At 62.5% G+C, this 109974-nt stretch carries 118 protein-coding genes, 1 tRNA gene and 1 pseudogene (2 of these 120 running past the window's edge); 90 read left to right on the top strand and 30 right to left on the bottom strand.

Translation table 11 applies throughout. From position 1 onward, the window contains the following. The 29 genes from rplC to dsbD form a co-directional block, all read left to right on the top strand. Nucleotides 1–303: the end of a 50S ribosomal protein L3 gene (gene rplC / locus H597_RS0107910; RefSeq protein ID WP_028101667.1), read on the top strand. The gene continues 354 nt to the left of window position 1, outside the view; 303 of the gene's 657 nt are visible here — the last part of the coding sequence; the start codon falls outside the window, past its left edge; its stop codon occupies nucleotides 301–303. 3 nt (nucleotides 304–306) lie between these two features. Continuing rightward, nucleotides 307–927 carry a 50S ribosomal protein L4 gene (gene rplD / locus H597_RS0107905; RefSeq protein ID WP_028101666.1) on the top strand — a complete coding sequence of 207 codons (621 nt, stop codon included), beginning with the start codon at nucleotides 307–309 and terminating at the stop codon, nucleotides 925–927. Next, nucleotides 924–1241 (top strand): 50S ribosomal protein L23, encoded by a 318-nt coding sequence (rplW, locus tag H597_RS0107900; protein ID WP_028101665.1) that lies wholly within the window; start codon nucleotides 924–926, stop codon nucleotides 1239–1241. The genes rplD and rplW overlap by 4 nt, the downstream gene beginning before the upstream one ends. Further along, entirely contained in the window at nucleotides 1241–2068 is an 828-nt protein-coding gene (gene rplB, locus H597_RS0107895; protein WP_028101664.1) for a 50S ribosomal protein L2, read from the top strand. The genes rplW and rplB overlap by 1 nt, the downstream gene beginning before the upstream one ends. 9 nt (nucleotides 2069–2077) lie before the next feature. Further along, nucleotides 2078–2353, top strand: a complete 276-nt coding sequence (gene rpsS, locus H597_RS0107890) for a 30S ribosomal protein S19 (RefSeq protein WP_028101663.1) — start codon at nucleotides 2078–2080, stop codon at nucleotides 2351–2353. Beyond that, a complete protein-coding gene (gene rplV, locus H597_RS0107885; RefSeq protein ID WP_211232025.1) occupies nucleotides 2350–2682 on the top strand; it encodes a 50S ribosomal protein L22 in 333 nt (110 codons plus the stop codon). Before rpsS ends, rplV begins: the two co-directional genes overlap by 4 nt. A gap of 9 nt (nucleotides 2683–2691) precedes the next feature. Further along, nucleotides 2692–3483: a 30S ribosomal protein S3 gene (rpsC, locus tag H597_RS0107880; protein ID WP_028101661.1), complete on the top strand. Its 792-nt coding sequence runs from the start codon at nucleotides 2692–2694 to the stop codon at nucleotides 3481–3483. A gap of 2 nt (nucleotides 3484–3485) precedes the next feature. After that, the gene (gene rplP / locus H597_RS0107875) at nucleotides 3486–3905 is read left to right on the top strand and encodes a 50S ribosomal protein L16 (protein WP_028101660.1); all 420 of its coding nucleotides are present in this window, start codon (nucleotides 3486–3488) and stop codon (nucleotides 3903–3905) included. Between the two features lie 12 nt (nucleotides 3906–3917). Beyond that, the gene (gene rpmC / locus H597_RS0107870; RefSeq protein ID WP_028101659.1) at nucleotides 3918–4109 is read left to right on the top strand and encodes a 50S ribosomal protein L29; all 192 of its coding nucleotides are present in this window, start codon (nucleotides 3918–3920) and stop codon (nucleotides 4107–4109) included. Beyond that, on the top strand, nucleotides 4106–4372 hold the full coding sequence (gene rpsQ / locus H597_RS0107865; protein ID WP_028101658.1) for a 30S ribosomal protein S17: 267 nt from the start codon (nucleotides 4106–4108) through the stop codon (nucleotides 4370–4372). Before rpmC ends, rpsQ begins: the two co-directional genes overlap by 4 nt. Nucleotides 4373–4627: 255 nt before the next feature. After that, a complete protein-coding gene (gene rplN / locus H597_RS0107860; protein WP_028101657.1) occupies nucleotides 4628–4996 on the top strand; it encodes a 50S ribosomal protein L14 in 369 nt (122 codons plus the stop codon). 11 nt (nucleotides 4997–5007) lie between these two features. Continuing rightward, nucleotides 5008–5322, top strand: coding sequence for a 50S ribosomal protein L24 (rplX, locus tag H597_RS0107855; RefSeq protein WP_028101656.1), 315 nt, complete (start codon nucleotides 5008–5010; stop codon nucleotides 5320–5322). A gap of 6 nt (nucleotides 5323–5328) precedes the next feature. Then, nucleotides 5329–5868 carry a 50S ribosomal protein L5 gene (gene rplE / locus H597_RS0107850; protein ID WP_028101655.1) on the top strand — a complete coding sequence of 180 codons (540 nt, stop codon included), beginning with the start codon at nucleotides 5329–5331 and terminating at the stop codon, nucleotides 5866–5868. Between the two features lie 6 nt (nucleotides 5869–5874). Beyond that, complete coding sequence (rpsN, locus tag H597_RS0107845) at nucleotides 5875–6180, top strand: 30S ribosomal protein S14 (RefSeq protein WP_028101654.1); 306 nt, start codon at nucleotides 5875–5877, stop codon at nucleotides 6178–6180. A gap of 14 nt (nucleotides 6181–6194) precedes the next feature. Next, on the top strand, nucleotides 6195–6590 hold the full coding sequence (gene rpsH, locus H597_RS0107840) for a 30S ribosomal protein S8 (protein WP_028101653.1): 396 nt from the start codon (nucleotides 6195–6197) through the stop codon (nucleotides 6588–6590). An 11-nt stretch (nucleotides 6591–6601) separates the two neighbouring features. Next, a complete protein-coding gene (gene rplF / locus H597_RS0107835) occupies nucleotides 6602–7135 on the top strand; it encodes a 50S ribosomal protein L6 (RefSeq protein WP_028101652.1) in 534 nt (177 codons plus the stop codon). Between the two features lie 13 nt (nucleotides 7136–7148). After that, entirely contained in the window at nucleotides 7149–7511 is a 363-nt protein-coding gene (rplR, locus tag H597_RS0107830; RefSeq protein ID WP_028101651.1) for a 50S ribosomal protein L18, read from the top strand. 10 nt (nucleotides 7512–7521) lie between these two features. Further along, nucleotides 7522–8040: a 30S ribosomal protein S5 gene (rpsE, locus tag H597_RS0107825; RefSeq protein WP_035373424.1), complete on the top strand. Its 519-nt coding sequence runs from the start codon at nucleotides 7522–7524 to the stop codon at nucleotides 8038–8040. A gap of 14 nt (nucleotides 8041–8054) precedes the next feature. Further along, entirely contained in the window at nucleotides 8055–8231 is a 177-nt protein-coding gene (rpmD, locus tag H597_RS0107820; protein WP_035373423.1) for a 50S ribosomal protein L30, read from the top strand. Between the two features lie 26 nt (nucleotides 8232–8257). Then, nucleotides 8258–8689, top strand: a complete 432-nt coding sequence (gene rplO / locus H597_RS0107815; protein ID WP_028101648.1) for a 50S ribosomal protein L15 — start codon at nucleotides 8258–8260, stop codon at nucleotides 8687–8689. Nucleotides 8690–8715: 26 nt separating this feature from the next. After that, nucleotides 8716–10047, top strand: a complete 1332-nt coding sequence (gene secY, locus H597_RS0107810) for a preprotein translocase subunit SecY (protein ID WP_028101647.1) — start codon at nucleotides 8716–8718, stop codon at nucleotides 10045–10047. Then, on the top strand, nucleotides 10048–10266 hold the full coding sequence (infA, locus tag H597_RS0107805; RefSeq protein ID WP_005663428.1) for a translation initiation factor IF-1: 219 nt from the start codon (nucleotides 10048–10050) through the stop codon (nucleotides 10264–10266). It begins immediately after the preceding gene. A gap of 36 nt (nucleotides 10267–10302) precedes the next feature. After that, a complete protein-coding gene (gene rpmJ / locus H597_RS34010) occupies nucleotides 10303–10416 on the top strand; it encodes a 50S ribosomal protein L36 (RefSeq protein ID WP_082507582.1) in 114 nt (37 codons plus the stop codon). Nucleotides 10417–10432: 16 nt separating this feature from the next. Further along, nucleotides 10433–10798 carry a 30S ribosomal protein S13 gene (rpsM, locus tag H597_RS0107800; RefSeq protein WP_028101646.1) on the top strand — a complete coding sequence of 122 codons (366 nt, stop codon included), beginning with the start codon at nucleotides 10433–10435 and terminating at the stop codon, nucleotides 10796–10798. Nucleotides 10799–10812: 14 nt separating this feature from the next. Beyond that, nucleotides 10813–11217, top strand: coding sequence for a 30S ribosomal protein S11 (gene rpsK / locus H597_RS0107795; protein WP_028101645.1), 405 nt, complete (start codon nucleotides 10813–10815; stop codon nucleotides 11215–11217). Nucleotides 11218–11452: 235 nt separating this feature from the next. Next, nucleotides 11453–12076, top strand: a complete 624-nt coding sequence (rpsD, locus tag H597_RS0107790; protein ID WP_028101644.1) for a 30S ribosomal protein S4 — start codon at nucleotides 11453–11455, stop codon at nucleotides 12074–12076. A 102-nt stretch (nucleotides 12077–12178) separates the two neighbouring features. Next, on the top strand, nucleotides 12179–13156 hold the full coding sequence (locus H597_RS0107785; protein WP_028101643.1) for a DNA-directed RNA polymerase subunit alpha: 978 nt from the start codon (nucleotides 12179–12181) through the stop codon (nucleotides 13154–13156). A gap of 172 nt (nucleotides 13157–13328) precedes the next feature. Further along, nucleotides 13329–13724: a 50S ribosomal protein L17 gene (gene rplQ / locus H597_RS0107780; protein WP_028101642.1), complete on the top strand. Its 396-nt coding sequence runs from the start codon at nucleotides 13329–13331 to the stop codon at nucleotides 13722–13724. Between the two features lie 234 nt (nucleotides 13725–13958). Continuing rightward, nucleotides 13959–15851: a protein-disulfide reductase DsbD gene (dsbD, locus tag H597_RS0107775; protein ID WP_051293611.1), complete on the top strand. Its 1893-nt coding sequence runs from the start codon at nucleotides 13959–13961 to the stop codon at nucleotides 15849–15851. Between the two features lie 232 nt (nucleotides 15852–16083). On the opposite strand, the gene H597_RS30125 is transcribed toward dsbD, so the two are convergent. After that, nucleotides 16084–16593: a Spy/CpxP family protein refolding chaperone gene (locus H597_RS30125; protein WP_051293610.1), complete on the bottom strand. Its 510-nt coding sequence runs from the start codon at nucleotides 16591–16593 to the stop codon at nucleotides 16084–16086. 11 nt (nucleotides 16594–16604) lie between these two features. Between H597_RS30125 and H597_RS0107765 the strand changes: the two genes are divergently transcribed. From H597_RS0107765 to H597_RS0107735, 7 genes are all read left to right on the top strand, one after another. Continuing rightward, a complete protein-coding gene (locus tag H597_RS0107765) occupies nucleotides 16605–17804 on the top strand; it encodes a hypothetical protein (protein ID WP_028101640.1) in 1200 nt (399 codons plus the stop codon). 108 nt (nucleotides 17805–17912) lie between these two features. Then, a complete protein-coding gene (locus H597_RS0107760) occupies nucleotides 17913–18635 on the top strand; it encodes a response regulator (protein WP_028101639.1) in 723 nt (240 codons plus the stop codon). Next, entirely contained in the window at nucleotides 18635–20005 is a 1371-nt protein-coding gene (locus H597_RS0107755) for an ATP-binding protein (RefSeq protein ID WP_028101638.1), read from the top strand. Before H597_RS0107760 ends, H597_RS0107755 begins: the two co-directional genes overlap by 1 nt. 10 nt (nucleotides 20006–20015) lie before the next feature. Beyond that, nucleotides 20016–21191, top strand: a complete 1176-nt coding sequence (locus tag H597_RS0107750) for an efflux RND transporter periplasmic adaptor subunit (RefSeq protein WP_028101637.1) — start codon at nucleotides 20016–20018, stop codon at nucleotides 21189–21191. Continuing rightward, nucleotides 21188–24325, top strand: coding sequence for an efflux RND transporter permease subunit (locus tag H597_RS0107745; protein WP_028101636.1), 3138 nt, complete (start codon nucleotides 21188–21190; stop codon nucleotides 24323–24325). Before H597_RS0107750 ends, H597_RS0107745 begins: the two co-directional genes overlap by 4 nt. 91 nt (nucleotides 24326–24416) lie before the next feature. Next, entirely contained in the window at nucleotides 24417–25319 is a 903-nt protein-coding gene (locus H597_RS0107740) for a hypothetical protein (protein WP_028101635.1), read from the top strand. 90 nt (nucleotides 25320–25409) lie between these two features. After that, nucleotides 25410–26879 (top strand): high affinity choline transporter 1, encoded by a 1470-nt coding sequence (locus H597_RS0107735; protein WP_028101634.1) that lies wholly within the window; start codon nucleotides 25410–25412, stop codon nucleotides 26877–26879. A 52-nt stretch (nucleotides 26880–26931) separates the two neighbouring features. Here the strand turns inward: H597_RS0107735 and hemB are convergent, their stop codons facing one another. Beyond that, entirely contained in the window at nucleotides 26932–27936 is a 1005-nt protein-coding gene (hemB, locus tag H597_RS0107730) for a porphobilinogen synthase (protein WP_028101633.1), read from the bottom strand. Continuing rightward, nucleotides 27933–28637, bottom strand: a complete 705-nt coding sequence (gene yihA, locus H597_RS0107725) for a ribosome biogenesis GTP-binding protein YihA/YsxC (protein ID WP_028101632.1) — start codon at nucleotides 28635–28637, stop codon at nucleotides 27933–27935. The genes hemB and yihA overlap by 4 nt, the downstream gene beginning before the upstream one ends. Before the next feature lie 151 nt (nucleotides 28638–28788). Here yihA and H597_RS0107720 point away from each other — a divergent pair, with 151 nt between their 5' ends. The 3 genes from H597_RS0107720 to ccsB all read left to right on the top strand — a co-directional run bounded on the left by H597_RS0107720 (nucleotide 28789) and on the right by ccsB (nucleotide 32997). Continuing rightward, nucleotides 28789–29454 (top strand): c-type cytochrome, encoded by a 666-nt coding sequence (locus H597_RS0107720; RefSeq protein WP_028101631.1) that lies wholly within the window; start codon nucleotides 28789–28791, stop codon nucleotides 29452–29454. A gap of 101 nt (nucleotides 29455–29555) precedes the next feature. Continuing rightward, entirely contained in the window at nucleotides 29556–31649 is a 2094-nt protein-coding gene (locus H597_RS0107715) for a cytochrome c biogenesis protein ResB (protein WP_028101630.1), read from the top strand. A gap of 28 nt (nucleotides 31650–31677) precedes the next feature. Next, entirely contained in the window at nucleotides 31678–32997 is a 1320-nt protein-coding gene (gene ccsB / locus H597_RS0107710) for a c-type cytochrome biogenesis protein CcsB (protein WP_028101629.1), read from the top strand. Between the two features lie 254 nt (nucleotides 32998–33251). On the opposite strand, the gene H597_RS0107705 is transcribed toward ccsB, so the two are convergent. Beyond that, a complete protein-coding gene (locus H597_RS0107705; RefSeq protein ID WP_028101628.1) occupies nucleotides 33252–36110 on the bottom strand; it encodes an ImpA family metalloprotease in 2859 nt (952 codons plus the stop codon). A 233-nt stretch (nucleotides 36111–36343) separates the two neighbouring features. Between H597_RS0107705 and msrP the strand changes: the two genes are divergently transcribed. Next, on the top strand, nucleotides 36344–37273 hold the full coding sequence (gene msrP, locus H597_RS0107700; RefSeq protein WP_028101627.1) for a protein-methionine-sulfoxide reductase catalytic subunit MsrP: 930 nt from the start codon (nucleotides 36344–36346) through the stop codon (nucleotides 37271–37273). Next, a complete protein-coding gene (gene msrQ, locus H597_RS0107695; protein ID WP_028101626.1) occupies nucleotides 37273–37902 on the top strand; it encodes a protein-methionine-sulfoxide reductase heme-binding subunit MsrQ in 630 nt (209 codons plus the stop codon). Before msrP ends, msrQ begins: the two co-directional genes overlap by 1 nt. On the opposite strand, the gene lysA is transcribed toward msrQ, so the two are convergent. Together lysA and lptM are read right to left on the bottom strand one after the other, a co-directional pair. After that, on the bottom strand, nucleotides 37895–39163 hold the full coding sequence (gene lysA, locus H597_RS0107690; RefSeq protein WP_028101625.1) for a diaminopimelate decarboxylase: 1269 nt from the start codon (nucleotides 39161–39163) through the stop codon (nucleotides 37895–37897). The two genes, msrQ and lysA, sit on opposite strands and share 8 nt — an antisense overlap. Nucleotides 39164–39167: 4 nt before the next feature. Further along, nucleotides 39168–39311 carry an LPS translocon maturation chaperone LptM gene (gene lptM / locus H597_RS34005; RefSeq protein WP_083940997.1) on the bottom strand — a complete coding sequence of 48 codons (144 nt, stop codon included), beginning with the start codon at nucleotides 39309–39311 and terminating at the stop codon, nucleotides 39168–39170. A 72-nt stretch (nucleotides 39312–39383) separates the two neighbouring features. On the opposite strand from lptM, the gene cyaY reads away from it, so the two are divergent. Further along, nucleotides 39384–39716 carry an iron donor protein CyaY gene (gene cyaY, locus H597_RS0107685; protein ID WP_028101624.1) on the top strand — a complete coding sequence of 111 codons (333 nt, stop codon included), beginning with the start codon at nucleotides 39384–39386 and terminating at the stop codon, nucleotides 39714–39716. A 34-nt stretch (nucleotides 39717–39750) separates the two neighbouring features. On the opposite strand, the gene H597_RS0107680 is transcribed toward cyaY, so the two are convergent. Continuing rightward, nucleotides 39751–42018: a penicillin-binding protein 1A gene (locus H597_RS0107680; protein ID WP_211232022.1), complete on the bottom strand. Its 2268-nt coding sequence runs from the start codon at nucleotides 42016–42018 to the stop codon at nucleotides 39751–39753. 365 nt (nucleotides 42019–42383) lie between these two features. On the opposite strand from H597_RS0107680, the gene H597_RS0107675 reads away from it, so the two are divergent. The 8 genes from H597_RS0107675 (at nucleotide 42384) to H597_RS0107640 (ending at nucleotide 51122) form a co-directional block, all read left to right on the top strand. Beyond that, entirely contained in the window at nucleotides 42384–43463 is a 1080-nt protein-coding gene (locus H597_RS0107675; RefSeq protein ID WP_028101622.1) for a pilus assembly protein PilM, read from the top strand. Continuing rightward, complete coding sequence (locus H597_RS30120; RefSeq protein ID WP_035373416.1) at nucleotides 43463–44107, top strand: PilN domain-containing protein; 645 nt, start codon at nucleotides 43463–43465, stop codon at nucleotides 44105–44107. The genes H597_RS0107675 and H597_RS30120 overlap by 1 nt, the downstream gene beginning before the upstream one ends. A 10-nt stretch (nucleotides 44108–44117) precedes the next feature. Further along, nucleotides 44118–44813 (top strand): type IV pilus inner membrane component PilO, encoded by a 696-nt coding sequence (locus H597_RS0107665; RefSeq protein WP_028101621.1) that lies wholly within the window; start codon nucleotides 44118–44120, stop codon nucleotides 44811–44813. Further along, nucleotides 44810–45337, top strand: coding sequence for a pilus assembly protein PilP (locus H597_RS0107660; RefSeq protein WP_028101620.1), 528 nt, complete (start codon nucleotides 44810–44812; stop codon nucleotides 45335–45337). The genes H597_RS0107665 and H597_RS0107660 overlap by 4 nt, the downstream gene beginning before the upstream one ends. After that, nucleotides 45334–47493 carry a type IV pilus secretin PilQ gene (locus H597_RS0107655; protein WP_035373413.1) on the top strand — a complete coding sequence of 720 codons (2160 nt, stop codon included), beginning with the start codon at nucleotides 45334–45336 and terminating at the stop codon, nucleotides 47491–47493. Before H597_RS0107660 ends, H597_RS0107655 begins: the two co-directional genes overlap by 4 nt. A gap of 153 nt (nucleotides 47494–47646) precedes the next feature. Further along, complete coding sequence (aroKB, locus tag H597_RS0107650; protein WP_083940996.1) at nucleotides 47647–49293, top strand: bifunctional shikimate kinase/3-dehydroquinate synthase AroKB; 1647 nt, start codon at nucleotides 47647–47649, stop codon at nucleotides 49291–49293. A 3-nt stretch (nucleotides 49294–49296) separates the two neighbouring features. Continuing rightward, complete coding sequence (locus H597_RS0107645) at nucleotides 49297–50427, top strand: deoxyguanosinetriphosphate triphosphohydrolase (RefSeq protein ID WP_028101617.1); 1131 nt, start codon at nucleotides 49297–49299, stop codon at nucleotides 50425–50427. A gap of 59 nt (nucleotides 50428–50486) precedes the next feature. Continuing rightward, on the top strand, nucleotides 50487–51122 hold the full coding sequence (locus H597_RS0107640) for a TMEM175 family protein (RefSeq protein ID WP_028101616.1): 636 nt from the start codon (nucleotides 50487–50489) through the stop codon (nucleotides 51120–51122). 78 nt (nucleotides 51123–51200) lie between these two features. On the opposite strand, the gene mutY is transcribed toward H597_RS0107640, so the two are convergent. The 3 genes from mutY to mutM are packed head-to-tail and all read right to left on the bottom strand — an operon-like array spanning nucleotide 51201 to nucleotide 55077. Further along, complete coding sequence (gene mutY, locus H597_RS0107635; protein WP_028101615.1) at nucleotides 51201–52304, bottom strand: A/G-specific adenine glycosylase; 1104 nt, start codon at nucleotides 52302–52304, stop codon at nucleotides 51201–51203. Next, a complete protein-coding gene (locus H597_RS0107630) occupies nucleotides 52305–54233 on the bottom strand; it encodes a dynamin family protein (protein WP_028101614.1) in 1929 nt (642 codons plus the stop codon). It abuts the gene before it with no gap. A gap of 10 nt (nucleotides 54234–54243) precedes the next feature. Next, the gene (mutM, locus tag H597_RS0107625) at nucleotides 54244–55077 is read right to left on the bottom strand and encodes a bifunctional DNA-formamidopyrimidine glycosylase/DNA-(apurinic or apyrimidinic site) lyase (RefSeq protein WP_028101613.1); all 834 of its coding nucleotides are present in this window, start codon (nucleotides 55075–55077) and stop codon (nucleotides 54244–54246) included. A 63-nt stretch (nucleotides 55078–55140) separates the two neighbouring features. Between mutM and H597_RS0107620 the strand changes: the two genes are divergently transcribed. From H597_RS0107620 to H597_RS0107595, 6 genes are all read left to right on the top strand, one after another. Then, nucleotides 55141–56919: a tetratricopeptide repeat protein gene (locus H597_RS0107620; RefSeq protein WP_028101612.1), complete on the top strand. Its 1779-nt coding sequence runs from the start codon at nucleotides 55141–55143 to the stop codon at nucleotides 56917–56919. Next, complete coding sequence (locus H597_RS0107615; RefSeq protein ID WP_028101611.1) at nucleotides 56919–57512, top strand: outer membrane lipoprotein LolB; 594 nt, start codon at nucleotides 56919–56921, stop codon at nucleotides 57510–57512. The genes H597_RS0107620 and H597_RS0107615 overlap by 1 nt, the downstream gene beginning before the upstream one ends. 2 nt (nucleotides 57513–57514) lie before the next feature. Beyond that, nucleotides 57515–58393 carry a 4-(cytidine 5'-diphospho)-2-C-methyl-D-erythritol kinase gene (ispE, locus tag H597_RS0107610; RefSeq protein ID WP_028101610.1) on the top strand — a complete coding sequence of 293 codons (879 nt, stop codon included), beginning with the start codon at nucleotides 57515–57517 and terminating at the stop codon, nucleotides 58391–58393. Nucleotides 58394–58470: 77 nt separating this feature from the next. Next, nucleotides 58471–58547, top strand: a tRNA-Gln gene (locus tag H597_RS0107605). Nucleotides 58548–58657: 110 nt separating this feature from the next. Next, nucleotides 58658–59608 carry a ribose-phosphate pyrophosphokinase gene (locus H597_RS0107600; RefSeq protein ID WP_028101609.1) on the top strand — a complete coding sequence of 317 codons (951 nt, stop codon included), beginning with the start codon at nucleotides 58658–58660 and terminating at the stop codon, nucleotides 59606–59608. Between the two features lie 111 nt (nucleotides 59609–59719). Continuing rightward, nucleotides 59720–60313, top strand: coding sequence for a 50S ribosomal protein L25/general stress protein Ctc (locus H597_RS0107595; RefSeq protein ID WP_028101608.1), 594 nt, complete (start codon nucleotides 59720–59722; stop codon nucleotides 60311–60313). A gap of 60 nt (nucleotides 60314–60373) precedes the next feature. On the opposite strand, the gene H597_RS0107590 is transcribed toward H597_RS0107595, so the two are convergent. Together H597_RS0107590 and H597_RS0107585 are read right to left on the bottom strand one after the other, a co-directional pair. Continuing rightward, the gene (locus tag H597_RS0107590) at nucleotides 60374–60553 is read right to left on the bottom strand and encodes a hypothetical protein (RefSeq protein WP_028101607.1); all 180 of its coding nucleotides are present in this window, start codon (nucleotides 60551–60553) and stop codon (nucleotides 60374–60376) included. A gap of 102 nt (nucleotides 60554–60655) precedes the next feature. After that, nucleotides 60656–61492, bottom strand: coding sequence for an N-acetylmuramoyl-L-alanine amidase-like domain-containing protein (locus H597_RS0107585; RefSeq protein WP_035373411.1), 837 nt, complete (start codon nucleotides 61490–61492; stop codon nucleotides 60656–60658). Nucleotides 61493–61624: 132 nt separating this feature from the next. Here H597_RS0107585 and H597_RS36205 point away from each other — a divergent pair. The 3 genes and pseudogenes from H597_RS36205 to pth all read left to right on the top strand — a co-directional run. After that, nucleotides 61625–61713 (top strand): annotated as a pseudogene (locus H597_RS36205) (DUF1272 domain-containing protein); the annotation flags it as partial. 71 nt (nucleotides 61714–61784) lie between these two features. Beyond that, complete coding sequence (locus tag H597_RS0107580) at nucleotides 61785–62249, top strand: YybH family protein (RefSeq protein ID WP_083940995.1); 465 nt, start codon at nucleotides 61785–61787, stop codon at nucleotides 62247–62249. Between the two features lie 126 nt (nucleotides 62250–62375). After that, nucleotides 62376–62960, top strand: a complete 585-nt coding sequence (gene pth, locus H597_RS0107575) for an aminoacyl-tRNA hydrolase (RefSeq protein ID WP_028101604.1) — start codon at nucleotides 62376–62378, stop codon at nucleotides 62958–62960. On the opposite strand, the gene H597_RS0107570 is transcribed toward pth, so the two are convergent. From H597_RS0107570 to H597_RS0107560, 3 genes are all read right to left on the bottom strand, one after another. Next, nucleotides 62957–64339: a DUF3999 family protein gene (locus H597_RS0107570; protein ID WP_028101603.1), complete on the bottom strand. Its 1383-nt coding sequence runs from the start codon at nucleotides 64337–64339 to the stop codon at nucleotides 62957–62959. The two genes, pth and H597_RS0107570, sit on opposite strands and share 4 nt — an antisense overlap. After that, a complete protein-coding gene (locus H597_RS0107565) occupies nucleotides 64336–67578 on the bottom strand; it encodes a DUF2339 domain-containing protein (RefSeq protein ID WP_028101602.1) in 3243 nt (1080 codons plus the stop codon). The genes H597_RS0107570 and H597_RS0107565 overlap by 4 nt, the downstream gene beginning before the upstream one ends. Before the next feature lie 114 nt (nucleotides 67579–67692). Continuing rightward, complete coding sequence (locus tag H597_RS0107560; protein WP_028101601.1) at nucleotides 67693–68232, bottom strand: DinB family protein; 540 nt, start codon at nucleotides 68230–68232, stop codon at nucleotides 67693–67695. A 70-nt stretch (nucleotides 68233–68302) separates the two neighbouring features. On the opposite strand from H597_RS0107560, the gene ychF reads away from it, so the two are divergent. Continuing rightward, on the top strand, nucleotides 68303–69394 hold the full coding sequence (gene ychF / locus H597_RS0107555; protein ID WP_028101600.1) for a redox-regulated ATPase YchF: 1092 nt from the start codon (nucleotides 68303–68305) through the stop codon (nucleotides 69392–69394). 70 nt (nucleotides 69395–69464) lie between these two features. On the opposite strand, the gene H597_RS0107550 is transcribed toward ychF, so the two are convergent. Together H597_RS0107550 and H597_RS0107545 are read right to left on the bottom strand one after the other, a co-directional pair. After that, complete coding sequence (locus H597_RS0107550; RefSeq protein ID WP_028101599.1) at nucleotides 69465–69650, bottom strand: 4-oxalocrotonate tautomerase; 186 nt, start codon at nucleotides 69648–69650, stop codon at nucleotides 69465–69467. 125 nt (nucleotides 69651–69775) lie between these two features. Further along, the gene (locus H597_RS0107545) at nucleotides 69776–70261 is read right to left on the bottom strand and encodes a nuclear transport factor 2 family protein (RefSeq protein ID WP_028101598.1); all 486 of its coding nucleotides are present in this window, start codon (nucleotides 70259–70261) and stop codon (nucleotides 69776–69778) included. Between the two features lie 71 nt (nucleotides 70262–70332). Between H597_RS0107545 and H597_RS0107540 the strand changes: the two genes are divergently transcribed. From H597_RS0107540 to H597_RS0107530, 3 genes are all read left to right on the top strand, one after another. Further along, on the top strand, nucleotides 70333–71733 hold the full coding sequence (locus tag H597_RS0107540) for an NYN domain-containing protein (protein WP_028101597.1): 1401 nt from the start codon (nucleotides 70333–70335) through the stop codon (nucleotides 71731–71733). Between the two features lie 82 nt (nucleotides 71734–71815). Continuing rightward, a complete protein-coding gene (locus tag H597_RS0107535) occupies nucleotides 71816–72667 on the top strand; it encodes an MOSC domain-containing protein (RefSeq protein ID WP_028101596.1) in 852 nt (283 codons plus the stop codon). 19 nt (nucleotides 72668–72686) lie between these two features. Then, nucleotides 72687–73826, top strand: coding sequence for a GGDEF domain-containing protein (locus tag H597_RS0107530; protein WP_051293609.1), 1140 nt, complete (start codon nucleotides 72687–72689; stop codon nucleotides 73824–73826). A 55-nt stretch (nucleotides 73827–73881) separates the two neighbouring features. Here the strand turns inward: H597_RS0107530 and H597_RS0107525 are convergent, their stop codons facing one another. After that, nucleotides 73882–75861 (bottom strand): monovalent cation:proton antiporter family protein, encoded by a 1980-nt coding sequence (locus H597_RS0107525; protein ID WP_028101594.1) that lies wholly within the window; start codon nucleotides 75859–75861, stop codon nucleotides 73882–73884. A gap of 81 nt (nucleotides 75862–75942) precedes the next feature. Between H597_RS0107525 and H597_RS0107520 the strand changes: the two genes are divergently transcribed. The 9 genes from H597_RS0107520 to H597_RS0107480 all read left to right on the top strand — a co-directional run bounded on the left by H597_RS0107520 (nucleotide 75943) and on the right by H597_RS0107480 (nucleotide 83008). Then, nucleotides 75943–76941, top strand: a complete 999-nt coding sequence (locus H597_RS0107520; protein WP_028101593.1) for a KpsF/GutQ family sugar-phosphate isomerase — start codon at nucleotides 75943–75945, stop codon at nucleotides 76939–76941. Next, nucleotides 76941–77477 (top strand): KdsC family phosphatase, encoded by a 537-nt coding sequence (locus tag H597_RS0107515; protein ID WP_028101592.1) that lies wholly within the window; start codon nucleotides 76941–76943, stop codon nucleotides 77475–77477. Before H597_RS0107520 ends, H597_RS0107515 begins: the two co-directional genes overlap by 1 nt. A gap of 12 nt (nucleotides 77478–77489) precedes the next feature. Next, on the top strand, nucleotides 77490–78083 hold the full coding sequence (lptC, locus tag H597_RS0107510) for an LPS export ABC transporter periplasmic protein LptC (RefSeq protein WP_035373405.1): 594 nt from the start codon (nucleotides 77490–77492) through the stop codon (nucleotides 78081–78083). 13 nt (nucleotides 78084–78096) lie between these two features. Next, entirely contained in the window at nucleotides 78097–78687 is a 591-nt protein-coding gene (gene lptA, locus H597_RS0107505; protein WP_028101590.1) for a lipopolysaccharide transport periplasmic protein LptA, read from the top strand. Between the two features lie 2 nt (nucleotides 78688–78689). Then, nucleotides 78690–79445 carry an LPS export ABC transporter ATP-binding protein gene (gene lptB, locus H597_RS0107500; protein WP_028101589.1) on the top strand — a complete coding sequence of 252 codons (756 nt, stop codon included), beginning with the start codon at nucleotides 78690–78692 and terminating at the stop codon, nucleotides 79443–79445. A gap of 9 nt (nucleotides 79446–79454) precedes the next feature. Next, nucleotides 79455–80948, top strand: a complete 1494-nt coding sequence (locus H597_RS0107495; protein ID WP_028101588.1) for an RNA polymerase factor sigma-54 — start codon at nucleotides 79455–79457, stop codon at nucleotides 80946–80948. Nucleotides 80949–81016: 68 nt separating this feature from the next. After that, entirely contained in the window at nucleotides 81017–81376 is a 360-nt protein-coding gene (hpf, locus tag H597_RS0107490) for a ribosome hibernation-promoting factor, HPF/YfiA family (RefSeq protein WP_028101587.1), read from the top strand. An 88-nt stretch (nucleotides 81377–81464) separates the two neighbouring features. Then, complete coding sequence (locus tag H597_RS0107485; RefSeq protein ID WP_028101586.1) at nucleotides 81465–82550, top strand: enoyl-CoA hydratase/isomerase family protein; 1086 nt, start codon at nucleotides 81465–81467, stop codon at nucleotides 82548–82550. Beyond that, nucleotides 82547–83008 carry an Lrp/AsnC family transcriptional regulator gene (locus tag H597_RS0107480; RefSeq protein ID WP_028101585.1) on the top strand — a complete coding sequence of 154 codons (462 nt, stop codon included), beginning with the start codon at nucleotides 82547–82549 and terminating at the stop codon, nucleotides 83006–83008. Before H597_RS0107485 ends, H597_RS0107480 begins: the two co-directional genes overlap by 4 nt. 10 nt (nucleotides 83009–83018) lie before the next feature. On the opposite strand, the gene H597_RS0107475 is transcribed toward H597_RS0107480, so the two are convergent. The 5 genes from H597_RS0107475 to H597_RS0107455 all read right to left on the bottom strand — a co-directional run bounded on the left by H597_RS0107475 (nucleotide 83019) and on the right by H597_RS0107455 (nucleotide 85336). Then, nucleotides 83019–83561, bottom strand: coding sequence for a metal-dependent hydrolase (locus H597_RS0107475; protein WP_028101584.1), 543 nt, complete (start codon nucleotides 83559–83561; stop codon nucleotides 83019–83021). Between the two features lie 6 nt (nucleotides 83562–83567). After that, nucleotides 83568–83879 (bottom strand): hypothetical protein, encoded by a 312-nt coding sequence (locus H597_RS0107470; RefSeq protein ID WP_154668009.1) that lies wholly within the window; start codon nucleotides 83877–83879, stop codon nucleotides 83568–83570. Beyond that, nucleotides 83861–84439 (bottom strand): hypothetical protein, encoded by a 579-nt coding sequence (locus H597_RS0107465; RefSeq protein WP_028101582.1) that lies wholly within the window; start codon nucleotides 84437–84439, stop codon nucleotides 83861–83863. Before H597_RS0107465 ends, H597_RS0107470 begins: the two co-directional genes overlap by 19 nt. Then, nucleotides 84439–84768 carry a hypothetical protein gene (locus H597_RS0107460; protein ID WP_154668008.1) on the bottom strand — a complete coding sequence of 110 codons (330 nt, stop codon included), beginning with the start codon at nucleotides 84766–84768 and terminating at the stop codon, nucleotides 84439–84441. The genes H597_RS0107465 and H597_RS0107460 overlap by 1 nt, the downstream gene beginning before the upstream one ends. A gap of 100 nt (nucleotides 84769–84868) precedes the next feature. Next, nucleotides 84869–85336: an Rv1443c family protein gene (locus tag H597_RS0107455; RefSeq protein ID WP_028101580.1), complete on the bottom strand. Its 468-nt coding sequence runs from the start codon at nucleotides 85334–85336 to the stop codon at nucleotides 84869–84871. A gap of 137 nt (nucleotides 85337–85473) precedes the next feature. On the opposite strand from H597_RS0107455, the gene H597_RS0107450 reads away from it, so the two are divergent. Together H597_RS0107450 and H597_RS0107445 are read left to right on the top strand one after the other, a co-directional pair. Further along, nucleotides 85474–85848, top strand: coding sequence for a VOC family protein (locus H597_RS0107450; RefSeq protein ID WP_028101579.1), 375 nt, complete (start codon nucleotides 85474–85476; stop codon nucleotides 85846–85848). A 77-nt stretch (nucleotides 85849–85925) separates the two neighbouring features. Further along, nucleotides 85926–86420 carry an arsinothricin resistance N-acetyltransferase ArsN1 family B gene (locus tag H597_RS0107445; RefSeq protein WP_035373402.1) on the top strand — a complete coding sequence of 165 codons (495 nt, stop codon included), beginning with the start codon at nucleotides 85926–85928 and terminating at the stop codon, nucleotides 86418–86420. Between the two features lie 6 nt (nucleotides 86421–86426). On the opposite strand, the gene rapZ is transcribed toward H597_RS0107445, so the two are convergent. The 5 genes from rapZ to ilvA all read right to left on the bottom strand — a co-directional run bounded on the left by rapZ (nucleotide 86427) and on the right by ilvA (nucleotide 91355). Next, on the bottom strand, nucleotides 86427–87290 hold the full coding sequence (rapZ, locus tag H597_RS0107440; RefSeq protein ID WP_028101577.1) for an RNase adapter RapZ: 864 nt from the start codon (nucleotides 87288–87290) through the stop codon (nucleotides 86427–86429). Nucleotides 87291–87316: 26 nt separating this feature from the next. Continuing rightward, the gene (hprK, locus tag H597_RS0107435) at nucleotides 87317–88252 is read right to left on the bottom strand and encodes an HPr(Ser) kinase/phosphatase (protein WP_028101576.1); all 936 of its coding nucleotides are present in this window, start codon (nucleotides 88250–88252) and stop codon (nucleotides 87317–87319) included. A 2-nt stretch (nucleotides 88253–88254) separates the two neighbouring features. Then, entirely contained in the window at nucleotides 88255–88737 is a 483-nt protein-coding gene (locus H597_RS0107430; RefSeq protein ID WP_028101575.1) for a PTS sugar transporter subunit IIA, read from the bottom strand. 94 nt (nucleotides 88738–88831) lie between these two features. Further along, nucleotides 88832–89662, bottom strand: a complete 831-nt coding sequence (gene queF / locus H597_RS0107425) for an NADPH-dependent 7-cyano-7-deazaguanine reductase QueF (RefSeq protein WP_028101574.1) — start codon at nucleotides 89660–89662, stop codon at nucleotides 88832–88834. 160 nt (nucleotides 89663–89822) lie between these two features. Beyond that, the gene (gene ilvA, locus H597_RS0107420) at nucleotides 89823–91355 is read right to left on the bottom strand and encodes a threonine ammonia-lyase, biosynthetic (protein WP_028101573.1); all 1533 of its coding nucleotides are present in this window, start codon (nucleotides 91353–91355) and stop codon (nucleotides 89823–89825) included. Between the two features lie 138 nt (nucleotides 91356–91493). On the opposite strand from ilvA, the gene H597_RS0107415 reads away from it, so the two are divergent. The 4 genes from H597_RS0107415 (at nucleotide 91494) to H597_RS0107400 (ending at nucleotide 97079) form a co-directional block, all read left to right on the top strand. Next, complete coding sequence (locus H597_RS0107415) at nucleotides 91494–91988, top strand: YqaA family protein (protein ID WP_028101572.1); 495 nt, start codon at nucleotides 91494–91496, stop codon at nucleotides 91986–91988. Nucleotides 91989–92224: 236 nt separating this feature from the next. Beyond that, nucleotides 92225–96232 (top strand): DUF3683 domain-containing protein, encoded by a 4008-nt coding sequence (locus H597_RS0107410; protein ID WP_028101571.1) that lies wholly within the window; start codon nucleotides 92225–92227, stop codon nucleotides 96230–96232. Next, complete coding sequence (locus tag H597_RS0107405; protein WP_028101570.1) at nucleotides 96229–96663, top strand: HIT family protein; 435 nt, start codon at nucleotides 96229–96231, stop codon at nucleotides 96661–96663. Before H597_RS0107410 ends, H597_RS0107405 begins: the two co-directional genes overlap by 4 nt. Beyond that, entirely contained in the window at nucleotides 96660–97079 is a 420-nt protein-coding gene (locus H597_RS0107400; RefSeq protein WP_028101569.1) for a gamma-butyrobetaine hydroxylase family protein, read from the top strand. Before H597_RS0107405 ends, H597_RS0107400 begins: the two co-directional genes overlap by 4 nt. 225 nt (nucleotides 97080–97304) lie before the next feature. On the opposite strand, the gene H597_RS0107395 is transcribed toward H597_RS0107400, so the two are convergent. Continuing rightward, nucleotides 97305–97553: a hypothetical protein gene (locus tag H597_RS0107395; protein ID WP_028101568.1), complete on the bottom strand. Its 249-nt coding sequence runs from the start codon at nucleotides 97551–97553 to the stop codon at nucleotides 97305–97307. Nucleotides 97554–97686: 133 nt separating this feature from the next. On the opposite strand from H597_RS0107395, the gene ubiE reads away from it, so the two are divergent. The 12 genes from ubiE to H597_RS0107335 all read left to right on the top strand — a co-directional run bounded on the left by ubiE (nucleotide 97687) and on the right by H597_RS0107335 (nucleotide 109600). Beyond that, a complete protein-coding gene (gene ubiE / locus H597_RS0107390) occupies nucleotides 97687–98421 on the top strand; it encodes a bifunctional demethylmenaquinone methyltransferase/2-methoxy-6-polyprenyl-1,4-benzoquinol methylase UbiE (protein WP_028101567.1) in 735 nt (244 codons plus the stop codon). A gap of 11 nt (nucleotides 98422–98432) precedes the next feature. Beyond that, nucleotides 98433–99353: a Tim44 domain-containing protein gene (locus H597_RS0107385; protein WP_028101566.1), complete on the top strand. Its 921-nt coding sequence runs from the start codon at nucleotides 98433–98435 to the stop codon at nucleotides 99351–99353. 83 nt (nucleotides 99354–99436) lie between these two features. Continuing rightward, nucleotides 99437–100042, top strand: a complete 606-nt coding sequence (locus tag H597_RS0107380; protein ID WP_051293608.1) for a ubiquinone biosynthesis accessory factor UbiJ — start codon at nucleotides 99437–99439, stop codon at nucleotides 100040–100042. Next, on the top strand, nucleotides 100039–101598 hold the full coding sequence (ubiB, locus tag H597_RS0107375) for a ubiquinone biosynthesis regulatory protein kinase UbiB (protein ID WP_028101564.1): 1560 nt from the start codon (nucleotides 100039–100041) through the stop codon (nucleotides 101596–101598). Before H597_RS0107380 ends, ubiB begins: the two co-directional genes overlap by 4 nt. After that, nucleotides 101582–102235 carry a methyltransferase gene (locus tag H597_RS0107370; protein ID WP_028101563.1) on the top strand — a complete coding sequence of 218 codons (654 nt, stop codon included), beginning with the start codon at nucleotides 101582–101584 and terminating at the stop codon, nucleotides 102233–102235. Before ubiB ends, H597_RS0107370 begins: the two co-directional genes overlap by 17 nt. Nucleotides 102236–102268: 33 nt before the next feature. Further along, complete coding sequence (locus tag H597_RS0107365) at nucleotides 102269–102550, top strand: FmdB family zinc ribbon protein (protein WP_028101562.1); 282 nt, start codon at nucleotides 102269–102271, stop codon at nucleotides 102548–102550. A gap of 22 nt (nucleotides 102551–102572) precedes the next feature. Beyond that, the gene (locus H597_RS0107360; RefSeq protein WP_028101561.1) at nucleotides 102573–103163 is read left to right on the top strand and encodes a DUF502 domain-containing protein; all 591 of its coding nucleotides are present in this window, start codon (nucleotides 102573–102575) and stop codon (nucleotides 103161–103163) included. Between the two features lie 23 nt (nucleotides 103164–103186). Next, nucleotides 103187–104986 carry an aspartate--tRNA ligase gene (gene aspS, locus H597_RS0107355; RefSeq protein ID WP_028101560.1) on the top strand — a complete coding sequence of 600 codons (1800 nt, stop codon included), beginning with the start codon at nucleotides 103187–103189 and terminating at the stop codon, nucleotides 104984–104986. A 106-nt stretch (nucleotides 104987–105092) separates the two neighbouring features. Next, nucleotides 105093–105536 carry a dihydroneopterin triphosphate diphosphatase gene (nudB, locus tag H597_RS0107350; protein ID WP_028101559.1) on the top strand — a complete coding sequence of 148 codons (444 nt, stop codon included), beginning with the start codon at nucleotides 105093–105095 and terminating at the stop codon, nucleotides 105534–105536. A 79-nt stretch (nucleotides 105537–105615) separates the two neighbouring features. After that, complete coding sequence (locus tag H597_RS0107345; RefSeq protein ID WP_028101558.1) at nucleotides 105616–106896, top strand: HD-GYP domain-containing protein; 1281 nt, start codon at nucleotides 105616–105618, stop codon at nucleotides 106894–106896. After that, entirely contained in the window at nucleotides 106893–108581 is a 1689-nt protein-coding gene (locus H597_RS0107340; RefSeq protein ID WP_307578986.1) for a PAS domain-containing sensor histidine kinase, read from the top strand. The genes H597_RS0107345 and H597_RS0107340 overlap by 4 nt, the downstream gene beginning before the upstream one ends. 14 nt (nucleotides 108582–108595) lie before the next feature. Beyond that, nucleotides 108596–109600 carry a DUF3667 domain-containing protein gene (locus H597_RS0107335; protein ID WP_211232020.1) on the top strand — a complete coding sequence of 335 codons (1005 nt, stop codon included), beginning with the start codon at nucleotides 108596–108598 and terminating at the stop codon, nucleotides 109598–109600. Here H597_RS0107335 and H597_RS0107330 read toward each other — a convergent pair. Further along, on the bottom strand, nucleotides 109511–109974 hold the 3' portion of the coding sequence (locus H597_RS0107330; protein ID WP_028101555.1) for a penicillin-insensitive murein endopeptidase. The gene runs 214 nt beyond the window's last position; 464 of the gene's 678 nt are visible here — the last part of the coding sequence; the start codon falls outside the window, past its right edge — the gene reads right to left on this strand; its stop codon occupies nucleotides 109511–109513. The two genes, H597_RS0107335 and H597_RS0107330, sit on opposite strands and share 90 nt — an antisense overlap.

The raw sequence follows: 109974 nt of genomic DNA, 5'->3' as shown, positions 1-109974 counted from the left end.
AAAGGCTATGCCGGTACCATCAAGCGTCACAACTTCGCTTCGGGTCGTCAAACCCACGGTAACTCCCGTTCGCACAACGTACCAGGCTCGATCGGTATGGCGCAGGATCCAGGCCGTGTGTTCCCAGGTAAGCGCATGACCGGTCACATGGGCGACGTCACCGTCACCACCCAGAATCTGGAAATCGCTCGTATCGACGCTGAACGCCAGCTGCTGCTGGTGAAAGGTGCAGTGCCAGGCGCGAAAAACGGCCAGGTTGTTGTATCGCCAGCTGTTAAAGTTAAAGCAAAGAAGGGAGCTTAATCGATGGAACTGAAGCTCTTGAACGCGCAAGGTCAAGTCGCCTCCAACGTAGCCGCCGCTGACACCGTCTTCGGCCGTGACTACAACGAAGCACTGATCCACCAAGTCGTCGTTGCTTACGCTGCGAACGCACGTAGCGGTAACCGCAAGCAAAAAGACCGTGAAGAAGTCCACCACACGACCAAGAAGCCATGGCGCCAAAAAGGCACCGGCCGTGCTCGTGCTGGTATGTCCTCCTCCCCGCTGTGGCGCGGTGGTGGTCGCATCTTCCCGAACTCCCCTGACGAGAACTTCACCCACAAGGTCAACAAGAAGATGTATCGCGCAGGTATCTGCTCGATCCTGTCTCAGCTGGCCCGTGAAGAGCGTCTGGTGGTGATCGAAGATCTGTCGATCGAAGCCCCGAAGACCAAGCTGCTGTCGCAAAAGCTGACCGGCATGGGTCTGGACTCCGTCCTGATCGTTACCGATACCATCCAGGAAAACCTGGAACTGGCTTCCCGCAACCTGCCGAACGTGCTGGTTGTCGAGCCGCGTCACGCTGACCCAATGTCCCTGGTCTTCTACAAGAAGGTCCTGGTCACCAAGGCAGCCCTGGCACAGATTGAGGAGATGCTGGCATGAGCGCAGTTATCAAACACAGCGAAGAGCGCCTGATGAAGGTGCTGCTGGCTCCGGTCATTTCCGAAAAAGCCACCATGGTTGCGGAAAAGAACGAGCAGATCGTGTTCCTGGTTTCCAAGGATGCGACCAAGCCAGAAATCAAGGCCGCCGTTGAACTGCTGTTCAAGGTTGAAGTGGAATCGGTGCAGACCGTGAACCGCGAAGGTAAGGTTAAGCGTTCCGGCCGTTTCGTCGGTCGCCGCAACCACACCAAGCGTGCTTTCGTGTGCCTGAAGCCAGGCCAGGAAATCAATTTCACCGAGGAGGCTAAATAATGGCACTCGTTAAGATGAAGCCAACCTCCCCAGGCCGTCGCGGCATGGTGAAGGTTGTGAACAGCGACCTGTACAAAGGTCGTCCGTTCGCCGCCCTGCTGGAAAAGAAGTCGAAGACTGCTGGCCGTAACAACAACGGTCACATCACCACCCGCCACATCGGCGGTGGTCACAAGCAGCACTACCGTATTGTGGACTTCAAGCGCAACAAGGATGGCATCCCTGCGAAAGTGGAACGTATCGAATACGATCCAAACCGCACCGCGCACATCGCCCTGCTGTGCTACGCCGACGGCGAGCGCAAGTACATCATCGCCCCGAAAGGCGTGAGCGTTGGCGACACCCTGCTGAACGGTTCGGAAGCGCCGATCAAGGCCGGTAACTGCCTGCCAATCCGCAACATCCCAGTCGGCACCAACATCCACTGCGTGGAAATGCTGCCAGGTAAAGGTGCCCAGATGGCCCGTACCGCTGGCGCCGTTGTGGTCCTGATGGCCCGCGAAGGTACCTACGCCCAGGTGCGCCTGCGCTCCGGCGAAGTGCGCCGCGTGCACATCGAGTGCCGCGCCACCATCGGCGAAGTCGGCAATGCCGAGCACAGCCTGCGCAAGATTGGTAAAGCCGGTGCCATGCGCTGGCGCGGTGTTCGCCCAACCGTCCGCGGTGTGGTCATGAACCCGATCGACCACCCGCACGGTGGTGGTGAAGGCCGTACCGCAGCTGGTCGTCATCCAGTGTCCCCATGGGGCCAGCAGACCAAGGGTAAGAAGACTCGCTCCAACAAGCGTACTTCTTCGATGATCGTCTCTCGCCGCGGCAAGAAATAAGGATAAACCATGACTCGTTCATTGAAAAAAGGGCCGTTCTGCGACGCCCACCTGGTGAAAAAAGTCGAAACCGCGCAAGCGATCAAAGACAAAAAGCCAATCAAAACCTGGTCCCGTCGCTCGACGATCATGCCTGACTTCATCGGTCTGACCATCGCCGTGCACAACGGTAAGGTCCACGTGCCTGTGTACGTTTCCGAGAACATGGTTGGTCACAAGCTCGGCGAATTCGCGCTGACCCGTACCTTCAAGGGCCACGCTGCTGACAAAAAGGCTAAGAAATAATGGAAACCAAAGCTATCCTCAAAGGCGTACGCCTGTCGGATCAAAAAGGTCGCCTGATCGCTGACCTGATTCGCGGTAAGAAGGTTGATGCTGCCCTGAATATCCTGCAGTTCAGCCCGAAAAAAGGCGCGTTCATCATGAAGAAAGTGCTGGAGTCCGCTATTGCGAACGCCGAGCACAACGACGGTGCCGACATCGACGAACTGTTCGTGAAAACGATCTTCGTCGAAAAGGGCCCAATCCTGAAGCGCTTCACTGCACGCGCTAAAGGTCGTGGCGACCGTATCTCGAAACAATCCTGTCACATTTACGTGACTGTCGGTAACTAAGGAGCTGCGATGGGTCAGAAAATTCATCCAACCGGTTTCCGTCTGGCGGTCACCCGTAACTGGGCATCTCGCTGGTACGCAACCAACGGTAACTTCGCTTCCATGCTGAACGAAGACCTGAAGGCACGTGCTTTCCTGAAAAAGAAGCTGAAAAACGCTTCCGTCGGCCGCATCGTGATCGAGCGTCCTGCCAAGAACGCACGCTTCACCGTGTACAGCTCGCGTCCTGGCGTCGTGATCGGCAAGAAGGGCGAAGACATCGAAGTACTGAAGTCCGCCCTGACCAAGATCATGGGCGTGCCAGTGCACGTGAATATCGAAGAAATCCGTAAGCCGGAAATCGACGCGCAGCTGATCGCTGACTCGATCTCCCAGCAGCTGGAAAAGCGTATTATGTTCCGCCGCGCCATGAAGCGCGCCATGCAGAACGCAATGCGCCTGGGCGCCCAGGGCATTAAGATCATGTCCTCCGGCCGCCTGAACGGCATCGAGATCGCCCGTACCGAATGGTATCGCGAAGGCCGCGTGCCGCTGCATACCCTGAAGGCGGACATCGACTACGGTACTTCGGAAGCCTCGACCACCTACGGCATCATCGGTGTCAAGGTGTGGGTGTACAAGGGTGACCGCTCCGCCACTGGCGAAGCACCAGTCATCGACACCCCAGCGGAAGAGAAAAAGCCACGTGGCCCGCGCCGCGACGACGGTAAGCCAGCTGGCCGCCGTCCAGCTCCAGGCGCCAAAGCCCCAGCCGGTCGCCGCGCTGCCAAGCCGGCCGCAGCTGACAAAGCAGGAGAATAAGCATGCTGCAACCAAGCCGCAGGAAATATCGTAAAGAGCAGAAAGGCCGCAACACCGGCATTTCGCACTCCACCGGCACCAATGTGTCGTTCGGTGAGTTCGGCCTGAAGGCCGTGGCACGCGGCCGTATCACCGCGCGCCAGATCGAGTCCGCACGTCGTGCGATGACCCGTCACATCAAGCGTGGTGGCCGTATCTGGATCCGTGTCTTCCCAGACAAGCCGATCTCCAACAAGCCTGCCGAAGTCCGTATGGGTAACGGTAAGGGTAATCCGGAGTACTACGTTGCCGAAATCCGTCCAGGCAAAGTCCTGTACGAAATGGATGGCGTTGGCGAAGAACTGGCACGCGAAGCGTTCCGTCTGGCTGCTGCTAAACTGCCGCTGGCTACCACCTTCGTGGTGCGCCAGGTTGGCCAATAATTGGAGTGAAATATGAAAGCATCTGAACTCCGTGGCAAAGACCAGGCCGCACTGCAGAAAGAACTGAACGACCTGCTCAAGGCCCAGTTCGGTCTGCGCATGCAGGCTGCTACCCAGCAGCTGGGCAACAGCTCGCAGCTGAAGAAGGTCCGCCGCGACATCGCCCGCGTGAAAACGGTAATGAACTCGAAGGAAGCGAAATGACCGAACAAGTTAAGCTGAAGCGTACTCTGATCGGTAAAGTCGTGTCCGACAAGATGGACAAGACCGTTACCGTTCTGATCGAACGTCACGTCAAGCACCCTCTGTATGGCAAGATCATCGTGCGTAGCGCCAAGTACCACGCGCACGACGAGACCAACCAGGTCAAAGCCGGTGACACGGTCGAGATCCAGGAAGGTCGTCCGATCTCCAAAACGAAGGCGTGGACGGTGACCCGTGTAGTGCAAGCTGCACAAATCGTCTAAGTAAGTTGCAAGCCGGGAGCGTGAGTTCCCGGCCACAATTTAATTAGTTCTTGCAGGCCCGCAGGTTTTATGTGATACTTGCGGGCTTCGTCCATGTATCCGCCGCAAAGTTTCTCTCCGCAGACGCGATAGCGGTCAGTACTTGTATGAAGATCAAGCACCCAATCAGTGCGCATTGTGCGCGCTGGCGGGACCAAGACTGACCGATATCCGCATTGTGTGGATTCTTCGGCTTAAGTTGGGAAAGAGATAACTATGATTCAAACTGAAAGCCGGCTCGAAGTAGCCGACAACACCGGTGCCAAGGAAGTGATGTGCATCAAGGTGTTGGGCGGTTCCAAGCGCCGTTACGCTGGCATCGGCGACGTGATCAAAGTCACCGTTAAGGTGGCTCAGCCTCGCGGCCGTGTCAAAAAAGGTGAAATTTATAACGCCGTGGTAGTGCGCACCGCTAAGGGTGTGCGTCGCCAGGACGGTTCGCTGGTGAAGTTCGACGGCAATGCCGCTGTCCTGCTGAACAACAAGCTGGAACCGATCGGTACCCGTATCTTTGGACCAGTGACGCGCGAACTGCGCACTGAGAAGTTCATGAAGATCGTGTCCCTGGCACCGGAAGTCCTGTAAGGAGTCAGACAATGGATAAGATTCGCAAAAACGACGAAGTCATCGTCCTGACTGGTAAGGACAAGGGCAAGCGCGGCGTAGTGACCCAGCGTGTAGACGCTGAGCACGTCGTGGTTGATGGCGTTAACGTGGCTAAAAAAGCCGTTAAGCCGAACCCAATGACGGGTGTTCAAGGTGGCATCGTCGATAAGACCATGCCGATCCACGTGTCCAACGTTGCGCTGTTCAACGCTGCGACCGGTAAGGCAGATCGCGTAGGCTTCAAGGAAGTGGACGGTAAAAAAGTCCGCATCTTCAAGTCGAACGGCGAAGTAGTGAAAGGGTAATCAGAAATGGCCCGTCTGCAACAACTGTACAAAGACAAGATCGTCGCTGAGCTGACCGGTAAATTCGGTTACACCTCCGTGATGGAAGTGCCGCGCCTGACCAAGATCACCCTGAACATGGGTCTCTCGGAAGCCGTGGCTGACAAGAAAATCATCGAGCACGCTGTTGGCGACCTGACCAAGATCGCCGGCCAGAAGCCAGTCGTGACCAAGGCCCGTAAGGCTATCGCCGGTTTCAAGATCCGCGAAGGCTACCCGATCGGTACCATGGTGACCCTGCGCGGCGCCCGCATGTATGAATTCCTGGACCGTCTGATCACCGTGGCTCTGCCGCGCGTGCGTGACTTCCGTGGTGTGTCTGGTAAATCCTTCGATGGCCGTGGTAACTACAACATCGGCGTGAAAGAACAGATCATCTTCCCGGAAATCGAGTACGACAAGATCGACGCACTGCGTGGTATGAACATTTCGATCACCACCACCGCGAAGACCGACGACGAAGCCAAAGCGCTGCTCGCCGCCTTTAAATTCCCGTTCAGGAACTAAACGATCATGGCAAAACTCGCACTGATTAACCGTGAACAGAAGCGTGCTGACCTGGTGGCGAAATTCGCCGTCAAGCGCGCCGCTCTGAAGGCCATCATTGATGACCAGACCAAGTCGGAAGAAGAGCGTTACGAAGCGCGCCTGAAACTGCAGGCACTGCCGCGTAACTCGGCTCCAACCCGTCAGCGCAACCGCTGCCAGGTCACCGGTCGCCCACGTGGCACCTTCCGTAAATTCGGCCTGGGTCGTATCAAGCTCCGTGAATTCGCCATGCGTGGTGAGATCCCGGGTATGACCAAAGCCAGCTGGTAATAGGAGAATAAGCAATGAGTATGAGCGATCCTATCGCCGATATGCTGACCCGTATTCGCAACGCACAAACCGTGCAGAAGACCTCCGTGGCCATGCCATCGTCGAAGGTTAAAGTTGCGATTGCCAACGTCCTGAAAGACGAGGGTTACATTGAAGATTTCGCCGTGTCCACCTCTGAGGGCAAGTCGGAACTGAAAATCGGTTTGAAATATTATGTAGGCCGTCCTGTGATCGAGCGTCTGGAACGTGTTTCGCGTCCAGGCCTGCGTATCTACAAAGGCAAAGATGAGATCCCAACCGTGATGAACGGCCTGGGCGTGGCAATCGTGTCGACCCCGAAAGGCGTCATGACCGATCGCAAGGCGCGCGCTACCGGTGTTGGTGGCGAAGTCATCTGCTTCGTGGCTTAAGGAGTAACACAATGTCTCGTGTAGCTAAAATGCCGATCGTTGTGCCTGCTGGCGCCGAAGTTGCCATCTCCGCACAAGCGATCACCGTCAAGGGCCCGCTGGGTACCCTGACCCAGAGCCTGAACGGCCTGGTAAAAGTTGAAAACAACGCTGGCACCCTGTCCTTCGACGTGGTGAACGACAGCCGTGAATCGAACGCCATGTCCGGCACCCTGCGTGCCCTGGTGAACAACATGGTAGTGGGCGTGACCAAGGGCTTCGAGAAGAAGCTGTCCCTGGTTGGCGTGGGTTACAAGGCCCAGGCGCAAGGCGACAAGCTGAATCTGTCCCTGGGCTTCTCGCACCCAGTCGTCCACGACATGCCTGCCGGCATCAAGTGCGCCACCCCGACCCCGACCGAGATCATCATCTCTGGCGTTGATCGCCAAAAAGTCGGCCAGGTGGCTGCCGAAGTGCGTGCTTACCGCTCCCCTGAGCCTTATAAGGGCAAGGGTGTCCGCTATGTGGACGAAGTGGTTAAGCTCAAAGAAACCAAGAAGAAGTAATTAGGGGCTGACGATGGACAAAAAAGAATCTCGTCTGCGCCGCGGACGTCAAACTCGCATCAAGATCGCGCAACTGAAAGTGAACCGCCTGTCGGTGCACCGCACTAACCTGCACATTTACGCGAACCTGATCAGCCCGGACGCCAAAGTTCTGGTTTCGGCCTCGACCGTGGAAGCGGAAGTGCGCGCCGAGCTGGCTGGCAAGTCTGGCAAGGGTGGCAACGCCGCCGCTGCCGCACTGGTTGGCAAGCGTGTCGCAGAAAAAGCACTGAAAGCGGGCATCACCGAAGTCGCCTTCGACCGCTCCGGTTTCCGTTACCACGGCCGCATCAAGGCGCTGGCTGAAGCCGCGCGTGAAGCTGGCCTGAAGTTCTAAGGGTACGATCATGGCAAAAATGCAAGCAAAAATGGCATCCGATAAGCCGGATGATGGCATGCGCGAAAAGATGATCGCGATCAACCGCGTGACCAAAGTGGTCAAGGGTGGTCGCATCATGGGCTTCGCCGCGCTGACCGTGGTGGGTGACGGCGATGGCCGCATCGGCATGGGCAAGGGCAAGTCGAAGGAAGTTCCGGTCGGTGTGCAGAAGGCAATGGAAGAAGCCCGTCGCAACCTGATCAAGGTTCCTCTGAAGAACGGTACCCTGCAGCACACCGTGACCGGCCGTCACGGCGCCTCGCGCGTCATGATGTCCCCGGCCAAGCCTGGTACTGGCGTGATCGCTGGTGGCGCCATGCGCGCTATCTTCGAGGTGATGGGCGTGACCGACGTCGTGGCGAAATCCACCGGCTCGAACAACCCGTACAACCTGGTGCGCGCCACCCTGGACGGCCTGGCCAAAATGAGCACTCCAGCTGACATCGCCGCCAAGCGCGGCAAGTCGGTTGAAGAGATCCTGGGTTAATAGGGAGCACTTCAATGAGCACTATCAAAGTCAAACTGGTGAAGGGCCTGATCGGCACCCGTCAAGACCACCGCGCAACCGTGCGTGGCCTGGGCCTGCGTCGTGTGAACTCTGTCAGCGAACTGCAGGACACTCCTGCGGTGCGCGGCATGATCAACAAGGTCGCCTACCTCGTTAAAGTCGTTTCCTAAGCGACCCTTAGGAACTGGAGAAAACAATGCAACTGAATACCATTCAACCAGCAGAAGGCGCGAAGCACGCTAAGCGCCGCGTTGGCCGCGGTATCGGCTCCGGCCTGGGTAAAACCGCAGGCCGCGGCCACAAAGGTCAGAAATCGCGTTCGGGCGGCTTCCACAAAGTCGGCTTCGAAGGCGGTCAAATGCCTCTGCAGCGTCGTCTGCCTAAGCGTGGCTTCAAATCCCTGAATGCCACTTTCAAGGCTGAAGTGCGTCTGTCCGACCTGAACGCGCTGGCTGTCGGCGAAGTCGACATCCTGGTGCTGAAACAGGCCGGCGTGCTGAATGTTCTGGCACGCGACGTACGTGTGATCGCTTCCGGCGAAATCACCAAAGCAGTGACCGTAAAAGGCCTGAAGGTGACCGCTGGCGCGAAAGCAGCCATCGAAGCAGCTGGCGGCTCGGTAGCCTGAGTCAGCTAGCTTAATCGGAGCGAAAATTGGCCAACAACCAACAGCTTGCTAAATCCGCCGCCGCCGGCTTCCCTTGGAACCGGCTGTGGTTTTTGCTGGGCGCTCTGGTGGTGTACCGGATCGGGGCTCATATCCCCGTTCCAGGTATTGACCCGCTGAAGCTGGCACATTTGTTTGATTCGCAGCAAAACGGCATCCTGGGCATGTTCAACATGTTCTCGGGTGGTGCGTTGTCGCGTTTCACCATCTTTGCCTTGGGCATCACTCCATACATCTCGGCCTCGATCATCATGCAGCTGGTGTCGATCGTGTCCCCGACGATGGAGGCGCTGAAAAAAGAAGGTGAATCGGGGCGTCGCAAGATTACCCAGTACACCCGTTATGCAACTGTCGGTCTGGCGCTGTTCCAAGCGTTCGGCATGGCGGCCTTCATGGAATCCCAGGGTGTGGTACTCGACCCGGGCGTCATGTTCCGCTTCGTCACCGTGGTGACACTGCTGACCGGCACCATGTTCGTGATGTGGTTGGGCGAGCAAATTACCGAGCGTGGTCTGGGTAATGGCATCTCGATCATCATCTTCGCCGGTATCGCTGCCGGTCTGCCGAATGCGCTGGGTGGCTTGTTTACCCAGGTCGGCAACCGCCAGATCAACGAGTTCTCGGCGATTCTCATCGTGGTCCTGGTGGCAGCCGTCACCTATGCCGTGGTGTTTGTCGAACGTGGTCAGCGCAAGATCCTGGTCAACTATGCCAAACGTCAGGTCGGTAACAAGATCTACGGTGGGCAGACCAGCCACCTGCCGCTCAAGCTCAATATGGCAGGCGTCATCCCGCCGATCTTCGCTTCGTCGATTATCTTGTTCCCGGCTACCATCGTGGACTGGTTTTCGAAAGGTTCGGACAACAACAACCCGGTTGTGCGTTTCCTGAAAGATCTGGCCGCGTCGTTGGCTCCTGGTGAGCCAATCCATGCACTGCTGTACGCTGTGGCAATCATTTTCTTCTGCTTCTTCTACACCGCTCTGGTGTTCAACAGCAAAGAAACTGCGGACAACTTGAAGAAGAGCGGGGCCTTTGTGCCAGGGATTCGTCCCGGTGAGCAGACAGCCCGTTACATCGACAAGATTTTGATGCGATTGACCCTGGCGGGCGCCGTGTACATCACCGCCGTGTGCTTGCTGCCTGAATTCATGCAAGCGCAATGGAAGGTGTCGTTCTATTTTGGTGGTACTTCGCTGTTGATTATTGTGGTTGTGACCATGGACTTCATGGCCCAAGTGCAAAACTATGTGATGTCGCAGCAATATGAATCGCTGCTGCGCAAAGCTAACTTCAAGGGCGGGCTTCCGACACGATAAATGGCAAAAGACGACGTAATTCAGATGCAGGGCGAGATCCTGGAGAACTTGCCCAATGCAACTTTTCGAGTAAAGCTGGAAAACGGCCACGTGGTACTCGGCCACATTTCGGGTAAAATGCGTATGAACTACATCCGCATTCTCCCTGGCGACAAAGTCACGGTTGAATTGACGCCGTACGACCTGTCCCGGGCCCGTATTGTGTTCCGGACAAAGTAATTAATTAAGCAATTTCGAACATAAGAGAGTGCAATCATGAAAGTTAACGCTTCAGTTAAGCGCATCTGCCGCAACTGCAAGATCATCAAGCGCAAGGGCGTGGTCCGCGTAATCTGCGTGGAAGCTCGTCACAAGCAGCGTCAAGGTTAATTCGAGGGAATAACGAATGGCACGTATTGCAGGGGTTAACATCCCAAACCATAAGCACACCGTTATCGGCCTGACCGAGATCTACGGTATCGGCCGTCCTCGTTCGCAGTTCATCTGCGCACAAGCCGGCGTTGCAACCAACAAGAAGGTCAAGGACCTGGACGACAGCGAACTCGAGAAGCTGCGTGAAGAAATCGGCAAATTCATCGTGGAAGGCGACCTGCGCCGCGAGCTGTCGATGAACATCAAGCGTCTGATGGACCTGGGCTGCTACCGTGGTCTGCGTCACCGTAAGGGCCTGCCGGTCCGCGGTCAGCGCACCCGCACCAATGCACGTACCCGCAAGGGCCCGCGCAAAGCCGCTCAATCGCTGAAGAAATAATCTAGGAAACTACTATGGCTAAGCAACAAAGCTCCGCAGCAGCCGCTCGCGTACGCAAGAAAGTCAAGAAGAACGTCGCTGAAGGTATCGCACACGTTCACGCTTCCTTCAACAACACCATCATCACCATCACCGACCGCCAGGGCAACGCTCTGTCGTGGGCGACCTCCGGTGGTGCTGGCTTCAAGGGTTCGCGTAAGTCGACCCCGTTTGCAGCGCAGGTTGCTGCTGAAGCCGCTGGTAAAGTTGCGCAGGAATGCGGCGTGAAGAACCTGGAAGTTCGCATCAAGGGCCCTGGTCCTGGCCGCGAATCCGCTGTGCGCGCACTGAACAACCTGGGCATCAAGATCACCGAGATCCAGGACGTGACCCCAGTGCCGCACAACGGCTGCCGTCCTCCAAAGCGTCGCCGCATCTAATCTCTGCAAGACAATGGCCGGTCTGGTGTGGACCGGCCACCGTTTTCAGACATCAAAATTGCTGGAACAGTGAACCGGAAACGGTTATACTGTCCGGCTATTTTTGCCTTTCCGCGCCGCTTTTGTAGCCGGACTGGCAATGTTGAGCCACCGCCTGCTTGCACGTGGAGCAGGCTAGCGCCTAACCGCATCCCGATGCGGCTGGGGCGTCATTTAATCAATTAAGGAAAATACCGTGGCACGTTATATCGGACCAAAAGCAAAACTGTCCCGCCGTGAAGGCACCGACCTGTTCCTGAAGAGCGCACGCCGCTCCCTGGATTCCAAGTGCAAGCTGGATGTCAAGCCAGGCCAGCACGGCGTGAAATCCGGCGCCCGCACCTCCGACTACGGCAACCAGCTGCGCGAAAAGCAGAAGGTCAAGCGTATGTACGGCGTGCTGGAACGCCAGTTCCGCCGCTACTTCGCTGAAGCTGAGCGCCGCAAGGGCGCCACCGGCGAAACCCTGCTGCAACTGCTGGAATCGCGCCTGGACAACGTGGCCTACCGCATGGGCTTCGGCTCGACCCGCGCTGAAGCGCGTCAGCTGGTTTCCCACAAAGCGTTCACCGTGAACGGCAACGTGGTCAACATCCCTTCCTTCAACGTGAAGAAAGGCGACGTGATCGCCGTGCGCGAAAAGTCGAAGAAGCAGACCCGTATCGTGGAAGCGCTGTCGCTGGCGGAACAAGTTGGCATGCCAGCTTGGGTGTCGGTTGACGCGAAGAAAATGGAAGGTACCTTCAAGTCCTTCCCAGAGCGTAACGAAATCGCTGCTGACGTCAACGAATCGCTGATCGTCGAACTGTATTCCCGTTAATCGCGGGTGCTGTACCAAGGCGGGACTGGGTCCCGCCTTTTCCATTTAATGCCATCAGCCTTATCGGTGTAACGAGCCGAGGGTAATGAAAAGGACATTTACATGCAAAATAGCTTGTTGAAACCACGTATTATCGATGTTGAAGCCCTAGGCCACGGTCACGCCAAAGTCGTGATGGAGCCATTCGAGCGCGGCTACGGCCACACTCTGGGCAACGCGCTGCGCCGCGTGCTGCTGTCTTCGATGACCGGCTATGCGCCGACCGAAGTCACCATCGCCGGTGTCGTTCACGAGTACTCCTCGCTGGACGGCGTGCAGGAAGACGTGGTTGACCTGCTGCTGAACCTGAAGGGCGTCGTGTTCAAGGTGCACAACCGTGACTCCGTGACCCTGACCCTGAAGAAGGAAGGCGAAGGCCCTGTGATGGCGTCGGACATCGACCTGCCGCACGACGTGGAACTGATCAACCCGGACCACGTGATCGCCAACCTGACCGCTGGCGGCAAGCTGGACATGCAGATCAAGGTTGAAAAAGGCCGCGGCTACGTTCCTGGCAATGTGCGCCGCCTGTCGGAAGACGCCAACAAGACCATCGGCCGCATCATCCTGGACGCGTCGTTCTCGCCAGTGCGCCGTGTTTCCTACGCTGTCGAATCGGCGCGTGTGGAACAGCGTACCGACCTGGACAAGCTGATCATCAACATTGAAACCAATGGCGTGATCACCCCGGAAGAAGCGATCCGCCAATCGGCGCGCGTGCTGGTCGACCAGCTGAACGTGTTTGCTGCCCTGGAAGGCACCGAAACCACCGCTGAAGCGCCATCGCGCGCTCCAATGGTCGATCCGATCCTGCTGCGTCCAGTGGACGACCTGGAACTGACCGTGCGTTCGGCCAACTGCCTGAAAGCGGAAAACATTTACTACATCGGCGACCTGATCCAGCGTACCGAAAACGAGCTGCTGAAGACCCCGAACCTGGGCCGCAAGTCGCTTAACGAAATCAAGGAAGTGCTGGCATCGCGCGGCCTGACCTTGGGCATGAAACTCGAGAACTGGCCACCTGCCGGTCTGGAGAAGTAATTTCCAGCTTGGGTGACCGTGCCGGACCTCGCGCAGCGAGGTTCTGCCCGGTGACCAACTGATTCGCAGTACCACCCGTCGCGCTGTGCGGCGGGTGTCAATAACCCTGAACCGGACCGCGCTCTCGGGCGATCGAAGATCTCGGAATTAAACAACATCGAAAGGAAGTACCATGCGTCACCGTAACGGCCTCCGTAAACTGAACCGTACCTCGTCCCACCGTCTGGCAATGCTGCGCAACATGACTGTTTCGCTGCTGCGTCACGAAGCGATCAAGACCACCCTGCCAAAGGCCAAGGAACTGCGTCGCGTCGTGGAACCAATCCTGACCCTGGGCAAGACCGACACCCTGGCCAACAAGCGTCTGGCTTTCGCCCGTCTGCGCGACCGCGAGATGGTTCTGAAGCTGTTCGCTGAACTGGGCCCACGCTACGCAAACCGCAACGGCGGCTACCTGCGTATCCTGAAAATGGGTTTCCGTCATGGCGACAACGCTCCAATGGCTTTCATCGAGCTGCTGGACCGTCCAGAGACCAGCTCTGCTGACGAGGCACCAACCGCTGAGTAATCTCAGTCAGGTTTATTAAGAAGCCGGGCATTGCCCGGCTTTTTTTGTCTGTAAGCCGGTGGCAGCTTAGCGGCTGTTTCAAAATGGGCGTGGCTAGGCGCAGCGACGAAGGCAGTGCGCCTGCACGGCAAGGAGCTGCAACAACGCCATGGCCATTTTGAAACGGCCTCTTAAAGCGGCGTTAAGCCGTCCGGTGTACCATTGGCGTGCCCGATCGATTCACCGCCCAAGACCATGCACCATAAAGCATCCCCTTTCCAGGCGTGGCTGTTCGCCGCGCTGTCCCTCCTTGTCTTCCTGATTGCCGGACCGGTGCGTGCCGAGGATGCATACCTCGATCCGCAGGTCGCCTTCAAGTTCTCCACCAGGGTGGTGGACGGCAAGGCGGTGGCGGTCACCTTCGATATCGCGGACGGCTACTATATGTACCGCGAGCGTTTCAAATTCACGGCCGAGGGCGCCACGCTGGGCGCCCCGCAGTTCCCGCCAGGCAAGGTCAAGTACGATGAGAACTTCGCCAAGAACGTGGAAACCTACCGCCAAGAGGTGACCGTGCTCATCCCGGTCGAGGCGGCGGGCCTGTTCACACTGAAAGTGAGCAGCCAGGGCTGCTCGGAAAAAGGCCTGTGCTATTCGCCGCTGGAGTCGAGCGCGCGCCTGATGCTGGTCGGCGGGAAAGCCACCGGCGCCATGGACAAGGCGCGCGCCCTGTTCGGAATCGGCAAGGGCCCCGCGTCGGGCGCCCAGAGTGTGGCGAGTGCTGCCGCGCCGGCCGGCACGGCGGCCGCTGCCGCCTCCAGTGTGGACTGCCCGGCGCCCGGCGCGCTGGCCGACGGCGGCGTCAGCGGTTCGGCCGCTGGCGGCGACAGCGAATCGGGCCGCATCGAAGCTGCCCTGAAGGGCGGCAGCCTGCTGGTCATCGCTCCCCTATTCATCCTGCTTGGCCTGGGCTTGTCGTTCACGCCCTGCGTGTTGCCGATGGTGCCGATCCTGTCCTCGATCATCGTGGGCGATGGCGCGGCCGGTAACCGTTCGCGCGGTTTCATCTTGTCCCTGAGCTATGCCCTTGGCATGGCGATCGTCTACACCGGGCTGGGCATTGCGGCCGGCCTGGTCGGCCAGGGGCTTGCCGCTGCCCTGCAAAACCCGTGGGTGCTGGGCGCCTTCGGTCTGTTGATGGCCGGCATGTCGCTGTCCATGTTCGGCGTCTTCGAATTGCAAGTCCCTGCCGGCATGCAGTCGCGCCTGGCAAATGCGTCGAACCGCCAATCGGGTGGCAAGCTGGCCGGTGTGTTCGCCATGGGCGCCATCTCGGCCCTGATTGTCGGCCCTTGCGTAGCCGCGCCCCTGGCGGGCGCCCTGGTGTATATCAGCCAGACCCGCGACGTGGTGGTGGGCGGCAGCGCACTGTTCTCGATGGCGGTCGGCATGAGCATTCCGCTGCTGCTGGTCGGCGTCTCCGCAGGCGCCCTGTTACCGCGCGCCGGTGTCTGGATGCAGGCCGTCAAACGCTTCTTCGGCGTGCTGATGCTGGCCATGGCCCTGTGGCTGGTGGCCCCGGTATTGCCCGGCAAGCTCTTGATGGTCGGCTGGGCGGTATTGGGTGTCGCTTATGCGTTCTACCTGCTGACGCATGAGCGCGGTAAATGGCTGCCTAAAGCGATTGCCGTGATTTTTGCGTTGCTGGGTCTTATCCAGATCGCCGGCCTGGCCACTGGCAGTGCCGGACCGCTGGACGCTGTTTCCAAAGTCATTGGCCATGAAAGCAAGCCTTTGCAATTCCAGCGCGTTAAAACTGTCGATGAACTGAATAATGTGCTGTGCAATACCGGCGGTAAAACCGTCATGCTGGATTTTTATGCGGACTGGTGCACGTCGTGCAAGGAAATGGAGAAATTGACTTTTATTGACCCGGCAATCCAAAAGAAGCTGGCCAATACCATTTTGCTGCAGGCCGACGTCACGGGAAATGACGATGCCGATAAAGCCATGCTGCAAAAATTCAAGCTGTTCGGCCCGCCCGGCATTATCATGTTTAATAGCGCCGGCCAGGAAATTCCGGATTCGCGGGTGATTGGCTTCCAGAATGTCGAGAAATTCCAGCAGTCACTGCAAAAGCTGAACTGATCAATGAGGGCGCCGCGCGGCGCCCTTTCTTTTTTGAGCTGCAGCGACTTTTCCTGCCATCCCACCGATCCTGGCTGCCAGCGGCCGCGCCACGCTGCGCTCACCGCTGCATCGGCGAATCAAGCTCAGCATTAGCTGGTTTGTGCCAATATTTGGTCTGCTTGCCAATCTTTTGGCCAAAAAATGCCGAGATGGCGATGGTCCATCTCGGCTATGAAGACTAGGGTTGGATTCAGTCGCGGCGGTGCATCATGCCGCCGCGCTGATGCGCGCCGGCGTGCTCAGTTTTCTCGTCGAAGAGTTTCTGCTGTTCTGGCGTCAGCGCGGCATAGAACGTCTTCGTGGCCGCCAAATTGCTTTCCATCCGGGTAATGCGGGCTTTGGCCATTTCAATGTGTTTTTCCATACGCTGCGGCGCCGGCATTTCTTTCATTGCCGCGCGGTCGATTTGGTCGTGCTGCGGCATATTCGATTTTCGCGCCGACAAATAAGCCTGCCAAGCCCCTTCCTGCGCCGGCGTGATTTTCAAGGCATCGTGCAAACGCTGTGCATGTTCATCCATGCGCTCCTGCATTTTTACCGGATCGAATTTGGTGGCCGCATATTGGTGCTGCGGCGCTTCTTCCGCGACGGCCGGCAAAGCCGTCGCGCCCAAACCGATAATCGTCGCGCCGATAACGAATGCTTTAGATAAGGCTTTCATTATTAATCCCTTCACAAATGAAATGATGAAATTGTGCATTCGCATTGCACATGGAAATTATCTTCCCAGTTTCCTGTTTCAACCAAGTGTCCAGAGGTCGGGATTTTGTATCGAGATGTTGCGTTATCGATTTCATTATGGCAATCTTGCTTTTCTGTTTATACACAAGTGGGCCTTACAGGATAATTATGCGGAATAGTGTGCTTGGGATGATGGGGGTGGCCGTGTTGCTGGCCGCCTGCGGTGGTGGCGGGGGAAGTGGCGGCAAGGACGCGGCACAAGTGCCACCCGCGCCCAAAACCTATGTCGCCGCGAAAGCGACGGTGGGCGACTACTACACGTACAAAAACACCTTCCAGGCGCTGGAGCCAACCCCGGGCGTCGCCAGGGAATCATACAACACGAGGCTGCTGACCAGCGTGTCGGACGATGGCGCGAAGAGCTACCGGTCCTCAACGAACTCGCCAATCCGTAACGGGAACGATTTCCTATACACAACCTTAACCATGGATTTCGATCAGCTTGGCCGCTGGCTCGCAACGACCCGCGCAGACTGCCGCATTACCCCTGCGCCTGCCCAGTATTTTGTTGCGCCCAATTCGCTTTCGGTCGGGGCGAGCTGGCAATACAGCGGCCGCATTGAATCCAAATGTGCCCTCAATCCTGCGACGGTGCAAACCGATGAACTCAACGCCAAGGCGGTTGCAGAGGAGTCGATTACCGTTCCGGCTGGCACCTTTAATACCATCAAGATCACTCAAAGCGAGCAACTGCGGGATGACGCATTCCTGTACAGCATGGAGCAAAGCTGCTGGTGGGAGCCCAATCTTGGGGTGGAAGTGAAATGCGTGATTAACACTACCCTGACCGAAACGGGAACCAGCCGTAAGGAAGTTTCCGTCAACACCCGCGAGTTGCAGGGATATGCCAACCAGGCCTTGGCAAGGAAGGCCGATACGCTCCTGCGTTACACGGGAGCCTGGAAGGGGCGCTTCCAGGGCGCGGCCCCCAACGAAGGCGTTGCCGGCGATTGCAAGCTGCTGCTGAAAGCCGATGGCACTATCACGGGAAGCTGCAGTGGGGCTTCGGTAACATTCAATCTTACCGGCACCATCAGTGCAAATGGACAATTGAGCCTCGCTTTGGGCGGCGCCGGCCAGTTTACCGGCAAGCTCGACAATCAAGAGCAGATCAGCGGCACCTGGAGCACGCCGGATGGCGTCAACGGGACCTGGAGCCTGAGCCGCTAAGCTGCCGCCCCGCATGAGTTTGTAACGCAATGTGTACTTCCGCTGGCTTTACACATGGCGATACAAACTCATTCCCTGCCCAAGTCGTATCAAGGGATAATTGTAGGCATGGAAAATGCCGCCTCAATTCTCATCGTCGACGACGACCGCGATATCCGTACCCTGTTGCAGGATTACCTGGAAACCAACGGTTACCGTACCCATGGCGCCGGCGATGGTGCGGCGATGTGGAAAGTGCTGGACAACGCCAAGCCCGACCTGATCGTGCTCGACCTGAACCTGCCCGGCGAAGACGGCCTGACCCTGTGCCGCAAGCTGCGCGCCCACTCGACCCTGCCGGTCATCATGCTGACGGCCCGCAGCGAGCCGCTGGACCGCATCCTCGGCCTGGAAATGGGCGCCGATGATTACCTGCCCAAGCCCTTCGAGCCGCGCGAGCTGCTGGCGCGCATCCGCAGCGTACTGCGCCGCAGCAACAATAGCGGCGCCAGTGGCGTTGAAAAGGCCAGCCGCATCCGCTTCTCGAACTGGGTGCTGGACCTGACGGCGCGCCACCTGGTCAATCCGCAAGGCACGGTCATCATGCTGTCGGGCGCTGAATTCCGCCTGCTCAAAGTCTTCCTCGAGCATCCGAACCGCGTGCTGAACCGCGACCAGCTGCTGAACCTGACCCAGGGCCGCGATGCCGACCCCTTCGACCGTTCGATCGACATCCAGATCAGCCGCCTGCGGCAGAAGCTGGGCGAAGATGCCCGCCTGCCGCAAATCATCAAGACAGTACGCAATGGCGGTTACGTGCTGGCCGGTGCGGTGGCGGTGGAGCCGGACTGATGACATCGTTCTTCAGGGGCATGACGGGCCGGGTCTTCCTGGTCCTGATGCTGGGTATCCTTGCCTCTGCCGCGCTGACACAGTACCTGGCCGTCAATGAACGCCAGCGCACCCTGCAGCGCTACCGCGACTATTTCGCCCTGGAGCGCGCCGAACAAATCATTTCCACCGCCAGCGTGGTGATGCCCGAATCGCGCAACCAATATCTGCGCGTGGCGAGCATGGGGGCGATCAAGCTGGAAGTGCTGAGCCAGCTGACGGGCGTCAGCCCGGACCTGAGCGAGTTCGGCGCCACTCTGGGCAATCGCCTCGGCAAGCAGTATGTGCTGCAATCGCTGGTCGACCGTCCCGAAGCCTGCGAACACCCGACCACGACCTATACCCCGTTTTCCGTGTTTGGCGCCGGTACCGGCACCTGGCGCGGCACCTGCGAATCGATTGCGGTGACCATGCCGGACGGCCAGCACCTGAAGCTGTCCATCATGCCGCCGCGCCAGCCGGCGCCGACCGGCAAGAATGAGTATGCCGCGTTCGTCCCCTTCCTGATCTGCATTGCCGTGCTGGCCTACCTGGTGGCGCGCATGACCATGGTGCCGCTGAATAAGCTGGCCAAGGCCGCCAAGAACCTCGGGCATGACATCAACCACGCGCCCATCGCGCTGGGCGGCACGACGGAAATCCGCACCGCCTCGGCTGCCTTCAACGCCATGCAGGCGCGCATCCGCCAGCACATTGCCCAGCGCACGGAGATGCTGGCCGCCATCACGCACGATCTGCAGACCCCGCTGACCCGCATGCGCCTGCGCCTGGAAAAGGTGAAGGACACCGAGCTGCAGGGCAAGCTGCTGGAAGACCTGTCGGCCATGCAGCAGATGGTCAAGGAAGGCCTGGACCTGGCGCGCAGCATGGACGCCACCGAAGCCATGCAGCGGGTCGACCTGGACGCCTTGCTCGACAGCGTGTGCGCCGACGCCGCCGACGCCGGCCAGCAGGTCGAATTGAAAGGCCGCGCCGCCATGGACATGATGGGCCGCCCGCTCGACATCCGTCGCTGCCTGGTGAACCTGATCGACAACGCCGTCAAATACGGCCAGCGCGCCCATGTGACGGTCGAGCGCATGGCGGGAGCTTCGCGGGTGCGCATCCGCGACGACGGCCCCGGTATTCCCGCCAACCAGCTGGCGCAAGTGTTTGAACCGTTTTACCGCCTGGAGACCTCGCGCAACCGCGCCTCGGGCGGCACCGGCCTCGGTCTGACGATCGCGCGCAATATCGCCGAGCAGCATGGCGCCAGCCTGAGCCTGGCCAACCATGCCAGTGGCGGGCTGGAAGCCATCCTCGTATTTCCCGAATTTTATGCAGGAAAGTAGTGAAGCTCTCATGAAGAAGAAAACTTTGGCAGTAGTGCTTGGCTTGGCCGTGGCGATCGGCGGCGGCGCCTGGTATGCGAACCGGGGGCCGGCCGAGCAGGGCGCCGCGCAGGCCCAGGGCGGCGGCAAGGGCAAGGGCGAGCAGGGGCCGACCACGGTCAACGTGGTGGCGCCGCTGCGCCAGGATGTGCCGGTCATGCTGGCCGCCAACGGCACGGTGAGCCCGATCTCGACGGTCGACCTGCATCCGCAAACCACCAGCACCATCGCCCAGGTCCATGTCAAGGAAGGGCAGTTCGTGAAGCAGGGCGAGCTGATGTTCTCGCTCGACGCCCGCACGGAAGCGGCCAATGTGGAAAAGGCCGACGCCCAGGTCGCCAAAGACCGCGCCACCCTGGCCGACCTGGAGCGCCAGTACCAGCGTGCGCAGGAGCTGCGCGGCCAGAATTTCCTGGCCCAGAGCGCCGTCGATACGCTGAAGAGCCAGGTCGATTCCAGCCGCGCCCTGCTGGAATCCGATATCGCCGCCGTGCGCGCCAGCAAGGTCGGCCAGAGCTTCACGCAAATCCGTGCGCCGCTGACCGGCCGCGTTGGCGCCATCAATGTCTACCCGGGCAGCTTGGTACAGCTGAGCACCTCGCTGACCACGGTGACCCAGCTGAACCCGATCAACGTGGCCTTCACCGTGCCGGAAGCCAGCTTGGCGGCCCTGCTCGACGCCCAGCGCGCCGGCAAGGTCACGGTGCAAGCCTTCCAGAACAATTCGGACAAGCCCATCAACGGCCAGCTCAGCTTTGTCGACAACACCGTCGACCCGGTGGCCGGCGTGATCCGCGTCAAAGCCGTCTTCGACAATGCCGATACCCGCCTGTGGCCGGGCCAGTACGTCAACACCAAGCTGACGGTGGCGACCTTGAAAGACGCGCTGGTTGTCCCGCAGAACGCTATTATTACCAATACCAAGGGCACTTTTGTCTACACGGTGGCAGCGGACCAGAGCGCCAAGGTGGTGAACGTCAAGCGCATCCACGGCTTTGGCGCGCTGGCCGCGGTCAGCGGCCTGAACGGCGATGAGCAGATCATCGTGGAAGGCAAGCAGAACCTGCGCCCGGGCGGCAAGGTCCGCATTGCCGAGCCGGCGGTCGCCGAGAACGGCAAAGGCCACAAGAAGGGTAAAGCAGAATGAACCTTTCCGAGCTGAGTATCCGGCGCCCCGTGATGGTGGTGCTGCTCTCGCTGAGCCTGATCCTGGCGGGGGTGCTGGCGTATTCGCGCATCCCGGTGGCGGCACTGCCGAGCTATAACACGCCGGTGATTAATGTCAGCGCCGACCTGCCCGGCGCGTCGCCGGAAACCATGGCCTCGTCGGTCGCGCTGCCGCTGGAAAAACAATTCTCGACCATCGGCGGCCTGTCGATGATCACCTCCACCAGCACGCTCGGCAATACATCGCTGACGCTGGAATTCGACCCCGCGATCAATGTCAACGAAGCGGCGGTCGATGTGCAGGCGGCGCTGCTGCGCGCCCAGCGCTCGCTGCCGCAGGAAATGACGGACCTGCCGTCCTACCGCAAGGTCAACCCGGCCGATGCGCCGGTGCTGTTCGCCACCATGACCTCGCCGTCGCTGAGCCTGTCGGAGCTGAACGACTACGCGGAAAACCTGGTGGCGCCCAACCTGTCCACCCTGCCTGGCGTGGCCCAGGTTTCGGTCAACGGCCAGAAGCGCTTTGCCGTGCGCGTACGCGCCAAGCCGGACCTGATGAACTCGCGCAACCTGACGCTGGACGAGCTGCAGCAAGCCATCAAGGCCGCCAATGCCAATACCCCGCTCGGCACCATCGATGGCCCGAGCCAGACGCTGACCATCCAGGGCAACGCCCAGCTCATGCATGCGGCCGACTTCGCCGACCTCATCATTGCCACCCGCAACGGCCAGCCGGTGCGCCTGAAGGATGTGGCGACAGTGGAAGACAGCTTCCAGTCGATCAAGGCGGCCGGCAGTTATAACAGCGAACGCGCCATCGTGCTGCTGGTGCAACGCCAGCCGGACGCCAATACGGTGCAGGTGGTGGACGCGGTGCGCAAGCTGCTGCCGCGCTTCAAGGCCCAGTTGCCGGAATCGGTGTCGATCAACCTGGTGAACGACCGCTCGGTCTCGATCCGCGAAGCGATCCACGACGTCAACCTGACGCTGGCGCTGACGGTGGTGCTGGTGGTGCTGGTGATCTTCCTCTTCCTGCACCGCCTGGCCGCGACCTTCATTCCGGCCATCACCATGCCGATCTCCCTGCTCGGTGCGCTGGCGCTGCTGTATGCCATGGGCTACAGCCTGGACAATGTATCCCTGCTCGGCATCACGCTGGCGGTCGGCCTGGTGGTCGACGACGCCATCGTGGTGCTGGAAAATATCGTGCGCCATATCGAGCTGGGCAAGAAGCCCCTGCAGGCGGCCCTGGTCGGCTCGAGGGAAATGGGCTTCACCATCGTGTCGATCTCGATTTCGCTGGTGGCCGTGTTCATCCCGATCTTCTTCATGCCCGGCGTGATGGGCTTGATGTTCCATGAATTCGCCGTGGTGGTGGGCTTGTCGGTGCTGGTGTCGGCCATCGTGTCGCTGACCCTGGTGCCCATGCTGGCGGCGCGTTTCATGCCCGCCGATTCGCACGAAACCTCGGGCGACGATACTTTCATCGGCCGCCACTTCGAGCGCGCCTTCCACGCCGTGCGCGACGGCTATGCCCGCACGCTGGACGTGGCCCTGCATCACCGCTTCGTGGTGCTGGGCGTCGCCATCGCGACCTTCGCGCTGACGGCCTGGCTGTACATCGAAATCCCGAAAGGCTTCTTCCCGGAAGAGGACCTGGGCCAGATCCGCGTCAACACGGAAGCGGCGGAAGATATTTCCACCTCGGCCATGCTGGAGCTGCAGGAAAAGGTGGCCGCCGTGATCCAGGCCAACCCGAACATCAAGGACGTCACATCATTTACCGGCGGCGGCAATACCGGCCGCATGTTCCTGGTGCTGAAGCCGCGCGCCGAGCGCGAGAAGATGGCCAAGGTGCTCGACAGCCTGCGCAAGGAAACCAGGAAGATCGCCGGGATCCAGGTCTACCTGAGCCCGGTGCAGAACCTGCAGCTGGGCGGCCGGCCCTCCAAGAGCCGCTACCAGTACACGCTGCAGTCGGTCAGCCCCCACGCGCTGAACGACTGGGCCGGCAAATTCCAGGAAGCGATGCGCGCCGACAGCGATTTCCGCGACGTGACCAGCGATTCCCAGAACAAGGGCTTGCAAGCGCAGCTGAAGATCGACCGCGACAAGGCCAATATGCTGGGCGTCAAACTGGCCGATGTGCGCACAGCGCTCTACCTGGCCTTTGGCGAACGGCAGGTGTCGACCATCTACTCCTCGGCCGCCAGCTATTTCGTGATCCTGGAGGCGGCGACCGAAGACCGCCAGTTCGACGATGCGCTGACCAAGCTGTCGGTGCGCAATAGCGCGGGCCAGCTGGTGCAGCTGTCCAGCTTTGCCAGCGTGGAGCGCACCGTGGGGCCGACCTCGGTCAACCACCAGGGCCAGCTGCAGGCGATCACGATTTCCTTCAACCTGGCGCCGGATGTCCCGCTCGGCAATGCCACCGCCAAGATCGAACAGATGGGCCAGCACATGGGCCTGCCGGCCTCGATCATCACCAGCTACGGCGGCGATGCGGCGGTGTTCAAGGATTCCCAGGGCAGCCAGCTGATCCTGATCGTGGCGGCGCTGGGCGTGATCTATGTGCTGCTGGGCGTGCTGTACGAAAGCTATATCCATCCGCTCACCATCCTGGCCGGGCTGCCGTCCGCCGCCGTGGGCGCGCTGCTGACGCTGTGGCTGTTCAAGATGGACCTGACCATGATCGCCATCATCGGCATCCTCATGCTGATCGGCATCGTCAAGAAGAACGCCATCATGATGATCGACTTCGCCCTGGTGGCGCAGCGGGAAGAGGGCAAGGCGCCGCTGGAGGCGATCCGCGAAGCCTGCGTGCTGCGCTTCCGGCCGATCATGATGACCACGCTGGCCGCCCTGATGGGCGCCTTGCCGATCGCCCTGGGCCTGGGCGCGGGCGCGGAACTGCGCCAGCCGCTGGGCCTGGCCGTGATCGGCGGCCTGCTGTTCTCGCAAGTGATCACCCTGTACATCACACCGGTGATTTACCTGTTCCTGGATAAATACTCCGGTAGCGGCCCGATGAAGGATGACGACCTTGGTGACGAATCTGCAACAGAAATCGCCCAACCGGTCGAGCTTCGGGCCGTCAAAGGGACTAAACACTGATAACATCGTGCGGCGCTTACAAGCTGTAACACTCGTGAAGGCCGAAAGTCGGTAAGCTGCCGCCCAGCCCCCTCAGTTCAAAGCCACTATCTTGCACCAGTACACCCATTGTCACGCCGAACTCGCGGCCCATGACGGGCATTGCCCGACCTGCGGCCAGCCATGGCCGCAGGAAAAAGTGCTCGACTACGGGGCCAACCAGCCCAACCGCTGGGGGATGGCCTTCACCATCGCGCTCCACTTGCTGGTGGTGGCCATCTATTTCATCAATCCCAAGAACAAAATCAACCTGAGCCCGCCGCCCAAGGCCGGCGAGATGGTCTACATCACGCCGGGCAAGCCGGCACCCCAGCCCAAAGCGAAGGCGCAGCCGAAGGCCCAGCCCAAGCCGGCCAAGGAAACGCCGCGTTCGGCGCGCGCCTACCTGCCGCCGAACAAGAATGCCATTACCGAAACCATCAAGCCGCAGGAGCAGGTGGTGCCGCCGGAGCAGGCCAAGCTGACGCCGCCGCCGGAGGATGTGCCGGACATGGCGGCCCTGGTCGAAAAACGCCGTCGCGCGCGCATGGGCGATGCCCAGCAGCCGGCCCAGGAGGAGGATGCCGGCGCCCAGGCCAAGGCGCGCGCCATGGCCAATATCATGGGTGCCCAGGGCCGCAACGCGAATGGCGAGCGTAATGACTCGGGCGGCGTGTTCCAGATCGTGAACCAGAGCTTCAATAGCGCGGAGATCAAGTTCAAAGGCTTCAGCTCGAACTTCAAGCGCCAGTGGCTGCAGCAGGTGCGCGTGGAGCAGGGGACGGAAAAGGATGTCGAAACGGCAATCGTGAAGAAGATGATCGAAATGATCCGCAAGGAGAAGCCGGGCGACTTCGTCTGGGAGTCGCACCGCCTCGGCCGCAATGTTCCTATGAGCGCGCGCAAGGAGGACGAGAAAGAGCTGCAAGCCTTCCTGATGCTGGAATTCTTCCCGAATTATGGGAAAGTGCGATAAGGCAACAACGTTGTAAAAATTCTTCAAACCAGCCGAGTTCTTGCCGCTATAATCGCCGAATTTGCCGCTCGGAGCCGGAGTTTTCGCCGCATGAACATCACCCTGATTTCCTTTGTCGTCCTGTACCTGCTGGGTACCCTTGGCCTGGGCGTGTGGGCCGGTACCCGCATCAAGAACACGACCGACTTCGCGGTGGCCGGCCGCAGCCTGCCCCTGATTATGGTGGTGACGACAACGTTTGCGACCTGGTTTGGCGCGGAAACGGTGATGGGCATTCCCGCCAAATTCATCCAGGGCGGCTTGAACGCCATCGTGGAAGATCCGTTCGGCGCGGGCACCTGCCTGATCCTGGTCGGCATGTTCTTCGCGGCCCGCCTGTACAAGCTCAACCTGCTGACCATCGGCGACTTTTACCGCCAGCGCTTCGGCAAGGGCATCGAGGTGTTCTGCTCGGTGGCCATCATCGTTTCCTATCTGGGCTGGGTGGCGGCGCAGATCACGGCGCTCGGCCTGGTGTTTTCCGTGCTGACCAACGGCGCCATGTCGGAAACCATGGGCATGGTCGTCGGCACCCTGGCCGTGCTGATCTATGTGGTGATCGGCGGCTTCCTGGCCGTGGCATGGACTGACTTCATCCAGATGATTGTGCTGGTGGTCGGCCTGTCCGTGATCGCCTTCTTCTCGGCCGACCTGGCGGGCGGCGCCGGCAAGGTGGTCGAGATGGTGTCGAGCAAGGATCTGGGCAGCTTCCTGCCGCCGGCCAAGTTCACCGACGTGGCCTTCTTCGTCGGCTCGGCCGTGACCATGATGCTCGGTTCGATCCCGCAGCAGGACGTGTTCCAGCGCGTGATGTCGGCCAAGAACGCGCCGACCGCGCGTACCGGCGCCATTATCGGCGGCGCCAGCTATATTCTGTTCGCGGCGGTGCCGATGTTCATCGTTTGCTGCGCCATCATCGTGATGGGCGACCACGGCCTGGAAATGGTCAAGAACGACTACCAGCGCCTGCTGCCGACCTTCGTGCTCACCAAGATGCCGCTGGTGATGCAGATCCTGTTCTTCGGCGCGCTGCTGTCGGCCATCAAGTCGACCTCATCGGCCACTCTGCTGGCGCCGTCGACCAGCTTTGTGGAAAACATCCTGAAGAATCTGCGTCCGGGAATGGGAGACAAGCAGCAGCTGTTCGCCATGCGCGCCACCATCGTGATCTTCGCCGGCTCCGTGCTGATGTATGCGGTGGCGATGAAGGGCACCTCGATTTATGAGCTGGTGTCGAGCGCCTACCAAGTCACCCTGGTCGGAGCGTTCGTGCCGCTGGTGATGGGCCTGTACTGGAAGCGCGCCACCACCCAGGGCGCGATCCTGTCGCTGGTGCTGGGCATCGGGACCTGGCTGCTGTTCTTCCCGCAAATCGGCGGCGAAGAATTGTCGAAGATGTTCCCTGGCCAACTGGCCGGCCTGGCGATGGCCTTCGTCGGCCTGATCGCCGGTTCGCTGATGCCGCAGTTCCTGCAAAACCGGCAGGAAAGCGTACACCACGTTAAAGGCTTGAATGCCTGACGAAATAAAAAGGGCCGCTGTGAGCGGCCCTTTTTCATAGCGCTGTCCCGGCTCAGGCCAGGCCCTTGAGCTTGCGCGCAATATCGAGGGCAAAGTAGGTCAGCACGCCGTCCGCGCCGGCGCGCTTGAAGGCCATCATCGATTCCATCATCACCTTGTCATGATCGAGCCAGCCGTTCAGCGCGGCGGCTTTCAGCATGGCGTATTCGCCCGACACCTGGTAGGCATAGGTCGGCACCTTGAATTCATCCTTCACGCGGCGCACGATGTCCAGGTAGGGCATGCCCGGCTTGACCATCACCATGTCGGCGCCTTCGGCGATATCGAGCGCCACTTCGCGCAGGGCTTCGTCGCTGTTGGCCGGATCCATCTGGTAGGTGAATTTGTCGGCCTTGCCCAGCGCCGCTGCCGAGCCGACCGCGTCGCGGAACGGGCCGTAGAAGGCGGAAGCGTACTTGGCCGAGTAGGCCATGATGCGGGTGTGGATCAGGCCGCGGGCTTCGAAGGCCTTGCGCATCACGCCGATGCGGCCGTCCATCATGTCGGACGGGCCGACCACGTCGACGCCGGCGTCGGCCTGGCACAGGGCCTGGCGCATCAGCATCTCAGTGGTTTCGTCGTTCAGGATCGAGCCTTTGGCGTCGACGGTGCCGTCCTGGCCGTGGCTGGTGTAGGGGTCGAGCGCCACATCGGTCATGATGCCCAGTTCCGGGAAATTCTTCTTCAGCTCGCGCACGGCGCGCGGGATCAGGCCTTCCGGATTGAGCGCTTCCATGCCGTCATTGGTCTTCAGTGCTGGGTCGATGTTCGGGAACAGCGACAGCACCGGGATGCCCAGCTTGACGCATTCTTCGGCCACTTTCAGCAGCAGGTCGACCGAGATGCGGTCCACGCCTGGCATGGTGGCGACCGGCTCGCGGCGGTTGCTGCCTTCGACGATGAAGACCGGGTAGATCAGGTCGTCAACCGTGACGGTGTGCTCGCGCATCAGGGCGCGCGAGAACGGGTCGCGGCGCATGCGGCGCATGCGCAGAGCCGGGAAATCTGGGGTGATCATTCGTGTTCCGTTTCAATGGTGATGGGCGCTGCATCGCCATCGGCGAGGCCGGCCAGCGCTTCGATCTTGGCCGTGGCTTCCTCAATGCCGATGCGCTTCAGCGCGGAGAATAATTGCACGGTGAAGGGGAAACCTTCGCCGTCTTCATCGACGTAGCTGTCGAGCTTGGCTTGCGCCTGGCGCAGCACGTTGATGGATTCGTTGCGGTTCAGCTTGTCCGCCTTGGTCAGGATGCAATGGATCGGCTTGCCGGTCGGGGCAAACCATTCGATCATCTGCTGGTCCAGGTCGGTAAACGGGCGGCGCGCATCCATCATCAGGACCAGGGCCGCCAGCTGCTCGCGCCGCTGCACATAGTCGCCCAGCAGGCGCTGCCAGTGGTTCTTGGCGTCGCCCGATACTTCGGCATAGCCGTAGCCGGGCAGGTCGGCGATCATGCACTGGATCTCGTCGATATTGGTCGGGTCGTGGCGGTGCATCGCCACGTGGGCGCCGCCGATCGAGAAGAAGTTGATGTGCTGGGTGCGGCCCGGAGTCTTGGAGGCGAACGCCAAGCCCTTCTGGTTGCACAGGATATTGATCGCGGTGGATTTGCCGGCATTGGAGCGGCCAGCGAAGGCGATCTCCGGCACCGTCGTGCGAGGCAGGTCGCGCAGATGGTTGACGGTGGTGAAAAAGCGGGCTTGCCAGAGTTTAGACATGGGGGGCAACAAAAGAGGGCAATAAAGCAGAAAAGCTATTGTACAATAAGGGGTTACGAATTGTTGCCATGCTATATTGCCGGTCAATGAGGCAATTCGCATGACCCGATTCCTCTACCGCTAACTATTTACTTTGTCCCAGGGTGTCTGAATGAATCGTGCGTTTTCGCCATTTGTAAAATCCTTGTTCATCGCAATGCTGGCTGTGACCGGTGCGGCCTCGGCCAACGAAGCCCACGCCCCGGCCGCCGCCAAAGCGGACCCGGCCAAAGGCGCCACCCTGTACGCGGAAGGCGACAACGCGCGCGGCATCCCGGCCTGCGTCACCTGCCACGGCGCCAAGGGCGCATCCACCATCACCGTCAACCCGAAACTGGGCGGCCAGGGCGAAGCCTATATCTACAAGCAACTGCTGGCGTTCAGCGGCGATGCCCGCCCCGGCACCGTGATGACCCCGTTCGCCAAGGCACTGTCCGATGAAGAAAAGAAAAACATCGCGGCCTACCTGAATACGGAAGCGAGCAAGTCCGGCGCTGCCAAGAACAAGGATACCGTCGAGCTGGGCAAGAAGATCTACCGCGGCGGTATCGCCGAAAACCGCGTCCCGGCCTGCGCTTCCTGCCACGGCCCGGCCGGTGCCGGCATGCCGTCGGCCTACCCGCGCGTGGGCGGCCAGCACCAGGATTACACCGCCGCCACCCTGAAGGCATTCAAGGCCAACACCCGCAAGTCGAGCCCTGAAATGCAAGCCATCGCCTACCGCATGTCCGACAAGGAAATCGAAGCGGTTGCCGACTACATGGCCGGCTTGAAGTAATCAATGCACCGCCCGCTGCCGGGCGGTACTGGACATGAACAGGGCGGCCGCGCAAGCAGGCTGCCCTTTTTGTTGTTATCCTCCTGACTTTTCCCCGAGTAATGAGCAACGCCCCCACCACTTCCGGAATCCAGCTGCGCCACCGCCGCGGCCCAGTCGCTGAGACCGTCGAGCTGCTGTCTTCGATGCGCTTTGCGATCGCCCTGTTCGTGGTGATCATCTTTGCCGCCATCATTGGTACCATCGTGCAGCAAAGCCAGCCAATGCCGAACTACATCAACCAGTTTGGCCCGTTTTGGTTCGAAGTGTTCAACAAGCTGGGGCTGTACGCCATCTACTCGTCCTGGTGGTTTGTTGCCATGTGCGGCTTGCTGGTCGTCTCGACTTCGCTGTGCGTGGTGCACAATACGCCGAAGATGCTGAAGGATATGCGCAGCTGGCGCGAGAAGGTGCGCGAAGCGTCGCTGAACAACTTCCACCACAAGCACCATTGGCAGTCGCCCCTGGCGCGCGCCGCGCTGGCCGGCCAGACGGCCCAGCGCCTGGGCCATGCCGGCTATGCCGCCAGGATCGTGGAAAAAGAGGGCGCCACCCTGGTCACGGCCAAGCGCGGCGCCGGCAACAAGTTCGGCTATATCTTTGCCCACAGCGCCATCGTCGTCATCCTGGTGGGCGGCATGCTGGATTCCGACCTGCCGATCCGCTTCCAGCAATGGCTGCTGGGCAAGACCGCCTTCGCCGGCTCCGGCCTGATCGCCGACGTGCCGGCCCAGCACCGCCTCGGGGTGCACAACCCGACCTACCGCGGCAATATCGCCTTGCCGGAGGGCACGACCGGCAATACCGCCATCCTGGCCCGTCCGGATGGCGTGCTGTTGCAGGAATTGCCGTTCTCGATCCAGCTGAAGAAATTCGATATCGACTTCTACAGCACCGGCATGCCGAAGCTGTTCGCCAGCCATGTCACCGTGCGTTCCAACGAGAGCGGCAAGAGTGTCGATGCCGTGATCGAAGTGAACAAGCCGCTGATCTTTGAAGGCGTGGCAATCTACCAGTCCTCCTTCGAGGATGGGGGCACCAAGCTCAAGCTGGTCGGCTACCCGATGCAGGGGGCCGGCAGCACCAGCTTCGCCATGCAAGGCGAAGTGAATGGCGCGAGCAAGCTAGATGACGACTACAGCGTGGAGTGGAGCGACTTCCGCCCCTTCAATGTGGAAAACATGGGCAGCCAGGACGCGCGCGCCGTCAGCAAGGGCGAGAACCTGAACGAATCCATCGCCCGCAGCCTGGACAAGCAACTCGGTTCGGCTGCCAAGACCGCCCACAGCAAGGACTTGAAAAACCTCGGCCCCTCGGTGCAGTACAAGCTGCGCGACAAGACCGGCCAGGCGCGCGAATTCCAGAACTATATGCAGCCGGTCACCATGGACGGCGAAACCTTTTTCCTGTCCGGCGTGCGCGCCACCCCGGCCGACCCGTTCAGCTACCTGCGCATTCCCGTGGACGACGAACACAGCGTACGCGACTGGATGCGCCTGCGCGCCGCCCTGCAGGACCCGGCGCTGCGCCAGAAGGCCGCCGAACGCTATGCCGCGCTGGCGATGCCGAAGTCGAAAGCGGGCGACACCTTGCGCGCGCAACTTGAAGGCTCCGCGCTGAAGGGCCTGGAAATCTTCGCCGGGGACGCCAAGAGCGCCGGCTTCTTCGCCATCAGCCGCTTCCTGCAGGACAAGGTACCGCAGGCCGAACAGACCAACGCGGCGGAAATCTTCCTGAAAATCCTGAACGGCTCGATGTGGGAGCTGTGGCAGGTGGCGCGCGAGAAGGATGGCAAGCCGGCCGCCGCAATGGACGAGGCGCACGGCCGTTTCCTGCAGCAGGCCACCAATGCCTTGTCGGACAGCTTCTTCTACGGGGCGCCGGTCTACCTGCAGCTGGACGAGTTCGTCGAGGTCAAGGCCTCGGTGTTCCAGGTCACCCGTTCGCCGGGCAAGACCCTGGTGTATATCGGCTGCCTGCTGCTGGTGCTGGGGGTGTTCGCGATGTTCTATATCCGCGAACGCCGCGTCTGGGTGTGGATCAAGGGCGGCGAGACCGGCGCCGAGGCCTTGATGGCCATGAGCACCCAGCGCAAGACGCTGGATTTCGAGAAGGAATTTAAGGAACTCAAGGAGAAACTGCCGCAATCGGCGTAAGCTGTTGCCAGGTTTTTGGAGAACACAAATGGAAGCGACACAAATCTATGCCCAGCAGCCGGGCTATTTCAAGCGCCTGGGCGCGTTTGACTGGCTGTTTTCCCTGGTCCTGTTCGCCGGTGCGCTGTATGCGTTCCAGCGCTTCGGCGCCTATATGGATGTGTACGAGAAAGGCATCCTGCTGGCCTCGGCGCCCGCCTTCTCCGCGCTGGGCTGGTATTGGAAGCCGCTGCGCTGGCTGATGCCGCTGACTTTCGCGCTGGCGCTGGCCGGCATCGGCATGTATGGCGGCCAGCTGGCCGCGGCCGAGTCGCGCTTCTGGCTCAAGTACATGCTGTCGAGCCAGTCGGCGATCCTGTGGATGAGTACGATGTTCGTTCTGTCCACCCTGTTCTATTGGGGCGGCATGCTTAGCCGCTCCGCCCTGGGCGGCGCGGCGGGCTCGATCCTGTGCTGGGCTGGCGTGGTACTGGGCGTGACCGGCATGCTGGTGCGCTGGTACGAGTCCTACCTGATCGGCGCCGACATTGGCCACATCCCGATTTCGAACCTGTACGAAGTGTTCGTGCTGTTCTCGCTGATCACCGCCATGTTCTACCTGTATTACGAAGCGCACTACGCCACCCGCGCGCTGGGCCCCTTCGTGCTGCTAGTGATCACGGCCGCGGTCGCCTTCCTGCTGTGGTACTCGGCGGCGCGCGGCGCGGCCGAAATCCAGCCCCTGGTGCCGGCGCTGAAAAGCTGGTGGATGAAGATCCACGTGCCGGCCAACTTCATCGGCTACGGCACGTTTGCGCTGGCGTCGATGGTGGCCTGGGCCTACCTGCTGAAATATGAGGAGCCGCGCGTCATGTGGAAGGCGCTGGGCGTGATCCCGGCGGTGATCCTGTCCCTGTTCGGCATGCTGGCCAAGACCGGCTTGACGGAAGAGGCTACCAATATGGCGCTGCTCAAGAGCGGCAAGATGATCGTCGGCCTGATGGTGCTGTTCGCGCTGGGGAACCTGCTGCGGTCGCGCATCGTCAACCGCCTGCCCGATGCCGAAGTGCTGGAAGATGTGATGTACAAGGCGGTCTCGATCGGCTTTGCCTTCTTCACCATCGCCACCATCCTTGGCGCGCTGTGGGCGGCGGAAGCCTGGGGCGGCTACTGGTCCTGGGATCCGAAGGAAACCTGGGCCCTGATCGTCTGGCTCAATTACGCGGCCTGGCTGCACATGCGCCTGATGTCGGGCTTGCGCGGCCGCTGGTCGGCGTGGTGGGCGCTGATTGGCCTGCTGGTCACCACGTTCGCCTTCCTGGGCGTGAATATGTTCCTGTCTGGCTTGCATTCCTACGGCAAGCTGTAAGCCCACGTCTTGATGGCGTGCCCCCGCCGCTTGGCGGGGGCTTTCTTCAGCGCTTACCGGCGCAATCCCCTTTGCAATTCAGCCCGGAACGAGGCCGGTGCGCGCGGTTGATCGACCGGCGTCAGTCCGGACAGGCATCCGACCCGCGTTCGGGTTCGGCGTATTCATTGTGGATTGCGGAGTGGGGAGTCCTCCCCCCTCAGAACGAGGGGGACGTAAATGCCCGGCCACGCAAGGCGGCCGGGCTGGCGGACTTAGTAGCCCGCTGGATAGCTTGCACCGGCCGACATCACGATCGGCGCGCCGACCTTGTCTTTCGGACTGATCACGGTGTTCATCGGGAAGTACAGCGCCTGCGACGACTGGTAGTTGTACGCCGCCACTTGCGCCTGTGCCGCCGAGGTGGTGGTGATGCCCCACAGCGCGAACATCGGGCGCATGTCGCGGCCAATGATGTTGGAGCTGGCAATCAGCAGGAAGTCGTTGCCGTCCATCGAACCGGGGTAGCTGCCGGCGTAGGTGCCGAAACCGAAGCCGGCGGCCTTGCTCGACCAGCTGGCGTCATTTGCCTGCGCGAAGTTGCGGTTCAGCAGGTACAGCAGCGGAACGATTTCCCAGCCATCCTGGAACTGGCCGCCGTTGTTGTAATAGCGCGCATACTCGACCAGCTGGCGATAGAACATCAGGCGCGGCGTGCCGTTGGCGGCGTAGCTGGCGTCGCTCCAGCTGCTGTTGTACATGGAGGTGACAGGATCGGCCGTGCCGAGCGCCGCTTTCACGATGTCGAACACTTCCTGGCCCGCGCCGGCGTGCGACCTGATCGGCGAGGCAATACCGGCGGCGCTCAGGTTGTACTTCATCTGCTTGTGCACCGGGAAGATATTGTTCGACACTTCGGTCGACTTCCCGCCATAGACGTTCAGGCGCGATTGCTGCAGGTTGTGGCCGATTTCATGCGATTCGCCCCAGCCCAGCGGATCGAACGCCCAGTCTTCGTCGAACGGATTGCCGGAGCAGCCGTTGCCGCACAAGGCATGCGAGTCGCTGATCACGTGCTGCATCACGTCGCGGCGGTGCTGCAGGCCGGTGCAATCCCAGCCTTTGCTATTGCAGAAGGCCGTCACGCCGTTTGCCAGTTGCAATTGGCCGCTGGCCGAATTGAAGCCTGCCAGCTCGTAGGTGTCCTTCACCGTGTACACGGCGATATCGGAGGCCAGTGCCGCCATATTGCCGTTGTAATCGGCGATGGTCTGCTTGAAATGGTCCAGCGTCGAATGGATGGTCAGGGTATCGGTGGTAAAGCCTACCCAGTTGGTCGGGGTGGTATTCACCTCGTTCTGGAAGGCGGCGACGGCCGCCGGGTCGTTCGGATTGCGCAGCACCGGGTGGGTGATCACGCCGTCCACGCGCACCGTGACCGGCTGCGAGCCCGACGTGGCGGCATCGACAAACAGCATCAGCGGACCGCCGAACGGGCTGGTGATGGAGACCGGCTTGTTCTGTTCCAGCGCAGGGCGCGGCGAAGAAATATTGGTCGGGCGGTCGTAGGTATTGAAGATCCGCGTGGTGTCGCGCAGCATGTTCAGGCCGAAGTGCACCGGACCGTTGCCGCCGTCGGTACGGGTCAGGGTGACCGTCTTGCCTGGAATGACGTACAGGCCGGTCAGGTATTCCTTGCTGCCGCTGGCCGGCAGGGTGACGGTCACGGTCTGCGACAGGGTTGGCGTGCTGGTGGCGATCGGCGCGGAGAAGTTGCCGAGGTTTTTCGCCACGGACGAGCTGCTGCGGGTGATATAGGCGGTTGCGTCCGAGAAGTAGGCGCGGAAGAAGTCCTGTTTATTGGCGGACTTGTCCATCGGGTAGCTGACGTTTTCGCGGTATTTGTCGCCCAGCAGGACGAGCAGCTTTTCCAGCTGGTAGCCGGGACGGGCAAACAGTTGCGTGCTGTCGCTGTCGAACTTGCGCAAGGCGTCGCGGATCTGCGCCGCCAGCGTGCCGAATTCCGCCATATAGGTGGCGTCGCCGGAGCAGTCGATGCGCATCGCGTTCGAGCAGCCGCTCCAGTTCGTGCTGAAGCTGCCTTGCTCGAGGCGGTTGAGCAGGGCCTGCATTGCGGACAGTTGCGCTGGCGCGCTAGGCAGAGAGGCTGGGTTAAAGGCTTTCAGCCCCTCTTCCGACCAGTAGTTGATCTCCTGATCCAGACCAAAATAGTCGAGCATGCGGCCGGCCAGGTCGTTGGCGTCGCGGTAGTGGTGCAGGTACAGCACGGGAATGCCGCGCGCCTGGGCATCCGTGACGGCTTTCATCACGGTGTCGCCCGAATAGCTGCCTGGGCCCTGTTCGCGGCCGATCACCAGCAGGTCGGCGCCTTGCAGGCAGCCGGCAAGCGCTGTGCCGTCGCAGCTATTGTCCTGCTGGCTGGCGCCGGACGCCAGGTTGTTGACGGTCACACCGGTGTATTTGCCGTAGAACCAATCGCGCACCTTCTTCTCGTGCGGATACCAGTAAGTTTCCGTGCCGGGCATATGTGCCACGACCACCTTGAAATTGCCGCTGCCGGCGCGGCTCGAAAGCCAGCCGACAGTGTTGGTCATCAGCTTGTCCATGGCGGCATTGCCCGGCACGCCGAGCGGATTGCCGCCGAATGCGGCGTAGCGTGCCTTGCTGACCGGGGCCGTGCCGGCCACGGCCAGCGTGGCGCCGGAGCCGGCGGCATTGCCCTTGTACTTCCAGTTGCTTGGGAGTAGTACATGGTTGCGGGCTACGTCCAGCACCGTGAAATAGGAGGAATCCTGGCTCGGATCCCAGTCGATCGGACCGACGCCGTTGAAGACCGCTTGTTTAACCGAGCCGTACTCGCTGATCTGGCCCGAGATCAAGGTTTGCGCCGCACCCATGACCGTGCCGAGGCTGAGGGTGCTGCCGTTGCCGGAGGCCAGTGCATTGATCAGTGGCGCGTTGGGATCAGCAGGCTGGCCGCCGCCGCCATTGGCCGGATTGTTGGGGTTGCTGCCGTTTGCCTGGCCAGGGCTGCCGTTGGCATTCTGGCTGCTGCTCGAACCGCCGCCGCAACCGTACAGGCTGGCCAGGATGCAGAGCAGGGGAAGGGACATGCGCAGTCTGCGCGCGATGCCAGGGGAGGGTACCGAATTCATATTCTTTAAAAAATGTTGACGCATGGAAACAGAAAGATATCATGATTTTGGGCAAGTTCTTGAAAATACTGCCAATTTTTCGCAATTGCTGTTGCAGGAAAGATAAAAATGCCTGGGCCTGGCTTTAATATCGGCTTCAGCAATCTGGTGTAACGTTCAGCTATTACCGTTGCACCACCCTTGGAGCCGCCATGCTGATCCTTCCTTCCGAAATCACCCCGCGCGACGTGTTCGAGTCGCGCCGCAAGTTCATCAAGCTGGCGGCCGCCGGCGCCATCCTCGGCCCCGAGCTGGCGCTGGCCCAGGGCGCCGCAGGTGCGCGGCTGCCGGCCCGGCCCAATCCCGCCTTCGCGGTGATGGAAAAACCGACTTCGCGCAAGGACGCCACGTCCTACAATAATTTCTACGAATTCGGCACCGACAAGTCCGACCCGGCCGAAAATGCCCACACCCTGCGCACGCGGCCCTGGACCGTGCAGGTCGAGGGCGAGGTCAAAAAGCCGATGACGCTCGATATCGACAGCTTGCTCAAGCTGGCGCCGCTGGAAGAGCGCATCTACCGCCTGCGCTGCGTGGAAGGCTGGTCGATGGTGATCCCCTGGATCGGCTACTCCTTCTCGGAATTGATCAAGAAGGTCGAGCCGACCGGCAATGCCAAATTCGTGGAGTTCGTCAGCCTGGCCGACCACCAGCAAATGCCGGGCGTACGCAGCCGGGTGCTGGAGTGGCCCTATGTGGAAGGCTTGCGGATCGACGAAGCCAACCATCCGCTGGCGCTGCTGACGTTCGGTATGTACGGCGAAGTGCTGCCGAACCAGAATGGGGCGCCGGTGCGCATGGTGCTGCCGTGGAAGTACGGCTTCAAGTCGGCCAAGTCGATCGTCAAGATCCGCTTCGTGCGCGAGATGCCGCGCACGTCCTGGAACAAATCGGCGCCGAATGAATACGGCTTCTATTCGAACGTTAACCCGGAGGTCGACCACCCGCGCTGGTCGCAGGCCAGCGAGCGCCGCATCGGCGAAGACGGCTTCTTCACCAAGAAGCGCAAGACGCTGATGTTCAATGGCTATGCCGAGGTGGCGCCGCTGTACAGCGGCATGGACTTGAAGAAGTACTACTGATGGCCTTCACCCCGACAGCGCGCCAGCTGACGGCGATCAAGTCCAGCGCCTTCGTGTCGGCGCTGCTACCGTTCTTCGCGCTGGTGTATCTGGTGGCGGCCGACAAGCTGGTCGAACCGCTGCAGTACATCACGCGCAGCACCGGTTCGTGGACCCTGTACTTCCTGTGCCTCACGCTGGCCGTCACGCCGCTGCGGCGCTTGTCCGGCTGGAACTGGCTGCTCAAGCTGCGCCGCATGCTGGGTCTGTACGCCTTCTTTTACGCGCTGCTGCACTTCACTACCTTCCTGTGGTTCGACCATTTCTTCGACGTGCAGGCGATGCTGAAGGATGTCGCCAAGCGGCCGTTCATCACCGTCGGCTTCAGCGCCTTCGTCCTGCTGCTGCCCTTGGCCGTGACCAGCACCAATGCCATGGTGCGCCGCCTGGGCGGCAAGCGCTGGCAGGCGCTGCATAAGCTGGTGTATGTGATCGCCCCGCTGGGCATCCTGCACTTCTGGTGGATGCGGGCCGGCAAGCACGACTTCAACAAGCCGATCCTGTTCGGCCTGATCGTGCTTGCCCTGCTGGGCGTGCGCGCATGGTGGGCGCGCGGCAAAGCCGCCGCCGCCCGCGAACGCCTTACTTGATCAGGGATTCCAGCGCGAACAGCTCGGCCGGATTCTCACGCCGGCGTACCACGTGGACCTGGCCGGCGTCGACGATCAGTTCCACGGCGCGGCCGCGGGTGTTGTAGTTGGAGGCCATGGTCATGCCGTAGGCGCCGGCCGTCTTCATCACCAGCAGGTCGCCCGGGGCGACATTCAGTTCGCGGTCGCGCGCCAGCCAGTCGCCCGATTCGCAGATCGGACCGACCACGTCGAACATGGCGGTTGCGGCGCCGGTCTTGTTCACCGGCTGCATAGCCATCCACGCCTGGTACATGGCGGGGCGCGCCATATCGTTCATGGCCGCGTCGACGATGCAGAAGTTCTTCTCTTCGCCGTGCTTGATGAATTCCACGCGCGTCAGCAGCACGCCGGCATCGCCCACGATGGAGCGGCCCGGCTCGAAGATCACCTTGATCGGCTTGCCACCGTGCTTTGCCGCGCGCCAGGCATCGACCCGCTTGAACAGGCGCGCCAGGTAGTCGCCCACCGGCACCGGTGCGCCGTCGCCGTAGTCGATGCCCAGGCCGCCGCCGATGTCCAGGTGGTGCAGGTGGATGCCTTCCGCGCCCAGGGCGTCGATCAATTCGATCAGCTTGTCCAGCGCTTCCAGCAGCGGCGCGTCGTCCAGCAACTGCGAGCCGATATGGCAGTCGATGCCCGACACGTCCAGGTGCGGCAGGGCGGCCGCGCTGCGGTAGGTTGCCAGCGCGTCGTCGAAGGCGACGCCGAACTTGTTGGCTTTCAGGCCCGTTGCGATATAAGGGTGGGTCTTGGCGTCCACGTTCGGGTTCACGCGCAGCGAAATGCGCGCCTTCTTGCCCATGCTGCCCGCCACCTCATTCAGACGGTGCAGCTCGGGGATCGATTCGACGTTGAAGCACAGGATGTCGTGCGACAGGGCCAGGCGCATTTCCTCCACGCTCTTGCCGACACCCGAGAAGATGACTTTCTTCGGATCGCCGCCGGCGGCGATCACGCGCAGCAGTTCGCCGCCCGAAACGATGTCGAAACCGGCGCCGCGGCGCGCCAGCAAGTCCAGGATGGCCAGGTTGGAATTGGCCTTCATCGCGTAGCACACCAGCGCATCGCGGCCGGCACAGGCGTTGGCGTAGGCGTCGAAGTTCTCGGTCAGCCGCGCTTTGGAGTAGACATAGGCGGGCGTGCCGTACGTTTGCGCGATCGCATCGAGCGCGACGCCTTCGGCGTGCAGCACGCCATTCTGGTATTCGAAGTGGGACATAAGCTTACTGTTGGGATGCTGGGGGAGTGGACGGGACCGGCGCCGACGGCGGCGCCACGCCCGGCTTGCCCGCGGTAACAGGCTTGGAGGGTGGCTTGGGCAGGTAGAGCGGGCCGGTTTGGCCGCATCCGGCCAGCAGGGCTGTCATGGCAAGGACAGCAAGTGCGATTCGGGACTTCACGATTAGAATAGGGGCTTGATAGGAATCTTGGAGTGTAGCATGACCGAAACGGAATTTTTGGACCAGGCCGAGGCAACGCTGGCTGCGATCGAGGCTGCCCTGGACCGCCTGTGCGAGCAGGACATGGTGGATGTGGAGTGCAGCCGCAGCGGCAATGTGCTGGAAATCGAATTCGTCGACAACGGTTCGAAGGTGATCATCAACTCGCAGGCGCCCATGCAGGAGCTGTGGGTGGCGGCGCGTTCGGGCGGCTTTCATTACCGCCAGGTGGCCGGCCAGTGGATCGATACGCGCCGCGGCACCGAGCTGTATGCCGCGCTGTCGGCGATCGTGACGGAGCAGGGCGGGGCGCCGGTGGTGCTGGCGCCATAAAAAAAGGGGGCGCCGCCCCCTTTTTTGCCGCTGCTTAGAACAGCTCGTTCTTCACCGCGTCCTTCTGTTTCTCTTCCGCCGGCGTGCCGCGCGTATTGCCTTCCAGGCTGTCGATGCCGACCCCCGGCGGATTTTCCGCATAATAGTACTCGCCATCCTGGGCGATGATGCCCGGCGGAATTGCTCGTTCCTCGATCGGAATATTCTTCAAGGCCTTGCCCATATAGCCGATCCAGATCGGCAGGGCCAGGCCGCCGCCGGTTTCCTTGTTGCCCAGGTTCTTCGGCTGGTCGAAGCCGATCCAGGCCACGCCCACCAGCTTGGCCTGGTAGCCGGCGAACCAGGCGTCGATCGAGTCGTTGGTGGTGCCGGTCTTGCCCGCGATGTCCGGGCGCTTGAGCGACAGGGCGCGGGTGGCGGTACCGAAGCGCACCACATCCTTCATCATGGAATCCATCAGGAAGGCGTTGCGCTCGTCGATCACGCGGTTCTTGGCCTCGCCGGCCTTGTCCGGGCTGGCCTGCGACAGCACCTTGCCGTTGGCATCGGTCACCTTGGCGATCAGGTAGGGCGAAACCTTGTAGCCGCCGTTGGCGAACACGGCGTAGGCGCCGGCCATCTGCATCGGCGTCACGCCGCCGGCGCCCAGGGCCAGCGTCAGGTAGGGCGGGTTGCGTTCCGGGTCGAAGCCGAAGCGGGTGGCGTATTCCTGGCCGTACTTGGCGCCGATGCGGTGCAGGATGCGGATCGAAATCATGTTCTTCGACTTGGTCAGGCCGCGCCGCATGGTCATCGGGCCCTCGTACTTGCCGTCATAGTTCTTCGGCTCCCAGGCCTGGCCGCCGGTCTGGCCGGCGTCGAAGGAGATCGGGGCGTCGTTGATCATGGTGGCCGGCGACAGGCCGCGCTCGAGCGAAGCGGAATAGATGAACGGCTTGAACGAGGAGCCGGGCTGGCGCCAAGCCTGGGTCACGTGGTTGAACTTGTTGCGGTTGTAGTCGAAGCCGCCCACCATGGCCTTGATGGCGCCGTCCTCGGTGCTGGCCGAAACAAAGGCCGACTCCACTTCCGGCATCTGGGTGATCTGCCAGTCCTTGCCTTCCTGCATGACGCGGATCACGGCGCCGCGGCGGATGCGCTTGTTGGGCGGGTTCTTGTCCGACAGCCAGCTCTTGCCCATGGCCAGGCCGGCGCCGCTGATGCTGATTTCCTCGCCCGAGGCGGTGACGGCGGCGACCTTGTCGGCGGCCGCGCTCAAGACCATGGCGGCCACGATATTGTCGCTGTCCGGGTGGGCCGCCAATTCGGTCTCGACCATCTCGTCGGCTTCGGCCTTGTTGGCCGGCAGGTCGACATAGGCTTCCGGGCCGCGGTAGGCGTGGCGTTTTTCATACTCCATCACGCCGCTGCGCAGGGCCAGGTAGGCGGCGTCCTGGTCGGCCTTGGTAATGGTGGTGAAAACGTTCAGGCCGCGCGTGTACGTCTCCTCCTTGAACTGCTCGTAGACCAGCTGGCGCGCCATTTCCGCAACATATTCGGCGTGGACACCGAACGCGCTGCTGTCGGTTTTCACTTTTAGTTGCTCAATCTTTGCCGCTTCGAACTGTGCGGGCGTAATATAGCCAAGCTGGGCCATGCGTTGCAGGATGTACTGCTGGCGCACCTTGGCGCGCTTCGGGTTGACCACCGGGTTGTAGGCCGAAGGCGCCTTGGGCAGGCCGGCCAGCATGGCCGCTTCCGCCACGCTAATGTCTTTCAAGTTCTTGCCGAAATAGATTTGGGCGGCCGAAGAAAAGCCGTAGGCCCGCTGCCCCAGGTAGATCTGGTTCATATAGACCTCCAGAATCTGGTCCTTCGACAGGTTCTGCTCGATCTTCCAGGCCAGCAGCGCTTCGTAGGCCTTGCGCTTGAACGTTTGCTCGCTCGATAAGAAGAAGTTGCGCGCTACCTGCTGCGTGATGGTCGATGCCCCCTGGCGGGCGCCGCCGGTCGCGTTATGGACGGCGGCGCGCAGAATGCCCAGGTAGTCGACGCCGCCGTGTTCGTAGAAGTTGCTGTCTTCAATGGCCAGCACCGCCTTCTTCATGACATCGGGGATGTCCTTGATATGCACCAGGGTGCGGCGTTCTTCGCCGAACTCGCCCAGCAGCACATTGTCGGCCGAGTAGATGCGCAGCGGCATTTTCGGCCGGTAGTCGGTGATGGTATCCAGCGACGGCAGGTTGGGGTAGGCCAGAGCCAGGCCGAACACCACCAGCAGCACGCCGGCCAGGACCAGGCCCAGCAGGGATATCAGGGCCATCAGCAAGAAACCCTTCGGCGATTTTTTTTTCGCCGAGGTCTCGTGGTTATTTGCAGTCATATGCGGTTTCAGTGGATTTTATGCAAGGCATTATAAATGAGGGCCTACGCCCCGGCGCGCACCTGATATTGAGAAATATTTTCTGTGAGTAACTATGCAACTTAGTTACTTGATATGCCATTTATGCAGCATTAAGTGTGGTTAAACCCGCACAAATCTGTAATCGTGCACTGGAGAAATACCTTTACAGTGCGCAGTTAAAGTTGCTAGCATCTAATGTACTGTCTCATGTTTGCGGTCTAAACACGGGTTTTTAAAACGAATTTGGATATGTAAATGTCTATGGAGTTGTCAGGAGTGCATCCATGTCATTGGACCTGAAAGCCCTGTTCAGCGGCAACCAAGGCCCGCTGGTCGGCCTCGATATCAGCACCTCAAGCGTGCGCCTGGTTGAATTGTCTGAAACAGGCAAGGAAGGCCTGCGCCTTGAGCGCTGCGCCACGGAGCCGCTACCACGCGGCGCTGTCGCCGACGGCAATATCGAAAATATGGAGCAAGTGATCGAGGCGGTACGCCGCCTGATCAAGAAAAGCGGCACGCGCGCCAAACACGTCGCGCTGGGCATGCCGCCTGCTTCCGTCATTACCAAGAAAATCGTGCTGCCGGCCGGCATGTCCGAGGAACAGCTGGAGATTCAGGTCGAATCCGAAGCTGCCCAGTACATCCCGTTCGCGTTGGACGAGGTGAGCCTGGACTTCGACGTGATCGGCCCGGTTGCCAATTCCACCGAGGACATCGAAGTCATGCTCGCCGCGGCGCGCCGTGAAAAAGTCGAGGACCGGGTGGCGATTGCCGAATCGGCCGGCCTGAAGGCGGCGGTGATGGACATCGAATCGTACGCCGCGCGCGCCGCGCTGGACCGCGTCACCGCGCAGCTGCCTAACGGCGGCGGCGGCCAGGTGATCGCGCTGTTCCAGATCGGCGCCGTGTCGACGCAGATTTCCGTCATGCTCGATGGCACCACCATCTATGAACGCGAGCAGCCTTTCGGCGGCAATTCGCTGACGCAGGATATCGTGCGTTCTTACGGCCTGGCTTTCGAGGAAGCCGAGGCGCGCAAGAAGGCGGGCGACCTGCCGGAGAATTACCAGGCCGACGTGCTCGGGCCATGGCTGGAAGGGGCGGCGCTGGAAGTCACGCGCGCCATCCAGTTCTTCTTCACCTCGACGCCGTACACCAAGATCGACCAGATCTTCCTGGCGGGCGGCTGCGCGCTGCTGCCGGGGATGCTGGAAATGATCGCCAGCCGCACCCGTATTTCCAGCGCCGTCATTTCGCCGTTCAAGGGCATGCAGCTGGCGTCCGGCGTGCGTGAACAAACGTTGCGCAGCGATGCGCCGGCGTACCTGGTGGCCTGCGGCCTTGCCATGCGGAGGTTTGGCTGATGATACGTATTAACTTACTCCCGCACCGGGAGGCGCGGCGCAAGCTGCGCAAGAGCGCTTTCTACGCCCTGCTGGGCGTGGGCCTGCTGTCGGGCGCTGCCGTTGTCGCCATGGTGGGCGGCTATAACGCCCGCGAACTGGCGATCCAGGCCCAGCGCCAAGAGGTGCTGAAGGGCGCCATTGCCGACCTGGACAAAAAGATCGCGGAAATTTCCACGCTGCGCCAGGAAATCGATGCGCTGAAGGCGCGCCAGCAAGCGGTGGAAGATTTGCAGGCCGACCGCAACCAGCCGGTGTACTTGATGGACGAACTGGTCAAGCAGACACCGGCCGGCGTGTTCCTGAAATCGGTCAAGCAGGAAGCGCTGAAAGTCACGCTGACCGGCAGTGCGCAGTCGCAGGAGCGCGTCTCCGAACTGCTGCGCAACCTGTCCGGCAATTCGCCGTGGCTGGAGCGTCCGGACCTGGTCGAAGTCAAGGCCGGCACGATGGGCGGCAGCGGTCCCAATAAGACGGGGGGCCGCAATATTGTGGAATTCCAGCTGTCGGTCATGATCAAACGTCCACGCGACAAGGACGACAACCCGGATGGCAAGCCGGGCGCCAAACCAGGCGCCAAGGCCGATGCCGCTGTCAAGTCCTGAGAGCACAACTATGGCAACTGATTTGAAAAATATAGGGGAAACGCTCAGCTCCCAGTTCCGGAACCTGAATGGTATCCATCCGGGCCTGTGGCCAATCCTGCCGCGCCTGCTGTTGGCAATCGGCGTGGCTGGCTTGGCGGTGCTGGGCGGCTATTTCGGCTACTGGCAGGGCCAGTACGAGGAGCTCGAGCAGGGCGCGGCGCAGGAGCAGAAGCTGCGCGACGAGTTCAGCCTGAAGGTGGGCCAGGCGGTCAACCTCGAGGAGCTCAAGCGCCAGAAGGAGCAGGTCGACAAATACGTGGTGCAGATGGAAAAGCAACTGCCGGGTAAAGCCGAAATGGCGGCCCTGCTGTCGGACATCAACAATGCCGGCACCGGGCGCGGCCTGTCGTTCGAGCTGTTCAAGCCGAGCCGCGTCGACGTCAAGGAGTACTACGCCGAGCAGCCGATCGAACTGCGCGTCAATGGCAGCTACCATGACCTGGGCGCCTTCGCCGGCGACCTGGCAGGCATGGCGCGTATCGTCACGCTGAACAATATCTCGCTGGAGACCAAGAGCAAGGACGCCAAGGACGCCGCCGCCGCCGGCATGCTGACACTGAATGCCACGGCCAAGACCTTCCGCTACCTCGATCCGGAAGAAGTGGCCCAGCAGCGCCAGGCCGCCAACGAGAAGAAGAAAAACAAGGGAGGGAACCCGCAATGAAGAAGTTCGCCCCCCTCGCCTGCGCCTTGCTGTTGACCGCTTGCGGCGACAGCGATGTGCAACAGGTACGCAGCTGGATGAAGGACGTCGAGGCCAATACCAAGCCGACCGTCAAGCCGCTGCCGGAGCCGAAGACTTTCGTGCCGTTTGCTTACGCGGCCGGCGATGCGCTGGACCCGTTCAATGCCAGCAAGCTGCTGACCGAACTGGCCAAGAGCCGTCCGGGCGGGGCCCAAGCCCCGGACCAGAACCGGCGCAAGGAGTTCCTCGAGAGCTTCCCGCTGGATGCCATGAAGATGGTCGGCAATATGGAAAAAAACAATGTGGTGTATGGCCTGGTGCAGATTGACCGCACCGTCTACCAGGTCAAGAAGGGACAATACGTGGGACAGAATTACGGTTTGATCACCGGCGTCAATGAAGACGCGATCACGGTGCGTGAAATTGTTCAGGATGCGGCCGGCGACTGGGTCGAGCGCATGTCGAAGCTGGAACTGCAGGAAAGTAAGGAGAGCTCCAAATGATCGCCATCAGAACCCTGAAGCGTCTGTGCCGCCAGGCTAGCGTCGTGCTGGCGCTGGCCGGTAGTGCCGCCGCCGCGCAGGCCCAGCCAGGCAATGCGATCGAATCGATCACCGCTAACCAGCAAGGTAGCAATGTGATCGTGAAGATCGCGATGAAGGACGTGCCGCAGAAGCTGCCGATCGGCTTTGCCATCACCAACCCGTCGCGCATCGCGCTCGATTTCGGCGCCACCACCAACGCCACCGGCAAGACCAGCCAGGACATCAATGTGGGCGACCTGGCCAGCGTCAATGTGGTGCAGGCCGGCGAACGTTCGCGCCTGGTGTTCAATCTCAAGCGCGCGCTGAACTACGCTACCGCGCTTGACGGCAAGAACGTGATCCTGACCATCGATGGTTCGGGCGGCGTGGCGCAAGCGGTCGACGGGCGCGGTTTGCCTGTGGCTGCAGCGATGGCGCCGGCACCGGCCGGCAAGCAGCAGCTGCGCGACATCGATTTCCGCCGCGGCACCGGCGGCGAAGGCCGCGTCGTGATCGACCTGCCGAACAATCAGGTTGCCGTCGACGTGCGCCAGACCCCGACCGGCGTGGTGGTCGACTTCCTCAAGACCGGCCTGCCGGATACCCTGCGCCGCCGCCTGGACGTGACCGACTTCGGCACCCCGATCACCCGCGTCACCACCGTGCCGCAGGGCGACAACGTGCGCATGACCGTGGAAGCGCACGGCCTGTGGGAGCAGAGCGTCTACCAGAGCGATACCCAGCTGGTGGTGGATGTCAAGCCGATCAAGGAAGACCCGAACAAGCTGGTGCAGGGCACCCAGGGCTACCGCGGCGAGAAGCTGTCGTTCAACTTCCAGAACGTGGAAGTGCGTGCGGCGCTGCAAGCCATTGCCGATATCTCGGGCCTGAACATCATCACCAGCGACAGCGTGCAGGGCAACCTGACCCTGCGCCTGAAGGAAGTGCCATGGGACCACGCGCTGGACGTGGTGCTCAATGCCAAGGGCCTGGACATGCGCAAGAACGGCAATGTGCTGTGGATCGCGCCCAAGGAAGAACTGCTGACCAAGGAAAAGCTGGAGCTGGAACAGAAGGCGCAGATCGCCGACCTGGAGCCGCTCAAGTCTGAAATCTTCCAGCTGAACTACCAGAAGGCGGAAGCGTTCAAGACCGTGTTCGGGATTGAAAACGCGGGCGACACCAAGAACCGCATCCTGTCCAAGCGCGGCAGCGCCATCATCGAGCCACGCACCAACCAGGTGTTCGTGACCGATATCGCCGCCAAGCTGGAAGAAGTGCGCAAGCTGATCCAGAAGACCGACATCGCCACCAAGCAGGTGCTGATTGAAGCGCGTATCGTGGAAGCGTCCGACACCTTCACCAAGAACCTGGGCGCCAAACTGGGCTTCGCCGACATGCGCGCCATCCGCGGCGGCGTCGCCGGCTGGGGTGCGGGCGGCAATACCCGCGTCGGCGTGAGCGGCAACCAGACCGGTCTCGGCCAAGCCCAGGGCGTGGTCAAGGTCAACAACGGCATCGATGACTACGGCAACACCCAGTTCATCAACCTGCCGGCAGCCTCGATCAACGGCGCCCAAGCGGGCAGCCTGGCGGTCAGCCTGTTCAACGCGGCGGCCAACCGCTTCCTGAACCTGGAACTGTCGGCGCTGGAAGCCGATGGCAGCGGCAAGATCATCTCCAGCCCGCGCGTGGTCACCGCCGACAAAGCGGCCGCCACCATCGAGCAGGGCGTGGAACTGCCATACCAGGTGGCCACTTCCAGCGGCGCGACCTCGATCGTGTTCCGCAAGGCCAACCTGAAGCTGGACGTGGTGCCGCAGATCACCCCGGACGGCAATGTGGTGCTGGAAGTCGACGTCAACAAGGATTCCGTGGGCCAGGAAACGCGCGCCGGTTTCGCCATCGATACCAAGCACGTCAAGACCCAGGTCATGGTGGAAAACGGCGGCACCGTGGTGCTGGGCGGTATCTACCAGCAAGTGGAACGTAATTCCGTCAGCAAGGTGCCGCTGCTGGGCGACGTCCCGATCCTGGGCAACCTGTTCAAGACCTCGTCGCGCACCAACGACAAGACCGAGCTGCTGGTGTTCATCACGCCGAAAATCGTGACCGACCGCCTGACCACGCGTTAAGCGGCGCGGCCGGCGGCAGCCGGCTCCCGCCAACGCCCGAACGGCCCCGGACAGCAATGTCCGGGGCCGTTTGTCGTTGGCCGCGCTGGCCGGCGCCGCCCGCACCGGCCCCGGCGCGGACTGCCCCGCCGCAATTTGAGCTATCATGCGTGCATGCAAAATGTATATTTAGTTGGGTTGATGGGGGCGGGCAAGACGACCATCGGCCGCCAGCTGGCCCGCAAGCTGGGCCTGCGCTTTGTCGATTCGGACCATGAAATCGAAAGCCGCACGGGGGCCTCGATCCCGTGGATCTTCGAAATCGAAGGCGAAGCGGCGTTCCGGCGGCGCGAGGCCGAAGTGATACGCGAGCTGGCCAGCGAGCAGGGCATCGTACTGGCCACCGGCGGCGGCGCCATCCTCGACGCCGGCAGCCGTGCCCTGCTCATGGAGCGCGGCACCGTCGTCTACCTGCGCGCCACCGTCAATGCGATCCTGGCGCGCACTGCGCACGACAAGAACCGGCCGCTGCTGCAGACGGCCGACCCGCGCCGCAAGCTGGAAGAATTGCTGGCGCAGCGCGAGCCGCTGTACCTGGAGATGGCCGACCTGGTCGTCGACACCGGCCGTCCTAACGTACAATCGATGCTCCAGACCATCATCAACCAGCTCGACGCGCTGGCCTGCCAGGCCGCGCCCAACTGCGTGACCAAGGCACAACCCGCAATGAATGAACAAACCAGTATCCTGCTCAACGTCGACCTGGCCGAACGCAGCTACCCGATCGTCATCGGCCCTGCGCTGCTGGACGACGCCAGCCTGCTGCCAAGGCATGTGGGCGGCACGAAAGTAGCGATCGTCTCCAACGACACCGTGGCCCCGCTGTACATGGAGCGCGTGCGCGCCCCGCTGCTCGCGGCCGGCAAGGAAGTGATCGAAGTGGTGCTGCCGGACGGCGAAGAGCACAAACACTGGGCGTCGCTGATGAAGGTGTTCGATGCGCTGCTGGCCAATAAGGCCGACCGCAAGACCACCCTGGTGGCCCTGGGCGGCGGCGTGATCGGCGATATGACCGGCTACGCGGCCGCCTCCTATATGCGCGGCGTCGACTTCGTGCAGGTGCCGACCACCTTGCTGTCGCAGGTCGATTCCTCGGTGGGCGGCAAGACCGGCATCAACCATCCGCTGGGCAAGAACATGATCGGCGCCTTCTACCAGCCCAAGGCGGTGATCGCCGACACCGCCACCCTGGAGACGCTGCCGCTGCGCGAACTGTCGGCCGGCCTTGCCGAAGTGATCAAGTACGGCTGCATCATCGACCTGCCTTTCTTCGAATGGATCGAGGCCAATATGGGCCTGCTGCTGGCGCGCGACAAGGCCGCGCTGGCCTACGCTATCGCGCGCTCCTGCGAAATCAAGGCCGACATCGTGCGCCAGGATGAACGCGAAGGCGGCCTGCGCGCGATCCTGAATTTCGGCCACACCTTCGGCCACGCCATCGAGGCCGGCATGGGCTACGGCGCCTGGCTGCACGGCGAGGCCGTTGGCTGCGGCATGGTGATGGCGGCGGATTTGTCGCAGCGCCTGGGCTGGATCGACAGCGCCGCCGTGGAACGCATCCGCGACCTGGTGGCGGCCGCCGGCCTGCCGTTCGCGGCGCCCGACCTGGGCGCCGCGCGCTGGCTGGAGCTGATGGAAGTGGACAAGAAGAACGAGGGCGGCGACATCAAGTTCATCCTGCTCGACGCCCTGGGCCAGGCGCGCGTCACGACGGCGCCGCGCGAGCTGCTGCTGCAAACCCTGGCCGCCTGCACGGAATAAGGCATGGAAGAGACGCTCGCCCCCTACGCGGCACATTCCGGCCAGGGGCGCGGCCGCCGCTTCCCGGAAACGCCGCACGCCTCGCGTTCGCAGTTCCAGCGCGACCGCGACCGCATCATCCATTCGACCGCCTTCCGCCGGCTTGAATACAAGACCCAGGTCTTCCTCAACCACGAGGGCGACCTGTTCCGCACGCGCCTGACGCACAGCCTGGAAGTGGCGCAGATCGGCCGCTCGCTGGCGCGCAACCTGCGCCTGAACGAAGACCTGGTGGAAGCGATCGCCCTGGCGCACGACCTGGGGCACACGCCCTTCGGCCATGTGGGGCAGGACGTGCTGCATGAATGCATGAAGGAACACGGCGGCTTCGAGCACAACCTGCAAAGCCTGCGCGTGGTCGACCTGCTGGAAGAGCAATACGGCGCCTTCGACGGCTTGAACCTGATGTTCGAAACGCGCGAAGGCATCCTGAAGCACTGCTCGGTGAACAATGCGCGCCAGCTGGGCGAAGTGGGACAGCGCTTCCTCGACAAGACCCAGCCTTCGCTGGAAGCCCAGCTGACCAACCTGGCCGACGAAATCGCCTACAACAGCCACGATATCGACGACGGCCTGCGCTCCGGCCTGATCACCATCGCCCAGCTGGAGCAGGTGGCATTCTTCGGCCGCCTGTGGCGCGAGGTGCAGGCGGCGCATCCGGGCCTGTCCGGCCGGCGCGCCATCTACGAAACCCTGCGCCGCCTGATCACGGCGCTGGCCGACGACCTGATCGCCACATCGCAGGCGCGCATCGCGGCGCACGCGCCGCGCAGCCTGGACGAGGTGCGCGCCGCGCCGCCCCTGATCCGCTTCTCGGACCGGCTGCGCAAGGATGCCACGGAGCTGAAGCGCTTCCTGCACGAGAACCTGTACCGGCACTATAAGGTCAACCGCATGCGCCTGAAGGCCAGCCGCATGGTGCGCGAGCTGTACCAGGCATTCGCCGCCGATCCTTCGCTGCTGCCGCCCGACTACCGGGTGGCGGGGGGCGAGGCCACGGCGCAGGCGCGCCGCGTGGCCGACTACATCGCCGGCATGACCGACCGCTACGCGATCGCCGAGCACCGCCGCCTATATTCGCTGGAAAACCTCTAGCTTGCATCGGGGCCCGGGGCGGGTTACTCTTCCGGCAAACACAACTTGCCAGAAGAGCCATGAACGACACCTCCCTCGCCGCCGTCCCGCAACTGAGCAAGCATCGTATCGAAGCCCTGGTCGACGGCATCTTCGCCGTCGCCATGACCTTGCTGGTGATCGAACTGAAACTGCCCGAACATGTGCAGGCCACCAGCAGCGCCGAGCTGCTGCATGTGCTGGGCGAACTGGCGCCCACCTTCGGCTCCTGGGTCATCAGCTTCCTGGTGCTGGCCATTTTCTGGGTCGGCAACCACCGCCTGTACAGCTATGTGCGCCATGTCGACGGGCCCTTGCTGTGCTACACCATCCTGCTGCTGGCGGGGGCCAGCCTGCTGCCGTTCGCGTCGGCTGTGAATGGCCGCTTCCTGTCGCAGCTGGCGCAGTTGGTGTATGCGGCCGTGATGACCATCATGGCCGTCGGCTCGCTGCTGGTGGCCGCGCGCATCTATAAACACCCGGAGCTGTGCGCGCACCCCATGGACAAGGCGACCTACGCCGGCGTCTGCATCCGCCAGGGCACCCTGATCCTCATCGCCGGTCTGACCGTGCTGCTGGCGGGCCGGGCGCCGGGCATCGCCAACACCGCCTTCATGCTGCTGTTCCTGGGGCGCCCGCTGGGCAATTTGCTGACGCGCCGCATGCACCGGGGGTGAGGCGGCGCAGTCCACGCGACGTCCGCGTCAGCGGGACGGCCGTGCACCCTGGCGTAACGGCATCGTTCCCGCGTGCGATCAGAAGATGCGCGCCTGGCGGTGTTCGCCGAGCAGCTCAAGCAGCAGCTTCTTGATGGGGGCCGGTAGGGCCGCGCCAGGCAGGGCGCCGGCGTCGAGCCATTGGTAGCGCTGTTCGCCGGCCAGCGCGGCGCGCGACGACAGCGTGACCAGCAGCGGCTGGATGTGCAGCTTGTAATGGGTGAAGACGTGCATCACCGGCAGCAGGCGCTCCAGCGATTCCATGACGCCGAATGGCTGCACGGCGGCGGCAACCGCCGCATCCGCTGCCGGCTCCCCGGCGTCCGCCAGCGGCAGGTGGCCGTCCAGCTCGGGCAGCGACAGCAGGCCGCCCCAGATGCCAACGGCGGGGCGCTGCTCCAGCAGCACCTGGCCGCGGTCGACCAGCAGCAGCATGCGCGCCGCTTTCTCCGGCGTGGCCTTCTTCGGCTTACGCACCGGCAGTTCGGCGGTGCGGCCGGTGGCGTAGGCCACGCAGCGCGCCTGCATCGGGCAGCGTTCGCAGGACGGGCTGCTGCGCGTGCACAGGGTCGCGCCCATGTCCATCAAGCCCTGGGTGTAGGCTTCGATGTCTTCGTCGGGGGCGAGCGCTTCCGCGCGCGCCCACATGGCTTCCTCCGTCCTGCGCTCGCCCGGGTAGGTGTCAATGCCGAACACGCGCGCAAACACGCGCTTCACATTGCCGTCCATGATGGCGGCGCGCCGGCCGGCGGAGAATGCCGCGATGGCGGCCGCCGTGGAACGCCCGATGCCGGGCAGTTCGGCCAGCAGGGCCGGGTCGGACGGGAACACGCCGCCGTACTCTGCGACCACGCGCTGCGCGCATTTATGCAGGTTGCGGGCCCGGGTGTAGTAACCGAGGCCGGCCCACTGCGCCATCACATCGTCGACGGAAGCGGCGGCCAGCGAGGCCAGGGTGGGAAAGCGCTCCAGGAAGCGCGCGTAATAGCCCAGTACCGCCGCGACCTGGGTCTGCTGCAGCATGATTTCGGACAGCCACACCAGGTAGGCGTCGCGCGTGTTCTGCCACGGCAGGCCGTGGCGCCCGTGCTGTTTCTGCCACGCGACCAGGGCGGCCGCGAAGCTCGGGTCCTGGTACTGCACTTACGCCGCTGCCTCCAGCGCCACCGGTTCGGCCGCGATGGCATCGTTGATGGCGGCCGCCAGCGCAGCGAGCTTGGCTTTCTGCGCTTCCAGCTCGGCCTGGCTGGCTTCGAAGGCTTCGATCTTCTGTTCCAGCGTATCGGTGGCGTCATGGATGCGCGCGATCGACTGCTGGCGGTGCTTCAGCTGTTCCTTGTGCTGGCGGATCTGCGCTTCCAGCGGCGCCATGATCACCTTGAGCCAGGCATCGGTGTCGGCATTGGCGGCTTTGAAGCAGCGCTTCACGGCCGACGCCACGGAATCAAAGAAGCGCTCCATCAGCACCACGCGCGAGGTGGTCAGCATGACCGCCGTGCCGAACTGCTTTTCGTAGATGCCGTGCGCTTCGTTGATCTCTTCGCGGTACTTGGCCAGCGAGAAAGCCATCGGCATGGCCAGCGCCAGGCCGTGCTCGGCCGAGAACTTCTTGTACATGGTTTCCATCATGGCGCGGATTTCGGCGATCTTGCGCTCCGATTCATCCAGGTTGGCGTGGATGCTGTCGAAGTAGTCCTTGATCGCGTCGCGCATACCGATGGTGAAGCTGGTCTTCTGCATTTCAGCGCGCGCCTTGACCAGGTTGTCGCGCAGGATGCCCATGCCCAGGCTCGAGTACAGCTCGGTGGACAGGCGCGTGAACACGGCGCGCGTGGCCTGCAGCTTGAACAGGCTTTCGTCGAATTCCTTCTTCTCGGCGTCGACGCGGCGCGCCATGTGCGCGATCACGGACTGGTTCTTGCCGCGCAAGCCTTTCAGCTCCAGCAGCTGCTCGACGATGCCGCGCGTCTTGGCCGACAGCGCCGCGTACTGGCCGCCGCTCAGCGCCGCCAGCTCTTCGCCCAGGCGGCGGCGGATGATGTCCTTGCGCGCCGGGATCAATTCGTTGAACAGGGCGCTTTCCAGCTGCTTCATGCGGCTCTTGTGCACCAGCTCATGGTCGCCCGTGATCTTGCCCACCAGGGCCTTTTGCGCCGAGACGGGGAAGACCTGGCGCGCATCGAGGCCCAGCATATGGGCCGCGTGTTCGCGCTGGCGCGCGATCTCGGTTTCGATCTGCTCTTCGGTGCGCAGCGGATCCCACATGGAGTCGATCTTGTTCAGCACCACCATGCGGCCGGCGCCGTTGCCGATATGGGTGCGCCAGACTTCGATATCGCTCTTGGTGACGCCGGTGTCGGCGGCCAGGATGAACAGCACCGCATGCGCATGGGGAATCATGTTCAGCGTCAGTTCCGGCTCGGTACCGATGGCGTTCAGGCCCGGCGTGTCGAGGATCACCAGGCCTTGCTTGAGCAGCGGGTGCGGGAAGTTGATGATGGCATGGCGCCACTGCGAAATCTCGACCAGGCCCTCGTTGTCCAGCGTGGCGCTCATGTCGGGATCGTTCTCGTCGTACAGGCCGTAGCGCTTGGCTTCGGCCACCGGCACGTGGCGCGTCAGGCTGACCTGCTTGAACACGTCCTGCATCTGTTCCGGCGTATCGAGCAGCAGCGGCAGCACAGTCCAGGCATGCGGGTCGTCGCGGTAGTCGCTGGTCGACAGGTTCTCGGCGCGCGTCTCGATCGGCAGCAGGCGGATGCAGGCCGGGTAGGCCGGGTCGTACATCAGCTCGGTCGGGCACATGGTGGTGCGGCCGGCCGCCGACGGCAGGATGCGCTGGCCGAAATCGGCGAAGAAGATCGAATTGATCAGTTCAGATTTGCCGCGCGAAAATTCCGCCACAAAGGCCACCGTCAACTTGTCGTCGGCCAGCTTGGATAGTGTGCGCGCAAGGCGCTGTTCGGTCGACGCGTCGGCCAGGTCGGCCTGCACGACCCAGTCACGGTAGTTTGCGACGGCGCCCATGACGCCATTGCGCCATTGGCTGTATTGTTCCAGGTCCCGTACCATTAGCTTCTCGTTATTTCTGACAATTTACACAATAAAAAGTAGATCGTTGGCCTTGCTTGATCTGGCGCACAGGCGCGCCGCATAAACGGCAAGGCACACCAGCACGATCATAGACGAAATATGTCTGTTGGAAATAGCCTGATTGGCCATTTACACCGATAAAGTCACGCAAAGTGCTACCACCCTGAACAATTGCCTCGGCCAGCACGTCGCGGATGGCTTGCGCCAGGCGGTCGTAGCGGGCCGCGCTGATGCGGTTGGCGGCTGTTTTCGGGTTGATCCCGGCGCGGAACAGGCTCTCAGAGCAGTAGATATTGCCCACGCCCACCACGATATCGCCGGCCATCAGCACCTGCTTGACGGCTGCGCTGCGCGTGCGCGTCTGCTCGAACAGCAGCCTGCCGGTGAAGGCGGGGCCCAGCGGCTCGACGCCCAGGCCGCGCAGCAGGGCGTGCTGGGCCAGGTCGCCGTCCTGCGCCGCATGCCATAGCACGGCGCCGAAGCGGCGCGGGTCGGTCAGGCGCAACACATGGCGGCCGTCCTCGCCTTCCACCATCATGTCGAAATGATCATGTTTCTCCGGCGGGATACCCGACGGCAGCACGCGCAGGTGGCCGCTCATGCCAAGGTGAATGATCAGCGTGCCATGCGCGAACTGCAGCAACAGGTATTTGCCGCGGCGGCCGGTGCCGTCGACGCGCTTGCCCGCCAGCAGGAGCGGCAAGTCCGGCGGAAAGGGCCAGCGCAAGCCGTCGCGGCGCAGCACCACATCGCGCACGATACGGCCGTCGATGTGGGGGGCGACACCGCGCCGGGTGACTTCGACTTCTGGTAATTCTGGCATGAGGGTGGTTTTCTACAGGTTGGCGTAGAATCAAGTCTTGAGCCCGACTTGCAGGATCTTCCTTTGAAAAACGCATTCGCCATTGTAACCCTGTCGACCCTGATGTCCGCTTGCGCTGTCGCGCCAACGGAGCAGGCCGTAAGCGGCCCGGCGCCGGCCGAGGCAGCTCCAGCCCCGGCGGCCGAGGCCCCGGCCCAAGCCGCGGCGCCCGAGGAAAAGCTGCCTGGTGTCGAACTGACCAGCGATTTGTTCTACAAACTGACCAAGGCCGAACTTGATTTCAAGCGCGGCCAGTGGCAAAGCGCTTACGTGACGATGCTGCTGCTGGCGCAGCAGACGCGCGACCCGCGCCTGGCGCGCCGTGCCTCGGAAATGGCGCTGTCGGCCAAGCAGGGCAATGAAGCCCTGGCGGCGATCCGCCTGTGGCGCGAACTGGCGCCCGATTCCGACGAGGCTGCGCAATACTTCCTCGGCTTCGCCGTGCTGGGCGACGACTTGGGCGAAGCGGAACAGCTGTTCGCGCAGCGGCTGAAGGCGGCGCCGGCCAACGGCCGTCCGCTGCTGATGTTCCAGATGCAGCAATTCCTGCTGCGCGCCAAGGACAAGCCGGCCGCCTTCGCCCTCATGGAGCGCGTGCTGCAACCCTACCTGACTACGCAGGAATCGCACCTGGTGCTGGCCCAGGGCGCCCATGCCGCCGCCAACGCTGAACGCGCCCGCGCCGAAGCGCAAAAGGCGGTGGCGCTCAAGCCCGATTCGGAGCTGGCGACGCTGACCCTGGGCCAGGTGCTGGGCGACCTCGATGGCGCGCAAACCCTGTTCGCCGCCTTCCTGCAGAAATACCCGGCCGCGCGCGAAGTGCGGTCCGCCTATGCCCGCCTGCTGGTGGAGCAAAAGCAGTACGAGCAGGCGCGCGGGCAGTTCGAGCTCCTGCTGAAAGACCAGCCGGACAATCCCGGCACCCTGTACGCGCTGGGCATCATGGCGCTGCAGGGGCAGGACATGCCGGCGGCCGAAGGATATCTGAAGCACTATGTGGAGGTGCTGGCCAGCCAGCCCGACCCCGAGCGCGACCCGAACAAGGCGCTCATGCTGCTGGCCCAGATCGCCGAGGAAAAGGGCGATTTCGACGGCGCCCTGGCCTGGCTCGACAAGATCGACGGCGACGATGCCCGCACCATCCTGTCGGCCCGCCTGAAGCGCGCCCATCTCACGGCGCGCAAGGGCGACCTTGACGGCGCGCGCGCGCAGCTGAAAGGCATCACGCCGGCCGACCAGGCCGAGCAAGTGCAGATCCTGCAGACGGAAGGCCAGCTGCTGCGCGACGCCGGCCGTGCCATGGACGCCTTCAAGACCCTGGAAGATGGTGTGCTGCGCTTCCCCAACAGCCCGGACCTGATGTACGACTATGCGCTGGCGGCTGAAAAGCTGGGCAAGGTCGAGGCCATGGAAACGGCGCTGCGCAAGGTGATCGAATCGGTGCCGGACAACCACCACGCCTACAATGCGCTGGGCTACTCGCTGGCGGACCGCAATGTGCGCCTGGAGGAAGCCTATGAGTTGATCGACAAGGCGCTGAAGATGGCGCCGGGCGACCCGTACATCATGGACAGCATGGGCTGGGTCTTGTTCCGCATGGGCAAACTGAAGGACGCCGAGCAATCGCTGCGCCAGGCGTATGCGCTGCGCAGCGACGCCGACATCGCGGTGCACCTGGGCGAGGTGTTGTGGAAACAGGGCGACAAGGCCGGCGCCGCCAGACTGTGGCGCGAAGCGCGCGCCAAGGACCCGAACAATGACGCGCTGCGCTCGACGCTGGCGCGCCTTAACGCTGGAATTTAATGAGCTTCAAGACACTTGCCGCCTTGGCTGGCGCGGCCGCCATCCTGTGCGGCTGCGCCACCGCGCCCTCCGCGCCCCCATCCACCGCCGCCGTCGCACCGTATGCGGAGACGCTGTCCGTGTCGGGGCGCCTGAATGTGCAATACCTGCAGGACGGCACCCAGCAATCGGTGACCGTGAGATTCGACTGGCAGCAGGACGCGCAGCATACCGACGTCGCCCTGTTCGATCCCTTCGGCACGAAGGTGGCCGCGATCGCCGTGACGCCCCAGGGCGCGACGCTGCGCCAGGGCGGCAACAAGGCGCCGCTGAGCGCCGACAGCATCGACGCCCTGAGCGCCCGCGCACTGGGCTGGGCGCTGCCCGTGTCCGGCCTGCGCGGCTGGCTGCAGGGCCACGCCACGGCGGCCGACGGCAAGCCCTGGTCGGCCAGTCCCGCCCATAACGAGGTGACCACGCCCGATGGCTGGCATTTGCGCTACGTCACGTGGCAGGCCGGCAGCGAGCTGCCGCGCCCGCTGCGCATTGACGCCGACCATCCGGGCGGCGGCGGCATCCAGCAAATGGCCCTGCGCATCGTGATCGTCGAATGAGCATGCATAGCCTGTTGAACTGCCCGGCCCCGGCCAAGCTGAACCTGTTCCTGCATGTGAATGGCCGCCGCGCCGACGGCTACCACCTGCTGCAATCGGTCTTCCAGATCATCGACCGCAGCGACACGCTGCACTTTTCGCTGCGTGCGGACGCCGAGCTGCATCGGACCAATGACATTGCCGGCGTGCCGGCCGACCAGGACCTGGTGATCCGCGCCGCCCGCCTGCTGCAGGCTGAAGTGCTGCGCCGCCGCGGCGCGCTGCCGCCGGGCGTTAATATCACGGTCGACAAGATCCTGCCCATGGGCGGCGGACTGGGGGGCGGTTCGTCCGACGCGGCCACCACCTTCATGGCGCTGAACAAACTGTGGCATGCCGGCTTGACGCGCGAGGAATTGATGGCGCTGGCCTTACCGCTGGGGGCCGACGTGCCGTTCTTCATCTTTGGCGAAACCGGTTTTGCCGAAGGCGTGGGGGAGGACTTGCAGGCGGTCGATGCCGCAGACTGTTGGTATGTTGTTATCGAGCCCGGGGTGGCCTGTCCGACGGCGCAAATATTTACTTCAGAGCATTTGACAAGGAATACGCCGCCCGTTAAGATGTCGGACTTTTCCAGCTACCATGCAAATCGACAAGATCTGCGGCAGTTTGGGAAGAACGATTTGCAACAAGTGGCGTGCCGCTTATTCCCGCAAGTAGCAGACGCGGTAGAATGGCTGGGCGCTTACGGTGACGCCAGGATGACTGGCTCCGGAGCTTGTGTGTTCGTCGCGATCCATAGCGAAGAACAGGCCGATGCTGTGCTTGCGAAAGTGCCAGCCGCCTGGACCGGATGGAAAGCGAAGGCACTGAAACGGCATCCGATCATCGCCATGTTGTGAAGCGAAAAAAGATTTGGTTTTTCGTGAAATAGGCTATATAATGTCGGCCTACTGACGAAAGACAGTCAGTTAAGAGTAGGGGAATCGCCAAGCTGGTTAAGGCACCGGATTTTGATTCCGGCATACCAAGGTTCGAATCCTTGTTCCCCTGCCACCGTTTTCCCTGGGTCTGTCGAGGCAGCAGTCTCCAGCCAGGGTCAAGACAAAAGCTCCTGCCACGCAGGAGTGCCTCAAAGAATTCAACACTACCTCTCGGGACTCCCAATGGCTTACGAAAACCTGATGGTTTTTACCGGCAACGCTAATCCTGCCTTGGCAGAAGGGGTCGCAAAAAATCTCGGCATACCACTCGGCAAAGCAGTCGTCTCGAAGTTTTCGGACGGCGAAGTCATGGTCGAAATCAACGAGAACGTCCGCGGTAAAGACGTCTTCGTGCTGCAATCGACTTGCGCGCCGACCAATGACAACCTGATGGAACTGATCCTGATGGTTGATGCCCTGAAACGTGCGTCCGCTGGCCGTATCACCGCTGCAATTCCGTACTTTGGCTATGCCCGCCAGGATCGCCGTCCGCGTTCCGCGCGCGTGGCCATTTCCGCCAAAGTCGTCGCCAATATGCTGGAAGAAGCCGGCGTCGAGCGCGTCCTGATCATGGACTTGCACGCCGACCAGATCCAGGGCTTCTTCGATATCCCGGTAGACAATATTTACGCTTCGCCGATCCTGCTGGGCGACCTGCAGAAGAAGGCCGAGCAAGACCTGCTGGTGGTGTCCCCGGACGTCGGCGGCGTGGTGCGCGCCCGTGCACTGGCCAAGCGCCTGAACTGCGATCTGGCCATCATCGACAAGCGCCGCCCAAAGGCCAATGTGTCCGAAGTAATGAACATCATCGGCGACGTGGAAGGCCGTAACTGCGTGATCATGGACGATATGGTCGACACCGCAGGTACCCTGGTGAAAGCCGCTGAAGTGCTGAAAGAGCGCGGCGCCAAGAAAGTGGTCGCTTACTGCACCCATGCTGTGCTGTCCGGCCCGGCGATCGACCGCATCTCCGGCTCCTCGCTGGACGAGCTGGTGGTGACCGACACCATCCCGCTGTCCGAAGCGGCCAAGGCTTGCGGCAAGATCCGCCAACTGACCTGCGCACCGCTGCTGGCCGAGACCTTCAAGCGCATCATCAAGGGCGACTCGGTGATTTCCCTGTTCGTCGACTAAAAGATTTGCCGGCCGTGGCCTACGCCGCGGCCGATTTGTCGAAGTGCCCTGGTCGCGGGGCACTTCTTTACCGACAAGGCGCAAGCCTTGTTTTATTTTTTGGAGTATTCCATGAAAGTTGTAGCATTCAAACGTGATCTGCAAGGTACGGGTGCGAGCCGCCGCCTGCGCAATTCCGGCCAGACCCCTGGCATCATCTACGGTGGCACCGAAGCCCCGGTGACCATCGCCCTGGACCACAACGCACTGTTCCACGCGCTGAAAAAAGAAGCTTTCCACTCGTCCATCCTGGACCTGGAAATCGACGGCGCCGTACAGAAAGTGCTGCTGCGTGACTTCCAGATGCACGCGTTCAAGCAACTGGTGCTGCACGCTGACTTCCAGCGCGTTGACGCCAACAAGCCACTGCACGTGAAAGTTGCCCTGCACTTCGAAAACGCTGAAGTGTCCCCAGCTGTGAAACTGCACGCTGCAACCATCAGCCACGTGGCCAACGAGATCGAAATCTCCTGCCTGCCAGCTGACCTGCCAGAGTTCCTGAGCGTTGACCTGTCCACCATGGACGTTGGCCAGTCGATCCACGCTTCCCAGCTGAAGCTGCCAAAAGGCGTGACCATCGTGACCCACGGTTCCGATGCCACCATCGCTACCGCATCCGTGCCAGCCGGCGCCGTTGCTGCTGAAGCCGCTGCCGCCAAAGAGTAATCCTCTTTCGCCGCAATAAAAAACCCGCGCCTGGCGCGGGTTTTTTTTTACCTGTCCCGATTATGCTTCGGAACCGTGGCACAAGGTTCGGAAGAAGCGGCAGGCAGCGGCGTCGCCGGCTGCGCACTCATCCTTCATGATCTGGCAATTTTCCCAGCCTGGGGATGCCGACACGCTGTACGAAATGCCAAAACCCATGCCGATGGCTGCAACCAGGATTGCTGTTTTCAGTTTATTCACGGTTCTCCACTTTCATTATGTTGGTTTAATGGGCCTTTAACAGCAGGCCACGCAAATCCTAACATTAATCCCCGTGAATATTGTTAAATAATTAATTGCAAGTTAGGCAGCGGGGCGCGGCTGCGGCGCCGCAGGCGGGACGGCAATGGATTCGTTCAGGCGCAGGAACTTGAATCCCGCTAAGCCGTTCTGTGGGCGTGCCTGGGTGCGCGCAATAAAGGCTTCGAAGGGCTCCTCGCGTACCGCCGGGGCCGACGAATGCAGGAGGCGGCGCTGGCCCTGCGCATCGAGCACAACCAGGCCGACATGGGTGACCATGTGCTGGCCCTGGCGCACCGATACCACTTCCACCAGATCGCCTTCCTCCAGCGTGCTGAATTCGCGCATGGCGCGTGCCACCGGCAGGAAGGATTCGACGCTGTCCTGCACCGGTATCGCGCGCTGCACATGGTGCTGGCTCAGCAGGAACCGGGCGCGGTCGACCCGCATCGCATAGCTGGCGCCGCTGCTTGCGTCGGACAGCAGCCAGCGGTTGTTGATGTTCCAGTCCACTTCCATGTAATGGTTGCGGCTGGCGACGCCGATCACGCCATCCTTGTAGCGGATGCGCTGCAGCGTCCAGAAAAACTCTTCCCATGACGCGCTCAGCGCCATCGCGTAAGTATGTTCGGCGAACACCAGGCAATCGCTGGCGCCCAGGCTGTACATGGGCAGCGTATCGTGCAGCTCATAAGGGAATTCGCCGAGCAGGTTCAGCTTGTACGGCTGGCCGATATTGCGGCGGCCGATGGCGGCGATGCGTTTGCGCAGGTCGGGCTCGGTGCGCCGCAATTCGGTGATGAAGGCGCCGGCCTCTTGCGGCGACATCTGGTAAATCTGTTTGGGTTCGCTTGCCGAAGCCAAAGCTGCGGCGAATACCAGGCTGGCGAGGAGGGGCATCAGGTGGGCACTTTCAACATATTGTGGACGCCGAGGGGCTCGGACAGGAGCTCGGCTGCTGCCAGTGTAATGGATGCCCGACGGTAGCCGCCAGCGCCGGGTGCGAAATTCGTATGGCATTGTCTTCTTACCTGCCCGAATTGCGGCGGCGGTTTCGTGCCGCGCCCGATCCGCCCGTGACAAACTGGAACAACTATCTGGGCGCGGACCCGGCCAGCACCGCACCAGCGTTGAATTGCCGGCGGGGCGGGTCTAAGCTGATACGACGATCCGTCACGAGGAGGGCTGTCCAATGAACGCGCAACTTGCAGGGGTGATGGTATTGGCTGCCGTGGGTTCGGCGCCGGTGTTTGCGGCCGACGCCAAAGCCGAAATGGCCGCCGTGAAGGCGGTCGACCAGAATTGGCTGAAGGCGTTCAAGGCCGCCGACGGTGATGCGCTGGCCAGCCTGTATGACGACAACGCGGTGCTGATGCCGCCAGGCGCGCCCGCCGTCATGGGCCGCGCGGCAATCCGCGCATTCCTGCTGAAAGAAGCGCAGGGCGCCAGCCAGTCGGGCATGGCGTTCAGTTTCGGCGAGAAAAGCGATGGCGGCACAAACGGCAACCTTGGCTGGTCGTCCGGCACGTATATCGTCAAGGACAAGGATGGCAAGGTGGTCGAGACCGGCAAATTCCTTTCCGTGAACCGCAAGGTCAATGGCAAGTGGATGTATTGGCGCGATACCTGGAACGCCGACAGCATGCCGCCGAAATAGTGCCGCTGCCATCGTTGCTGCATGCTGGCCACGAGCCGCACGGGCGAGCTGGCCTTGCCCGCGCACAGCGTGTTGGGCTGAGCGCGCGGGTATAATCTGCGGTTTTGCACTCGCAAGCGCAAGACTATGCCCATCCGCCTGATCGTTGGCCTCGGCAACCCCGGAGCCGATTACGAACAAACCCGCCACAACGCCGGCTTCTGGCTGGTGGACAATCTCGCCAATTCGCTGCCCAATGCACGCCTGCAGCGCGAAGCGGGCTTCAATGCCATGGTGGCCAAGACCATCATCGGCGGCAACCAGCTATGGCTGCTGGAACCGCAAACCTATATGAACCGCTCCGGCCAGTCGGTCGGCGCGATCGCGCGTTTCTACAAGATCCAGCCCGAGGAAGTGCTGGTGGTGCACGATGAGCTGGACCTGCCGCCCGGCGCGGCCAAGCTGAAGAAGGGCGGCTCCTCCGGCGGCCATAACGGCTTGAAGGACATCACCGCCGCCCTGGGCACCCAGGATTACTGGCGCCTGCGCATCGGCATCGGCCATCCGCGCACGCTGAACCTGAACCAGCCGGTGGCCGACTTCGTGCTGCACCGCCCGCGCCGCGAAGAGCAGCTGCTGATCGACGAAGCCATCGAAAAAGCCCTGCGCGTCATCCCCACCGCCGTCGCCGGCGACTTCACCAAGGCCACGATGGAGCTGCACACGCCTTAAGCGGCATTGTCCGCCTGGCGCAGCAGGCGCCACACCATCCCCGCCACCACCGCCACGCCCAGCACCAGCACGCCCCACAGGATGATGAGGCGGTTGCGGGCTGCGCCGCTGTCGGCGCTGGCGCGCCGTGCGGCATCGGCCATGGCTTCGACCTGGGCTTGCGCCGGGCCGGCTGTGGCGCGCTCCAGCTTGCGCAATTCGTCCTGCGAGAAGCCGGGCGCCACCTCCGCGATGTCGCGCGCCGCCGGTGCGGCTTGATCGCGCCCGACGGCCAGGGTGTAGGGCGGCGTGCCGCCGGCGACGAAGACCAGCGTGGCCGGTTCCCAGGTGATGCGCAATGCCGGCTTGACGGCCGGCGGCTGATCGAAACGCAGCACCCAGCGCTCGCCGATCCAGGCCGGGACGGCGATATCGCTCGATTCGCGCGGCTTGCCGTCGTGTTCCAGCCGGAAGAAGGTGGTACGCACCGCGGGCTCGAATTGGACCTGGGCGGAGCGCTGCTGCGTGCGATAGCTACCCAGCGTAACCGGCAGTACCAGATTGCCGCTGTCGATCTGCAGTCCCGCGCGCAGGGGCGTGATGCCGGCGGGCCTGGTGTACTGCAGGTCGCGCGGGTCGCGGCCGGGCTGCGCTTGCAGCAGCAAGGAATCGGTGACGACGGTGTCCTTGCCGCGCACCCGGGCCTGGGCGCTGATGCCGGCAAACTGCAGGGGCTCGCCGCTGCGCCAGCTCAGGCGTGCATAGCGCATGGGGCGGGCCGGGAATTCCAGCTTGTCGCTCGCCAGTTTTTCATCGCTGGCGTTGGCGAGCCAGCTCAGTTCCGCGGCGCCCACGGCTTCCCAATTTTTCAGGTCGTCGCTGGCCTCCAGCAAGACCTGGCTGGTGTACGTGCTGCGTCCTTGCGGCAGGGTGAATTGCAGGGCGTCGATCTGGGCCGGTTCGGCGGCGCCCTCCTGGCGCAAGTCGAGCACCAGCCCGGCCAGGCGTGCGCGTGCGTGCTCGCCCTGGCCGGCCGGCAGGCGCACGGACAGCACGCGGCCGTCGGTCGCCGTACTCACTTCCAGTCCCGCCATCGGCATGTCGGCGCGCTCCGCCATCAGGGGGAAGATGCGCACCGGCAGGGCGCGATGGGTGGTGCTGGCGGTATTCTCCTGTGCCCGCAGCGCGAAAGGCTGTGCGGCGCCGTTGGCGTCGAAAATACGCACGTCGTGCAGGCTGGCCGAACGCGCGTTCAGGTAGGCGTCGCGCGGCAGCTGGAGCTGCACCACGCTGGACTTGCCGCTGAGCGCCAGCGGGATGACGTGGGTGTAATCGCGCGGCGTATCGCCTGGCGCGGCCGCGGCGACGGAGGCCGCCGCGGCGAAGAGCAGGGCATTCATGCCGCCTCCTTGCTGGTTTCATCATTGCGCGCCGAAGGATACGGAGCGAGGTAGCCGATGCCCACCATGAGCGCGCCAACGCCGAGGAAGGATACGATGCGTTCGACGCCGCCGACATTCGACAGGTCGACCAGGAACAGCTTGGCCACCACCACGCCGAGCAGCACGGCGCCGGCGATCCACAGCTTGCGTTCCAGCTTGCGCGCGGCCTGGCGCATCAGCAGCAGGGCCGTCACGCTCCAGACCAGCGACAGCATGGCTTGCACGAACTGCGACTGGAACAGGTCCTCGAACCGGTAAGGCACGCCAAGGTAATGCGAGACGGTGCGCAGCAGCGCCAGGTTGAACCAGGCATAGGCCGCCAGCGCGCCGGCCGCCAGCAGTTGCGGGCGGTACGGCGCGAGGCTGGCGCGGAGCATGCGGTAGCCGGCCACGCACAGCAGCAGGGCAAAGATGCTGGTCAGGTCGAGCGGGTTGGCCAGCGGGATGTAGGGCAGCGGGGCCATGGCGCCGTCCTGCGTCAGGTTCCATACGGCGACCAGCAGCAGCGACCAGGCGCAACCGAGCGGCAGCAGGACATCGCGGTACCAGGCGGCGACCGGCTTGACCGGCCAGCCATCGGCGCGCACGCGGCGCATGACCCAGGCCAGGGCGCCCATCATCAGCCAGGCCGGCAGGAAGTTGGCCCAGGCCGGATCCGCGCTGCCGCCATCCAGTGCGCGCGAAATCCAGTAGGCGCCAACCGGCCAGATCATCATCCAAGGGCCGCTTGTGCGCACGGTATGCAGCAGTACCAGCGCCGGATGGCGCAGGGCGCTGCGGCGCATGCGCCATTCGCACAGCAGCCAGAGCACCGCGTAGGCAACCCAGTCCTCGCCGGCCGGCATGTCGCCGCGGCCATACAGCACGCCGAGCATGCCGAGCGTGGTAACGATGAACAGCACCCAGGCCGGCAGCGCACCGGCGCGCAGGGCCGGCCATTCGAGGCGCTGCGCCAGCACGATGAACAGCGGCGTGGTGGCGGCGATCATCAGGATGTAGGCGCTGGCGCGCAAGCCGCTGTACGGGTCGAACGCGCCGGTGGTCGCGATTTCATAAAGGGCTAGCAGCCAGTTCGCGAATGTCGGCACGATCACCAGCAGCCACCACATGCCGGCGTAGGCCAGGATTGCGTTCGACAAGGACAGGACGCTTTTCGCGCCATGGCGCATCAGGGCCCAGGCGGTGAACAGGGCGCCTGCCAGCAGCATCACGCTGCCGATGATCGGCGTGGCGAACAAATCGGGCGAAACCGGGGCGACTTCCCAATGGGCCAGCAGCAGGCAGCCCAGTACCAGGCCGCCGAGCAGTTGTGTGGCCAGGGCCAGGCCGCGTGCCATCGGCCAGGCCAGCCGGCGTGCGATCAATCCCATGACGACGGCCGCGCCGATGGCGCTGACGGCCAGCAGGTCCGCTTGCAGCTTGCCGCTGGTGCGCAGGATGACTTCGGTCCATGCGCCGCCCAGCAGCCAGACCGCTGAGCCGAGCAGGAACAGCGCGCCCACGACGCCCAGGCCGCGCCGGCCTTCTTCCTCGGCATGGCTGCGGAAGCGCATGGCCATGAAGCAGGCGCTGGCTGCCAGCAGCAGGAAGCCCAGCCACAGGTTGGCATTCATCGCCTTGAAAGCGGACAGGCCGGCGACCGAGCCGATGAAGCTGACCCAGGCGCCCAGCTGGACCAGCAGGCCGAAGCCCCAGGCCAGCGGCTGGCGCTGGCGCAGGCCGATCCAGACAATGCCGGCGCCTTCCAAGGCCCAGGCGGCGGAGGTCCAGCGGCCGTCGAGCGCCATCGGAATGGCCAGTGTGCCGAACACCACGGCCAGCGCGGTGAAGGCATCCACCAGCAAGCCGTAGGTGGCGCGCCGGCGCGCCAGCGTGATGGCCAGCGCGCCGTAGAACAGGCCCAGCGCGAGGGTGGAGTAGGCCATGCCGAAGGCGAAGTCTTTCACCAAGCCGAATTGCAGGCTGGCCGCCAGCATCGGCGTGCCGAATACCAGGGTGCCGTCCACATAACTCTTCAGCTTGGGCGCCGCGAGGTGGGCATAGGCGATGGCAATGCCAACGTAGTACAGGAAGAACAGGAGCAGGAAGCCTTGCACCGATTGGTAGAACTGCGGCTCGTAGCGCAGCACGCCCCACGCCGTGCCGATGGCGAAGGTGAACACGAAACCGAGCAGGTTCAGGACGCGCCAGGAGCGCTTGAGGGCGATGGCCAGGATGCCGGCGTTGAGCAGGGCGTAGTAGGTGAACAGGGCGATATGGCTGCCTTGGCCGGTGGAGGTCAGGATCGGCGCGGCAAAGCCGCCGGCAATGCCGAAAATGGCCAGCCATTGGGCGTTCTGCAGCACCGCCAGCATGCAGGTGCCGATGGTGAGCAGGAACAGCATGGTGAACGCCATGCCGCTCGGGATCAGGTGGTAAATGCGGAAGGCGCCGAAGACGACCAGCATCAGCACGGCCATGCACGTGCCTTGCAGCGGCAGGCTGACGCCCTTGTGGCTGCGGCGGATGCGCCAGGCCCAGGCCAGGGCGGCCACGTCGGCCAGCACGATGCCCGCCAGGCGCAGCTCGATCGGCACGGTGACGCGGGCGGCGGCATATTTGAGCAGGAAGCTGACGCCGATGAACAGGATCAGCAGGCCCATTTTGGCGACCAGATTGCCTTCAAACAGCCAATTGCGGGCGGCGCTGAACCATGCCGGGGGCTGGCTCGGACGGGGCGCCGGACGCGGCCGCGCAGGCGCGCTGGCGGCGGCTTCCTTGGCGGCGCCCCAGGCGCTGTCGGACATGCTCGCCGTGGCGGGCGTGGCCATGGTGTCCACTTTGGCCGGTTCCATTTGCGCAGCGGGCGTTGCCGGTGACACCGGCGCCGCCGGGACCGCGGGCGGCGTGACGGCGGTGCGGGCCGCCTGGGGAGCGTGCTGCGCTGGCATGGCCGGCACCGGCGCAGCGCTGGGTTTGGCCACGGCCGGTACCGGGATGGCCGCTGCGGGCGGTGCAGCGGGCGCCGCCTCCGGCGCGGCGGGCATTTCAGCGGCAGGCGCGGCGCGTTGGCGCTGCAGGCTGGCGACGGTGGACTCCAGCGCCGCCAGTTCCTTTTGCAGCCTCAGTGCATGCTCGCGCGCGTGGCGGGCGTCGCGGCGGGCCGTCCAGGCCCAGCGCGCCACCACGGCGAGCACGATAAACCACAGAAATTCCATGACAAGCTCCCTCTATTGTTCTAAAAGCATTATTTACTGCCGGGAACAATAGCACAAGGGGCGGCGATACCCGTATTGGCAAGCGTGCGGGGTGGTATCGGGAAATGATCCCGCTTAGCCGTCGGCCTCCGGAAGCAGCAGCAGCAGGTCCGTCGCCCCGGCGTCAACCCCGGCCTGCGACAGCAGGGTGGTCGCCTGGCCGCGATGGTGGGTCTGGTGATTGAAGAAATGCAGCAGCAAGAGGCCAAGCTGGCGCCGGTTGGCCTCGCCGTTCATGCGGCGGTAAGTGATGACTGCCTGCAGGTCATCCTCGGCCAGGCCGGCGCTCCAGTCCAGGATCAGCTGGTCGAGCCAGACGCGCTGCCGGTGCAGGTCGGCGAAACTGTCGAACAGGGGCTGGTTCAGCGCCGCCGGCGTGGGCAGGGCGGCAAGCGGCGCCAGCGCGGCGGCAAAGCGCGCGTGGCTGGCAATGCGCTTGAGCCAAATGGTGTCGGCCACGGCGATATGGTTGAGTGTCGCCAGCAGGGAGCCGAAGAAGGCCCCGCGCGCGGCTGCCAGCTCCTCCGGCGGCAGGGCGGCCGCGGCCTCGTACAGCTTGTTGTTCATCCACGCGTTGTAGCGGGCCAGCAGGGTGATCTGGGCGGTTCCGGGCATGATCTGGGGTACAATCTCGGTCTATTTGCGGAAAATTCCGTAGCAGAACCATATCATTTAAAGGTTTTCCATGAGTCTCAAATGCGGCATCGTCGGCCTGCCTAACGTCGGCAAGTCCACCCTCTTCAATGCACTGACCAAGGCCGGTATCGCGGCCGAGAACTACCCGTTCTGCACCATCGAGCCGAACGTCGGCGTGGTGGAAGTGCCTGATCCGCGTATGCAGCAGCTGGCCGACATCGTCAAGCCGGAGCGCATGGTCAACGCGATCGTTGAATTCGTCGACATCGCCGGCCTGGTGGCCGGGGCCTCGAAAGGCGAAGGCCTGGGCAACCAGTTCCTGTCGCACATCCGCGAGACCGACGCCATCGTCAACGTGGTGCGCTGCTTTGAAGACGACAATGTGATCCACGTGGCCGGCCGCGTATCGCCGCTGGACGACATCGAAGTGATCCAGACCGAGCTGGCGCTGGCCGACCTCGGCACCGTGGAAAAAGCCATCCACCGCGAGCAGAAGAAAGCCCGCTCCGGCGACAAGGATGCCGCCAAGCTGGTGGCCCTGCTGGAAGTGCTGGTGCCGCACCTGAACGAAGCCAAGCCGGTGCGCGCGCTGGGCCTGGACGCTGAAAAAATGGAACTGATCAAGCCGCTGTGCCTGATCACCGCCAAGCCTGCCATGTATGTGGCCAACGTGTCCGAAAGCGGCTTCACCAACAATCCGTTGCTGGACCAGCTGACCAAGTACGCCGAAGCGCAGAACGCCCCGATCGTCGCCATCTGCGCCGCCATCGAAGCGGAAATCGCCGACCTGGACGACGCCGACAAGGAAGCCTTCCTGGCCGATATGGGAATGGCCGAACCGGGCCTGGACCGCCTGATCCGCGCCGGCTTCAAACTGCTTGGCCTGCAAACCTACTTCACCGCCGGCGTGAAGGAAGTGCGCGCGTGGACCATCCACGTGGGCGACACCGCGCCGCAGGCCGCCGGCGTGATCCACACCGACTTCGAGCGCGGCTTCATCCGCGCCCAGACCATCGCTTTCGACGACTACATCGCTTACAAGGGCGAAGCGGGCGCCAAGGAAGCGGGCAAGATGCGCGCCGAAGGCAAGGAATACGTGGTCAAGGATGGCGACGTGCTGAACTTCCTGTTCAACGTCTAACCCCTGTCGCATAAAAAAAGCCGCCGTGTGAAATGGCGGCTTTTTTTTTCGCCCGGCGGGCCTGGCCGGGCTATTGGTCTGCCACGAGCGTACCTGCCTTGGCCCAGTTTTCATGCGGCACCTCGGTGATGACAACGTCGACACTGTCGGGCGGGCAGGCCAGGATGTCGACGGCAAGGCGGGTTACTTCGCGCGCGAAGGCGCGCTTCTGTTCCAGGGTGCGGCCGGCGCGCATTTCCAAACGCAAGATAGGCATGGCAATTTCCTCTTCAAGCGGCGCGCCGGAGTGCGCGCCAACACTTGCAGTGTTACCGACCCTTGCGCCAGGATAAATAGGCAAACGTTTCGCTCACTCCAAACCGGCAGGTTTCGAATCGCAGCTTACGGTTGCTTCGCTTCGAAGTCGCGGATGGTCTTGGTAAAGCCCTCCATCAGCGGATTCGGCACGGCCAGCGACAGCTGGTAATGCTCGATCTTCAAGCCCTTGCCCGTGTTGAGCAGCACCCCGCTGGCCTGGCAAGTCCCCATCTGCGTGTTCAACTGTTCGTCAAACCACACGTATTTCTTATCCGGCGAAAAGTAGACATTGCGCTTTTGCGCCGTGAAACTCCACGCCTTCTTGCGGTCCCAGAAGCGCTTGGCCCAGGCCTTGAACTCCTTGTAGTTCCACACTTCGCTCTTGTCGGTGCCGATGAAGACGGCGTCCGGCGTGAATTTTTCCCAGTAGTCGGGACGGGTGTTGGCGGCGTCGTCGTGCCAGCTGTCGACGAAGCTGTTGACCTGCTGGCGGAATTCGGCGTCCGGGTCGGCCGCGAGAGCGCTGTGCATCATGAGGGCGGCGGCTGCGGCGATCAGCAGGTGCTTCATTTATCGTCTCCTGGGTCGGTGTTGGCGAAATAGTATAATCGCCGGATTCTGCACAGCTTCCAATAAAAATCATGGCTTCACCTAACGATAATGCCAGCATGGCGCTGTTCTGCGACTTCGAGAACGTCGCACTGGGCGTCCGCGACGCCAACTACGAGAAATTCGACATCAAGCCCGTGCTGGAGCGCCTGCTGCTGAAGGGCAGCATCGTGGTCAAGAAGGCTTACTGCGATTGGGAGCGCTACAAGGCGTTCAAGGGGCCGATGCATGAAGCGAATTTCGAACTGATCGAAATCCCGCACGTGCGCCAGTCCGGCAAGAACTCGGCCGACATCCGCATGGTGGTCGATGCACTGGACCTCTGCTACACCAAGGCCCACGTCAATACCTTCGTCATCATTTCCGGCGATTCCGATTTTTCGCCGCTGGTATCCAAGCTGCGCGAGAACGCCAAGCGCGTGATCGGCGTGGGCGTGAAGGATTCAACGTCCGACCTGCTGGTGGCCAACTGCGACGAATTCATTTTCTACGACGACCTGGTGCGCGAATCGCGCCGCCAGCGCCAGACCAGCCGCGATGCGCGCGAGCAGCAGCCAAAGCGCACGCCGGAAGAGGAAAAGCGCCGCCGCGAAGAGATGGACAAGCGCCGCAACCAGTGCATCGACATCGCCTACACCACCTTTGACGCGCTTGCTGCCGAACGCGGCGAAGGCAAGATCTGGGCATCGGTGCTGAAGGAAGCGATCAAGCGCCGCAAGCCGGACTTCAGCGAGTCGTACTACGGTTTCCGTACCTTCGGCAACCTGCTGGAGGAAATGAAGGCGCGCGGCCTGCTGGAATTCGGCCGCGATGAGAAGTCGGGTGCGTATGTTTATCGCGGCAACCAGCCGGCTGTCTTGCCGTCGGTGGAGGCGCCAGCCGAGCACGAAGCCGGGTTGGCGGCGGATGCTGTCGCCGATGCGCCGGAACTTGCCGAAGACGCGGCGCCGCACGCCGAGCCAGGCGACACGCGCCGCGATCGCGAAAGCCGCGATAGCCGCCGTAACCGGGGCAACCGCGGCGGCCGTGGCCGTCGTGGCGAAGGCGATGCGGTGCCTGCGGTAGCCGCCGTTGACGTGCCGGACGATGCCGAAGTCGCTGCCGTCGCTGTCGTGGAGGAGGCGGCGCCCGTGATGGAAGCGCCGGCCGAAGCCCCGCCCAAGCGTACCCGTGCCGCTGCCAAAAAGCCGGCCGCCAAGAAAACCAGCGCGCGCGCCAGCAAGGTCGCGCAGGCGGCCGCCGAGGCGGCCGAGGCTGTGCAGCAGGCGGAAGCGGTGCTGGCGGCGGTTGCCGAAGTTGCCGCACCGGCTGACGCTGCGGCGGAGGCGCCAACCGACGCCCAAGCGGCGCCCAAGCGCGCCAGGAAGCCGGGTATGCACAAGGCATCAGCGCGCAGCAAGCTGCCGAAGAAGCCGAAAGCCGAAGCAGCTTAACGCCGCCCAGCCGGGGCCTGCACCATTGGAGCAGGCCCGCCGGCGGCCTGGCTGCCGGTTTTCTGCCATACTCACGGGCACTATGCCCATCATCTCCGAACTTACCCTCTACCCGGTCAAATCCTGCGCCGGCCTGTCGCTGAAGCAGGCGACCCTGACCCGCGCCGGCCTCATGACCGAGCAGGTATACGACCGCGAGTGGATGCTGGTCGACGCCAGCGGCGTCGCGCTGACCCAGCGCGAACATCCCCGCATGGCCCTGATCGTGCCGCAGCTGAAGACCGACACCATGGAACTGCGCGCGCCCGGCATGCTGCGCCTGGAAATCCCGCTCGGCTTGCCCGACCCGGACAGCGCGCCGGCTCTGCAGGTGCAGGTATGGGACGATACGGTGCTGGCCTACGATTGCGACGACGTCACCGCCACCTGGTTCAGCAAGTACCTCGGCATCGCATGCCGCCTGGTGCGTTTCCATGCCAACGCCCAGCGCCTGACCAGCGGAAAATGGACCGGCGGCGCGCAGCATCCGACCCTGTTCTCGGACGGCTACCCGATCCTGGTGATCGGCAGCGGGTCGCTGCAGGATCTCAATGACAAGCTGCAGCAGCAAGGCCGCCAGCCGTTGCCGATGAACCGCTTCCGTCCCAACCTGGTCATCGGCGGCCTGGACGCCTTCGAAGAAGACTACACGGAAGAATTCCGTATCGGCGACGCGGTACTGAAGCCGGTCAAGCCCTGCGCGCGCTGCCCGATGCCGTCGATCGACCAGTCCACCGGCGAATTCGGCCCCGATCCGCTGGACATCCTGCAAGGCTACCGCGCCAAACCGGAAGTGGACGGCGGCATTTGCTTCGGAATGAATGCCATCGTGGCAACGGGTGATGGCATAAAACTATCGGTCGGCGATCAAATCGAGGTTACACTGTCGTTTTAGTAGTAAATAGTGGCGGGCGATGGAGATCACGCAGAACAACACGGGCAAGCAGCTCACCCAGGCGGAACTGGCGGCAGAAAACCAGTCCCTGCGCGCCCGCCTTGCCTACCTGATCGACCAGGCCGACCGCAACCACGCGATCATGATGCGCCACCAGGCGTTTGACCTGGAAATCGTCGGCGCGGCCAGCTTCCCCGAGCTGATTGGCACCATTTTCCGCACCCTGCCCGTGATTTCCGACCTGGATGCCGTGACCCTTTCCCTGGTCGACGAGGGCGACGATATCCGTACCGTGATGGAAAAGCTGGGCGTCGATTTTGCGGCATTCCCGGACCTGGTGTTCGTCCCCGACCTTGAAAGCCTGGGCTTCGAGCTCGATGCCGGCCACGCGCCCAAGCCACAACTTGGCATGTTCGACGCGGCCAAGCATCGGCGCCAGTTTCCGCAGCCAGGCGTGCGCCTGCAAAGCGTGGGCATGGTGCCGCTGCTGCGCAACAAGCGCCTGATTGGCTCGCTGAACTTGGGCAGCGCCGATCCGGCGCGCTTCTCGCCCAGCCTCGGCACCGATTTCGTGGAGCATATGGCGTCCATCATCGCCATCTGCCTGGAGAACGTGATCTCCAACGAAATGTTGAAGTACATGGGCCTGACCGATGCGCTGACCGGGGTATTCAACCGCCGCTATGTGGATCGCCGCCTGCTGGAGGAGATTTCACGCGCACGCCGGCAGTCGTATCCGGTGTCGTTCATGTACATCGATATCGACCATTTCAAGCGGGTCAACGACAGCGTCGGCCATGGCGGCGGCGACGAGGTGCTGCGCGAGGTGGCCAACCGCATCAAGGCGGAGCTGCGCGTGTCCGATGCGCTGGCGCGTTTCGGCGGCGAGGAATTCGTGGTGCTGCTGATCGATGCGGACCTGGACAGCGCAGCCTATGTCGGCGAGCGCATCCGGGCCGGCATCGCTGCCAGCATGTTCGAATTGTCGCAGGGCGTGCAGGTGTCGATTACGGCGTCGGTGGGCGTGTCCAGCCTGGCGCAAGTGGACGACGGCGGCAAACCCGAGGTGCAGGCGGCGCGCCTGATCGAGCTGGCCGACGACGCGCTGTACCAGGCGAAAGAGGGCGGGCGTAACCGGGTGGTGCGGTATGCCGGTTGACCCCGGGCGACCGGAGTCTGAGCCGAGGGGCTGCGCCCGTGCGTTCGGACGGCTTTCAGGCCAGCAGATCGTTTTCCGCGCGCGCCACTTCCTCTGCCGTGCCGCGCAAGACCACCACATCGCCCGCTTCCAGCGTCATGCCCGGCTCGGCCTCCAGCCGCACCCGGCCGCGCCGGATGGCTGAAATCTCGGCGCCGCTTTCATCCAGACCCAGCTCCCGCACGCACTTGCCGATGCAGGACGCCTGTTCGCCCAGCGGCACCGAATGCAGCCGGACCATTTCCGATTCCTCGCCGCTGTCGCTGGCGCCGTGGAAGTAGCCGCGCAGCGAGGCATAGCGTTCTTCGCGCGCCCGCTGCACGCGGTGCACCACGCGCCGCAGCGGCACGCCCAGCATCACCAGCGCATGGGACGCCAGCATCAGCGAGCCCTCCATCAGCTCCGGCACCACCTCCGCCGCGCCGGCCTCCTTCAGCCGGTCCAGGTCCGAATCGTCGTGCGAGCGCACGATCACCGGCAGTTCCGGCGCCAGTTCATGCACCAGGTGCAGCACTTTCAGGGCGGACGGCGTGGACGCGTAGGTGATCACGATGGCCGAAGCGCGCTTGATACCGGCTGCCACCAGCGACTCGCGCCGCGCGGCGTCGCCGTAGGAAACGCTGGCGCCCGCGGCCTGCGCCTCCTGCACCCGGATCGGGTCCAGGTCCAGCGCCTGGTAGGGGATCTTTTCCTCGCTCAGGAGCGTGGCCAGCGACTGGCCGGAACGCCCGAAGCCGGCCACGATCACGTGCTTTTGCGCCGACATGGTGCGCGCCGCGATATTGGTCAGGTTCAGCGACTGCATCATCCACTCGTTGGCGGAGAATTTCATCACGATCCGGTCGGACTGGGCGATCAGGAAGGGCGCCAGCAGCATCGACAGCACCATCGAGGCCAGCACCACCTGCACCACGAAGGGGTCGACCAGCTTCATGCCGCCCACCACGTTCAGCAGCACGAAGCCGAATTCGCCGGCTTGCGCCAGGGCCAGGCCGGTGCGCATCGCGGTCGACGTGGTGGCGCCGAACAGGCGCGCCAGGCCGGCGATCAGGGCGAACTTGAGCAGCACCGGGCCGGCCAGCAGCACCAGCACCAGCCACCAGTTTTCCATCACCACGCGGGCATTGAGCAGCATGCCGACGGTGATGAAGAACAGGCCAAGCAGCACGTCGCGGAAAGGCTTGATATCCTCTTCCACCTGGTGCTTGTATTCGGTTTCGGAGATCAGCATGCCGGCCACGAAGGCGCCCAGCGCCATCGACAGGCCGGCCTGCTCGGTGATCCAGGCCGCGCCCAGCGTCACCAGCAGCAGGTTGAGCATGAACAGTTCCTGCGAGCGGCGCATGACCACGATGGTGAACCATTTGCGCATCAGCTTCTGGCCCAGGAACAGCAGCAGGACCAGCACCGCGGCCGCCTTGGCGCCGGCCAGGGCCAGGGTCATGGGCAGGTCGGCCGGATTCTGCGCCAGCGCCGGAATCAGGATCAGCAGCGGCACCACCGCCAAATCCTGGAACAGCAGGATGCCGATGATCTTGCGGCCATGCAGGCTTTCCAGTTCCAGCCGCTCCGTGAGCAGTTTGACCACGATGGCGGTGGACGACATGGCCAGCGCGCCGCCCAGGGCGAACGACGCCTGCCAGCCGAGGTGGATGGCGGGCGGCAGCAGGAAGTGGATGATCCAGCCAAACAGCATGGTGACCGCGATAGTGAGCACCACCTGCGCCATGCCCAGCCCGAACACGATCGAGCGCATGGCCATCAGCTTGGGCAGGGAGAATTCCAGCCCGATCGAGAACATCAGGAACACCACGCCGAATTCGCCCAGCAGCTCGGTGGCGTGGCTTTGTTCGGCCAGGCCCATGGCGTGCGGGCCAAGCAGGATGCCGACGGCCAGGTAGCCGAGCATCGGCGGCAGGTGCAACATACGGAAGGCGACCACGCCGAGGACGGCGCTGCCCAGGAGGAGGAGGGTCAGTTCAAGGGGGGTGAACATCCGTTGTTGTTTTGTGTGGCAAGTTTTTTGCTTATTTAATTCGGCTATACTTCGGGCATGAGTGTAACCCATGAAAAAACAATGCTGAAATCTTTTGATGCCAAGACCGCAAGCCGGGCCCTGGAACTGGCGCGCGAAGCCTTGCAGATCGAGACGGACGCCCTGGCTGCGTTGCATGCGCGCCTGGCGACCGACGAGACGGTGGGGCAGGCGGTTTCCTTGTTGCTGCAATGTAAAGGCCGCGTTGTAGTCTCGGGCATCGGCAAGTCCGGCCATATCGGCCGCAAGATTGCAGCCACCCTGGCATCGACCGGCACCCCGGCGCTGTTCGTGCATCCGGCCGAAGCCGCGCACGGCGACCTGGGCATGGTGACCCCGGAAGACGTGGTGATCGCGATTTCCTATTCCGGCGAAGCGGCCGAACTGATGGCCATCCTGCCGGTGGTCAAGCGCATGGGCGGCCACGTGATCGCCATGACCGGCAAGCCGGCGTCGAGCCTGGCCCGCCTGGCCGACGTGCACCTGGACGTGTCGGTGGCCAAGGAAGCCTGCCCGATGAACCTGGCGCCGACCGCCTCCACCACCGTCACGCTGGCGCTGGGCGACGCGATCGCGGTGGCGCTGCTGGACCTGCGCGGCTTCAAGGAAGAAGATTTCGCCCGCTCGCACCCGGGCGGCGCCCTGGGCCGCCGCCTGCTGACCCATGTGCGCGATGTGATGCGCAAGGACGGCGCCGTGCCGGCCGTGGGCCTGGAAACCCGCCTGCCGGACGCGCTGCTGGAAATTACCCAGAAGGGCATGGGCATGACGGCCATCGTCGATGCCGGCAACAAGCCGGTCGGCGTGTTCACCGACGGCGATCTGCGCCGCATGATCGAGAAGGTGCAGGACTTCACCAAGGTCGTCATCAAGGACGTGATGCACCTGAACCCGCGCACCATCGGCCCCGACCAGCTGGCGGTCGACGCCGTGGCGGTGATGGAGGAATTCCGCATCAACCAGATGCTGGTGGTGGACACCGACGGTACCCTGATTGGCGCCCTGCATATCCACGACCTGACGCGCGCCAAGGTGATCTGATGACGCCCAACCATGCAGACCTGGTCGCCCGCGCCGCCAAGGTGCGCCTGTTCATTTTCGATGTGGACGGCGTGCTGACGGACGGCAGCCTGAGTTACGGCGCGCAGGGTGAACTGATGAAGACTTTCAATGTGCACGACGGCCTGGGCATCAAGCTGCTGCAGGAGTCGGGTGTGAAGACCGCCATCATCAGCGCGCGCATCACCGCCATCACCAACGCGCGCGCCAAGGACCTGGGCATCGACTACGTGCACCAGGGCGGACACGACAAGCTGACCCCGTTCAAGGCCCTGCTCAATGAGCTGGGACTGGCCGAAGAGCAGGTCGCCTTTATCGGCGACGACGTGGTGGACCTGCCGCTGCTGCGCCGCGTAGGCTTTGCGGTGAGCGTACCGAACGGCCGCAAGGAAGCGCAGCGGCACGCGCACTACATCACCGGCGCGGCCGGCGGCCGCGGCGCGGTGCGCGAAGCCTGCGAATTCGTGCTGCACGCGCAAGGCAGCTACGAGCGCGTCATGGCGCAGTTCATGGCGTAAAAGGACCAAGCAATGCGCAACCAGAGGATAGCCCACCGCTTCCGCCTTTCGATCGGCATGGTATTCGTGCTGCTGGCGGCGCTCGGCAGCTTCTACCTGCTCGAACTGCTGAACCGGGCGGGCGAGCAGATGCAGGCCGATATGCGGATGAACGAGCCTGACTACATCGTCGAGAATTTCTCCTTCGTGCGCATGACGAAGGATGGCAAGCCAAGCTACATTATCGCCGGCGACAAGCTGACCCACCGTCCGGTCGACGATTCGTCCGAGATCGACAAGCCGCGCGTGCACAGCCTGGCCAGCGACAAGCCGCCGATGGACATCGTGGCCAGCACGGCGCGCGTGGAAGACGCCAACAGCCGTGTGACCCTGAACGGCACGGTGACCATCGACCGCGCTGCGGCGCCGGGCGCGCGATCGCTGCACATGGCGACGGAAAAGCTGGTGATCTTCCCCGATGAGGACCGCATGGAAACCGACCAGCCGGTAAAGATGAAGGTGGGCGATACGACCGCCTCGGCCAACAGCATGCGCGCCAATAATGCGACGCGCGAAATGCACCTGGAAGGCGCCGGCACGCTGGTGCTGCCGCCGAAGGCCCAATAACAAAGGAACGACCATGAAACGACTATTCCTGTCGGCCGCCTTGCTGCTGGTTGCAGCGGCGCCGGCGCTGGCCGAAAAGGCCGACTCTTACAAACCGACTGTCATCAACTACGGCTCGATGGATATCGACGACGTCAAGCAGATCACCATCCTGCTGGGCGGCGTGAAGCTGACGCGCGGCACCCTGACCATGACGGCCGAACGGGCCTATGTGAAACAGACCCCGGACGGCTTCCAGCAGGTGACCCTGTTCGGCGGCGACAAGAAAGCCACCTTCCGCCAGAAGCGCGACGGCGCCGGCGACCAGTGGGTCGAGGGCGATGCCGAGCGCATCGAATACGAGGAACAGGCCGAGCTGGTGAAGATGTTCAGCAAAGCCTCGATCCGCCGGCTGGAAGGCGGCAAGCAGAACGATGAAGTGCAGGGCGAGTTCATTTCCTACGACAGCCGCAAGGAATTCTTCAGCGTGCGCAATACCACGACCGGCGAGAGCAAGCCGGGCGGCGGCCGCGGCACCATGGTGATCCAGCCATCGCGCACCGAACCGCCTGCTGCGCCAGCCACGCCGCCTGCCACGCCAGCGGCCACTCCGGAGAAAAAGTAAGAATGCAAGCAAATACCTGCGCCAGCACGCTGGTCGTGCGCGGCCTCCAGAAGACCTATGGCAAGCGCCAGGTGGTGCACGATGTGTCGCTGCAAGTCGATTGCGGCGAGGTGGTCGGCCTGCTCGGCCCGAACGGCGCCGGCAAGACCACCTCGTTCTACATGATTGTGGGCCTGGTGGCCTCCGATGCCGGCACCATCGATATCGGCGGCACCGACGTTTCCAGCCTGCCGATCCACAAGCGCGCCACGCTGGGACTGTCCTACCTGCCGCAGGAAGCTTCGGTGTTCCGCAAGCTGACGGTGGAAGAAAATATCCGCGCCGTGCTGGAAATCCAGCGCGTCAACGGCAAGGCGCTGTCGAAGGCGGAAATCGAGCAGCGCCTGGAAGCGCTGCTGGCCGACTTGCAGATTGAAAAGCTGCGCGAAAACCAGGCCCTGTCGCTGTCCGGCGGCGAGCGGCGCCGTGTCGAGATCGCCCGCGCCCTGGCGACCAACCCGCGCTTTGTCCTGCTGGATGAGCCCTTCGCCGGCGTCGATCCGATCGCCGTGATCGAAATCCAACGCATCGTACGATTCCTGAAGGAGCGCAATATCGGTGTGCTGATCACCGACCATAATGTGCGTGAGACCCTCGGCATCTGCGACCGCGCCTATATCATCAACCAAGGCGCGGTGCTGGCCTCGGGCCGCCCGGACGACATCATTGCCAACGAATCCGTACGCCGCGTCTATCTCGGCGAACACTTCCGCATGTAAGCGAGGGCCATGAAACAAACACTGCAACTGCGAACCTCGCAACACCTGGCGCTGACGCCGCAGCTGCAACAATCCATCCGCCTGCTGCAGCTCTCGACGCTGGAGCTGCACCAGGAGTTGGAACAGCTGCTGGGCGACAACCCGATGCTGGAGCGGCTCGATGATCCGCTCGACCACTCGGTACGCCTGCTGGCCGATGGCGCCATCAGCCAGGTCAACGGCAATGGCAGCGAAGCCGCCGCACCGGCCACGCCGGAAAGCGGGCCGGCCGAGGGCGCCGATGCCCCGGCCGCGGCTGAAGGCGAGAGTTATGAAAGCGGCGACGGCGAAAGCATCAACAGCAGCGACGACGCCGACTGGAGCGCCAGCAGCGCCGGTAAATCCGCCGACGACGAAGACAGCCGCCCGCAGCTGGAAGCCTCCGGCTGCACTCTGCGCGAGCACCTGCTGGAGCAGATGCGCGTGACGGTGCAGGAGCCGCGCGACCGCGCCCTGATGGAACTGATCATCGATGCGCTGGACGACAACGGCTACCTGGAAGAGCCGCTGGAGGAAATCCACGAGCGCCTGCCGCCGGAACTGGAAATCGAACTGGACGAGCTGCGCTGCAGCCTGGTACTGCTGCAAAGCTTCGACCCGGCCGGCGTCGGCGCGCGCAATGCCGGCGAATGCCTGGCGCTGCAGATCCGGCGCATGCCCGCCGTGCCGCTGGTGACGCGCCGCATGGCGCTCACCATCGTCGAGAAGCACCTGGCCTGGTTCGCCCAGCGCGAATTCACCAAGCTGAAAAAAGCGCTCGACTGCGATGATGAAGACTTGCGCGAAGCGCAGGCGGTGATCCGCCAGTGCAATCCGCACCCGGGCGCCGAATTTTCCTGCGGCGATTCGGACTACGTGGTGCCGGACGTGATCGTGAAGAAGGGGCGCGGCGGCTGGCTGGTCATGCTGAACAATGATGTGGTGCCGCGCCTGCGCGTGAATGCGCTGTACGCCAACCTGCTCAAGCAGGGCAAGAGCGAGTCGCAGATGAACGGCCAACTGCAGGAAGCCAAGTGGCTGATCAAGAATATGCGCCAGCGCTTCGACACGATCCTGCGCGTCGCCGAAGCGATAGTAGAAAGACAAAAGAACTTTTTCAGCCACGGCGCCGTGGCCATGCGCCCCCTTGTGTTGCGTGAAATAGCTGATACACTGGGACTACACGAGAGCACTATTTCTCGCGTAACAACTCAAAAATATATGCTCACCCCACATGGCATGTTTGAGTTGAAATATTTCTTTGGTAGCCACGTCGCCACCGAAGCTGGGGGTGAAGCTTCGTCGACTGCGATACGGGCACTGATCGTGCAATTGACAGGAGCAGAAGACCCGAAAAATCCTTTATCTGACAGTAAGATTGCGGACATGCTCGGTGAACAAGGCATGGTAATTGCGCGACGGACTGTTGCCAAATATCGCGAAGCGTTGAAAATCCCTCCGGTAAGCCTCCGCAAATCTTTGTAGTGAATGGGTTCCTCTGCGCGCCATTGGCATGCACGAACTCGAGAGCGACATCATCTTTAGGAGTGTGTATGAATCTCACCATCAGTGGACATCATGTCGAAGTGACCCCAGCCATCCGCGAGTACGTGCAGAACAAGCTGGAACGAGTCAAGCGCCATTTCGATCAAGTAATCGATATTGCTGTCATCCTGACTGTAGATAACCTCACCGAGAAAGAGAAACGCCAGAAAGCGGAAATTAACCTGCGCATGTCTGGCAAAACTGTGTACGTCGAAAGCCTGTCGCAAGATCTCTACGCCGCCATCGACACCCTGATTGATAAACTGGATCGCCAGGTCATGAAGTACAAAGACCGTGTGCAGAACCACAATCATGCGGCCATCAAGCATCTCCCGGATACGTACGAGGCACCCCCCACCGCCATGTAAAGGAATGGCCGTGCAGCACACCTAAGGGCGCAATTGGCGCCCTTTTTTGCGTCCGCTGTTTGCGTGGCGTCTGCGTTAGAATATTTGCATGAGCGAACACGTCCAAATCCAACTCTCGAACGGCACCGGCTTCATCACGCTGGACCGCCCCAAGGCACTCAACTCCCTTTCGCTCGGCATGGTGCGTGCGATGACGCAGGCCCTGCTGGCATGGCGCGACGATGCCTCGGTGGCTGCCGTCGTGGTGCGCAGCACCAGCGAACGCGCGCTGTGCGCCGGCGGCGATATCCGTTTCTTCTACGACGTCGGCCGCGCCAATACGCAAGGCGACAGCGCGCTGCTGGAAGACTTCTTCAGCGAGGAATATGCGCTGAACCATTTGATCCATTTCTATCCCAAGCCTTACGTGGCCCTGATGGACGGCGTGGTGATGGGCGGCGGCATGGGCATCGCCCAGGGCGGCCCGGACTGCGGCGTGCGCGTCGTCACCGGCCGCACCAAGATGGCCATGCCGGAAGTGAATATCGGCTTGTTCCCCGATGTCGGCGGCAGCCACTTCCTGTCGCATGCGCCGGGGCAGCTGGGCATGTGGCTTGGCCTGACCGGCCTGACGGTGGGCGCGGCCGACGCGCTCTACCTCGACCTGGCCGACTACTTCGTGCCGGAAAGCGAACTGGCGGCGCTGACCGCACTGGTCGAAGCCACGCCCGGCAAGGCGCTGCGCGATGCGATTGCCGTCTTTGCCGGCCCGTACAACGCGTTCGCCGGCGACAGCGAACTGGAGGCGCAGCGCGCCCTGATCGACCGCCATTTCGCGGCGGGCTCGGTGCCGGCCATCATGGAATCGCTGCGCGGCGACAGCCATCCCTTCGCGCAGAAGTCGCTCAAGGCGATGGAGCTGCGCTCACCGCTGATGATGTGCGTGACCCATGAACTGCTGAAGCGCGGCGCGTCCCTCGGCGTGTCCGATTGCCTGCGCATGGAGCGCAACCTGGTGCGCCGCAATTTCGAACACGGCGAGATTTTCGAAGGCGTGCGCGCGCTGGTGATCGACAAGGACAACCAGCCGAAATGGAATCCCGCTGCGCTGCCCGAGGTCACGCCCGACATGGTGGCGCGCTTCTTCGAGCCGTGCTGGCCGGCCTGGGCCCATCCGCTGCGCCATCTCGCATGAGGGATCTGGACCGGATCGACCGCGGCATCCTGAATATCCTGCAGGAGGATGCCAGCACCCCCCTGCGCGAAATTGCGGAGCGCGTGCATTCATCGGTCGCCACCTGCCAGCGCCGCATCGAAAGGCTGCGCAACGACGGCGTGCTGGTGAAGGCTGTGGCGCTGGTGGACCGCGTGGCGGCCGGGCGGCCGCTGACCGTGTTCGTCTCGGTCGAACTGGAAAAGCAGAACACCGACATCCTCAAGCAATTCGAACAGCGCATGCGCGCGGTCCCTGAGGTCATGTCCTGCTACGAAGTCGCCGGCGAGTTCGATTTCCACCTGATTGTTACGGTGGAATCGATGGAGGAATACAGCGCCTTTACGCGCCGCGTCTTCACCTCCCACCACAACGTCATCAACGTCAAGAGCCTGTTCGCGATGAACTGCTCGAAGTTCGAGACCAAGCTGACGCTGTAGACGCTGGCCGTTAGCCGGCAGCCGGCGTCCTGGCTGCTCGACGCGCTGCAAGCGCTGCAAGCATCAGGGCGATACACGGCAGCCAGACCCACATCATCTCCGATTTGATGACCGCCAGGCCGGCGGGGCTCAGGAAGCGCTGCACCGTCAGCGGCGACACGCGGATGACCTGGGTGGAAAAGAACAGGCGCTGGTCCGAGAATGGCCAAAGCAAGGCCGCGCCCAGGCCGCCGGTGGTGCACATATCCAGCAGGGGATGGGAGACGCAGGCGGTGGAAATAAAGGCCCAGGCGACCCAGCGTTTCGCGCGCAGCCACGGCGCAAGCAGTGCCGCCAGTCCGCCCAAAGCCAGCGCAAAAGCGATGGAATGCGAGGCGCCGCGATGGCCGAATTGGTCCGCGTAAGCGATGCCGAGCTTGAAGGCGACGACGTCCATGTCCGGCGCCATCGCCGCAAACATGCCGGCCAATAGCAGCCGAGTTGAAATCCTCGTTGGGCCGAGCGTGACGCCGATCGCCAGCGGAATCGCGGCATGGGTAATGATGGTGGGCACGTTCGATTACTCGCTATGTCCGAAGACGACAAACAAAACAAACCAGATGAGCGCGGTTGCGAGAACTGGAGCCAGGATGGCGGCGACGCAGATTTGTATTACCCTGCGCGCCGGGGTGAGCGGCGTATTGCGGCCGGCCCTGAACTGGATAGCGCCGCATCCAAGCAGCGGCACCAGCAAAATGACGATATGCATGAGCGGTCGCGGCTCCTGGCCTTGCAGGGTGAGCATGACGCCCAAGAACCAGACGCATGCGAATCCTATCGCCAGGATGAATGACTGCAACGGGCTCAATTTCTTCAATTTCTGTGTTTCCATTCCGTACGTTCGAAAAAATGCCCGCGCGGCCAAAGCAGGTTGGCCCCTTCGCCGTGGTACTGCACTTCAGCGGCCGACATGCCGCGCGACCGGGCCCAGCGCCGCCAATGGTAAACCGAGACCGACCACCAAAGCCAGGCCGCCGTAAAACCGGCGCCAAGCGCAAGGAATTGCGGAAGCGGCGGCTCGATCGCGAAGCAGGTTTGCATGATGAGGAAAGGCCCCAGCATCAAAGGCAGGAGCGGACCATTGACCAGGATCTTGCCCGCAATGACAGTATTTCTGACCTGCGCTACGCCCGCCTTGGGCAAGGCAAATTTCACGTCATCGGAAATGCGCGCGAGGGCCTTCCGTTCCTGCTCCGGCATCTGAAGCAGGCGGCTGCGCAGCGTGCGCTTTTGCAGGGCAATAATCACGGACAGCAGTCCCGATGTGCACAGCATGACGGCCAGGAAGGTCAGCTTGCGATGTGTGCCAAGCCAGCGCGCCAGGAACTCGGTGACGAGCCATAGCACCGCCAGCCCCGCGGCTACCAACAGGCAGGCGCGCAGCCTGCCCACTATTCTTTCGGGCAGTCGACAGGCGGCAAAGGCCCGAATACAACTTCGCTGTCGGCAGGCCCCGAAGTCTGGAGGATATAGACAACCTTGGCGGCGCTATCGACGTACATCATGTGCGCCCGGCCGCCAGGCAGCATGCCCGGCGAATTGAGCGCGATATGCCGCGTGTCGCGCAAGCTTTCCGGCAGCTTGGGCACCGTCGGCCACTTTTCGCGGGTGCCCGAAGGCGACACGAAGGCGCCGTAGTGTGCGGCCGTGCAACGCCAGATTGGATCCGGCTCCGGAGGTGCAGCGCCCAGCGCCGCAGCAAGAAGTAGTGAGATCGCCATAAGCAGATAATAGATCAAAAAATCCAGTCTGCAGTAATTTTGATTGCAACAGAATGTTTGTTGCTACCGAGTTCGGTATCGGCGAGGACGGGTCATCTGATCAGGGCTCGAAAGGAACGTGGCCATACATCGCTTTCAGGCGATGGTGGCGGTGGCGGAAGACAGCGCGGTACATCGGCATGAGCAGCGCCGCGAGGAAAGGAATCCGGCCTTGTACCGTAAGCGTATCGGTGACCACGCAGCCGGCGTCGCTGCGTTCGGTGGTGCGTTCGTGTTGCCAAACCTTGTTGCACCACGAGTGGGAACGTTCCAGGAAGCCGCGCGCGGGAATGATCTGGGCCAGCCGCAGCGAGTGCACATCGACCGGGATGAGCCCGAACAGCAGGATCACACTGCGGAACAAGACCGGGCCGGCAGCCCACTGCTCCACTGGACAATTCCTCCATGCCGCCGGGGCGGTCATGCTCACCAGCGGCCGCAGTTCGGCATTGACGGCGTTCATGGACATGCGGCGCCAGAACGCTTCCGGCGTGACCGCCAGTTCGGTGCGGATGGTGAATGTGGGCATTCGCTAAGGCGTGATCCATGGCATGGAGTCGATGCTAGCACGGCGTGGGAAAATTTCCCGCTGCCTTCGGTTAATTCGGGAAATCGTTTCGCGGCGTCAACATATGATGACCACTCGCTGTTTGAAAGGAGCGCATCATGATTGACCACGTATCCATCGCCACCCGCGACCTGCCGCGCGCTGTGGCGTTCTACAAAGCCTGCCTGGAGCCCCTGGGCTACAGCGTGCAGCACCAGGATGAAGGACAGGCCATTTTCGGCGCCGACGGCCATTGGGCCTTCGCAATCTACCCGGCGCAGGGCGATGCGCCCCTGGTGGGTCAGCGCGGGCATATCGCCATCAGGGCATCGTCGCAGCTGGCGACGCATGCCTTCCACGCCAATGCCATGGCGCAGGGCGCGGCATCGCTGCGCAAGCCGGGCCTGCGCCCCGATGTCAACGAGCGCTATTTTGGAACGATGATCACCGATCCGGACCAGCATACGATCGAAGTGGTGCACTGGTTGGATTAATTTGGTGCACAGGGCCGGCCGGCGGCTGGCCCGCATCTTGCTGAACAGCTTGGGTCATTCACTTTACCCAAGCGCCCATGACCCTCATCCGCTCAGCCCATCCGGCCGACGCCGCCGCCATCGCGGCCATCTACAACCACTACGTTGCAAGCAGCACGATCACGTTTGAAGAAGCGGAAGTCGGCGCCGATGTGATGGCCGTCCGCATCGCCAAAGTGATTTCGTCCAAGCTGCCCTGGCTGGTCATCGAGCAGGACGGCAAAGTCCTCGGCTATGCCTATGCCAGCAAATGGAAGGAACGTTCCGCCTATCGCTTTTCGGTCGAGAGTTCGATCTACCTGCAGCAGGAAGCGCGCGGTCGGGGTTTGGCACGCAAGCTGTACCAGCACCTGTTCGAACTGTTGCGCCAGAGCGGCGTGCACCTGGTGATCGGCGGCGTGGCATTGCCGAACGATGCCAGCGTCGGCCTGCATCGGAAGATGGGCTTCCAGCCGGTCGGCGCGTTCAAGGAAGTCGGCCGCAAGTTCGGCCGCTGGATCGACGTCAGCTATTGGCAGCTGCGCCTGGAGTGAGCCGCTTCAGGATTGTTCGCGATGGCGCAGCACCACGGTTTCGGCTGGAGCGAAGTGCCTGGCCAGGCGTTCGGCCATATACACCGAGCGATGCTGGCCGCCGGTGCACCCAACGGCCACCGTCAAGTAGGAACGGTTGTCGCGCTTGAAATGCGGCAGCCATTTGCTGACGAAGCCTTTGATATCCTGGAACATCTCTTCGGCGCTTTCCTGCGCATCGAGGAAGGCGATCACCGGGGCATCGCGTCCGTTCAATGGGCGCAGTGCGAGGTCGTAATAAGGATTCGGGATGGCGCGCACGTCGAACACGAAGTCCGCGTCGAGCGGCACGCCGAGCTTGAATGCGAAGGATTCGAACAGCAGCGTCAACGGCGCGTTCTCGCTTTGCACCAGGTCCTTGATCCATGCGCGCAGCTTGTTGGCGCTCATTTCCGACGTGTCGATCACGTGGCCAAGCTGCTGGATGGCCGACAGGCGCTCGCGTTCTTCGGCGATGCTTTCAATCAGCGTGCGGCGTGCCGTAGGGTTCTGGCCCGGTCGAATCTCGTGCGACAGCGGATGGCTGCGGCGTGTTTCGGAAAAGCGCGCCACCAGCGAATGGGTGTTCGCGGTGAGGAAAATCACTTTGACTTCGTGCCCGTCTTCCTTCAGCTTGCGGAATTCGCCCGGCAGGTTGGCAAGGCTGGAGGCGCTGCGCGCGTCGACCGCCACTGCCAGCGCATCGGTGCCCTCAACGGCAAGGCGCTCAACCAGGTCGGGCAGCAGCGCGGGGGGCAGGTTGTCGACACAGTAGTAGCCGGTGTCTTCGAGCACGTTCAGCGCAACGGATTTGCCGGAGCCGGAAATCCCGGTAATGAGGACGATTCGCATATGACCGATAGTACCATTAGTCCGTATCAGTCACCGGACATTGCCTGGCGTTGGCGCTCCATGAATTCCTGCAGCGTGTCGATGCCGCGCAATTGCAAGATGGTGTTGCGTACCGCCGCCTCCAGCAGCACCGCGATGTTGCGGCCGGCCGCCACGGGAATCACGACCTTGCGGATGGGCAGCCCGAGCACGTCTTCGGTCGGGAACTGGAACGGCAGGCGTTCCACTTCCTCCTCCAGCGCCGAGCGGCGCACCAGGTGCACGATCAGCTTCAGGCGCATTTTGCGGCGCACGGCGGTCTCGCCGAAGATCGCCTTGATATCGAGCAGGCCCAGGCCGCGCACTTCCAGCAGGTTTTGCAGCAGCGGCGGGCAGCGGCCTTCGATCATATTGGGCGCGATGCGGGCGAACTCCACCGCGTCGTCGGCCACCAGGCCGTGCGAACGTGAAATCAATTCAAGTCCCAGCTCGGATTTGCCGAGGCCGGAGTCGCCGGTAATCAGCACGCCCACGCCCAGCACGTCCATGAACACGCCGTGCATGATGATGCGCTGCGCCAGTTTCTTGGACAGGTAGACGCGCAGGAAGTCGATCACCTGCGCCGCCGGCAGCGGCGTGGAGAACAACGGGATATTCTTTTCGTCGCAGATCGCCAGGATGTCGGGCGGCGTCTCCAGGCCTTGCGCGATGATCAGCGCCGGCGGGCCGCCCGCAATCAGCTCGCCGATCACATGGGCGCGCGTCAGCGATTTGAGGCGCTGGTAGTAATTGATTTCCTGGTGGCCGAATACCTGGATGCGGCCGGGGTGAATGGTATTCAGGTGGCCGACCTGGTCGGCCGCCGATGCCACATCGCCGGAGATCAGCCGCTCGCCGCCGGGAAAACCGGCGAACCAGCCCAGCTGCAGGGTTTCGCGATTGTCGTCGTACAGTCTCTGGATCGTCAGCGGCGTTTGCAGCATGTTCAACCCGCCGCTTGCAGGCTAGGCTGCCAGTTGACGATGCGGCTGTAGACCGACTTCGGGTCCGGGTCTTCCGTCAGGGCCTGGCGGAAGGCGTCGTCCGAGAACATTTCCGCGATCTCGGACAGGATTTCGAGGTGCTGCTGCGTCACGTGGTCGGGAATGAGCAGGAAAAACAGCAGGTTCACCGGTTTGCCGTCCGGCGATTCGAAAGGAATCGGCTCGGCCAGGCGGACGAAGGCGGCCAGCGGCGCCTTCAGGCTCTTGGAACCCTTGATGCGCCCGTGCGGCACCGCCACGCCGTGACCCAGGCCGGTGGAGCCCAGCCGTTCACGCGCGAACAGGTTGTCCGATACGGTGGATCGGGCAATGCCGCAGTTGTTCTCAAAGATGAGGCCGGCTTGCTCGAAAGCGCGCTTTTTGCTGGAGACTTCCAGATCAAGCTGGACGTTCTCTAGCGAAAGGATTTTGCTCAGGTTATTCATGACGCGACATTATGTGCTAGTGCGAGCGCATTATAGGCCTGTTTCTCAGCTGTGTAACTCGAAATTCATGCAATGTTTCCACATGGAAAATCCTTTACTGGCGGGCGTTGCGCAAATTCGATGGCCGCTGCGCACTCGTGAAATTGGTGCGCCATGGATTGATATCCAGTCCGCCCCTCCGGGTATAGCGGGCATAGACCGTCAAATGTTGAGGCTTGCACTGGTGCAGGATGTCGGTGAAGATGCGCTCCACACATTGCTCGTGGAACTCATTATGCTCCCGGAAACCGATCAGGTACTTGAGCAAACTCTCCTGGTCGATCTGCGGACCGTAATAGCTGATCTGCACGCTGCCCCAGTCCGGCTGGCCGGTCACCAGGCAGTTCGATTTCAGCAGATGCGAGACGAGGGTCTCCTCTACTGGCAGTTCATCGAAATTGGCTTTCAGGGTTTCCGGCTGCGGGGAATAGTTGTCGACATCGATGTCCAGGCGGTCCAGCAGCTGGCCCTCCAGCTCCCCCATTGCCAGCTTACCGAAATCTTCCTGCATGGTCAGGGTCACATGCACGCTGGCGCCGGCGGCGGCCGATAAATCCTGCTGCAGCAGGATTTTGAGGGCGTCCGGGCCGGCCAATCGGGTCTGGTTGAAGGAATTGAGGTAAAGCTTGAAAGATTTGGATTCGATCAAGTTGGGCGAATCGGCGGGGATGGTGAAGCGCGCCACCGCCACTTGCGGCTTGCCGCGCATGTTCAGCCAGGAGAGCTCGTAGCCGTTCCAGATGTCCACGCCGAAGAACGGCAGGGTACCTTGCAGGCCCAACTCGTCACGCTTGCCCTGGCGCGGGATTGGGAACAGAAGTTCCGGCGCGTAGTCGCTGCGGTAGGCGGAGGTTTTGCCGAGGGGGGAGTGTTCTGGGAGGTTCATGGCGGACGTAATTTGCGAAACAGTCTGCCAGTTTAACAAAAACCGGTCATTCGGGGTCAGCCCCGGCGGGGCTCGGCGCTGCCCAACAGCGCATGACCAGCACCGTTGCCCGTTGATCAGACAGGGTCAGACCCTTGGGTCCGGCCCTGGTTTACCGGTTTTAAAGAAACAGCTTATATACCGGATTCTGCGACTCATCCCAATAGCGATAGCCCAAGGTCGTCAGGAACTGCATGAACTTCTCGGCATCCTGCGGCGGCACCTGCAAGCCGATCAGGATCCGCCCCACATCGCCGCCCTGCGAGCGGTAGTGGCACAAGGAGATATTCCATTCCGGCTCCATCGAATCGAGGAAGCGCATCAGCGCCCCCGGGCGCTCGGGGAATTCAAAGCGGTACAGCAACTCATCCTTCGCCAGCTCGCTCTTGCCGCCCACCAGGTGGCGCAGGTGCGACTTGGCCAATTCATCGTGAGTCAAGTCCAGCGTCCGGAAATCATTTTCCTCAAAACGCCGCGCGATCGCCGACGACTCGCTGCGGTCGGCAATCTGCACGCCGACGAACACGTGGGCCTGCTCCTTGTCGCTGATGCGGTAGTTGAACTCGGTCACATTGCGCGGCCCCACCAGGCTGCAGAAGCGCTTGAAGCTGCCGCGCTGTTCCGGAATGGTCACCGCAAATACGGCTTCGCGCGATTCGCCCAGCTCCGCGCGCTCCGCCACAAAGCGCAGGCGGTCGAAGTTCATATTGGCGCCGCTGCAAACGGTCACCAGCGTCTCGCCCGTAATCGGGTACTTGCCCATCTCCGCGCGCTCCACATAAGCCTTGGCGCCGGCGACGGCCAGCGCGCCGGAAGGCTCCAGGATGGAACGCGTATCGGTGAAGACATCCTTGATCGCGGCGCAGATCGCATCGGTATCGACCACGATCACCTCGTCGACAAACTGCTTTGCCAGGCGGAAGGTTTCTTCGCCCACCAGGCGCACCGCGGTGCCGTCGGCGAACAGGCCGACATCGGACAGCGTCACGCGCTCGCCCGCCTTGAGCGAGCGGCCCATCGCGTCCGAATCCATGGTTTGTACGCCGATGACCTTGATATCCGGGCGCAACTGCTTCACATAGGTTGCGACACCGGCAATCAGGCCGCCGCCGCCGATCGGAACGAAGATGGCGTGGATCGGGCCCGAATGCTGGCGCAGGATTTCCATGGCAATCGTGCCCTGGCCGGCGATCACTTCCGGATCGTCGAAGGGGTGGACGAAGGTCAGCTTCTGCTCTTTTTCAAGCTGCAGGGCGTGGTTGTATGCATCGGTATAGGACTCGCCGTGCAGCACCACTTCCACGCTCTGGCCGCCGCGGCGGCGCACGGATTCGATCTTCAGAAGCGGGGTGGTGGCCGGCATGACGATGAGGGCGCGGCAACCGAGTCTGGCTGCGGACAGGGCTACGCCCTGCGCGTGGTTGCCGGCCGAGGCGCAAATGACGCCGCGCTTCAATTGCGCGTCGCTCAGATTCGCCATCTTGTTGTAAGCGCCGCGTACCTTGAAGCTAAAGACGTCCTGCATGTCTTCGCGCTTGAAGTAAATCTGGTTGCCGATCCGCTGCGAGAGAATGGGCGCCAGTTCAAGCGGGGATTCATGGGCCACGTCGTAGACGCGGGAGGTCAGGATTTTCTTCAGGTAGTCGATAGTCATGATTTGCAAAGGAAAAGGATTGGTGCAAAGACTGTCAACGGCGGGTAACCGAAGGGGGCGCACGCCTGCCATGCGGGTATGCGGGTGGCAGGATGTCTAACGTGCTTTAAGCTTGGTATGGATGATTATAATTGAGTCATGATTGAAAACGCTATTCACGGACTGCTGAACCTTCTGGCAGCGCCGGAAGTGGGACTGACCTCGCTCTTTATCATCAGTTTCGTCTCTGCCACCCTATTGCCCCTGGGCTCGGAACCCGCCGTCTTCGCCGTCTGCAAAGCCAATCCTGAACTGTTCTGGCCGGCCATTGCCGTCGCCACCCTGGGCAATACCTTGGGCGGGGTCGTCGACTACTGGCTCGGGTACTACGCCAAGAACGCCTTTGCCAAGGAACGCTCCAGCCGCTGGTTCGGCTGGCTGGCCCACCACGGGGCCAAGACCATGCTGCTGTCCTGGGTGCCGGGCATCGGCGACCCCCTGTGCACGCTGGGCGGCTGGCTCAAGCTGCCCTTCTGGCCGGCCACCATGTACATGGCAATCGGCAAGCTGGCGCGCTACCTGTGCATGACGTTAATGTTGCTGTATGTACCGGATGGGTTCTGGCGCTCGCTGGCCCACGCCCTGGGCGGGTGATGCCCGCCCAGGGCGAGAGGGATCAAAAGATTCCGCATAGCAGCAGTGCTGCAAAATTTCAGGTTTGATCAGGCTTTTCCGCGCAAACTAACAACGGTTGGCCTTATTTTCGGCGAAATAATGTTTTGTTGATTGACGTTAACGGAACCCGCTCACCCTCTAAGGCTGTTTCCATCTTGTGCGCCGCAATAAGATAGAATGTTCTGTCCTAGCGTCAGCCCCCCCGTCCACGCATAATGAACGCACCAGCACAAATCCAGGCACTGCTCGCCGAATCGCCAGATGGTCACGCCCACACCCGCTTGCGGGAAATTCCTTATAACTACACCTCCTTCTCCGATCGCGAAATTGTGATCCGCCTGCTGGGCGAAGAATCCTGGGTGCTGCTGGATGAATTGCGGGCGTCGCGCCAGACCGGTCGCTCCGCACGCATGCTGTACGAAGTGCTGGGCGATATCTGGGTGGTGCGCCGCAATCCCTACCTGCAGGACGATCTGCTGGATAACCCGAAGCGCCGCCAGGCCCTGATCGACGCGCTGCACCACCGCCTGTCGGAAGTGGACAAGCGCCGCAGCACCGTCGACGCGGCAGATGTGGAAACGCAAAAGCGCAGCGGCAACGTGGAAAAGCTGCTGCGCGCCGCCAGCAAGGCGGTGGCCGACTTCGGCGAAGAATTCCGCCAGACCTACGACCTGCGCAAGCGCACGTTGAAGGTCCTGGGCAAATACACAGAGAAGCACAATATCTGCTTCGACGGCATGAAGCGCATCAGCCACGTGACCGATGCCACCGACTGGCGTGTTGAATACCCGTTCGTGGTGCTGACCCCGGATAGCGAAGATGAAATGGCCGGCCTGGTGAAAGGCTGTATCGAACTTGGCCTGACCATCATCCCGCGCGGCGGCGGCACCGGCTATACCGGCGGCGCCATTCCGCTGACGCCGTTGTCGGCCGTGATCAACACCGAAAAGCTGCTCAAGCTGGGCGCCGTCGAAATGAAGGTGCTGCCGGGCCTGGAGCGCGAGTACGCGACCGTGCATTCGGAAGCGGGCGTCATCACCAACAAGGTCAGCGAAGCGGCCGAAAAGGCGGGCTTCGTGTTCGCGGTCGACCCTACGTCGGCGCACGCTTCCTGCATCGGCGGCAATATCGCCATGAATGCGGGCGGCAAGAAGGCCGTGCTGTGGGGGACCGCGCTGGACAACCTGGCCTCGTGGCGCATGGTGGACCCGAACGGCGACTGGCTGGAAGTCACGCGCCTGGAGCACAATCTGTCCAAGATCCACGACACGCCGCTGGCGCGCTTCAAGCTGGAATGGACCCATCCGAACGGCCGCGGAGAGTCGAAAGGCGAACCGTTCAGGACCGAGATCCTGGAAATCGAAGGCCGCAAGTTCCGCAAGGAAGGCCTGGGCAAGGACGTCACCGACAAATTCCTGGCCGGCCTGCCGGGTGTGCAGAAAGAGGGGACCGACGGTCTGATCACGTCGGCGCGCTGGATCCTGCACAAGATGCCGAAGTTCACCCGCACCGTCTGCCTCGAGTTCTTCGGCCAGGCGCGCGATGCGATCCCGTCGATCGTGGAGATCAAGGATTATCTGGACGGCTTGCCGGCGCAGGGCGAACAGTTCAAGACCATCCGCCTGGCCGGCCTGGAGCACCTGGACGAGCGCTACCTGCGCGCCGTCGGCTATGCCACCAAATCGAAGCGCGGCGTGCTGCCGAAGATGGCGCTGTTCGGCGATATCGTCGGCGACGACGAAGATGCCGTGGCGCTGGCCGCATCGGAAGTGGTGCGCCTGGCGAACACCCGCGTCGGCGAGGGCTTCGTGGCTGTGAGCCCGGAAGCACGCAAGAAATTCTGGCTGGACCGCGCCCGCACCGCCGCGATTGCAAAGCACACCAACGCCTTCAAAATCAATGAAGACGTGGTAATCCCGCTGAACCGCATGGGCGAGTACACCGACGGCATCGAGCGCATCAACATCGAGCTGTCGATCAAGAACAAGCTGCAGCTGGCGCAAGAACTGCGCGAATTCCTCGGCGCCGACAAGCTCCCGATCGGCAAGAGCGACGATGCCACCGACGACAAGGTCGGCTACGCGGAAATGCTGGGCGACCGCCAGTTGCAGGCGCTGGCCCTGGTGGACCAGGTGCGTGCGCGCTGGACCTTTATCCTGTCCAACCTGGACAAGCCGCTGGCCGACGCGCGCGGAGAATTGCTGGCACTGGGCCTGGATCACCTGGCCGGCGCGCTGGACGAGCGCCTGCAGCACCAGCCGCAAGCGACCCTGTTCGACGTGGCGCAGGACCGCACCGTGCGCATCAGCTGGAAGCAGGAAATCCGCGCCCAGCTGCGCCAGATCTTCAACGGCGGCGCCTACAAGCAGATCCTCGACGAAGCGCAGGCGATCCACAAGCGCGTGCTGCACGGCCGCGTATTCGTGGCGCTGCACATGCACGCGGGCGACGGCAATGTGCACACCAATCTGCCGGTCAACTCGGACCACTACGAAATGCTGCAGGACGCGCACAAGGCCGTGGCGCGCATCATGAAGCTGGCCCGTTCGCTGAACGGCGTGATCTCGGGCGAGCACGGCATCGGCATCACCAAGCTGGAATTCCTGACCGAAGACGAGATCGGCGAATTCCGCGAGTACAAGAAACGCGTCGACCCGGAAGGCCGCTTCAACAAGGGCAAGCTGCTCAACCTGCCGGGCATGGAAGCGACCCTGCTGAACGCCTACACGCCATCCTTCGGCCTGATGGGCCACGAATCGCTGATCATGCAGCAAAGCGATATCGGCGACATCGCCAACAGCGTGAAAGACTGCCTGCGCTGCGGCAAGTGCAAACCGGTGTGCTCGACCCATGTGCCGCGCGCCAACCTGCTGTATTCGCCGCGCGACAAGATCCTCGCCACCTCGGCGCTGATCGAAGCCTTCCTGTACGAAGAGCAGACCCGCCGCGGCATCTCGATCCGTCACTGGGAAGAGTTCGAGGATGTCAGCGACCACTGCACCGTGTGCCACAAGTGCGCCACGCCGTGCCCGGTGAATATCGACTTCGGCGACGTGTCGATGAATATGCGTAACCTGCTGCGCAAGATGGACAAGCGCTCCTTCAATCCCGGCAAGCGCGCGGCCATGTTCTTCCTGAACGCATCGGATCCGGCCACGATCCAGGCCACGCGCCAGACCATGATCGGCTGGGGCTACAAGGCGCAGCGCCTGGGCCACGAAGTGTTCAAGGCTGTGGCGCGCAAGCAGACCAAGGCGCCGCCGCCGACGGTCGGCAAGCCGGCCGTGCGCGAGCAGGTGATCCACTTCGTCAACAAGAAGATGCCGGGCAACCTGCCGAAGAAGACCGCGCGCGCGCTGCTGGACATCGAAGACAACAAGATGATCCCGATCATCCGCGACCCGAAGAAGACCAATGCCAATACCGAGGCGGTGTTCTACTTCCCGGGCTGCGGTTCGGAGCGACTGTTCTCGCAGGTCGGCCTGGCCACGCAGGCCATGCTGTGGGAAGTGGGCGTGCAGACCGTGCTGCCTCCGGGCTACCTGTGCTGCGGCTATCCGCAGCGCGGCGCGGGCGAATACGACAAGGCCGAGAAGATGATGACGGACAACCGCGTCCTCTTCCACCGCATGGCCAATACGCTGAACTACCTGGATATCAAGACCGTGGTGGTGTCCTGCGGCACCTGCTACGACCAGCTGGCGACCTACGAGTTCGAGAAGATCTTCCCGGGCTGCCGCATCATGGATATCCACGAGTTCCTGCTGGAGAAGGGCGTCAAGCTGGAAGGCGTGGAAGGGACCCGCTACATGTACCACGACCCTTGCCATACGCCGATGAAGCAGCAGGATCCGCTGAAGACCGTGAACGCTCTGGTGTCCACCGTGGACAATGTGAAGATCGAGAAGAACGACCGCTGCTGCGGCGAGTCGGGGACCTTCGCCGCGGCCCGTCCGGATATCTCGACCCAGGTCCGCTTCCGCAAGGAGCAGGAAATGGTGGCGGGCGCGGACAAGCTGCGTGCCGACGGCTTCAAGGGCGACGTCAAGATCCTGACCTCCTGCCCGTCCTGCATGCAGGGGCTGACGCGCTACAACGACGATTCGGGCACCACCGCCGATTACATCGTGATCGAAATCGCCAAGCACAAGCTGGGCGACAACTGGCTGGTGGATTACGTGGCGCGCGCCAATGACGGCGGCATTGAAAGGGTGCTGGTATGACGACGCATTGCGACCTGTGCAAGCTGCTGGCCGCGCCGCCGGCTGAGGTGCTGGTATGGCGCGATGCGCGCCTGGCGGTGATCCTGGTGGACGAGCCGGGCTATCCCGGCTTCACCCGCGTGGTATGGCACGGGCATGTGCGCGAGATGACCGACCTGGCGCCGGCGGAGCGCGACCATGTCATGCGCACCGTGTGGGCGGTTGAAGAAGCGCAGCGGGCGACCCTGGCGCCGCACAAGATCAATGTGGCCAGCTTCGGCAATATGACGCCGCACGTGCACTGGCACGTCATCCCGCGCTACACTGACGATGCGCACTTCCCGAACCCGACCTGGGGCGCGAAGCAGCGCGAGCACGACGCAGCGGCGATCGCGGCGCGTGCGGCTTTGCTGCCGGCCTTGCGGGCGGCGATTATCGAGAAACTGAAATGAGCAATCCTACCGGCCTGACCGTCCACAGCAAATCGCGCTACCTCGAAATCGCTTTCGACGATGGCGCGAGCTTCAATATTCCTTTCGAACTGCTGCGCGTGTATTCGCCGTCGGCGGAAGTGAAGGGCCACGGGCCGGGCCAGGAAGTGCTGCAAGTGGGCAAACGCGAGGTTGGCATGACTAATCTCGAGCCGGTCGGCAACTACGCGGTCAAGCCGACCTTCGACGATGGCCATAACTCCGGCCTGTATACCTGGGCATACCTGTACGACCTGGGCGCCCGCATGGAGCACCACTGGGCGGACTACCTGAAGCGCCTGGAAGCGGCCGGCTTCCCGGGCGACGCTGGGCGCGAACCCGGAACCGTCCTGCCCGGCGCCAGCGCCAAGGCGCAAGGCTGCGGCCACCAGCACTGACTGAGTCCCGGTCCCGCTCCGGGTGCTGGCGCATGAACTCCTTGTCGCGAAATTATTTATTGTCGGGCAGGACGAGTAATGATTCCTACTTTCCCAGGCCAGGGCGCAGAGGGGGAGTGTCGAGGTCGATGTTGCAGGGCATTGGGCCAGCTTTACGCCGGGCCCGAATGCCTGCGGTCGGATATATCAAGAGTCGGGCGGCGAGTTATCGCCCTGGCAATAGTCTCAGTTGACCATCATTTTGCGGCGCTGGAATTCTTCGTAGCGCTGCTGCTCGCGTTCCCAGATGTAGCGGAAGGCGGCGCGGGCTTCTGGAGTCAAGCGGCGGATTGCCTCAACGTTAAAAGTCATCGGGTGCGGCTCAGCGGAGGCCAGGGCGCGCGACTGGGCGCGGGTGGCGTCGATGAACTGCTTGGTGGCTTCGTCGATATCCGGGAAAAAAATGTCCGCGGGCAATTTTTGCTGAAGCTCCATCTGAAATCTCCTAAGTGCGACAAATCGTCTGAGCCTTAAAACGACTCGTTGAGCATTCTGGTTGACAAGCTTCATCAAAATCTGTGCGCCACTCCACAAATGTATAATGCGGCAATTACAAGGCACCCTGAAAATGACCAATACCACGCATTTCGGTTATAAAACCGTCAACGAAGACGATAAAGTCAAAGAAGTCGCCAAGGTCTTCCATTCCGTCGCCGCCAAGTACGACGTCATGAACGACCTGATGTCCGCTGGCCTGCACCGCATCTGGAAGGCTTTCACTATTGCTAACGCGGCGGTACGCCCGGGCATGAAGGTGCTCGATATCGCTGGCGGTACCGGCGACCTGGCCAAGGCGTTCGCCAAGGCGGCCGGGTCGACCGGCGAAGTCTGGCTGACCGACATCAATGAGTCGATGCTGCGCGTCGGCCGCGACCGTCTCTTGAATAAGGGCCTGGTGACCCCCACCTTGATTTGCGACGCGGAGAAGCTGCCCTTCCCGGACAACTACTTTGACCGTGTCAGCGTGGCGTTCGGCCTGCGCAATATGACGCACAAGGATGTTGCTCTTTCTGAAATGCGCCGTGTGCTCAAGCCGGGCGGCAAGCTGCTGGTGCTGGAGTTCTCGAAAGTGGACCAGCTGCTGCAAAAACCGTATGACTTTTATTCCTTCACGGTGCTGCCGTGGATGGGCCAGAAAGTGGCCAACGATGCGGAGAGCTATCGCTACCTGGCCGAATCCATCCGCATGCACCCGGACCAGGAAACGCTGAAGACCATGATGCAGGCGGCGGGTCTGGAGCGCGTGCAGTATTACAACCTGACTGCGGGTGTGGCCGCCTTACACACCGGCATCAAAATGTGAGTGTACTCTCAATGAAAATGAAGAAGTTCCTGGCCAGCGCGATGATCGCACTGACCGCTTTCAGCATGATGGGCGAGTTGTCGGCGCGTCCGATGGGTGGTAGCAAGTCGTCCGGCCGCCAATCGTCGAACGTGAGCCGCATGCCGCGCCAGGCTGCACCGGCCCCGGCACCGGCTGCGCCGTCCGCGGCGCCTTCCGCCGCGCACCAGGCTCCTGCCGCGCAGGCGCCTGCGCCGGCACCGAAGAAGCCGAGCATGTGGAAGGGCCTCCTCGGCGGCGCGCTGCTGGGTCTTGGCTTGGGCGCACTGCTGTCGCACTTCGGCCTCGGTGGCGCCATGGCGTCGGCCATCAGCTCGATCCTGATGATCGCCCTGATCGGCGGCGTGATCTTCTTCATTGTCAGCATGCTGCGCCGCAAATCGCAGCCAGCGGCCCAGCCGGCATTCAGCGGCATGAACGGCGTTCCACTGAATCAGCAGCAGTCAGCGCCGTTTGAGCCGGCACCGGCAATGCAGTCGGCCGCCGCGCCGGCCGCTGCGGCGCATACCCCGTGGGGCGTGCCTTCCGATTTCGATACGCCCGGTTTCCTGCGTGCGGCCAAGACCAACTACATCCGCCTGCAAGCGGCTTGGGACAAGGCCGACGTGGAAGATATCCGCAACTTCAGCACGCCGGAGATGTTCGCCGAGCTGCGCATGCAGATCCAGGAACGCGGCGCGCAAGTCGAGTACACCGATGTGGTCACCATCGACGCTGAATTGCTGGGCATCGAGAACGACGGCAAGGAATATTTGGCCAGCGTGAAGTTCTGGGGACAGATGAAGCCTGCGCCCGACGCGCTGCCCGAATCGTTCCAGGAAGTCTGGAACCTGAGCAAACCGGTCAGCGGCAACACCGGCTGGATGCTGGCTGGCATCCAGCAGCTGGCCTGACCTGGCGCGCTTTAACTGGTAAGATCTAGACCGCCCTGGTTTTCCGGGGCGGTTTTGTTTTTGCGAATGAAAAGACGAAGAATATGTTTCCATTTCCGCCCAAGCTACCGGGCCTGAGCATGCCGGTCGCCGCCACCATCAACCACCTGCTGGCGCAGGAACCGTGGGCGCGCAGCGAATTGAAGCTGCACGCCGGGAAAGTGGCCGTCATCGACGCCAGCCCGGCCGTGCTGCGCCTGCGCGTGGCCGCGGACGGCATGGTGGAGGCGGCGGGCAGCGACGCGGCGGCGGTGACGATCCGCATGAAGCTGAGCGACCTGCCGCTGATCGCGCAAAACCGCGAACGCGCCTTTTCCTACGTGCAGATCGAGGGCGACGCCGAATTTGCCAACGCCATTTCGCGCCTGTCGCAAGCGCTGCGCTGGGAGGCCGAGTACGACCTGGAAAAACTGGTGGGCCCGATCGCCGCGGTGCGCCTGGTGCGGGGCGCCAGGGCCATGGTGCAGGGCGCCCGCAACGGCCAGCGCAAGGTGGCCGAAAATGTCGCGGAGTACTTCCTCGACGAAAACCCGCTGCTGATCCGCCCGGTGGCGGCGGAAAGCTTCGCGGCCGATGTGACCCGCTTCCGCGACGATGTGGAACGCGCCAGCAAACGGCTGGAAAAACTCGAACAAAAACTGGCTAAATGATCCGTAAATTCCTTCGGCTGTGCAAGATTGTCCGCGTCTCCGTCCAGTACGGGCTGGACGAAATCGCCATCTCCGGCTTCGACAAGCCGCGCATCAGCAAATTCCTCGACATCCTCTTCTTCTGGCGCGACCTGTCCACGCCGCGCGCCGTGCGCCTGCGCCGCGCGCTGGAAGAGCTGGGCCCGATCTTCGTCAAGTTCGGCCAGGTGCTGTCGACCCGCAGCGACCTGTTCCCGCTGGATATCGTCTCCGAGCTGTCCAAGCTGCAGGACCGCGTGCCGCCCTTCGATTCGGACCTGGCGATCCAGATGATCGAGGCATCGCTGGGGGCGCACCCGGACGAACTGTTCGCGCGTTTCGAGCGCGTGCCGGTGGCCTCGGCCTCCATCGCCCAGGTGCACTTCGCGGCGCTGAAGGACGGCACCCAGGTGGCCGTGAAAGTGCTGCGCCCGGGCATGAAGAAACTGATCGATGAAGACGTGGCGCTGATGCATATCGCGGCCAACTTCATCAACCGCGTGTGGGCCGATTCCAAGCGCCTGAAAATCCAGGAAGTGGTGCAGGAGTTCGACAAATACCTGCACGACGAGCTGGACCTGATGCGCGAGGCGGCCAACGCCAGCCAGTTGCGGCGCAATTTCGCCGAGTCCAAGCTGCTGCTGGTGCCCGAGATGTACTGGGACTACTGCTCCAGCAATGTGATCGTGATGGAGCGCATGCACGGCATTCCAGTGTCGCAGATCGACCGCCTGGTCGAGGCCGGCGTGGACCTGAAAAAACTGTCGTCTGATGGGGTGGAGATTTTCTTTACGCAAGTGTTCCGCGACGGCTTTTTCCACGCCGATATGCACCCGGGGAATATCCTGGTGTCGATCGAGCCGGAGTCGTTCGGCCGCTATATCGCGCTGGACTTCGGCATCGTCGGCACGCTGAACGACTACGACAAGGATTACCTGTCGCAGAACTTCCTGGCCTTCTTCCGCCGCGACTATAAACGCGTGGCGGAAGCGCATATCGAATCGGGCTGGGCACCCAAGGAAACCCGTGTGGACGAGCTGGAGGCGGCGGTGCGCGCCTGCTGCGAGCCGATTTTCGATCGTCCGCTGAAGGATATTTCGTTCGGCCAGGTGCTGCTGCGCCTGTTCCAGACCTCGCGCCGCTTCAATGTGGAAGTGCAGCCGCAGCTGGTGCTGCTGCAAAAGACCCTGCTGAATATCGAGGGCCTGGGCCGCCAGCTGGACCCGGAGCTGGACCTGTGGAAGACGGCCAAGCCTTACCTGGAACGCTGGATGGCGGAGCAGGTGGGCTGGCGCGGCCTGGTGGACCGGCTCAAGGCCGAAGCGCCCAGGTATTCGCATATCTTCCCGCAGCTGCCGCGCCTGGCGCACCAGGCGCTGACGGTGGCGGCCGAGCGCGATGTGGAAACCCGGCAGCTGCTGGCCCGGCTGCTGGCCGAGCAGCGGCATACCAACCGCCTGATGACGTTCTTCGTCTTCTTTGTGGGCGCCTTCGTGGTCGGCACGGTGGCGTACCAGGTCTATGCCCGAGTTCTCTAACCGCAATCCGCGCACGCCGGAGTTCTGGGACCAGCGCTTCGAGGGCGCGTTCACGCCCTGGGACCGGGGCGGGGTGCCGGCGCAGCTGGCAAGCTGGCTTGAAACCGGCAAACCAGGGTCCGACCCAAGGGTCAGACCCGCCTTGGCGGAGGCCACGGACTGCCGGTTTTCGGCGCTGATCCCCGGCTGCGGCTCCGGCTACGAACTGCAAGCCTTCTGCGAAGCGGGCTGGAACGCCACCGCCATCGACTTCTCCCCAGCCGCCGTTGTTGCGGCGCAACAAGCGGTCGGCGCCTGGCGCGATCATGTCGTCCAGGCCGACTTCTTCGGCTACACGCCGGCGCAGCCGCTAGACTTGATCTATGAACGCGCCTTCCTGTGCGCCATGCCGCGCGATATGTGGCCGCGTGTGGTGCAGCGCTGGGCGGAACTGCTGCCGGAGGGCGGCCTGTTGCTGGGCTACTTCTTCTTCGACGACGCGCCCAAGGGACCGCCGTTCGGCGCTGACAGGGCGCAGCTGGAGCAGTTACTGAGCGCTCACTTCAGTCTGGCGTGGGACGAGCCGGCCGGCGACTCCATCCCGGTATTCCAGGGCAAGGAGCGCTGGATGGCCTGGCGCCGGGAAAAAGCTTTATAATTCAGGGTTTTGATGTTTTTTGCGGAGTAATAGATGCCGATCTACGCTTACCGCTGCGAGGAATGTGGCTTTGCCAAGGATGTGCTGCAAAAGATCTCCGATCCGCAGCTCACGGACTGCCCTTCCTGCGGCAAGTCCACCTTTAAGAAGCAATTGACCGCGGCCGGCTTCCAACTGAAAGGTACCGGCTGGTATGTCACCGATTTCCGTGGCGGCAGCGCCCCGGCGACCGGCGTTGCCAGCTCGTCCAAAACCGAAGCCCCGGCGGCAGCCGCTCCGGCGCCTGCACCGGCAAAGTCCACCGGCGAGGCCTGATGGCCTCCGCACAAGGAACACGATGCGCAAATATTTCGTAACCGGGCTGCTGGTCCTGGTGCCGCTGGCGATCACGGCATGGGTGCTGCACCTGGTGATTTCCACCATGGACCAGTCCCTGCTGCTGATCCCGGAGAGATGGCTGGACAAAAAACACCGGCCATCGGGGCTGGGCACCATCTTGACCGTGCTGGCCGTGTTCCTGACAGGCTTGCTGACCAATAACCTGGTCGGCAACTTCATGGTGCGCCAGTGGGAAAAGCTGCTGCATCGCATCCCGGTGGTGAGCTCGCTGTATGGCAGCGTGAAGCAGGTGTCGGATACGCTGTTCTCCGACTCCGGCAATGCCTTCCGCAAAGCCGTGCTGATTCCCTACCCGCATGCCGGCTCGCGCACCATCGCGTTCCTGACGGGGGCGCCAGCCGTTGAAGTAGCCAAGTACCTGGATGAAGAGCACATCAGCGTCTATGTGCCGACGACGCCGAACCCGACGTCCGGCTATTTCCTGATGCTGCCAAAGAAAGACGTGATCGAGCTCGATATGAGCGTCGACGCTGCACTGAAGTACATCGTGTCGATGGGCGTTGTCGTCCCTGAACAAAACTTAACCTGAAACTGAGAATTAATATGTCCTCCATGCGTACCGAATACTGCGGCCTCGTTACCGAAGCCCTCGTTGGCCAAACCGTCAGCCTGTGCGGCTGGGTGCATCGTCGCCGCGACCACGGCAAGCTGATCTTCATCGACCTGCGCGACCGCGAAGGCCTGGTGCAGGTGGTTTGCGACCCGGACTTTGCCGAGATGTTCAAAGTCGCCGAATCCGTGCGTAACGAGTACTGCCTGCAAATCACCGGTACCGTCAAGGAGCGTTCGGCCGAAACCGTCAACGCCAAGCTGAAGTCGGGCAAGATCGAAGTGATCGCCACCAAGGTGGAAGTGCTGAACGCTTCCGTTCCTGTGCCGTTCCAGCTGGACGACGACAACCTGTCCGAAACCACGCGCCTGACCCACCGCGTGCTGGACCTGCGCCGCGCCCAGATGCAGAACAATCTGCGCCTGCGCTATAAGGTGTCGATGGAAGTGCGTAAATACCTGGACGACCTGGGCTTCATCGATATCGAAACCCCGGTGCTGACCAAGTCCACCCCGGAAGGCGCGCGCGACTACCTGGTGCCATCGCGCGTGAACGCCGGCGAATTCTTCGCCCTGCCGCAGTCGCCGCAGCTGTTCAAGCAGCTGCTGATGGTGGCCAACTTCGACCGCTACTACCAGATCACCAAGTGCTTCCGCGATGAAGACTTGCGCGCCGACCGCCAGCCTGAATTCACCCAGATCGACTGCGAAACCTCGTTCCTGAGCGAACAGGAGATCCGCGACCTGTTCGAGACCATGATCCGCAAAGTGTTCAAGAACACCATGGACGTGGACCTGCCAAACCCATTCCCGGTGATGGACTTCGCCGAAGCCATGGGCAAGTACGGTTCGGACAAGCCGGACATGCGCGTGAAGATGGAGTTCACCGAACTGACCGACGTGATGAAAAACGTCGAATCGAAGATCTTCAACAGCGCCGCCAATATGGCCAACGGCCGCGTGGTCGGCATGCGCGTACCGAAGGGCGGCTCCATGTCCCGTTCGGAAATCGACGCCTACACCCAGTTCGTCGCCATCTACGGCGCCAAGGGCCTGGCCTACATCAAGGTCAACGAGAAGGCCAAGGGCCGCGAAGGCCTGCAGTCTCCGCTGCTGAAGTCCCTGGACGATGCAGCCCTGAACGCGATCATCGAGCGCACCGGTGCCGAGGACGGCGACCTGATCTTCTTCGGCGCCGACAAGGCCAAGGTTGTCAACGACGCGATCGGCGCGCTGCGCGTGAAGATCGGCCACTCCGAGTTCGGCAAGGCCAACGGCCTGTTCAACGACGTCTGGGCGCCGCTGTGGGTGATCGACTTCCCGATGTTCGAGTACGACGAGGAAGACGACCGCTGGACCGCGACCCACCACCCGTTCACCGCGCCAAAAGACGGCCACGAAGACATGCTGGAAACCAATCCAGGCGCATGTATCGCCAAGGCCTACGACATGGTGCTGAACGGCTGGGAACTGGGCGGCGGTTCGATCCGTATCCACCGCGAAGAAGTGCAGTCGAAAGTGTTCCGCGCGCTGAAGATCGACGCTGAAGAAGCACGCCTGAAGTTCGGCTTCCTGCTGGACGCGCTGCAATACGGCGCGCCTCCGCACGGCGGCCTGGCCTTCGGCCTGGATCGTATCGTGACCCTGATGACCAAGTCCGATTCGATCCGCGACGTGATCGCCTTCCCGAAAACCCAGCGCGCCCAGTGCCTGCTGACCCAGGCTCCTTCGGCCGTGGACGAGAAGCAGCTGAAAGAGCTGCACATCCGCCTGCGTGCGGCCGAGCCGAAAGTGGCCGGCTAAACCCGGCAAGGCAGTGTCAGGCCCGCAGGGCCTGGCACTTGGCCCGCGACCGCGGCATATCGGCGCCCGACCCTGCGGGTCAGGCACCGGGTTACCGGTTTAAAAAATGTACAAGATCCCGGAATCCGTCCTGGTGGTGATCCATACCGCCGACCTGGAAGTATTGCTGATCGAACGCGCCGGCAACCCCGGCTACTGGCAATCCGTCACCGGCTCGAAAGACAGCGTCGACGAAGCCCTGCTCACCACCGCCACCCGCGAACTATTCGAAGAAACCGGCATCGTTGCCGACGGCCAGGACATCGTGCTGCGCGACTGGGGCCTGCAGAATATCTACGAAATCTACCCGGTCTGGCGCCACCGCTACGCACCCGGCGTGACGCACAACCTCGAACACATTTTCAGCGTGCAGGTGCCGCGCAATATACCGGTCATGCTCAGCCCGCGCGAGCACACGGCCCACGTATGGCTGCCCTACCTGGAGGCCGCCGACCGCTGCTTTTCGCCCTCCAACGCCGAAGCAATCCTGCAACTGCCACAGCACATGTAACTTGCAATTTGCTTGCTAATTGCAGGCCGCGCGTTGTGGCTATAATCGTGCATAGACCGTCACACTAGGGGTGAACGCCATGCCGGATACTCAGGATATCCTTCTGGAGCAGTTGCAAGTCGGCTTATACGTTCATCTCGACCTGAAGTGGTTCGAGCACCCTTTTGCCTTCAGCCATTTCAAGATCAAGTCGCAGGAGCAGATCCACCAGCTGCGCAGCCTGGGCTTGAACAAGATCCGCATCGACCCCGCCATGAGCGATGTGCAGCCGGTGGCGCTGTCCATCAACCTCAGGGAGCTCGCCGAGCCTGCGCCGCCGCCGGTGCCGGCACCCGATTCGCCGGAACTGGCGGCGAAGCGCGCCATGATGGAGCGCATGCGCCAGCAGCGCGAGGACGCGGCCCGCATCGAACACGCCTTCGTCGATACCGCGCGCGCCATGCGCGACATGGAAAAGAACATCTTCGCGCGCCCAGCCGAAAACCTGCAAAAGGCCAGCGAGATGATCGGCAAGATCGCCGATTCCATCCTCAGCGCGCCGGAGCTGGCGATCCACGTGATGGGCGACCGCACGGGCGGCGAAGAGATCTACCTTCATTCGCTGAATGTCACCATGCTGGCGATGATGATTGCGCGCGATATCAAGCTGCCGCGCGAAGTCGCCGGCGCGATGGGCGTGGGCTCCATGTTCCACGATCTTGGCGTGCGCAATATACCGGACCGGGTGCTGACCAAGACCGAACCCTGGAACCATTCGGAACAGCACCTGTACGAAACCCATAGCTCGGTCGGCACCGAGATGGGGCAGCAGCTCAAGTTCCCGGCCGCCGCGGTGGCCATCGTGCGCGACCACCATGAGATGTACGACGGCAGCGGCTACCCGCGCCACCTGAAAGGCGAAGAGATCGGCGTGCTGGCGCGCATCGTGGCGATCGCCAACTACTACGACCGCCTATGCAACCCTGTCAACGGCACGCAGGGCCTGACCCCCCACGAAGCGCTGTCGCTGATGTTCGCCAAGAACCGCGACAAATTCGACCCCAAGCTGCTGCAGGTGTTCATTCGCTGCCTCGGCGTCTACCCGCCCGGCACCATCGTGCAGCTGTCGAACGGCGCCACCGGCATGGTCGCCACCATCAATACGGAAAAACCGAACAAGCCCGAGCTGGTGGTGTATGAGCAGGGGGTGCCGCGCGAAGACGCAATCATGGTGGACATGGAGCGCGAGAGCGACCTGAATATCGTGCGCGCCATCAAGCCTTCGCAGGTACCCAAGGAAATCTACGCCTATCTCAGCCCGCGCAAGCGGGTCAGCTATTACTTCGACGCGAGCAAACCAGGACAGGGAGCCGCCGGGTGATTTCCGAACTGCGCCAGCTGATGCTCGACCACAGCCCGCACATGATGCTGCTGGTCGACCCAGCCGACCTGCGCATCGTGGTCGCCAACAAGGTGGCCGAGCAGGTGCTGGGCTATAGCGCGGCGCAACTGACGGATATGCAGGTCACCGACATCGAAAGCTCGCTGCAGGACGTGTTTTACTGGGAGGATGTGCGCGGCGGCCATTTCCAGGATATCGATACGCAGGAGGGCGAATACCGGCGCGCCGACGGCAGCCAGCTCATGGTCATGAAATCGCTGCGCGTGCTGCGCCACGGGGAGCGCTGGCTGATCCTGATTTTGGCCCGCGATGCGCGCCAGGAGCGCAAGGTGGAGGACGTGCTGGAGCAGACCCTGTCGCAGCTGCGCACCACGCTGGAGGCGACCGGCAACGGCATCCTGGTGATCGACTGGCACAACAAGATCGCCAGCATGAACCGCCAGTTCAGCGAAATGTGGCATATCCCCGAAGCCTTTCTCAGGAGCGGCAACGATGCGGCGATCCTGGAATTCCTGACGGCGAACGTGGTGGAGCAGGACGCCTGCCGCGAGCTGCTGCAGCAAGTCAGCGCCCCGCATGAAAGCCTGGGGCTGTTGCACCTGCATGACGGCCGCGTCATGGAATGCCGCTCGCGCCCGCAATTCCTGGGGGAGCGCATCATCGGCCGGGTCTTCGGCTTCGTCGACATCACCGAGCGCGAACATACGGAACAGGTGCTGCGCGAATCGCGCGACCAGCTGGAGAACCGCGTGCACGAACGCACCCTGGCGCTGCAGATGGCCAACATTACGCTGGAGAGCGAAAAAGCGCGCCAGGCCGAATTGATACGCAAGCTGGGCGAGGCCCAGAACCAGCTGCTGCAGTCGGAGAAGATGGCCTCCATCGGCGTGCTGGCGGCCGGCGTGGCGCACGAGATCAACAACCCGGTCGGCTTCGTCAATTCCAACCTGAGCAGCCTGCAGCGCTATATGCAGTCGCTGATGCGCCTGCTCGACGCCTACGAGGCCCGCGAGCCCCATTTGCCCGACGGCGACCGCAGCGAGCTGAATGCGCTGCGCAAGGAAATCGATGCCGACTACCTGCGCGAAGACCTGGGCTGCCTGCTGAGCGAGTCGATGGATGGACTGGACCGCATCAAGCGCATCGTGCAGGACATGAAGGACTTCTCGCATGTCGGCGGGGGCGACGTGCTGGTGGCCAACCTGGAAACGGGCCTGGACAGCACGCTGAACGTGGTCTGGAACGAACTAAAATACAAGGCGGAAGTGGTGAAGGAATACGGCGGCGTGCCGGAGATCGAATGCATCCCCTCGCAGCTGAACCAGGTATTCATGAACCTGCTGGTCAATGCGGCGCACGCGATCGAATCGCGCGGGCGCATCACGGTGCGCACCAGCTACGAAAACGAGATGGTGACGGTGGCCGTGAGCGATACCGGCGGCGGCATCGCGGCCGAAAACCTGGGCCGCATCTTCGAACCCTTCTTCACCACCAAGCCGGTCGGCAAAGGCACCGGGCTGGGTTTGTCGCTCTCCTACAGCATCGTGCAAAAGCACGGCGGCCGCATCGAGGTCGACAGCGAAATAGGGCGCGGCACCACCTTCCGTGTGATCCTGCCGCGACAAATGGCGCCCGCCGCCGAGGAAAATGATGTTGTAAATTGACTAAGGTTGACGCGGTGATTACTAATTCCCGCATGAAAAACCTGTTCTTCCACTTCGGCCGCAAGGCCGCATCGCAGCGCCCTCCCGCAGGCGACACCTGCCATAACTGCCACGCCGGCGTCAGTACGGCTTATTGCGGCGCCTGCGGCCAGACAGCGCAGGTGCACATCGCCAGCGCGCATGAATTCCTGCATCACTTCATCGGGCACTATATTGCTGCGGAAGGCAAGCTGTGGCGCACGCTGGGCTGGCTCTTTGCCAAGCCGGGCGCCTTGACGGTGGAATTCATCCGCGGCCGCCGCGGCCAGTTCATCGATCCCTTACGCTTGTTGCTGACGGTGTCGCTGCTGGTGTTTCTGGTCATGAAGTGGCAAGTGCACCATTTGCCGCCGGTCCCTGCCGCACCAGCCGCGGATGCGCCGGTTGCGCAGGCGACGTCGGCGCAGGCCATCAACAGTATCGACCGCAAGCTGTTCGACGTTTTTGCACTGGCCAGCGATCACTTTGCCGTCAATTACGGCAAATTCGTGGCGCTCCCCGAATCCACTCAGAAGGCGCAGTTCTTGGAGTCGTGGCTGCGTTTCGGCCCGACCGTCATGCTGTGTCTGATTCCCCTGATGGCGCTCATGCTCAAGCTGCTGCACCTGGGGACGGGCTGGCGCGACGGCGAGCACCTGGTGTTTTCCATGCATTTGCAGGCGGTGAACCTGCTGGCGCTGATCGTCGTTGTCACCGGCATGCCTGGCTTCACCAAGCTGGCCTTGAAATCGGTGCTGGCGCTCTACATTTTGCTGGCCATGCGCAAGGTATATGGCGGTGGCTGGGCTGTGCTCCTGGTGCGCATGGCGATTTTCGGAAGCTGCCTCGGCATGGGCTTTGATTGGCTAACCCGCATCGCGTTTATGCTTCAGATGGTTTGCGCTGACCCGCTAGTTGAGGCAAGCGATCGCAAAGTCGACGTGGTAATGCTCGTCATGCCGCACCCATGGTTTGCCCTTCATGAAATTGAGCTGCTTTAGCGCCGCGCCGTGTGGGGTGTCGAACAGGCGCGGCAGGTAAGCGGTATCGAAGATGACCTGCGCGATGCCCTGGCCGCGCGCGCGGGCCGCCAGGTCCAGCTGGTACAAGTGTTCGCCCAATGCGGCGAAGTCGATGCTGTATTCGCCGTAGCGCGCTGCGCCGTCGAATTCGATGTCGTAGCCGAAGTGCTGGGACGCGGGCATCGGCAGGCGCGCCGGGCGGCCTTTCCGATCGCGCACCGGAACAAAGAAATCCACCGACAAGCCGTTTTGGTGGGTGCGGTGGGGGCGGATCCGTCCCCCATTCACAAAGCCGGTTTCACCATAAACGTATTGCGAACCCGGCGCGGCACGTTCCAGTTTTGCATAGGCGC

The sequence above is a fragment of the Pseudoduganella violaceinigra DSM 15887 genome (assembly GCF_000425385.1).
Taxonomy (GTDB): domain Bacteria; phylum Pseudomonadota; class Gammaproteobacteria; order Burkholderiales; family Burkholderiaceae_D; genus Rugamonas; species Rugamonas violaceinigra.
Note: the sequence above shows the minus strand (reverse complement) of the source record. Positions and strands in the feature narration are given on the sequence as shown.

What these genes read in the sequence shown, in the direction of transcription:
- rpsM (WP_028101646.1), top strand. Translation starts at nt 10,433, where the DNA reads ATGGCACGTATTGCAGGGGTTAACATCCCAAACCATAAGCACACCGTT.
- H597_RS0107645 (WP_028101617.1), top strand. Translation starts at nt 49,297, where the DNA reads ATGGAAGAGACGCTCGCCCCCTACGCGGCACATTCCGGCCAGGGGCGC.
- H597_RS0107395 (WP_028101568.1), bottom strand. Translation starts at nt 97,553, where the DNA reads ATGGAGCTTCAGCAAAAATTGCCCGCGGACATTTTTTTCCCGGATATC.
- H597_RS0107385 (WP_028101566.1), top strand. Translation starts at nt 98,433, where the DNA reads ATGAAAATGAAGAAGTTCCTGGCCAGCGCGATGATCGCACTGACCGCT.
- rpsS (WP_028101663.1), top strand. Translation starts at nt 2,078, where the DNA reads ATGACTCGTTCATTGAAAAAAGGGCCGTTCTGCGACGCCCACCTGGTG.
- rplW (WP_028101665.1), top strand. Translation starts at nt 924, where the DNA reads ATGAGCGCAGTTATCAAACACAGCGAAGAGCGCCTGATGAAGGTGCTG.
- ychF (WP_028101600.1), top strand. Translation starts at nt 68,303, where the DNA reads ATGAGTCTCAAATGCGGCATCGTCGGCCTGCCTAACGTCGGCAAGTCC.
- H597_RS0107535 (WP_028101596.1), top strand. Translation starts at nt 71,816, where the DNA reads ATGCCCATCATCTCCGAACTTACCCTCTACCCGGTCAAATCCTGCGCC.
- rplB (WP_028101664.1), top strand. Translation starts at nt 1,241, where the DNA reads ATGGCACTCGTTAAGATGAAGCCAACCTCCCCAGGCCGTCGCGGCATG.
- H597_RS0107550 (WP_028101599.1), bottom strand. Translation starts at nt 69,650, where the DNA reads ATGCCTATCTTGCGTTTGGAAATGCGCGCCGGCCGCACCCTGGAACAG.
- H597_RS0107410 (WP_028101571.1), top strand. Translation starts at nt 92,225, where the DNA reads ATGAACGCACCAGCACAAATCCAGGCACTGCTCGCCGAATCGCCAGAT.
- H597_RS0107450 (WP_028101579.1), top strand. Translation starts at nt 85,474, where the DNA reads ATGATTGACCACGTATCCATCGCCACCCGCGACCTGCCGCGCGCTGTG.
- rpsQ (WP_028101658.1), top strand. Translation starts at nt 4,106, where the DNA reads ATGACCGAACAAGTTAAGCTGAAGCGTACTCTGATCGGTAAAGTCGTG.
- nudB (WP_028101559.1), top strand. Translation starts at nt 105,093, where the DNA reads ATGTACAAGATCCCGGAATCCGTCCTGGTGGTGATCCATACCGCCGAC.
- H597_RS0107585 (WP_035373411.1), bottom strand. Translation starts at nt 61,492, where the DNA reads ATGCCCCTCCTCGCCAGCCTGGTATTCGCCGCAGCTTTGGCTTCGGCA.
- H597_RS0107405 (WP_028101570.1), top strand. Translation starts at nt 96,229, where the DNA reads ATGACGACGCATTGCGACCTGTGCAAGCTGCTGGCCGCGCCGCCGGCT.
- H597_RS0107545 (WP_028101598.1), bottom strand. Translation starts at nt 70,261, where the DNA reads ATGAAGCACCTGCTGATCGCCGCAGCCGCCGCCCTCATGATGCACAGC.
- H597_RS0107520 (WP_028101593.1), top strand. Translation starts at nt 75,943, where the DNA reads ATGCTGAAATCTTTTGATGCCAAGACCGCAAGCCGGGCCCTGGAACTG.
- H597_RS0107460 (WP_154668008.1), bottom strand. Translation starts at nt 84,768, where the DNA reads ATGGCGATCTCACTACTTCTTGCTGCGGCGCTGGGCGCTGCACCTCCG.
- rplN (WP_028101657.1), top strand. Translation starts at nt 4,628, where the DNA reads ATGATTCAAACTGAAAGCCGGCTCGAAGTAGCCGACAACACCGGTGCC.
- lysA (WP_028101625.1), bottom strand. Translation starts at nt 39,163, where the DNA reads ATGTCCCACTTCGAATACCAGAATGGCGTGCTGCACGCCGAAGGCGTC.
- H597_RS0107445 (WP_035373402.1), top strand. Translation starts at nt 85,926, where the DNA reads ATGACCCTCATCCGCTCAGCCCATCCGGCCGACGCCGCCGCCATCGCG.
- H597_RS0107360 (WP_028101561.1), top strand. Translation starts at nt 102,573, where the DNA reads ATGCGCAAATATTTCGTAACCGGGCTGCTGGTCCTGGTGCCGCTGGCG.
- H597_RS0107600 (WP_028101609.1), top strand. Translation starts at nt 58,658, where the DNA reads ATGGCTTACGAAAACCTGATGGTTTTTACCGGCAACGCTAATCCTGCC.
- aspS (WP_028101560.1), top strand. Translation starts at nt 103,187, where the DNA reads ATGCGTACCGAATACTGCGGCCTCGTTACCGAAGCCCTCGTTGGCCAA.
- H597_RS0107495 (WP_028101588.1), top strand. Translation starts at nt 79,455, where the DNA reads ATGAAACAAACACTGCAACTGCGAACCTCGCAACACCTGGCGCTGACG.
- H597_RS0107655 (WP_035373413.1), top strand. Translation starts at nt 45,334, where the DNA reads ATGATCGCCATCAGAACCCTGAAGCGTCTGTGCCGCCAGGCTAGCGTC.
- mutM (WP_028101613.1), bottom strand. Translation starts at nt 55,077, where the DNA reads ATGCCAGAATTACCAGAAGTCGAAGTCACCCGGCGCGGTGTCGCCCCC.
- infA (WP_005663428.1), top strand. Translation starts at nt 10,048, where the DNA reads ATGGCAAAAGACGACGTAATTCAGATGCAGGGCGAGATCCTGGAGAAC.
- H597_RS0107665 (WP_028101621.1), top strand. Translation starts at nt 44,118, where the DNA reads ATGGCAACTGATTTGAAAAATATAGGGGAAACGCTCAGCTCCCAGTTC.
- hprK (WP_028101576.1), bottom strand. Translation starts at nt 88,252, where the DNA reads ATGCTGCAAACGCCGCTGACGATCCAGAGACTGTACGACGACAATCGC.
- ubiE (WP_028101567.1), top strand. Translation starts at nt 97,687, where the DNA reads ATGACCAATACCACGCATTTCGGTTATAAAACCGTCAACGAAGACGAT.
- rplQ (WP_028101642.1), top strand. Translation starts at nt 13,329, where the DNA reads ATGCGTCACCGTAACGGCCTCCGTAAACTGAACCGTACCTCGTCCCAC.
- H597_RS0107560 (WP_028101601.1), bottom strand. Translation starts at nt 68,232, where the DNA reads ATGCCCGGAACCGCCCAGATCACCCTGCTGGCCCGCTACAACGCGTGG.
- ubiB (WP_028101564.1), top strand. Translation starts at nt 100,039, where the DNA reads ATGATCCGTAAATTCCTTCGGCTGTGCAAGATTGTCCGCGTCTCCGTC.
- H597_RS0107705 (WP_028101628.1), bottom strand. Translation starts at nt 36,110, where the DNA reads ATGTCCCTTCCCCTGCTCTGCATCCTGGCCAGCCTGTACGGTTGCGGC.
- H597_RS0107785 (WP_028101643.1), top strand. Translation starts at nt 12,179, where the DNA reads ATGCAAAATAGCTTGTTGAAACCACGTATTATCGATGTTGAAGCCCTA.
- H597_RS0107345 (WP_028101558.1), top strand. Translation starts at nt 105,616, where the DNA reads ATGCCGGATACTCAGGATATCCTTCTGGAGCAGTTGCAAGTCGGCTTA.
- H597_RS0107365 (WP_028101562.1), top strand. Translation starts at nt 102,269, where the DNA reads ATGCCGATCTACGCTTACCGCTGCGAGGAATGTGGCTTTGCCAAGGAT.
- H597_RS0107530 (WP_051293609.1), top strand. Translation starts at nt 72,687, where the DNA reads ATGGAGATCACGCAGAACAACACGGGCAAGCAGCTCACCCAGGCGGAA.
- H597_RS0107640 (WP_028101616.1), top strand. Translation starts at nt 50,487, where the DNA reads ATGAACGACACCTCCCTCGCCGCCGTCCCGCAACTGAGCAAGCATCGT.
- lptB (WP_028101589.1), top strand. Translation starts at nt 78,690, where the DNA reads ATGCAAGCAAATACCTGCGCCAGCACGCTGGTCGTGCGCGGCCTCCAG.
- H597_RS0107540 (WP_028101597.1), top strand. Translation starts at nt 70,333, where the DNA reads ATGGCTTCACCTAACGATAATGCCAGCATGGCGCTGTTCTGCGACTTC.
- H597_RS0107380 (WP_051293608.1), top strand. Translation starts at nt 99,437, where the DNA reads ATGTTTCCATTTCCGCCCAAGCTACCGGGCCTGAGCATGCCGGTCGCC.
- rplX (WP_028101656.1), top strand. Translation starts at nt 5,008, where the DNA reads ATGGATAAGATTCGCAAAAACGACGAAGTCATCGTCCTGACTGGTAAG.
- rplF (WP_028101652.1), top strand. Translation starts at nt 6,602, where the DNA reads ATGTCTCGTGTAGCTAAAATGCCGATCGTTGTGCCTGCTGGCGCCGAA.
- lptC (WP_035373405.1), top strand. Translation starts at nt 77,490, where the DNA reads ATGCGCAACCAGAGGATAGCCCACCGCTTCCGCCTTTCGATCGGCATG.
- ispE (WP_028101610.1), top strand. Translation starts at nt 57,515, where the DNA reads ATGCATAGCCTGTTGAACTGCCCGGCCCCGGCCAAGCTGAACCTGTTC.
- H597_RS0107415 (WP_028101572.1), top strand. Translation starts at nt 91,494, where the DNA reads ATGATTGAAAACGCTATTCACGGACTGCTGAACCTTCTGGCAGCGCCG.
- hemB (WP_028101633.1), bottom strand. Translation starts at nt 27,936, where the DNA reads ATGATCACCCCAGATTTCCCGGCTCTGCGCATGCGCCGCATGCGCCGC.
- H597_RS0107580 (WP_083940995.1), top strand. Translation starts at nt 61,785, where the DNA reads ATGAACGCGCAACTTGCAGGGGTGATGGTATTGGCTGCCGTGGGTTCG.
- H597_RS0107745 (WP_028101636.1), top strand. Translation starts at nt 21,188, where the DNA reads ATGAACCTTTCCGAGCTGAGTATCCGGCGCCCCGTGATGGTGGTGCTG.
- lptM (WP_083940997.1), bottom strand. Translation starts at nt 39,311, where the DNA reads ATGACAGCCCTGCTGGCCGGATGCGGCCAAACCGGCCCGCTCTACCTG.
- H597_RS0107735 (WP_028101634.1), top strand. Translation starts at nt 25,410, where the DNA reads ATGAACATCACCCTGATTTCCTTTGTCGTCCTGTACCTGCTGGGTACC.
- H597_RS0107565 (WP_028101602.1), bottom strand. Translation starts at nt 67,578, where the DNA reads ATGGAATTTCTGTGGTTTATCGTGCTCGCCGTGGTGGCGCGCTGGGCC.
- rpmJ (WP_082507582.1), top strand. Translation starts at nt 10,303, where the DNA reads ATGAAAGTTAACGCTTCAGTTAAGCGCATCTGCCGCAACTGCAAGATC.
- yihA (WP_028101632.1), bottom strand. Translation starts at nt 28,637, where the DNA reads ATGTCTAAACTCTGGCAAGCCCGCTTTTTCACCACCGTCAACCATCTG.
- H597_RS0107470 (WP_154668009.1), bottom strand. Translation starts at nt 83,879, where the DNA reads ATGGAAACACAGAAATTGAAGAAATTGAGCCCGTTGCAGTCATTCATC.
- aroKB (WP_083940996.1), top strand. Translation starts at nt 47,647, where the DNA reads ATGCAAAATGTATATTTAGTTGGGTTGATGGGGGCGGGCAAGACGACC.
- H597_RS0107615 (WP_028101611.1), top strand. Translation starts at nt 56,919, where the DNA reads ATGAGCTTCAAGACACTTGCCGCCTTGGCTGGCGCGGCCGCCATCCTG.
- H597_RS0107715 (WP_028101630.1), top strand. Translation starts at nt 29,556, where the DNA reads ATGAGCAACGCCCCCACCACTTCCGGAATCCAGCTGCGCCACCGCCGC.
- H597_RS0107760 (WP_028101639.1), top strand. Translation starts at nt 17,913, where the DNA reads ATGGAAAATGCCGCCTCAATTCTCATCGTCGACGACGACCGCGATATC.
- queF (WP_028101574.1), bottom strand. Translation starts at nt 89,662, where the DNA reads ATGAACCTCCCAGAACACTCCCCCCTCGGCAAAACCTCCGCCTACCGC.
- rpsN (WP_028101654.1), top strand. Translation starts at nt 5,875, where the DNA reads ATGGCAAAACTCGCACTGATTAACCGTGAACAGAAGCGTGCTGACCTG.
- rpsC (WP_028101661.1), top strand. Translation starts at nt 2,692, where the DNA reads ATGGGTCAGAAAATTCATCCAACCGGTTTCCGTCTGGCGGTCACCCGT.
- H597_RS0107570 (WP_028101603.1), bottom strand. Translation starts at nt 64,339, where the DNA reads ATGAATGCCCTGCTCTTCGCCGCGGCGGCCTCCGTCGCCGCGGCCGCG.
- H597_RS0107595 (WP_028101608.1), top strand. Translation starts at nt 59,720, where the DNA reads ATGAAAGTTGTAGCATTCAAACGTGATCTGCAAGGTACGGGTGCGAGC.
- H597_RS0107675 (WP_028101622.1), top strand. Translation starts at nt 42,384, where the DNA reads ATGTCATTGGACCTGAAAGCCCTGTTCAGCGGCAACCAAGGCCCGCTG.
- ilvA (WP_028101573.1), bottom strand. Translation starts at nt 91,355, where the DNA reads ATGACTATCGACTACCTGAAGAAAATCCTGACCTCCCGCGTCTACGAC.
- H597_RS0107750 (WP_028101637.1), top strand. Translation starts at nt 20,016, where the DNA reads ATGAAGAAGAAAACTTTGGCAGTAGTGCTTGGCTTGGCCGTGGCGATC.
- H597_RS0107680 (WP_211232022.1), bottom strand. Translation starts at nt 42,018, where the DNA reads ATGGCCCTGATATCCCTGCTGGGCCTGGTCCTGGCCGGCGTGCTGCTG.
- cyaY (WP_028101624.1), top strand. Translation starts at nt 39,384, where the DNA reads ATGACCGAAACGGAATTTTTGGACCAGGCCGAGGCAACGCTGGCTGCG.
- pth (WP_028101604.1), top strand. Translation starts at nt 62,376, where the DNA reads ATGCCCATCCGCCTGATCGTTGGCCTCGGCAACCCCGGAGCCGATTAC.
- lptA (WP_028101590.1), top strand. Translation starts at nt 78,097, where the DNA reads ATGAAACGACTATTCCTGTCGGCCGCCTTGCTGCTGGTTGCAGCGGCG.
- rapZ (WP_028101577.1), bottom strand. Translation starts at nt 87,290, where the DNA reads ATGCGAATCGTCCTCATTACCGGGATTTCCGGCTCCGGCAAATCCGTT.
- rplR (WP_028101651.1), top strand. Translation starts at nt 7,149, where the DNA reads ATGGACAAAAAAGAATCTCGTCTGCGCCGCGGACGTCAAACTCGCATC.
- H597_RS0107400 (WP_028101569.1), top strand. Translation starts at nt 96,660, where the DNA reads ATGAGCAATCCTACCGGCCTGACCGTCCACAGCAAATCGCGCTACCTC.
- rpsE (WP_035373424.1), top strand. Translation starts at nt 7,522, where the DNA reads ATGGCAAAAATGCAAGCAAAAATGGCATCCGATAAGCCGGATGATGGC.
- H597_RS0107660 (WP_028101620.1), top strand. Translation starts at nt 44,810, where the DNA reads ATGAAGAAGTTCGCCCCCCTCGCCTGCGCCTTGCTGTTGACCGCTTGC.
- H597_RS0107430 (WP_028101575.1), bottom strand. Translation starts at nt 88,737, where the DNA reads ATGAATAACCTGAGCAAAATCCTTTCGCTAGAGAACGTCCAGCTTGAT.
- rpsK (WP_028101645.1), top strand. Translation starts at nt 10,813, where the DNA reads ATGGCTAAGCAACAAAGCTCCGCAGCAGCCGCTCGCGTACGCAAGAAA.
- rplP (WP_028101660.1), top strand. Translation starts at nt 3,486, where the DNA reads ATGCTGCAACCAAGCCGCAGGAAATATCGTAAAGAGCAGAAAGGCCGC.
- H597_RS0107525 (WP_028101594.1), bottom strand. Translation starts at nt 75,861, where the DNA reads ATGTTCACCCCCCTTGAACTGACCCTCCTCCTCCTGGGCAGCGCCGTC.
- hpf (WP_028101587.1), top strand. Translation starts at nt 81,017, where the DNA reads ATGAATCTCACCATCAGTGGACATCATGTCGAAGTGACCCCAGCCATC.
- rplD (WP_028101666.1), top strand. Translation starts at nt 307, where the DNA reads ATGGAACTGAAGCTCTTGAACGCGCAAGGTCAAGTCGCCTCCAACGTA.
- H597_RS0107370 (WP_028101563.1), top strand. Translation starts at nt 101,582, where the DNA reads ATGCCCGAGTTCTCTAACCGCAATCCGCGCACGCCGGAGTTCTGGGAC.
- H597_RS0107485 (WP_028101586.1), top strand. Translation starts at nt 81,465, where the DNA reads ATGAGCGAACACGTCCAAATCCAACTCTCGAACGGCACCGGCTTCATC.
- H597_RS0107480 (WP_028101585.1), top strand. Translation starts at nt 82,547, where the DNA reads ATGAGGGATCTGGACCGGATCGACCGCGGCATCCTGAATATCCTGCAG.
- dsbD (WP_051293611.1), top strand. Translation starts at nt 13,959, where the DNA reads ATGCACCATAAAGCATCCCCTTTCCAGGCGTGGCTGTTCGCCGCGCTG.
- H597_RS0107455 (WP_028101580.1), bottom strand. Translation starts at nt 85,336, where the DNA reads ATGCCCACATTCACCATCCGCACCGAACTGGCGGTCACGCCGGAAGCG.
- msrQ (WP_028101626.1), top strand. Translation starts at nt 37,273, where the DNA reads ATGGCCTTCACCCCGACAGCGCGCCAGCTGACGGCGATCAAGTCCAGC.
- rpmC (WP_028101659.1), top strand. Translation starts at nt 3,918, where the DNA reads ATGAAAGCATCTGAACTCCGTGGCAAAGACCAGGCCGCACTGCAGAAA.
- rplE (WP_028101655.1), top strand. Translation starts at nt 5,329, where the DNA reads ATGGCCCGTCTGCAACAACTGTACAAAGACAAGATCGTCGCTGAGCTG.
- rpsH (WP_028101653.1), top strand. Translation starts at nt 6,195, where the DNA reads ATGAGTATGAGCGATCCTATCGCCGATATGCTGACCCGTATTCGCAAC.
- rplO (WP_028101648.1), top strand. Translation starts at nt 8,258, where the DNA reads ATGCAACTGAATACCATTCAACCAGCAGAAGGCGCGAAGCACGCTAAG.
- H597_RS0107755 (WP_028101638.1), top strand. Translation starts at nt 18,635, where the DNA reads ATGACATCGTTCTTCAGGGGCATGACGGGCCGGGTCTTCCTGGTCCTG.
- H597_RS0107765 (WP_028101640.1), top strand. Translation starts at nt 16,605, where the DNA reads ATGGAAATTATCTTCCCAGTTTCCTGTTTCAACCAAGTGTCCAGAGGT.
- H597_RS0107630 (WP_028101614.1), bottom strand. Translation starts at nt 54,233, where the DNA reads ATGGTACGGGACCTGGAACAATACAGCCAATGGCGCAATGGCGTCATG.
- ccsB (WP_028101629.1), top strand. Translation starts at nt 31,678, where the DNA reads ATGGAAGCGACACAAATCTATGCCCAGCAGCCGGGCTATTTCAAGCGC.
- H597_RS30120 (WP_035373416.1), top strand. Translation starts at nt 43,463, where the DNA reads ATGATACGTATTAACTTACTCCCGCACCGGGAGGCGCGGCGCAAGCTG.
- rpmD (WP_035373423.1), top strand. Translation starts at nt 8,055, where the DNA reads ATGAGCACTATCAAAGTCAAACTGGTGAAGGGCCTGATCGGCACCCGT.
- msrP (WP_028101627.1), top strand. Translation starts at nt 36,344, where the DNA reads ATGCTGATCCTTCCTTCCGAAATCACCCCGCGCGACGTGTTCGAGTCG.
- H597_RS30125 (WP_051293610.1), bottom strand. Translation starts at nt 16,593, where the DNA reads ATGCACAATTTCATCATTTCATTTGTGAAGGGATTAATAATGAAAGCC.
- H597_RS0107720 (WP_028101631.1), top strand. Translation starts at nt 28,789, where the DNA reads ATGAATCGTGCGTTTTCGCCATTTGTAAAATCCTTGTTCATCGCAATG.
- H597_RS0107515 (WP_028101592.1), top strand. Translation starts at nt 76,941, where the DNA reads ATGACGCCCAACCATGCAGACCTGGTCGCCCGCGCCGCCAAGGTGCGC.